A 91018-nucleotide genomic window follows, 5' to 3' on the forward strand; every position below is an offset into this window, starting at 1 on the left:
CACCAGGGCACGAAGACGATTGGTGAATACCGGGCAGCTCGTTGTGCCTTGATTCTGTGTAACGCACAGGATCGCTAAGCCAATCAGAGACGCTCGTACGAGCTGCGCTTCGTCTTGGGCTTCCTCGACGCGATCCAGGACGCCGGGGCGGATCTCGAACGGTTCGCCGCCCGGCTCCCGCGGGACGGGGCGGCGGCCCTCGAATGGCGCGGCTACGCCACGGTGAACGCCGTCAAGACCCTCCTCGCGCACGGGAGAGCCCCGAGCTGAGCCGCGGCCACCCGCCATGGTGCGCGTGGTGGCGTACGGCGGCCCAAGAGGTTCGCAAGCAGGGCAGGCTTGGGCCGCCGTACGCACGCCCCGCATCCGCCGAGCGGGGCCGTGACCCATCGCCGCCCGCGTCGCCAGGTTCGCGATGAGCTCCCGTGTCTCACGAACCCGGACATACGCTGGCAATGGGCGAATTAATCGGCATTTCCCTCTACGAGGACCGCCGTACCCGAGGCGGGCGACGCCGTGAGCCGGTTCCCATTCAGCGGTCTCCTTCCTCGTGGACGTGGAACGCTTTGTCGTACCCGGCGAGTACGCTCGAATTACGATGAGTGAACGGCCGTCTCGCTTGTGGAGCGGTCTGGTCGATCTGGTGACCAGTTCACCAGAGTCGGGTCCACGGCGGGTTCACGAAGAATGAACCTCCCGTGCGGCACAATGTGGTCCCGGCGACCGGTGATCTTGACAGGAGGAGGACGCCTGGTCAGGATCGGACCCCCCTAACCGAAGCGGAGGCTGCGGTGGAATACCGGCTTCTCGGTCCCATGCGGGTCCGCGGCTCCACCGGCCAGGAGGTTTCCGTCCCCCGCCCGAAGCACCGTCAGGTTCTCGCGGCGCTGCTCTCGGCCGCGGGCAGGGTCGTCACGACGGACCACCTCATCGGCCACCTGTGGGACGACGCGCCGCCCCCTTCCGCGCGGGGCAACGTCAAGACCTACGTCTCGGCGCTGCGCAGGCTGCTGTCCCCGGACGATCCCGCGTCCGCGCCGATCGAGACCATCGGGGACGGCTACCGCATCGTCGTCGGGCCCGGGGAGCTCGACCTGCTGACCTTCGCCGATCTCGTCGCGCGGGGCCGCGAGGCGGTGAAGTCGGGTGATGTCCGCGAGGCCGGGGCGCTGTTCCAGCAGGCCCTGGAGCTGTGGCACGGCAGGGCGTTCGAGGGCATTCCCGTCACCGTGCGGCTCGCCGAGACCGTCACCCATGTCGAGGACGAACGGGTCGGCGCCTTCGAGGACTGGATCGAAACCCGTCTGGCCCTCGGGATGCACGCCGAGGTGATCGGCCGATTACGGCCATGGCTGAAGGACCACCCCCTGAGGGAACGGCCGTGGGGCCAGATGATGCTCGCGCTGGCCCGCGACGGCAGGCGGGCCGAAGCGCTGAGCACGTTCCAGCAGCTCAGGACGTGCCTCGTGGACGAGCTCGGAGTCGAGCCCGGCTTCCCGCTCCAGGAGTTGCACCGGCGCGTCCTCGCCGGGGACCCGGGCCTGTTCCCCGAGCCTCCCGCGCAGACCTCCGAGGCGGCGGGCGCCGCGGCGGACGACCGTCCCGGCGCCCCGGCCGGTGGGCAGGAAGAGGTCGTGACCGTCCCCAGGGAGCTGCCGTCCGACATCCCTTTCTTCGTCGGCCGGCAGAAGGAGATCCGCCGGCTGGAGTCCTGGCTGAACCCTCCGGGCGACGCGATCCCCAGCCCCGTGGTCGCCATCTGCGGTCCTCCCGGGTCCGGCAAGTCGGCGCTGGCGCTGCGTGTCGCCCACATGGTCGCCGGGCGGTTCCCCGACGGGCAGGTGTACGTGAACCTGCGCGGCGCCATGCCGGGCGTGCGGCGGCTCGACACCTCCGAGGTGCTCGGCCGCATTCTGCGCGCGTTCGGCACGCCCGGCCGCAGGGTGCCCTCGGACGTCGACGAGGCCTCGGCGGCGCTGCGCACCCTGCTGCACGGCAGGCGGGCGCTGATCCTCCTGGACGACGCCGCGTCGGTCGCCCAGGTGGGCCCGGTGGTCCCGATGACGTCCGGGTCGGTCGTGCTGCTCACCTCGCGCGAGAGCCTCGCCTACCTGGCGCCCGCGTCGCAGGTCAACCTGGGCCGCATGTCCCATCTGGAGGCCGCGACGATGCTCACCCGGCGGTTCCGGTCGGGGGGCGTCGAGTTCACCGAGGAGTCGGTACAGCGGCTGGTCCTCCTGTGCGACCGGCTTCCGCTGGCCCTGCACGTCGCCGGCGCGCGGCTGGCGAGCCGGTCGAACTGGTCGGCCGACACTCTCATCGAGCGGTTGCACAACGAGGGCCGGCGCCTGGACGAGCTGCACACCGGTGAGGGCGGCGTCCGTGGCAGCATCGCGGTCAGCTACGCCGCGCTCGCCGAGAGCGCGCAGGCGATCGACCGCGCGGCGGCCACGGCGTTCCGCCTGATGGGCACCGTCCGCGTCCCCGAGCTCGGGGTGGAGACCGTGGCCACGCTGCTGGACGTGCCTGCCCGCGAGGCCGAGCAGGCGATCGAGCGGCTCGCCGACGCCAACCTCATCGACAGCCCGGCCCCCGGCCGTTACACCATGCACGACCTGGTGAGGCTGTACGCGCAGGAACGCGCCGTCGGCACCGAGCCCCCGGAACGCCGGACGGAGGCCGTCCGCCGCGTGCTGGGCCTGTTCATCGCCACCGCCACCGCGGCCGCGCGGCTCGTCCATCCGCACCGCGTGCACGCGGCGACGCCCGACCTCCCGCAGGCTCCGCTGCCGCTCGCGGACGTGACCGAGGCCGAGCGCTGGCTGCACTACGAACAGCCCAACATGCTGGCGCTCATCGGCCAGACCTGGGACGCCGACGAGGTGACCGCAGCCCTCGCGGCCGCCCTCACCCTCGCGTTGCAATGGCACTTCTACACCAACGGCTACCGGGACGAATCGATGTCGACCGGGAGCATGGCCCTGGCGGTGACGCGACGGCTCGGCGATCGGCGCAACGAGGCGCACGCGCTGTCCATGCTCTACATGGCGTGCCAGCAGCTCCAGCGCGACGAGGAAGGGATCGCGTACATGCGCGCCGAGTTGAAGCTGAGCCGTGAGCTGGGCGACCTGTTCATCGAGCTTCGATCGCTCGGCAACCTGGCCGCGCGCCACATCGAAATGGATCTCTACGCCGAGGCGCTCGAGTACGGCCTGCAGCAGCTCGCCGTCGCCCGGCGCGCCGGCTCGGCGATCGGGGAACGGTACGCCCTCATGGTCGTCGGGCACGCGTACATCGATCTCGGCCGGATCGAAGACGCCGTGGTGCTGTTGCAGCGGGCCCGGGAGATGGCTGCCGAGGTGGGCGACGGCCTGCACGAGGCGATGGCTGTTCGTGGTCTCGGTGTGGCCCACCTCGCGCAGGGCGACGCCCTGACCGCCCGCATTTTGCTCCAGGCCGCGCTCGGCATGTACGGGCTGAAGGCGTGGAATCCGGAACGGGCGAGTACGCTCATCTTCCTGGCCCGGTGCAGCCGCCTGCTCGGAGACATGGACGAGGCGTTCGAGCACATCGCGAGAAGCCTTGAGGAGGCCCGCAGAAACGGGAACCCGCGCGAGGAGCGAAAGGCCCTGGACGAACAGGCCGAGATCTTCGCGGCCGCCGGGCTGAAGTCGGCGAAGGGCTCATGACCCCATCACGCTCGCCGTGGGGCGTTCACGGCACCTCGACCTGCCAGAACGCCCCGCACCCCTGCCCCCAGGCCCCGGCGGGCCGCTCCGCGTGCGGGTGCCCGCACTCGCAGAAGGCCGTCGCCAGTTCCCGGGCCCCGGCGGGGGACGCCGGCCGGGGGAGCATGCTCAGCTCGCGGGAGGCGGCGTAACGCCACGCGTAGGAGACGCGGACCTCGCAGCCTGGGCAGGTCCCGCTGAGCTCGATCCACCTCCCGTCCTCGGACGGTGTGACGGTGAACCTCGTCGTCACCAGCCCGTGGTCGACGAGCCGGTACGTCGCCGTGCGGTGCCGCCCGGCGGGCGCCGGTCCCGGTGGGCGGGAGGTCTCATTCACGCGTCCATCTCCTCGGTCATCCGAAATTCCGGCCGTCTTCGGTCCGATATAAACCGAAAATCGGTGCATATCACCGCAGTCTTTATCCGGTATCTAGTGGTTTGCCGCCCATTGTCCGCTACGCTGAATGTCGCGGCGCCGTCCGTCGGCAACCGTGCCGGACGCCAATGGGTGATTCAGCATGTTGCCACATACGGATAAATCCGGAAAGGTCATTCTTCCGATTCCCCATTGTTTCCCGGCGGTTCACATCGCCGTGACTTTCCCGCCCCCAGAGGCGGCCTGATCACGCCCTGGAAGACGGCCGCCGCGCCCGCCAGCGGAGCCAGGAAGTGCTCGGGGGACAGCGGGGACGGCGGGTCGAGCAGCAGGCGGATCGAGCCCGCCAGCAGGACCAGCCAGCCGACGATCATCACGAGCTGGCGCAGCAGGCTGGACGTGTGCCGTAGCAGGCCGGTCGTCGCCCGGACGACCGTGGAGGCGTCCTCCAGCCCGCGCACCAGTTTGTACCGCTTCGACCTCGCCACGCGGCCCACCTCCCACCAAAAAGATCAATTGATCGATCGGCGGGCTCGCTAGCGCAAGCAGTATCAACTTCTCGGCCGCCTCGCAACGCGGACAAGCGGCAGATGGCCATTTCTTCGAAGATGCGTTCGAATCATGGTGTGGGCGATGCTGTCGATGGGCTTATGCGGTCACGGCTACGCTGCGGGCATGCACGCCTCTCCGCCGCCCCCGGCCGCCGTCGTCGCGCCGGCGTTCTCCCCCCGGCTGATCCGCATGGAGATCATCGTGGTCTTCGCGGTGTCGCTGGGCGCCAGCGGCCTGCGCGCGCTGGTGTCCCTGATCGGCTCGCTGAGCGCCCCGCGGGCGCTGAGCGGGCAGCAGGCCGTCCTCGTCGGCACGCGGGCCCCCGGCCGGCCGTGGTTCGACCTCGCGCTCCAACTCGTCGACCTCGCCCTCGACCTGGCGCCCGTCGCCCTCGTCGCCTATCTGCTCGCCCGCTCCGCCGGGTCGCTGCGGACCATCGGCGTGGACGCCCGCGAACCGGGCAGGGACGTGCTGCGCGGCGCCGTCCTCGCGGCCGTGGTCGGCGGCACCGGGCTGGTCTTCTACCTCATCGCCTTCGGCGCGGGCGTCAACCTCGACGTCGTGCCGGACGCGCTCCCGGACACGTGGTGGCGCGTCCCCGTCCTGCTGCTCGCCGCCGCGCAGAACGGCGTGCTGGAGGAGGTGATCGTCGCCGGATACCTGCTGCACCGGCTGGCCGAGCTGCGCTGGCGGCCGTGGCACGCGGTCGCGGTGTCGTCGCTGATCCGCGGGTCCTACCACCTGTACCAGGGCTTCGGAGGTTTCATCGGCAACGTCGCGATGGGGCTGTTGTTCGGGCGTCTGTACCAGAAGTGGGGGCGGGCGATGCCGCTGGTCGTCGCGCACACGCTGATCGACGCCGTCGCCTTCGTCGGCTATGGCATCCTGCGGGGCCGTGTCTCCTGGCTGCCGTAAAGGCGGTCGTCTCTTCCGCTTGCCGTAAAGGCCCCGCGGGCGAGGGGGCGGCGGACGGCGCAGAGGAGCGAGGGGTGTGGCGCAAAGCACGTCCAAGCCGGTCCTCGCGTGCCGAGGGCCAGGACGGCGTGGGATCGGCCGTGGGTCGGGTGGTGGCGCGGCGAGCCGTCCTCACCTCCTGAGGGGCGCGGCGGGGTGGGTTCGCCCGTTCCGTCGGTCGGTCGTGGGTTGTACGGAAGCACAATGGATCGGATCGGATTCGTCGCGGAGACCGAAGTTGCCGCGCCGGACGGTGCCTAGTGTTCGGTCATGCCTCGCCTCTCCCTCAGCGACCTCTACAGGATCGCGGTGCCAGGAGACCCCCGGCTGTGCCCCGACGGGAGCACCGTGGCCTACACGGTCGCCACCTCCGAGCTCGGACACTTCCTGAAGACGTATGAGTGCCGTGACGACATCGCGGAGCAGTCCCCGCTGACGCACGTGGCCCGGGTGACCACGCCGACGCTGCTCCTCCACGGCGAGGACGACGACCTGTGCCCCGTCGGCCAGGCCGAGCAGTGGTTCACCGCGTTGCGCGCGCAGGGGGTGCCGGTCCGGATGGTCCGCTACCCGGGCGCGTCCCACCTGTTCATTCTCAACGGCCGCCCGTCCCATCGGGTGGACTACAACGAAAGGATCGTCGAGTGGCTGGAGCAGTGGATCCCGGTCGGTGGCACGCCCGCCTCGCGGAGCTGATCGCCGAATACGAGGTTCCGGGCGCGAACCTCGCCTTCCTGCACGGGGGAGAGGTGCACGAGTTCGCCGCCGGCGTGCTCAACGTGGACACAGGGGTGGAGGTGACCACCGACTCCCTCTTCCAGATCGGCTCGGTCAGCAAGGTCTGGACGGCCACACAGATCATGCTCATGGTCGAGGCGGGACGGCTGACGCTCGACACCCCGGTCATCGAGGTGCTGCCGGAGTTCAAGGTCGCCGACCCGGAGGTGACCAAGACCGTCACGATCAGGCACCTTCTCTCGCACACCTCCGGCATCGACGGGGACCTGTTCCTCGACACCGGCCGGGGTGACGACTGCGTGGAGAAGTACGTGCAGGCGTGCGCCGACCTCGCGCAGAACCACCCCCTCGGCGCCACCCAGTCGTACTGCAACTCGGGATTCATCATCGCCGGGCGCGTCGTGGAGCGCCTCACCGGCAAGGTCTGGGACGCGGCGCTGCGTGAGCAGATCATCGAGCCGCTCGGCCTGACCCACACCTGGACCCTGCCGGAGGACGTCCTGCGCTTCCGCGGCGCGATGGGGCACGTCGACGGCAGGCCCGCCCCCGCCTGGGGCCTGATGCGCTCCTGCGGCCCGGCCGGGCTGATCTGCGCCCGGCCCGCCGATGTGGTGGCCTTCGCCCGCGCCCACCTCGGCACCGGGCTGCTCGCCGACCCCCGGGCGATGTGGGAGCCGCAGGCGGACATCCCGAACCCGCACACCCTGGGCAAGCAGTGGGGCATCGGCTGGATCCTGGACGAGTGGCAGGGCCGCCGCGTCGTCTCTCACGCCGGCAACACCATCGGCCAGGCCGCCATGCTCTGGATGGTCCCCGAGACCGAGACGGTGGTCTGCCTGCTGGCCAACGGCGGCCACACCGCCGCCTTCCAGCACGCGGTCGCCACCGAGCTCTTCGACCAGCTCATCGGCCTGGCCGTGCCTCCTGTGCTCGGACCGCCCGCCGAGCCGTTCGAGACCGACGTCGAGCGGTACGCGGGGGTGTACGAGCGGGCGGGCAGCCGGATGACGCTGACGGTCCGCGACGGCAGGCTCTCGCTTCTCAGCGAGGCCACCGGCGCCCTCGCCGGGTTGCAGCCGCCCGTGGAGTTCGACCTCGTCCCCGTGGACGACACCACCTTCGTCGGCCGCCCGGAGGGGGAGCCGCAGTGGATGTCTGCCGTCTTCTACGAGCTCGCCGACGGCTCGCCGTACGTCCACCTCGGCGTGCGTGCCACACCCAAGATCGCCTGAGGAGCCGGAGGAGGGCGGGCACCAGACTGCCGGGCGCTGCCGAGTGCCTGACACTGCGGCGATTGGTCGCTTGAGCGAATAATGTCAATTTATGTCCACTATCGTACGCAGATGAGCGATCGGCCGCGTGCCAGCCTCCGGCGCATCCTTGAGGACCTGGGGAGCACCGTGCTCGACGTGGCCGCCTCGCCCGGGGAACTCGACACCGAGGTCACCGGCGTACACATCTACGACCCCCTCGACGAGCTGCTCCTGCCCGCGGGGGGCGTCCTGCTCGCCGTCGGGGTCGACCGCCCCGATCAGGTCTGCGCTCTGCTCGACGCGGCCGGCCCGGCGGCGGGCGTCATCGTCAAGCAGCCGTTCGACGCCGACGACCGCGTCCGCGCGAAGGTCCGCCAGACCGGGGTGGCGGTGCTGGGCCTCACCAGGGCCGCGTCGTGGGCGCAGGTGGCCGCACTGCTGCGCTCCCTGCTGGCCGAGGGCGACGTCACAGGCTCGGAGGAGGCCCCGATCGACGACCTGTTCGCGCTGGCCAACGCCGTGTGCGCGCTGCTCGACGCCCCGATCACCATCGAGGACCGGTCCTCACGGGTGCTGGCGTACTCCGGGCGGCAGGACGAGGCCGATGCGGGCAGGGTCGAGACCGTGCTCCGCCGCCAGGTGCCGGTACGGTACCGGCGGATGCTGGAGGAGCGCGGCTTCTTCCGGGAGCTCTACCAGAGCCGAGAGCCGGTCTACATAGAGCTGAACGACGACAGCCTCAACCGGGCGGCGGTCGCCGTGCGCTCGGGCGACGAGATCCTCGGCTCCATCTGGGCCGCGGTGCGGGAGCCGCTGAGCCCGCAGCGCCGGCAGGCGCTCGCCGACGCCGCCGCGATCGTCGCGCTGCACCTGCTGCGGCAGCGGGCCGGGGCCGACACCCGGCGGCGGCTGCGGGCCGACCTGCTGTCGACCGTTCTCGCGGGCGGCGGGGACGCTGCCGAGGCCGCGGGCAGGCTCGGCGTCGCGAGCGAGCGGCTCTGCGTGCTCGCCGCCCAGCTCAGCGGCGGCGGCGACCTCGACGCCGCACGCAGGGAAAGCGACGGGCAGCGGTTCTGCGACGCGCTCGCCCTGCACGTCGGCGCCATCCATCCCAAGGCGGCCGCCGCGGTGGTCGGCTCGGTGGCCTACGCCATCCTGCCCATGCACGGGAGCGGCGAGGAGGAGGCGCGGGCCGTGCGGGTCGCCGAAAGCTTCCTCACCCGCGTCGGCCCCCGCCACGCGGCCAACATCGGCGTGGGGCGGATGGCGCGCAACCTGGCGGAGGTGGCGAGGTCCCGGGCCGACGCCGACCGCGCGTTGCGGGTGCTGCGCGCCCGCGAGGCGTCCGGCGCGGTCGCCGGATACACCGGCGTCCACTTCGAGTCGCTGCTGCTTCAGCTCGCAGACCTGGTGCAGGCCGAGGAACAGACGCCCACGGGGCCGTACGAGCGGCTGCTCGCCTACGACGCCGAGCACGGCAGCGAGCTGGCCGCCACCCTCCGGGCGTACCTGGACGCCTTCGGCGACGTCAACGCCGCCTCGGCGACGGTGCACGTCCACGCCAACACCTTCCGCTACCGGTTGAAGCGGCTCATCGAGATCAGCGGCCTGGACATGGCCGACCCCGACGCACGGCTGGCCGCGATGCTCCAGATGCGGATCTTCGGGCGATAGTACGACGAGCCCTCCACTTTTCGTCGGCGGGGACGAAGAAGGATCGCCGGGAACCGGCGAATGTGGGGCATCACCCCAGCTCCCTGGAGTCTTGATGAGAAACACAGGAGCGGCGGCCATGCTCGGCGCCCTCAGTCTGTTCGCGGCCGCATGCGGAGGTGCGGAGGGCACCCGGTCAGGCGGCCCCGCCGAAGGCGGCACCTTCACCTTCGCGATCGGCGCAGACCCCGGTGCGCTCGACCCGGCCATGGGCGTGCTGTCGGTCACCAACACCGTGCTGTCGATGGCCTACGACACCCTCGTCCACTACGGGCCCGATGGGAAGATCGTCCCCGGACTGGCCGAGAAGTGGGACGTCAAGCCCGACTCGGTCACCTTCACGCTTCGCAAGGACGTCACCTGCTCCGACGGCTCGAAGCTCACCCCCGCCGACGTGGCCGAGAACGTCAACCACATCGCCGACCCGGCCACCAAGTCGCCCATCTACGGCGTGTTCGTCCCAATCGGGATGAAGGCCGAGGCGGACGAGGCGGCGGGAACGGTGACGCTGTCCACCCCGAAGCCGTTCAGCTTCATCCTGGAGAGCGCGCCTGTGATCTTCGTCGTCTGCGGTAAAGGGGTCAAGGACCGCTCGGTGCTGGCCCACGGCACCTCCGGCTCCGGGGCCTACAAGCTCACCGAGGCGGTGCCGAGCGACCACTACACGTTCCAGGTGCGCGAGGACTACGCCTGGGGGCCCGGCGGCGCCACCACCAAGAACCCCGGCCAGCCGGCCAAGGTCGTGCTGAAGGTCGTGCCGAACGAGCAGACCACGGCCAACCTGCTGATCTCCGGCGGCCTCAACGGCGGGGTCGTCTACGGCCCCGACCGCGCGCGGCTGGAGGCCCTTCCGGGCATCGGCAAGACCGTCATATCGGCCGGTAACGGGCAGTTCTTCTACCATCAGGGTGACGACCGTCCCACCAAGGACCCGGCGGTGCGCAAGGCGCTCACTCAGGCGGTCAACCTCAAGGAGCTCGCCGGGATCTCCTCGAGCGGAACCGGGCGCCCCGCTACCGGGCTGGTGCAGGAACCACGGCCCTGCCAAGGCGACACCGTCGCCGGTCACGTCCCCGCCTTCGACGAGGCCGCCGCGTCCGCGGCGCTGGACGCCGCCGGCTGGAAGGCCGGTCCCGACGGCGTCCGCGTCAAGGACGGTCACAAGCTCACCCTGCGCCTGCTGTACGCCACCACCAGAGGCGCGGGCGTGCAGGCCGCGGCCGAGTACCTGGCGGCGGCGTGGAAGAAGGCGGGCGTAGACGTCACGCTGAACGGCGTCATCGACACCAAGATGGCGGAGTCGCTCAACGTCACCCAGGACTGGGACGTCGCCTGGCTGCCGATCGGTGTCACGCTGCCCTCCCAGCTCGTCGGGTTCCTGTCGGGACCGGCCGCGCCGAAGGGCGCCAACTTCGCCCACCTGGCCAACGCCCGCTACGAGAAGCTCGTGGCCGAGGCCGCGCTCACGCCGGCCGCGGAGGGCTGCAAGCTCTGGCTGGAGTCGGAGTCGGCGTTGTTCGACAACGCCGACCTGATCCCGGTCGTGGAGAACACCGCGCTGATCGCGGCCAAGAACGCCACGTTCGACATGACGGCGGGCCTGTTCGCGCCCACCTCGATCCGGCTGGCCGAGGGAGGCTGAATGGCCGAGCCGACCCGCCCGCCCGCCGCGGGCCCGCGGCGGGCGCTCGCCGGACGGGTGCGCGGCGGGCTCGTGCTGCGGCGCGTCGTCCGGTTCGCCATCTCGCTCGCGGTGCTCCTCGTCGCGTCCTTCGGGATGATCCACCTGATCCCCGGCGACCCCGTGCGCGCCTCGCTCGGCCCGGCCGCGCCGGTCGAGCTGGTCGAGGCCAGGCGCGAGGCGCTCGGGCTCGACCAGCCGATCCTGTCCCAGCTCGTGTCCTACGTCCGCCACGTGCTCGGCGGGGACTTCGGCACGTCGTTCCTCAGCGGGGAGCCGGTCGGCGACATCATCGCCGCCCGGCTGCCCAACACCGTCGCGCTCGCCCTGAGCGCGACCGTCGTGGCACTTCTCGCGGCGGTGCCGCTCGGCATGTGGGCCGCGATCCGCACCGAGAACGGCCGCAACAGGGGCACCGAGGTGACGTTCACCTCGGCGACCGGCGCGGCCGTCGCGGTGCCGGAGTTCCTCTACTCGATCGCCCTGGTGACGGTGTTCGCGATCGGGCTCGGCTGGCTCCCGCCCGCGGGCAAGGCAGGGCCCGAGTCCTACCTCCTGCCGATCGCCGCCCTGGCCATCGCGCCCATGGCGATGATCGCCAGGATCTCCCGCGTGGAGACCCTGCGCGAGCTCGGCACCGACTACATCAGGCTCGCGCGTGCCAAGCGACTGCCGACCGCCCGTCTATACCTCAGGCACGTGCTGCCCAACACGCTCACCGCGACCCTGACCGTGGGCGGGCTGCTGCTGACCGGCCTGATCGCCGGGAGCGTGCTGGTGGAGTACGTCTTCGCCTGGCCGGGCCTCGGGCTCCGGGTCGTGGAGTCCATCACCCAGAAGGACTATCCGGTCGCCCAGGGCGTGATCCTCGTCTACGGCGCGATCGTGCTGGTGGTGAACCTCCTCGTCGATCTGCTGCTCGGCCTGCTCGACCCCACCTCCGCGCTGAAGGAGACCTGATGCGGCACCCGCTGCGGACCTCGGCCGGGCTCGCCGGGGCGGTCCTGGTCGCGCTCATGGTGATCCTCGCGATCATCGGGCCGCCGATCTGGGGCGCCACCGCCGAGCGCATCGACTCCGCGGCCATCCTCCAGGGGGCATCGGCCGCGCACCCGCTCGGCACCGACAACCTGGGCCGCGACATCCTCGCCCGGGTGCTCGTCGCGGGACGGCTCTCGCTCACCCTCGCCCTGCTGGCCACGCTCATCGGCGCGGGGGCGGGCACCGTGCTCGGCGCGCTCCCCTCGGTGCTGCCCCGCCGCTTGGGACGCCTGGTCACCGGCACGGTCAACGCGCTGGTCGCCTTCCCCGGCCTGCTGCTCTCGATGTTCATCGCGGTGGTCACCGGGCTCGGCGCGCGAGGGGCGGTGCTCGGCATCGGCGCCGCCATCGCCCCGGGCTTCGCCCGGCTCACCCAGACGCTCGCGGCCTCGGTCGCCAAGGCCGACTACGTGGCCGCCGCCCGCATGCTCCGCGTCCCACGCCGGCGCGTCATGACACGGCACATCCTGCCCAACATCGCCGAACCCCTGATACTCAACCTCACCCAGGCGCTGGGCGGCGCGCTCCTCGCGCTCGCCGGGATGTCCTTCCTCGGCCTCGGCGTGCAGCCGCCGTCGTTCGACTGGGGACGGCTGCTCTTCGACGGCTTCAGCCGGATCTACGCCACCCCGGCCGTCGCCCTCGGCCCCGCCGTCGCGGTCGCCCTCGCGGGCATCGGGTTCAACCTGCTCGGGGACGCCCTGGCGAACGCGGCGTCGCGCAAACCGACCCCGGCGCGCAAGGCCCGGCTCCGGGCCGCTCCCGATACCACCGGCCTCGGCGAACCCGCCCCCGAGGCGGTGCTGGAGGTGCGGGACCTGACCGTCGCCTTCCCCGGCGGCGTGACGCCGGTGCGCGGCCTGTCGCTGACCATCGCGCCCGGCGAGATCATCGGCCTGGTGGGCGAGTCGGGCAGCGGGAAGAGCCTGACCGCCTCGGCGATCGGCGGGCTGGTCCCGTACCCGGGCGAGGTGAGCGCGGGACGGCTGCGGCTGTGCGGAGCCGATGTGCGCGAGCTGCCGGAGGCCGAGCGCCGCAAGCTGCTCGGAACGTCGCTGGCGATGGTCTTCCAGGACCCGATGGCCTCGCTCAACCCGGCGCTGAAAGTCGGCGGGCAGCTCGCCGAGGTGGCGACGGTCCACCAGGGCGCGAGCCGCGCCGAGGCCAGGGGCAGGGCGCTGGACCGGCTCGGGCACGTTCACATCCCGGAGCCCGCCAGGAGGGCCCGCCAGCACCCGCACGAGCTGTCCGGCGGCATGCGGCAGCGCGTGGTGATCGCGATGGGCCTGATGGGCTCGCCCCGGCTGATCATCGCCGACGAGCCGACCACCGCCCTCGACGTGACCGTGCAGCGGCAGATACTCCGGCTGCTGCGCGAGGTGACCGACGAGACCGGCGCGGCGACCCTGTTCATCTCCCATGACATCGCCGTGGTCGGAGAACTGTGCGACCGGGTCGTGGTGATGTACGCGGGGCGCGTGGTCGAGGAACTGCCCGTGGAGGAGCTGGCCTCCGGAGCCGCGCACCCCTACACCCGCGCGCTGGTCGCCTCGCTGCCCGACATGGAGACCGACAGGTCACGGCCGCTGGCGAGCATCCCGGGCCGCCAGCCGTCGCCCGCCGAGCTCGCCGAGGCAGACGGGACCGCCGGGGGCTGCGCCTTCGCGGCCCGCTGCGAGCTGGCCACCGCCCGGTGCGCGCAGCGCCCACCCCTGGTCGATCACGGCAAGGCGCACCGCGTCGCCTGCTGGGAGGCTTGATGATCATCAAGAACCTGACCGTACGGTTCGGCGCGTTCACCGCCGTCGACGACGTCACACTGGAGATCCCCTCCGGGGCGATCGTCGGCCTGGTGGGGGAGTCGGGGTCGGGCAAGTCCACACTCGCGAGGGCGGTGGCCGGCCTTGTGCCGTACACCGGCGCCGTCGAGGGATGCGATCAGCGGCGGGTGCAGATGGTCTTCCAGGACCCCCAGGCCTCCCTCGACCCGCGCATGACCGTGGGCGCGTCGGTGGCCGAGGGGCTGCGCCTGCCGAGGGCCGCCCGCCAGGCGGAGGTGGAGCGGCTGCTGTCGCTGGTATCGCTGCCCGCCGCGCTGGCGGGGCGCTACCCTCGCGAGCTGTCCGGAGGCCAGCGCCAGCGGGTGGCGATCGCACGGGCGCTCTGCGCCAGGCCCGAGGTGCTGGTCGCCGACGAGATCACCTCGGCCCTGGACGTGTCCGTCCAGGGCGCGGTGCTCAACCTGGTCCGCTCGCTGCGCGAGGAACTGGGGTTCTCGATGCTGTTCATCTCCCACAACCTCGCCGTGGTCCGGTACGTCTCCGACGTCGTCGCGGTGATGCACCGGGGCAGGCTGGTCGAGATGGGGCCGACCGAGGACGTGGTGGGCACGCCCAAGGACGGCTACACCCGCTCCCTCATCGACGCGGTTCCCCGCCTCGGCCGAAGCTGAGGCGGCGCCGGGCGGCCACCCGGCCCGCATGTGCGCCGGCGGCCGGTCCTGGAATTCCGGGGCCGGTCGCCGGCGTGTTCGGCCCCTGCCCGTCCGGCGGGCTCGCTTGCTCTCCGGCGTAGTGACCTCTACCTCACGGTTACCCTGACCGGTCCTGTCAGTCAGGGCAATTCCCGCGATAGGTGAGTACGGTGTGACCGTGGAGGATAGCGAGCTCGGCCGTCGCCGTGCCCTGCAGGCTCTCGGTGCGTTGACTCTCGCTTCCCTGATCGTGGGTGACGCTGTGACGACGCCCGCCGTCCCGCCCGTCGCCGGGCGCACCTTGGCGCGTAAGCCCGCGGCGAAACGCCCGCGTCACGCCAAGCCGCCCTCGGAGTGGACGCCGTCGCACCTGAAGGCCCACCACCAGCCCGTGCACAGCCTGATCGACCTCACGCCCGCCGCGCCGGGCAACGCCATCGCGCTCACCATCGACGATGGCCCCCACCCGGAGTGGACGCCGAAGATGCTCGACCTGCTGGACGAGCACGACGTGCGGGCGACGTTCTCGCTCATCGGCATCCAGGTGAAGCGGTATCCGCGGCTGGCCGAGCGCATCGTCCAGGCCGGGCACCAGCTCTGCAACCACACCATGCACCACCCGATCCCGTTCAACCGGCTGCCGGGCAAGCGCATCACGTCCGAGATCGTGGAGGCGCAGGAGCGCATCTCGGACGCCACGGGCGTCGCCGCGCGGTTCTTCCGCTCGCCGGGCGGCTCGTGGTCGCGCCGGGTGGTCCACACGGCGGACGACCACGGCATGATCCCGATCGACTGGAACGTCGACCCCCGCGACTGGTCGCGTCCGGGTACGCGGCACATCACCCAGAGCATGCTGGCCTGCCGGCCGGGCGCGATCCTGCTGTGCCACGACGGCGGCGGCGACCGTTCGGAGACGCTGAAGGCCCTGCGCACGGTGATCCCGCGGCTGAAGCGGCGCGGGCTCACGTTCGTCGCGCTCTGACGCGTTCCCCCTGGCCCGGACGGCGCCCGGCTGACGCGCAAACCGGTCACACCGCTCACAACCGGCGGAGCAGCGCCTGCTTCGCGGTCGTGAACTCCTCCTCGGTGAGCACGCCCTCGCGGCGCAGCTCGCCCAGCTCGCGCAGGCGGCGCAGCAGCGCGTCCGCGTCGCTCCCGCCGGCGGTCGTGTCGCCGGACCCGGCCGGTCCGGGCGCGGGAGCGTCGGACGGGGCGGCCTCCACCGCGGCCGCGTCGTGCACGTGCGCGTCCGAGGGGGCCAGCGGGTGCGGCAGCCGCGCGGCGATCGCCGCGAGCAGCATCGCGAACGTCCGCGTCTCCTTGTCCATGCCCCACAGGACCAGGCACGACGGGTCGTGCTTGGGCGGCATCCGGGTGTTCACGCCGGCGACGCGGAAGCGGATGTGCCCGTTCTCCAGTCCGGCGGCGGGCGTCCAGTCCACGCCGGCCAGGTCCTTCAGCGAGACGATCTGCGGGCCGGCCGACCGCTTGCCCGTCTCGGTCGCCCAGTTCCAGTCCAGGCGGATCGACGCGCCGTCGAACGTCGCGGTGCCGTCGCCCGCCGAGGCCGTCAGCGGCACCGCCGGTCCGGGCAGCAGGTAGTGGTCGCAGGGGCCCTCCGGCACCCGCTCGATCACCAGCGCGTTGCGCACCTCGTCGGCGAAGTACTCGGCGACGCCCGTGCGGTCCTGGTCGACGGCGAGCTGGTAGGGGTCGGCGGAGTCGGGGATGCGCCCGCGCGCGGCCTGCTCGAAGGGGTCGGCGCCCTCCCGCAGCCGCAACCTCAGCCGTCCCCCCTTGCGGCCGGGCTCGTAGGCGATGCCGGCCACGGCCATGAGCGGCACCGACCGCTCGCCCACGAGTTGCCGCAGCTTGTGCACGTGCCGGTCGCGGGACGGGACGATCCTGATGGTGTCGCCGTCGAACGCCCACGTCCCGTCGCGCACCAAGACCTCCGCCATACCGGGATCTTACGAGCCACCCCGCCCCTCCGGGCGCGTGGAGACCCCGCGTTTTTCCGGCGTCGGGTGGCCCTACCCTCAGCCGGATGCCGGACAGCGACGCAGCGCGCCCGAGGCGAGGAAGTCTCGTGCCTTTTGCGGTGCTTTGGCGACCGATCCGGCGTCGAACGGCGGCTGCGGGTCGTACTCGATCGCGAGCGGGATCGCCTCGGCCGTCGTCCGGTACGTAATCGGCCGCGACGCCCGTCGTCAGGCGTCGCGGGGTGGGGTCGCCTCGCGTCAGCCGTTGGCGCCGACCGGCTGGCGGTGCTGCTGCGGGTCCAGGTGGCCCGGAGCGGCCCTGAGGGGGTCCTGGGCCGGAGGCTCCGGCCACGGCGCGGGCGCGCCTTCCGTACGCGGCGCCGTCCCCAGCATGTGGTGGACCGCGGCCTCCAGCTCCTCGATGGTGCCGCCTTCGGGCATCCGCGTCCCGGCGGGCACGGCCGAGCGCGGCATCGCCCAGAAGCGCCGGGTGTGCTCGCCGTACCAGACGGTCCATCCGGGCAGCCGCGCCGCCAGCGCGCGCGCCGCCGCCTTGTTGGCGGCGCTGTTGGCGGCGCTGTCCGCGCTACCGGCGCTGCCGGTGTTGTCGGCGATCTCGTTCGTCATCACGACTCTCTTCCGTGGTGCCATCCGTCATTCGGCCAGGTCTGCCGCCGTCACTCGGAAGGCGTGTCCCGGTTCCCCCGGCGGGCACGGCCTTCCATTCGGACGGTCAACGGTCGGCGTGAACTCGACCGGACTGCCCGGATTAGCGCAGTGGAAACCCCCCGGGTCCAACGGTACGGGGTAAAAGCCACATTTGGCGGGGAGAACGATCGTGAAAATTCACGCCGATTTCGTCGATCTTGAATGACCCCCACGAGCTGCCCCTATGCCGGTATTCACCGCCCCGCAGGTGGATTGTGAGTTTCGTCACCGCACCTGCCCCGATCGGTCACCGCGCGGCGCGCCGAACGTGTCGACATCGGCCGGGCGCGGCGGGAGAAGATGGCGGCATGGACCAGCGAGAGCGCGCGCGACGGGGTGAGCTCGCGCGGAAGGCCGCCGGAGGGCTCGCCGCGAGCGGCGTCACCGCGGTCGCCGTGACGTGGGTGGACACCAGCGGCCTGACCCGGGTCAAGGCCGTGCCCCTCGCGCGGCTGGAGCACGCCGCCGCCTGGGGCATCGGCGCCTCGCCGGTGTTCGACGCCTTCCTCGTGGACGACTCGATCGTCACCGGCCGCTTCGCCGGCGGCCCCGTCGGCGACCTGCGCCTGTACCCGGACCTGCACCGCCTGGCCGTGCTCACCCCGCTTCCCGGCTGGGCGTGGGCCCCCGCCGACCGGTACGACCAGCAGGGCGACCCCCATCCGCTGGACGGCCGCCACCTCGCCCGCCGCGAGACCGAACGCCTGGCGGCCGAGGGGTTCACCGTCAAGGCGGCCTTCGAGGTCGAGTGGGCCGCCTCCGTCGGGCAGGGCGACGAGTTCGTTCCCGCCTGCACCGGCCCCGCGTACGGCATGACGCGGCTCACCGAACGCGCCGGCTACCTGCGCGACATCGTCGAGGCGCTGGCGGTGGCCGGGGCGGTGGTCGAGCAGATCCACCCCGAGTACGCCGCCGGGCAGTACGAGGTCTCGGTCGCGGCCGAGGACCCGGTCGGGGCCGCCGACACCGCCGTGCTGGCCCGCGAGACGATCCGCGCCGTCAGCCTGGACCACGGCCTGCGCGCCAGCTTCTCGCCGAAGGTGCTGGCCGGGGGCGTGGGCAACGGCGGGCACGTCCACCTCAGCCTGTGGCGCGACGGCGCCGACCTGATGGCGGGCGGCGACCGCCGCTACGGCATGACCGCCGAGGGCGAGGGCTTCGCGGCGGGCATCCTGTCCCGCCTTCCCGCGCTGCTCGCCGTGGGCGCGCCGTCCGTGGCGAGCTACCTGCGGCTCGTCCCCTCGCACTGGGCCGGCGCGTACGCCTGCTGGGGGCTGGAGAACCGCGAGGCCGCGCTGCGGTTCGTCACCGGGTCGATCGGCGAGCGCGCGCGGGCGGCCAACGTCGAGGTCAAGTGCTTCGACGCGGCGGCCAACCCGTACCTCGCCCTGGCCGCGCTGCTGGCCGCCGGTCGCGCGGGCATCGCCGGCGAGACGCTGCCCGACCCGGTCGAGGCCGACCCCGTCACCGTCGAGGGGGTCACACCGCTGCCGTCGTCCCTCGGCGCGGCCGTGGAGGCGTTCGAGGCCGACCCCGTCCTGAAGGACGCGCTCGGCGAGCCGCTGATCGACACCGTCGCCGCCGTCCGCCGCGGCGAGATCGCCCTGTTCGCGGACGCGAGCCCCGAGGAGGTCGCCGCCCGCCTGCGCTGGAAGCACTGACCCCGCCGGCGGGGCTGATCACTTCGCTCGCCGTCCCTCCGCCGTACCACCGGCATTCACCCGATCCAACCGATCGGAGTTTAGGTTTTGGCCGACACAGGACGCCGAAAACCTGAGTAGGGGCATGAGTCAGATGCTGACGAAGCTGCGGGCGCTCGGTCTGGTCGTCGTGATGCTCGCCGAGGCGCTCGGCTACAGGTGCGGCGCCCCCGGCCTGTCCTTCCTCAGCGACTTCGGCGGCCACGGCAAGGTGTCCGGGATCATCACCCTGCGGGCGGACGGCTGCCCCGCGCGGCTGCTGCTCGTCCCCGCCCGCGCGACCGCCCCCGCGCCCCGCCTCACCCCCGCCTGCGAGGACGGCCGGCTGCGGCAGGTGGTCGACACCCGGGAACTCGGCGACGGCGTTCCGTACACCGCGGTGATGGTGGACGAGGCGGGCCTCAGGTCCGCGCCGGTCGGGTTCACCCCGCACAACCCGCCCGTGACCTCGGTCAAGACGCTCACCCGCGGCGTGTACGTCACCGGCGGCTGGGCGGACACGCCGATGGACGGCGCCTACGCCTACATCGAGTCCGGCGGCGAGATCCCGTCCTGGGTACGGGGCATCGCGGTGGTGCTGGCCTGGCGGCAGCTCCAGCCGTCCGGGCCGGGCAGCCTGGACACCTCGCGCATCAGGGCGGCCCTGTCCTACGCCGCGACCCACGCCCCCGGGCGGACGCTGCCGGTCGTCGTCATCATCGAGGTCGGCGGGAACGCCACACCCCTGTGGTACGTCCAGGACCCCGCGGACGGGTTCGCCGAGCCGCTCGTGCGGTACCTGGACGGCCCGGGCGGCGCGTCCATCGGATTCACCCCGTGGGACACGCTTGCCGGGGACATGTTCAACAACGCGACCGCCCGGGTGGCGGCGGAGTTCGACGAGCACCTGAACCTCGGCGCGATCTACGTCGGCGGCGCGGGCACGCCCCGGTACCCCGAGATGTGGTACCCGCCGATCACCGACTGCGACGGCCGCTACCAGCGGGACGCCAACGGCGACGGCTTCCTGGACGCGGGGGACTTCGACTGGTCCTCCGACTGCACGCCCCCCGACGCCGACCCGCTCCGGCAGGCGGCGGCCTGGCGTGGCACGTTCCGCGCGATGGCCTCGCAGTTTCCCCGCACCCAGCTCGTCGGCATGATGGACGTCTCGCGGCTCTCCGACGACGACCCGCTGCGGTCCTCGGCGGCGATGGACGCGATCCTCAGCGCGGACGGCATCGCCGGGAACACCCGCCTGGCCGTCGGGGTGACCAACATGTCGCCGTCCACCTTCGACCCCGGGTACCTCGGCTACACGCTGAACGACTGGCGCAAGTACACCTCGATCGACCTGTACGCCAGGCAGTACCCGGAGGTGTTCCGGTTCAACGAGGTCGACCCGGTGAAGTTCTCCAACCTCGAAGGCAGCCCCAACGCGGGCGCGTACATGCCCCCGGGACGGTTCGCGCCGGCGACCGCGGGCCTGGAGTCGGGCACGGACTACCGGCGGTGGCTGCAGGACGTCGTCGGGTACTGCGGGGACGGACCCGAGCCGGGAAACGGCCCGTTCACGGTGACCTGCGACGCGGTCCTCGTCCACCGCACCAACCTGGACCCGGGGTTCTACGCCCACGGCTGGGTGTTCGACCCGTGCACGCTGCGGCAGGCGCAGTACGAGACCTGGGGCGTGGGCGACCCCGAACCGTGCGCGGACCCCGCCGACGCCCTCGCCCCGCGCGCCGGAATCTTGTGATGTTGATCTCGCCCGCATGCCAGGAGTGGCGCCCGCTCTGAGGTGGGCGGATCCCCGAATCCGCCGCCTCGCCGGCGCGAGCCGTGGGGACGTGACGGCCCGCACCCGCGGGTGGTGCTGAACGCTCTAGCGCTTGGCCGGGGCTCCGGAGCCCTTCTCGCGGCCGTTGCGCGTGCCGACGACGTCGGCGATCAACCGCTTGGTCATATCGCGCGGCATCCTGCCGATCGACTCTCGCAGGGACTCCATGGTCTCGTCGAGCTCACCGTCGTGGGCACGGGTCGACTTCTCTCGGTCCATCTGGAATCACCTTCTGCCATTGCGGGAACCTCCTGCCGCTCGAACCGCTCCGGAGGAGTTCCCGACGCCAACCCGTAGCCACAGGCCCGTGCTGCTCACGGGGATGATTCAGGCTATGGCGGCGTGCCATTGGTGCTCAAGTACTGGTCGAGGAACTGGGTGGTGACGCTTCCGGCCCGGAAGTCCGGGTGTTCGAGGACCCGACGGTGCAGCTCGATCGTGGTGTGCACGCCGCGCCCTTCGATCTGGAACTCGTCGAGGGCCCGTGCCATCCGGTCGAGCGCGGCGTCGCGGTCGGGCCCCCACACTATCAGCTTGGCGATCAAGGAGTCGTAGTACGGCGGCACCCGGCTGCCCGCCAGGCAGTGGGTGTCCAGGCGCACCCACGGCCCGCCCGGCGCGTCGAAGCGGTCCAGCCGCCCCGGCGTCGGGGCGAACCCGGCGCCGGCGTTCTCGGCGTTGACCCGGCACTCGATCGCGTGGCCGCGCAGCTCGATCGCGTCCTGCGTCAGGGACATCGGCTCGCCGGCCGCGACGCGGAGCTGCTCGCGGACCAGGTCCACACCGGTCACCATCTCGGTGACCGGGTGCTCCACCTGGATGCGGGCGTTCATCTCCATGAACCAGAAGCGGCCCTCACCGTCCAGCAGGAACTCCATCGTCCCCGCGCCCCGGTACCCCACGAAGCGGGCGCCGTCGACGGCGGCCTGGCCGATGCGCTGACGCAGGTCCGCGTCGACGACGGGGGAGGGCGACTCCTCGATCAGCTTCTGCTTGCGCCGCTGCACCGAGCAGTCGCGCTCGCCGAGGTGCACGACGGTGCCGTAGTCGTCCGCCATCACCTGCACCTCGATGTGGCGGGCGCCGGTGAGGTACTTCTCCAGGTACACCGCCGCGTCCTTGAAGAGCGCCTGGGCGTTGGCGCGGGTCGCGCGCACGGCCTCCGGCAGGTCCTCACAGCGCTGTACGACGGTGATGCCCCGGCCGCCGCCCCCGGCGGAGGCCTTGAGCACCACGGGGTAGCCGATCTCGTCGGCCAGGGAGAGGGCCTCCTCGACCGAGACGATCGGGCTGACCGTGCCGGGCAGCAGGGGCAGCCCGGCGTCCTGCATCAGCTTGCGCGCCGTCGACTTGTCGCCGAGGTGCTCCATGACCTCCGGCGGCGGGCCGACGAAGGTGATCCCGTTGTCGGCGCAGATCTCCGCGAAGTACGGGTCCTCCGACAGGAACCCGTACCCCGGGTGGATCGCGTCGGCGCCGGTCTTGAGGGCGGCGCCGATGATGTTCGGCACGTTGAGGTAGCTGAGACGGGACGCGGGCGGGCCGATGCAGACGGACTCGTCGGCCAGACGCACGGGCAGGGAGTCGGCGTCCGCGGTCGAGTAGACGGCGACCGTGCGGATGCCGAGCTCCTTGCAGGCGCGGATCACCCGTAACGCGATCTCGCCGCGGTTGGCGACGAGCACCTTGCGGAACATCTGCTCACCCCTACTCGGAACCGTCGGCGGGCTCGATCACGATGAGCGTCTGGCCGAACTCGACGAACTCGCCGTCGCTCACCTCGACCGACACGACCGTGCCCGCGCGGTCCGCGGTCACCGCGTTCATCAGCTTCATCGCCTCGACGATGGCCACCTGCTTGCCCGGCTGCACGACGTCGCCGACGCTGACGAACGGCTCCGCGCCCGGGGAGGGGGCGCCGTAGAAGGTGCCGACGAGCGGCGCGACGATGCGGTGCCGGTCGGCGGCCGGCTCGGCCTCCGCGGCTGGTGCGGCGGGGGCGTGCTGCTCCCGCGCCGGCGCGGCGGGCGCGGCGGCGGGTGCCTCCGCGACCTGACCACTGGACTCCCATTCGACCTCGATGACCGCCGTGCCCGCCCGCAGGCTCACCCGGCGGATGGGCCGGCCGACGTCCGAGATGAGCTGGCGCACCTCATGCCGCAGGTCGGCCAGCGTCACGTCCCCGTTTAATCCGTCCCCGTTCGATTGCTCGTGCACGTCGACTGTCTCCTCGCTCATCCTCACCACCGGCCGATGGGGAGCTGACGATCCGGATCACCGAAGCGAGTATGGCGGCTGTACCGATCCTTGACGAGAGAGTCGGCCGTCAACGGGGATAGTTCGGCTAGTCCGGCCAAAATCGCCTCACGGACGGCCGTTCCCGTGGCCGCCCAGTCACTGTGCGCGCCCTGCGAGGGCTCGGGGATCACGCCGTCGACCACGCCGAGCTCCAGCAGGTCGCGGGGCGTGATGCGCAGTTCGGTGGCGGCGCGGTCGGCCTGCCCGGCGTTGCCGAACAGGATCGTCGCGCAGCCCTCGGGGCTGATCACCGAGAAGTAGGCGTTCTGGAGGATCATCAGCCGGTTGGCGGTGGCCAGCGCGAGCGCGCCGCCGCTGCCGCCCTCCCCGGTGACGACCGAGAGCACCGGGACGCGGAGGCGGGACATGCGCAGGATGCACTCGGCGATGGCCGTGCCCTGGCCGCGCTCCTCGGCCTCGACGCCCGGGTACGCGCCCGGGGTGTCCACGAAGGTGACGAGCGGCATGCCGAACCGCTCGGCGTGGTCCATCAGGCGCCGGGCCTTGTGGTAGCCCGACGGCTGCGGCATGCCGAAGTTGCGGCGGATCAGCTCGGGGGTCTCGTGCCCCTTCTGGTGCCCGATCACCACCACCGGACGCCCGGCGAGCAGGCCGATCCCGCCGACGATCGCCTTGTCGTCCGCGGAGGAGCGGTCGCCGTGCAGCTCGAAGAACTCGTCGAAGATCTGCCCGCAGTAGTCCAGCGTGGTGGGACGGTCGATGTTGCGGGCGGTGCGTACGACCTCGGTGGCGGGCACGCGGTCCAGGGTGATGGGGTCGGTGAGGTACGGCGCCTCGTGCGAGCGGGCGGGCGGCGTCTCCGGCGTCTCCTTCGTCTCCGGCGTCCGCGTCGTGCCGGAGTGCAGGCGCAGCAGCCGGCCGAGCGTGGGACGCAGCCGGTCGCGCGGCACCACCTCGTCCACCATGCCGCAGGCCTGGAGCGACTCCGCGCGCTGGAAGTTCTTCGGCAGGTCCTGGCGGATGGTCTGCTTGATGACGCCCGGCCCGGCGAAACCGATGCGGGCCGACGGCTCGGCGAGCACGATGTCGCCGAGGACGGCGAACGAGGCCGTCGCGCCGCCGTAGGTCGGGTCGGTGAGCAGGTTGACGCACAGCAGCCCGGCCTCGCGCAGCCGCCCGATCTCCTGGCTGGTCTTGGCGAGCTGCATCAGCGAGATCGCGCCCTCCTGCATGCGGGCGCCGCCGGAGGCGGTGACCAGCAGGAGCGGCAGCCGCTCGGCGAGGGCGTGCCGGGCGGCGCGGGCGATCAGCTCACCGGTGACGCCCCCGACGCTGCCGCCCATGAACTCGAACGCCATGACCGCGACGACGAGCGGCATGTCCTCGATCGTGCCGGTCCCCCAGACGACCGACTCCTGCGCGCCGGTCCGCTTCTGGGCCTCCGCGATGCGCTGCGGGTAGGGCTTGGAGTCGGTGAAACCGAGGACGTCCATCGGCCCGAGGTCCGCGTCGAAGCGGCGGAACGAGCCCGGGTCGAGCAGCAACGCCAGCCGGTCGTCCACGGTCAGGCGCAGGGGGTGGGTGCACTCCGGGCACACCCAGTCCTGGCGCTTCAACCGGCGCAGGTAGAGCAGAGATGTGCAGGCAGGGCATTTGGTCCACTGGTTCTCGTCGCCGGACCGATCGGTCTCTGGCCGGCTCAGCACCGAAGTCATGTTCGCTCCCGGGTTCGTAGGTGTCCGAAGATTCCTCGGGTCAGGTGTGCGCCTCGACCCGCCGCCCGCGCGGTTTGGGGGTGAGACCCGCCACCGCGGCCAAGCCGACCGGCGGAGTGTCCCGGTAGAAGCTGGACGCCCCGCCTGGGGGCACCCGGTAGATCTCGTGCCACAGTCCGACGCCGTCGCCGGAGCGGGCCATCTGCTCGAACATCCGCCAGGCCTCGCGATGCCGGTGTCCCGGATCGGTGGCGAAGGCCCGCAGCCGGTCCTCGCCGGCCCAGTACTGCAGGACCATCACCTCGCGCGGGGACGGGCCGAACAGGATGCGGTGCCCCCGGTAGCCGGACTCGTGGTCGCCCTGGAGACCGGCGAGCAGGCGCAGCATCGCGCGCACGACGCGCAGGCCCGCGCCGATCGAGCGCCACCGGTTGAGCCGGAGGCCGATCAGGAAGAGGGTGACGTCACCGTCGGTGCCGGCGGCGTGCCGCCCGTTCACCGGGGTGGTCTCGCGCGGCGTCCCCGGAGGGCCCGCGACGGTGAGCCGGTACATATTGACCCGGTACATGTTGACCGCTGGGGAGTCGGCCATGGCGGTTGTTCCTCTCTGTGTCCGGTCTGTGTCAGGCCGGGCGGGCCCGGTGGCGCCGGATCCGAGCCGGTCGGCGCCACCGGGGCCGCGCCGCGGTCAGACCGTGACCTGGGTGTGCTCGCCCGCGCCGTTGTAGGCCGGGGCCTCGTCCCGCTGGACGGCGGTGCCCTCGGCCTCGGGCTTGGCGGCGCGCTTGAGGCGCGGGATCAGGGCCCCGGCCAGGGCACCCGCCGCGACCACGGCCGCGCCGACGTACAGGGCCGGCACCAGGCCGTCGAAGAAGGCCGTCGGCCCCGCGGGGGATGGGCCCACCACGCCGCCGTTGTCCTGGAACACCGTCGCCAGGACCGCGACGCCGAGCGCGCCGCCGATCTCCCGGATCGTGCTGTTGGCGCCGGACGCCTTGCCGTGTTCCTCGGGCTTCACCGAGGCCAGCACCACCGCCGAGTTCGGCGCGAAGGTCAGGCCCATGCCGATGCCCGCGACCACCATGGCCGGGATCAGCGAGGTGTAGGCGAGGTTCACGTCGGCCAGCGTGCCGATCCAGAACAGGGCGATGGCCTGGAGGCCGAGCCCGGCGGCCATCAGCGGGCCGCCGCCGATCCGGCTGGTGAGCATGCCGGCCACCGGGGCCAGGAACATCGGCATCAGCGTCCAGGGCAGGGTGCGCACGCCCGCCTCCATGGGCGAGTAGCCGAGCGGCCCCTGGAGGTACTGCACGAGCAGGAAGATCGAGCCGAACACCCCGAAGTACATCGCCAGCGACACGAGGTTGCTGAAGACGAACGGGCGGGTGCGGTAGAAGGTCAGCGGCAGCAGCGGGTCGGCGGTGCGCCGCTCCCACAGGACGAACAGGACCAGCAGCGCGGCGGCGGCGCCGAACGCGCCCAGGATGACCGAGTCGGTCCAGCCGCGGCCGTGCGCCTCGACGATCGCCCAGACCGCCGTGGTGATGGCGGCGCCGCCGAGCACCATGCCGGGCAGGTCCAGGCCGCGGCCCGTCCCCTTGCTCTCGCCGAGCACCCGGAAGACGAGGCCGATGGCCGCGAGGCCGATCGGGACGTTGACCCAGAAGATCCACTGCCAGCTCAGGCCCTCGGTGACGGCGCCGCCGACCAGCGGGCCCACGGCGACGGCGGTGCCGGAGACGGCGCCCCAGAGGCCGACGGCCAGGTTCCTGCGCTTCTCGGAGACTCCGGCGGCGAGCAGGGTGAGGGAGAGCGGGAAGACCGCGGCCGCGCCGATGCCCTGGGCCACGCGGGCGGCGATCAGCGCCGGGGTGGTCGTGGCGAGGGCGCAGGCCGCAGACGCCGCGACGAAGACCAGGATGCCGATCACGAAGAGCCTGCGGCGGCCGAGCCGGTCACCGAGGGCCGCGGCGGTGAGCTGCAGGCCCGCGAACGCGAGCACGTAGGCGTTGACGACCCACTGCAGATCGTCGAGGCCGCCCCCGAGATCGCGGCCGATCTCGGGTAGCGCGTTGGTGACGACCAGGTTGTTGAGCGCCACCAGGAACATAGGTACCGAACTGGCCACGACTGTGGCGGCGAGCCCACGACGTGGGTTCACAGGGCTACCCCTTCCAAAGAGATGTCAGGCGAATCCATGAAGTGCCGGACGACGATCGGATAAGGCGCCGGCCCCGGCCGGCGGACGGCGACGGCCAGGGAGTGGCCGGTGGGCAGGTGCTGGAGGTGGAACCGCCAGGGGCGGTCCCCGGTGTGCCGGGCACGCGCGTCGTGCAGCGTGACCGGCCCGTTCGTGACCGGCCCGTCGGGCAGGCCGTCGACGGTGAGGTGCTCGAAGCCGTACCGCAGGCCGACGCCGAGCGCCTTCGTGTAGGCCTCCTTCACCGTCCAGGTGTCCACGAGCGCCCGCGCCCGCGGCCCGGAGTGCAGGACGGACAGCCGCGCCGCCTCCGGCTCGGACACCGCCATCGCCAGGTGGTGCAGTACGTCCTCGTCGACGGGCCGCTGGACGTCCACGCCGCACGGCGCCTCGGAGGTGACCACGCAGGCGATCCACCCCTCGGTGTGCGACAGGTTGAACCGCAGGCTCCACGGGTTCGGCGACAGCTCGGGCCGGCCGTGCCAGCGGGTGGCGAACTTCAGCGACGACGGGCGCACCCCGGCGTACCGGCCGAGCAACAGCCGGGACAGCAGCCGGGCGCCGAGTCCGCGCCTGCGGGCGCCGGGGCCGCGCAGCCGCGCGACCCGCTCCCGCTCGCCGCCGGAGAGGACCTCCTCCGGCGGCGCGGCGGCGGCCAGCGGCTCCACCTGGGACTCCGCCAGCAGCCACACGCCCGCCTCGGCGGTGGCGGCCGGCAGGAGGTCCCGCGCGGGGGCGGTGAGAGCGCTCATCACCGCTCGCCCGAGGCGCTGAGCTGGAACTGCCAGAAGGAGAACAACTGGCGTCCGGAGTGCAGATCGCGCAGGATCTCCACCACCCGGTCGACCACCTCCTGGTCGGTGACGGGCTGGGTGGGACGGAACTGCCGGGCGACCCGCTCCAGGCACATCAGCAGCAGCGCGCCGTCCGGGAACGGTTCGGCGAGCGCCTCCGCCGAGCGGGCGAACAGGTGCGCCGTCGCGGCGGCGGCGTGGACCGCGCAGTACTGCTCGGCCAGGCGGAACAGCTCGGCCGTGCCGGCGTACCCCTTGCCGTGCGTCTCGCGCAGCCGCCGGACCTCCGCGCGCACGCGCTCCAGCTCCTGGACGAGAGACCCGGCGACGTCCGCGGCCCGGGACAGCCAGTCGCGCTGCCGCGCGTCCGGGTGGGTCTCGGCCCGCGCCCGCAGCCGCCGGACCGTGTCGGGCAGCAGGAGCACGGTGTCGTCGGCGCCCCGGCTGAAGAGCTGCTGGTCGGCGGGGTTCCACTCGGGCAGCGTCGCGTCCAGGTCGTACTGCGCCTCGATGCGGGCCTGCGCCTCCGGTGTCACCGGGCCGCCGACCGTGCCGAGCAGGCCGTCGAGCTGGAGCGCGACGTTCTTGAGGTTCACGATGGTGTTGCCGTCGGCGAAGATCGCCACGAGCGCGTCGCGCAGCATCTTCTGGTAGATGCCGTAGTGCGGGTGCGACCGCAGGTACAGACGGGCGCCGAGCACCACCGACAGCTGGGACAGCGTGCGCTCCAGCGAGGTCGGCACGTAGTACTTGACCACCGACGAGTAGACGCTGGCCTGGCCCGGGTTGGCCTGGAGCCCGCGCACGGCCCCGGTGGTGACCGCGTCCGCGACGATCATGTCGGCGAAGGACTCGGCGAGCTGGCGCCGGGTGTAGGGCACGTCGATCACCTTCTGGCCGAAGATGACCCGCTCGGTGACGAAGTCCAGCGTGACCCGCATCGCGGTGTCGACGGCGCCGAGCCCCATGCCGTTGATCGTGGTCCGGGCGACCTGGCCGCTCTTCAGGGCGAGCTCAAGGCCCTGCCCCTCCGCGCCCAGCCGGGCCGAGTCCGGGACGAACACCCCGTCCAGGCGGATGCCGCTCATGTCCAGCGCCCTTAGCCCGTGGATCCGCTCGTTGGGCAGGGGGGCCACCGAGCCGGCCGGGCACTGGTGCTTGTCCACCGCGAAGATCGACCAGCCGCCGGGGCCGCCGCGCTCGCTGGTGCGCGCCTGCACGCTCACCACGTCCGCGACGGTCGCGTTGCCGATCAGCCACTTCTCGCCGGTCAGCAGGTAGCCGCCGTCGACCTTCTCGGCGCGCATCTCGTTGCTCAGCACGTCGCTGCCGTGGTCGCGCTCGGACAGCCCCCACGCCATCCGGGTGCCGCGGTTGATCGCCCCGACGAAGTGCCGCTTCTGCTCGTCGGTGCCGGCGATCCACGTCGGCATGAACGCCAGGTTGGTGAGCATCAGCGCGGTCGCCGTGGTCGGGTCGCGGCGGGCCACCAGCCGCAGCAGGTTGAAGCCCACCTCGACGTCGCCCGCCCGCCCGCCGAAGGCCGACGGCAGGCAGTACTGGTGCACCTGCCAGCGCTGCAGCAGGCCCACCAGCTCGTACGGGAACTCCTCGCGCTCGTCCAGATCGAGGATCTTGGCGAACGACATCGGGCTCGCCGGATCGTGCGGGTCGCCGAGATAGCGCTCCAGCTCCTCGGCCACCGCGACCTGCTCCTTGACGGTCACGGCGCCTCCCCTTCCTTCTCGTTCGCGGTCTGGGGCTCGTTCGCCTTCTCGTGCTCGTTCGCCTTGTCGGGACGGTCGTGCTCGGCGAGCGGCAGCGCGGTGACGGACATCAGCCGGCCCTCGCGGTGCAGCCGCTCCGCCACCTCGGCCATCGGCTCGGCCAGGGAGGCGGGCAGGCGCCACCTGCCGTCCGCGCGGGCCAGCAGGACGCCGACCGTGGCGGCCAGCCACGCCGGGTCGCCCGGGTCCCCGCCGAGCAGGGGCAGCTCCCGGTTGGCCCACCACAGGTGGACGCAGCTCGCGGCGGCGTGCAGGAAGCAGAACCGCTCGGCCTCCTCCAGCAGGTCGGGCGCCCCCTCGGCCCGGTCGGCGAGCAGCTTTCCACCGACAAGGCCGCGCACCCGGTCCGACTGCGCCGCCAGGGCCGCGAGCAGCCGCGCCACCGCCTGGTCCGCCGCGTCGGCGAGCGGGCCTCCGGTGGCGGTCAGCTCCGCGCGGACCAGGTCGGCGACCTCGGGCAGGCCGCCGGTCACGGGCTCGCCGCGCCCGGCCACCGTCAGCCCGTCCAGCCGGGCGGGCGGTGGGGCCGCGGCGAGGTCGAACAGCCCGGCGGCGACCGCGTGGTCCGCGGCGCCCTCCCGGCCGCCCTGCGCCGGACGGGCCTGCGCTGGACGGGCCTGCGCTGGACGGGCCTGCGCCGGACGGGACAGTGCCGCCTGGGTGAGCGACGTCGTGACCAGGCGCAGGTTGGCCAGCGGGCCGGTGTCGATGTGCCGCACCACCGCGTTGTCCCGGCGGAAGGTGTCGAACGCGGCGGTCGCACCCCTGCGCAACAACCCCTGGGTGCCCAGCAGGTCGCCGCTACGCGCGAAGACCTCCTCCGCCGCGTCGATCGACACGTGCTTGACCACGCTGGACCACAGGGCCTGCGCCTCGGGGGCCAGGTGCAACGCCCGGGCCGCGCCTAGCGCGCCGGCTTCGGCGGCCAGCAGCGCGGTGACCGCGGTGGCGATCTCGCGCCGCGCCGGAGGCAGGCCGACGAGCGGCCGGTCGCCGACGCGGCGGCGGGCGGCGAAGTCCATCGCCATGCGCAGCGCCGTGTCGGACGCGGCCAGGTTCGCCCCGGTGCTCATCACCCGCACGTACTGCATGGCCCGCATCGCGATGTCCAGGCCGCGTCCCTCGCGGCCGACCAGGGCGCTCGCCGGCACCGGGACGCCGTCGAACTCGAACCCGGCCAGGCCGATGCCGCGCATCCCGCTGCTCGGGCGGATCGCGGTGCGGCACTCCTCGACCACCGAGCCTTCCAGCAGGACCAGCGTGAACGCCCCCGGCCCGCGCCGCCCGGTACGGGCGCACACCACCAGGGCGCCGGCCCGGTCGCCGAGGCCCACAAGCCACTTGCGGCCGGACAGCCGGTACCCGCCCTCGCCGTCGGGCTCCAGCCGGCACTCGTTGGCCAGCAGGTCGCCGCCGTGGCCGTCCTCGGTGAGCGCGAAGCCCACCGCGCCGCGCCGGCGCAGCAGCTCCACCACCCGCGCCCGCTGGCCGGCGTCACCGGCCAGCAGGACGCACGTGGCGGCGGTGATGCTGAACATGGTCGCCGGCATCACGGCCAGGTCCCTGCGGGCCGCCGTCCGGACGGTGACCAGCGTCTCGTCCGCGGCTTCCATGGTGCCGCCGTCGGCCGCCGGCACGTAGGACAGGCGCAGCAGCGGTCCCGCCGCGGCGGCCAGGTCGGACGGGAACGCCGCCGCCTGGTCGCGGGCGAGCGCGCCCGCGAAGCCGTACGGGTTCTCCTCGGAGGCCGGGTCGCCGAGCGACCGGTCCAGTTCGGACGCCGCCCGGAAGCGGGGCAGCGGCTCCGCGCGAAGTACGCCGTTCACGCCGCCACGTCCTCCCTGACCAGCGGCACCGGCCGATAGGAGCGGACCGCGGCGGGCAGGCGGACGCCGCCGAGCGCGAGCTGCTGGACGCGACCGGTGAAGGCCGCGCCGCGCATCAGCTCGGACGCCACCCGTGCCACCGTCCGGTTCTCGACCGCCGACAGGGGCGTCCCGGCGGTCCAGGCGTTGAACGCGCCCATCGCCGGACCGCACCAGATCTGGTAGTCGGCGCCCCGGTCGGCCTCGCCGACGCTCGCCCACCGCGACGCCATCCCGAGGTACCAGCGGAAGATGAGGGCCATCTTGCGGCGCGGCTCCCGGCCGGCGCGCTCGAGTTGCTCGGGGTCGCGCCGGGTGAAGTACTCCTGCACGTCGGCCCAGATGTCGTCCAGCGGGCGGCGGAAGATCTGGGTCTCCAGCTTGCGCCGCTCGTCGGCCGGCAGCGCCTCGACCCCGTCGTACTGCTTGTACAGCTCGTACAGGCGGCGGGCCCGCATCGGGAACATGCTGCCCTTGCGCAGAACCTGCAGGTCCACGCCGAGCTCGAACATGTCGGCCGCCGGGGCCATGTCGCAGTCGGCCACCCCGGCCGCCGCGAGCATCCTGCGCACCGGGTCCGAGGTGCCCGACTCCAGGCACGCCTGGTGGACCGAGCCGATCACGACGTAGTCGGCGCCGAGGCCGTACGCGGCGGCGATGGACGCGGGCGTGCCGAGCCCGCCCGCGGCGCCGAGCCGCACCGGGTACCCCCACCGGCGCTGCGCCTCGTCGCGCAGCGCCGCGATGACCGGGAAGAGCGCGACCAGCGGGCGCCGGTCGGTGTGCCCGCCCGAGTCGCCCTCGACGGTGATGTCGTCGGCCATCGGCACCACCCGGGCCAGCTCCGCCTGCTCGGCGGTGACCAGGCCGCGGGCCAGCAGGTCCGCGACCATCGTCTCGGGGGCCGGGCGCAGGAACCGCTCGGCGACCTCGGGCCGGGAGACCTTGGCGATCACCCGGTTCACCGCGACCGGACGGCCCTGGCGGTCGCGGGTGAGCCCCGCGACCCGGTACCGGACGATGTGCGGGGTGAGGTCCATGAAGGCGGACGCCTCCACGCAGCGCACCCCGTACCTCAGGAACAGCTCCACACCATTGCGCTCCAGGCCCTCCTCGCTGGGGGCGTGGATCAGGTTGACGGCGTACGGAAGGGCCGGGATCTCCATGGCGAAGCGGTCCAGCGCCCGCTCGATGCGCTCGGGCAGCAGCCCGGCGGCGCCGAAGGAGCCCAGGTAGCCGGCCTTGGCCAGCTCGATCACCAGGTCCTCCGAGGCGATGCCGCCGGCCATCGCGCCGCCCATGTAGGCGTAGCGCAGGCCGTGCCGGGCCCGGAAGCCCGCGTCGCCGAGGCGCTCGGGCGTGAGGGGCCCGACCGCGGCGACGACCGCCGCGGTGCCCTGGGGACGGGTGTTGCTGACGCCGATCCCGGAGCCGCTGCGGACCACGAAGACGGGTTCCTCGAGCCGGGACAGTGCCTCGTAGATTCCGGCGGGGTCGGTGCGGACCGGGCGCGGGCCGGGGAGAAGGCCGGCGCCGGTCGGCTGGACGGTGACGGTCATTGCGTTCACTCCTCCCGGCCGGCGGTGCCGCCGGCCCGGACCTCGATGGCCACATCGGTGAGCTCGTAGATGCGCAGCCCGGGCTTCCACACGCTGGCGTCGGCGATGACGACCAGGCGGTCGTCCTCCCGGCGGATCTCCTTCACGTGCAGGTCGAAGGTCATCTCCTTGTCCTCGCGCAGGATCTGGCCGCGGTACTTCCAGCCCATGGCGACGTCCACGGGGGCGGCGAACCGGGCGTCCGGGATGCCGTCGGCGAGGCCGGTCTCCATCACGAAGGTCTGGAGCCCCTGGATGACCGCCTCCACGCCGAGCGATCCGGGCATCACCGGGTCGCGGTGGAAGTGGCAGCTGAAGTACCACTCGGCCGGGTCGATGACGCGGCGGCCGAGCAGGTAGCCCTTGCCGTGCGCGCCGCCGTCGGCGACCAGCGTGATCTCGTCCACCAGGCTGCCCAGGTGCCCGTCGCCGAGGCGCAGGCCGTCGGCGTCCCTTGGCGCGCGGCGCGGGTCGCTCGACGGGAGCGCCAGGCGGCGAACCCGGGCCGGGTCCAGGGCGGTCTGCTCCTCCAGCCACGGCGCGACGTACTTGCCGGCGTCCAGGCCGACCTGGTTGCTCAGCGCCGCCTCGGTGAAGTACCCGAACAGCGACTCGCCGGCGTAGAACAGCTCGTCGTCGGCGAACAGCTCGTAGCGGAAGTTCTGCAGCGTCGCCCCGATGACCGCCTGGCTGGACAGCATGGTCGTCTTCTGCCGGATGGTCTTGCCCCGCAGGTCGACGTCCTTGACCAGGGCGGCCTTGCCGTCGAGGTTGCGGATCGCGAACTCGTCCTGCGGGCTCGCCAGCGTGGCGCCCAGGTAGTACCCGCAGAGGATCGCGGCCTGCAGCGAGGTCTCCATGAGCACGCAGTTCGGCATGTCGCCGGTCGGGCTGTCGGAGTAGTACCAGGCCTCCGGCGGAGAGTCGTACTCGGTCTCCATCTTCGACCCGGCGGTCAGCTTGCCGCGGGTGCCCTCCAGCGCCATGATCCGGTCGACGAACTGGAAGTCGCCGTTGGGGATGTGCGGCGCCCGGCGGTCGCGGTAGACGTCGAACTCGGGGCCCATCGCGGTGCCGAGGTCGCCCTTGGCCGCGTGCGCGAGGTGCAGCTCGTTGATGAACGCGATCTCGCCCTTGGCGTTGTGCCGGCCGAGGTACTCCGGCACGCCGCCGGGGCCGGGACGGTACCGCGTGCCCGGCTTCTCCCGGAGCTGCACGCCGAAGTTGCGCATCGACACGATCGGCTTGTCGCCGTCGTAGACGGTCAGGTCGGCGATCACGGTGGGCCGGGGGAGCAGGGTCAGCCCGATGATCTCCGCCTGGTAGCGGATGTTCCGGGTGCCCGGGGTGATCTGGCCGCGCACCTTGACCTCCGTGCGCAGCCCGGGCACCGACTGGAACTCGGCGTCCGGCAGGACCAGGTGCATGCCCAGGTACATCGCGTACGTCTGGAGGAGCTGCACCCCGCCCTCGGCGACCAGCGAGCCGGCCAGCACCGGGTCGCCGGGGAAGTGGCAGGTGAAGTACCAGCCGTCCGGCTCCAGGTTCTTGACCGCGCTCAGCTCGCCGAGCCCGCACGGGCCGCCCAGGCGGTCGATCGACGGGATCTCGTCGATCATGCGCAGCATCTCGCCGGGCAGGCGCAGGGAGCGGTTCGCGTCGCCCTGGTCGTAGGTCGGGCCGAAGACCTCGCCGCGGCGTCCCTCCGCGAGCAGCGCCAGGTCCTTGGAGGTCAGCGACGTGCGGTCGGTGCGGGCCAGCGGCTTGAACCAGGTCTTCTCCAGCGCCGCGCGCCGGGCCTTGTCCCCCTCCGAGAGCACCACGCCGAGCGGGTTGTCCAGCTCGGCCTGGGTGAAGTAGCCGGCGCAGGCGTCCAGCAGCTCCAGGATCAGCTCCCCGTCGGCGTAGCACTTGTAGCCGAAGAAGAACAGCAGCGCGTCACCGTTCCAGACGAAGCGCTTGATGGTGATGTCGTAGCGCAGCGTCTGGCCCTCGCGGGGCAGCGGGCCGTGGAAGACCAGCGTGCTGTCCAGCAGGCGGTAGACGCGGTCGCCCTTGTGCTTCAGGTCGATGCCGAGGTAGCTGATCAGCAGCAGGTCGCATTGGCCGGCCTCGATGGTCACCGCGCAGGGGACCAGCCCGTCGACGCTGTACCAGGCGCCGGTGGGCACGTCGTATTCGGTGGTGATGGACGACGGCTCGAACACGCCCGTCTCGCCCTTCAGGGCGGTCACCCGGGTGACGAAGTGGTACGGCGGCTCGGGCAGGCGGGTCCGGGCCGGGTACGTGTCGACCTCGGCGAACGCCGGTCCGAAGACGTTGGCGATCTTGCCCGAGGCGAACTCCAGCAGGTCCTTCTCGTCCATGATCGGACGGTTCTCGCCTGGCTGGTTCGCGACCGGCTGGTTCGCAACGGGCTGAGGCCGGGTCGGCTGGGGCTGGGCCGGCGGCGTCTGGCCACCGGAGGGGGGAGCGGGGAAGGCGGTCACGGTGCCGCCGGACGAGGCCTGCTCCAGCCGCGCGACGGCGCCGTCCAGGATCGCGTGGTGGGCGCGTATCGCGGCGCGGTGCGCCTCGGCGACCCAGTCGGCCATCGAGGCCACGTTGCCGGACAGGGCGTCGGCCGCCGGGCCGGCGAGGCGGCGCGGCCGCTGACTCGCCCCGCGAAGGGGACGAACCCGGCGTACCGGCAGGCCGGCGCCGTGCTGGCGCGGCGACGGCGCGCCCGGGGCGGACCCGGCCGCTCCGGCGGGACGTGCGGGCGTGGCGCCCTGGGGTCCCGCCTGGTCGTAGCCGGTGTGGTGCAGTTCGGCGTGGCCGGTGGTGTCGGGCAGGAAGACGAACGGGTCGCCGTCCAGCGTGATGACTTCCTCGGCTTCGATGTCCCAGACGGTCATGTCCTCGGGCCAGTATTCGATGGGGTCGGCCATGACGGTGGTCACCTCCTTGGGGCCGTCCGTGACGGCGATGGCCGCGTCCGGCTCGGCCGGCGCGAGGACGGGGGCTGCCTGGCGGGCGACGCGCTCGACGATCGACTCGCCGCCGCACCGCACCGTGCGGATCAGCTTCCGCTCGGCGGACGCCGTGCCCGCGTGCTCGGCGGCGCCCAGCAGGCGTCCCAGGTCGACCGGCAGGCCGTGGCTGGCCAGCCGCGCCAGCGCCTGCGCCAGCGCGCCGCTCACCGAGGTGTGCCGGCGGTCCACCGACACGGCCACGTGCGGGCTGTCGGCGAGGGTCTCGCCGATCCAGCGGGTGCAGGTCGCGCCGGGGCCCATCTCGATGAAGAAACGGAAGCCGCGGTCGTGGGCGACCCGGGTGAGCTGCGCGAAGTCGATGGTGCTGCGCAGCGTCCAGGCGATGCGCTCGGCCACCGTCTCCAGGTCGGACGGGTCGACGGTGTCGTAGTCGAAGGCGGAGAGCAGTTCCAGGCGCGGGTCGGGCGCGCCGGGCGTGTAGCGGTTGAGCTCGGCCAGCTCGGCCAGGCCCGGGTCGACCATCGGGCAGTGCATGACGTGGTTGGCCGGGGCCTTGGCGGCCTGGCGGCCGGTCCGCCGGATCAGCTCGCGGACCTGCTCCGGGTCGCCGCCGACGACCACCTCGTTCGGGGTGTTGATGTGGGTGAGGAAGACCCGGTCCAGGCCCTTCATGGCCTCGCCTACCGCCTCGGGCCCGGCGAGCAGAAGGTAGCTCGCCCAGACGGCGGAGTCCGGGGTGCCCTCGGGCAGGCCCCACGTCTCGCGGACCATGTGTTTGGGGCCGCGCAGGCGGTCGCGGAACAGGGGCGTGGCGGCCAGTTTGGCGTCGTCGCGGGCCGCGGAGGCCCAGACGTCCATCGCGAAGAGCATGCTGCTCTCCCCGAGGCTGTAACCGAACCCGCCGTCCGGGGTGATCCCGAGCACGTCGCGCAGGAGCTGGGTGCGCAGCACCGCCGTGTTGGTGCCGGCGGCGAGCAGCACCGGGATCTCGTCGATCAGGCGCTCCTCGTGCCGCATCAGGTCGCGCCGTTGCAACGGCCGGGAGCCGCGCGGGTACAGCCAGCGGTGCTTGAACCGGTCGCGCGGGCGGTCGGCCTCCTGCTCGAAGCGTTCGAGCAGGCCGGGGACGAGGCGGAACAGGTCGCGGTCCATTCCCGGGTAGCCGGTGAAGGCGCCGGGGTAGACGAAGGCCACGCGCCCATCGCCGACCGGGCGGCCGGTGCAGTAGCTGCCCGCCGGGGTCGCCCACTCGCCGCCGCCCGCGAGCACGCCCGGCAGGTCGCGCTCGGCGGCGTCCAGCTCGCGGCGCAGCCGGTCCCCGTCGGGGGCGACCAGCACCGCCGTGTAGCGCCGGGACCCGCTGCGCGGCGCCGCCTCGCGGACCAGCTCCCACGGGTCGCGCCCGTGGTCGAGCGCCGAGCGGTACTGGCGGACCAGGTCGGTCATGGTGCCCGCGTCGTCGGCGCTGATCGCGAGCATCAGGTGCCCGGGGGCCTCGCGCCAGTCGGTCTCGACGGTCTCGCCGCGCGTGGCGGCGCCGGCCAGGACGATGTGGGCGGCGGCGTTGCCGCCCGCGAGCCTCCGGCCGTCCCAGGCGGCGACGGCGGCGATCCGGGGCCGGTCCCGCTTGCGGCGCAGGAACGGCATCGGCTCGCCGGAGACCTCCAGCCGGGTCGGCGGCAGGCCGTCCAGCACCTCGCGCAGCGGCTCCGGCGTCGCGGGAAGCTCCGCCCGGTGCAGCCAGCCGGCCGCGTTGACCAGCGCGGTCAGCACGGAGGCCTGCTGGCTGTCGCCGGCGAGCGCGGCGGCGCCGCCCACCAGGCAGCCCTCGCCGTCCTCGCCCGCCGGGTACGCCCCGGCCAGCTCGGCGGCCACCTCGGCGGGGGACGCCGAGGCCAGCTCCAGGTAGTCCACGTCGCCGGCGCCGAGACCGGCGGCCGACAGGCTCGCGCCCGCCGCCGCGGCCAGCGCGGCACCCGGACCGGCGGCGTCGGAGCGCACCGCCATCGCCTCGATGGTCGCGTACACCGTGCGGTCGCCCGCGTCACCCGGGCGGGTGACCACGACCGCCGCGGCGGCGTCGCCGGGCACGGGCGGCAGCCCGCCGGTCAGCTCGGCCAGCGCCGTGCGGGCGGCGACGTTCTCGATTCCCGCCGCCAGGTCCACGCCGCCGACCAGGACCGCCTCGATGGTCGGGTCGAGCAGCAGCAGCGAGGCGACCTCCAGCGCGCGGGCGCCGCCCGTGGCGTCGGCCGCGACCGTGAACGACGGGCCGGTCAGGTTGCGGGAGGACGAGATGCGGCTGGCCATGATGTTGCCGATGTAGCTGAGGACCTCGTTGGCGCCGATCGGGTCGTGCACGGCGCCGCGCACGGCGGTCTCCAGCTTGGCCAGGGCCTCCTCGCCCAGCTTCACCCCGGCCCTCTCGACCTCGGCCCGCACGTGGGCGCCGATGTCGAACCGGGCGCGGTGGGTGTGGGTGCGCGGCTCCAGCTCCATGGAGACGACCACCGCGACGCGGCGCTCGGGAAGCTGGCTCGCGCGCCGCCCGGACGGCCGCGCGGCGTACCCCGCGTCGGCGAGCGCCTGCTCGGCCGCCTCGAACAGCAGCAGGTGCTGCGGGTTGGCGTGGCCGAGCTCGCCCGGCGGGATGCGGTAGGTGCGCGCGTCCACGTCGATCGTGTCCGCGTACCCCGCCCGCTCGGCCTGCTCGGCGGTGACCGGCGCGGGCTCCGCGTCGGCCAGGCCGTACCAGCGGTGCTCGGGACGGTCGACCAGGGCGGGCGTGCCCGTGCGGGCCGCGCGCTGCCAGTCCGGGACGCCGGCCAGTGGCCCGGCCCGCAGGCCCAGCCCGACCAGCGCCATCCGCCCGTCCGCCGGGTCCGCGCCCATGGTGGTGTCCGTGGTCTGCCCCGAGGGGAGGACGTCCGCGGCCTGATCGGTGGTGAGGATCGCGTGGGCGTTGGTGCCGCCGAAGCCGAACGCGGACACCGCGGCCACCCGGTGCTCCGGGTCACGGTCGACCCGGGGCGCCGGCCAGGCACGCTCGGTCAGCACGACCCGGTCGGCGGCGGTCAGCGCCTCGGCGGGACGCAGCGGCTCGCCGACGCCCGGCGTCGCCGGGACCGTCCCGTGCCGCAGCGCCAGGATCGCCTTCAGCATGCTGGTGAAGCCCGCCACGGTCAGCAGGTGGCCCACGTTGGCCTTCACCGAGCCCAGCGGCGGCACGCCGCCCCGCCCGTCGAAGAACTCCGCGAGGCCGCGCAGCTCGGTCGAGTCGCCGAGCGGCGTGCCGGTGGCGTGGCACTCGATGTAGTCGACCTCGGCCGGGTCGATGCCGTGGTCGGTGTAGACCCGGTGGTACGCCTCGACCTGGCCGTCCTTGCGCGGAGTGAGCAGGTGCCCGCCCGCGCCGTCGTTGCTCAGCCCGATCGGGCCGAGCACCGCGTGGATCCGGTCGCCGTCGCGCCGGGCGTCCGACAGCCGCTTCAGGACGAAGATCCCGGCGCCCTGGCCGGTCACGATGCCCTGCGAGCGGCCGTCGAACGGCTGGCTCATCCCGTCGGCCGGGAAGGCCTTGAGGTCGGAGAAGGACAGGTGGATCAGCAGCGGGTCCGGCGCGCACACCGCGCCCGCCAGCATCACGTCGGCCCGGCCCGTCGACAGGTACCTGCGGGCCAGGGCCAGCGAGTAGAGCGCGGAGGAGCAGGCGGCGTCCAGCGTCAGCCGGGCGCCGCCGAGACCGAAGGCGTCCGCCACCACCGTGGCCGGAAGGCCGAACGGCCACAGCTCGGCCGGTTCCTCCCCTCCGGCCGCCTCGGCCGCGTCGGTCAAGGGGCCGGGGAGCTCCAGGCCCGCACGGCGGAGCCCGGCGCTCACCGCCCGCCGGACCAGCGGCACGCAGGAGCGCACCGACGTCTCGGTGGGGAAGGCGTAGTTGCCCAGGATCACGCCGGTCCGCGCCAGGACCGCCGAGTCCTCGGCGATGCCGGCGTCGGCCAGCGCGCGGCGGACGGTGTGCAGCGGCCACCGGACGACCTTGTCCAGCCCGTGCAGCGTCTCCGCCGGGATGCGCAGGCCGGTCAGGTCGATGGGCGGCTCGGTGACGAACCCGCCCCGGGTGGCGGTGACCCGGTGGTCCGGGTCACCCCACCCGCCGGGGACGGTCTCGTCCGTGCCGAACATCTCGCGGCCACCGGGGCGACGCAGATCCACCCCGGACCGCAGATTGGCCCAGAACTGCTCGGGGGTGTCGGCGCCTGGCAGCAGGCAGGCGATCCCGACGATCGCTACGGGTTCCTGTCCGGTGGGATCCGCAACATGCTCTGGCGTGGACATGACTCTCCATCCGCGGGGTGTGTCGGTGCGTGGTTACTGCGCGCCGCCGCTGTCGCGGCAGATCGCCTGGACCCCGGCGAACCGGAGGTGGACCCGTCCGTCGCCGTCGCAGGCGCTGACCGTGCAGCACACCATGGGGCCGCTGACGGTCACCTCGTCGACCACGATGAGGAAGGGCTCGCCCGCGGGGATCGGCGCATGCGCCTCGGCGTGGCCGATGACGGCCGGAAGGCTGGCCTGGCCGGTGTGCCGGCGCACCCAGACCAGGACGGCCTGCAGGAGCAGGTCGGCCAGGACGGGGTCGTAGTGGCCGGTGCCGTACGCCCCGGCGGCGAACGAGGTGGCGGGCAGCTCGGCCCGCAGGACCATGCGCCGGCCCGGGTCCAGCACCCGGCTCAGGCCGCGCAGGCCGTCGCCGTGGAACAGGGTGCCGTCCTCGTACGCGGTGCAGGGCTCGCCGCCGTCGAGACCGGGCAGCCCGGTCAGCCGTGCCGGCGCGGGGCCCGCGGCCTCCACGACCGCCCGGTAGCGGGGACGGCCGTTCTCGTCGTGCACCTCGACCTTGGTGCCGGTCGCGTGCGGCGTCAGGGTGAACCGCAGCGTGCCGGGCGCGCCGGCGTCGAAGACGACGCCCTTGAGGACGGTGAAGTCCCGCGCGCCGCCCGACGGCGTTCCGGTCACCTCCTGCGCCGCGGCGAGGATCCCGCCGAGGGCCACCGTCGCGGGCAGCACCGCGTGCTCCCCGATCCGGTGGTCGGCGAGGACCGGCTCCCCGGCCACCGCGCCGAGGTCCCGGGTCACGGTGACCCCGGTGGCGGGCAGCGCGGGCGGCTCGGCCTCCGACAGCGGCTTGTCCGGCCCGATGACGCAGACCAGGTCGGCCGAACGCTCGGCGTCGAACTGCTCGGCGAACATCCGCGCCCCGGTGCGCAGCGGGATCAGGTCCACGCCGCGCTCCTTGAAGAGCCGGGCGAGCTCCGGAGTGACCATGCCGCCGTCCCAGGCGCCCCAGTTGATCGAGGTGACCCGGGCGCCGGGGTTGGCCCCCCGCAGCCGGGCCGCGATCCGGTTGAGCGCCTCGTTGGCCATGGCGTAGTCGGCCTGCCCCTGGTTGCCGAAGAACCCGGCGACCGAGGAGAAGAGCACGACGTGGCGCAGCCTGGCGGGGTCCAGCGCGGCGAGCACACCGGCCAGGCCGGCGAGCTTGGTGCCGAGCACGCGGTCCACGTCCTGCGGACGCTTGTCCACGATGAGCTGGTCGGCCAGGACACCGGCGCCGTGCACCACACCCACGACCCGGTCGCGGTAGGGGGCCAGCGCCGTCCGCAGCGCCGCCGGGTCGGTGACGTCGGCCGGCACGTACGTCGCGTGCGCCCCGGCCCCGGTCACCTCCGCCAGGGTCTGGCGGATCTCCCGCTGCGCCTTGAGCTCCCGGAAGCGGGGCTCGATGTCGCGCGGGGTCACCTTCAGCCCCTCGGCCTTGAGGGCCGCGGCGATCGCCGGCTTCAGCTTGTCCAGCGGCACGTCCCGCGCCCACGCCGGCTCGTCCGCCAGCGGGGTGCGGCCGAGCAGCAGCAGGCCCGTGCGGTGCCGCTTGGCGAGGTCGATCACGCACGCGGCGGTGACGCCGCGACCGCCGCCGGTCACCACGAGCAGGTCGTCCACGCCGGGCGGGGCGATCCGCGCCTCACCGGCGGGGACGCTCTCGCTCAGGGTGGTCGTCCAGCGGGCGCCGTCGGAGGTGTGGCCCACCTCCCGCAGCGCGACCCGGGCGTCGTACAGCTCGGACAGGACGATCTCGCCCACCCGGTCGTACGGCAGCTCGGCGGCGACGTCGATCGCCCGGCAGAACACCGTGGGCGCCTCGACGGCCAGGGTTTTCACCAGACCGGAGACACCGCCGACCGTGACGGACGCCAGGCCTGCCTCGTCCGTGGCGCCGCCGGACGGGGTGACGCCGAGGCGTCCGTCCAGGCGGGACACGGTCACGAAGGCGGCGCGGCCGTTCTCGGCCGACGCCTCCAGCGCGCGCTGGGTGTCGCGGGCCAGCATGGCCGCGTCGCGCAGCGCGGTGAGGGCGGTGGCGGTGCCGTCCACCTGCTCGGGGGTCACGTACAGCACCAGGTCCAGCCCCTCGTCGCGGGCGGCGCCGGGCTCGGCGGTGCGCCACCCGGCCCCGTGGAGGGCCCCGGTGATCGCGTCGGCGAGCGGGCCGCCCGCCCCGGCCACCAGGGCGACCGGAGCGTGACCGTAGGCGTCCTCCTGCCGGCCGGCGACCGGCAGGAGGGTCAGCCCGGCCTGCCAGCGGTCGATCCGCGGCAGGGTTTCAGCTTTTGGGCCGTTCACCACCTCCGCCCCGTTCGGCGCGGCAGCCGATCCGGCGACGAATCCGATGATGTCGTCGAGCGTCCGCAGTTCGGCGAGGCGTTCCGGGCTGACCGACGGGGAGCCGGGGAAGGATTCCCGCAGGGCGCCCATGATCTCGACGCGCTTGATGGAGTCGATGCCGAGGTCGGCTTCGACGTCCATCGACGGGTCGAGCATGTCGGTGGGGTAGCCGGTCTTCTCGGCGACGATGGTGAGCAGGGTGGTCCGGACGGTCTCGGCGTCGTTCCCGGCCGGGGCGACCTGGACGGGAGCCTGGACCGGAGCCGGAGCCGGAGCCGGAGCCGGAGCAGGGGCGGCGACGGGCGCGGGGGCCGGGGCGGCGACGGCGGCTCCGGCGACGAAACCGATGATGTCGTCGAGCGTCCGCAGTTCGGCGAGGCGTTCCGGGCTGACCGACGGGGAGCCGGGGAAGGATTCCCGCAGGGCGCCCATGATCTCGACGCGCTTGATGGAGTCGATGCCGAGGTCGGCTTCGACGTCCATCGACGGGTCGAGCATGTCGGTGGGGTAGCCGGTCTTCTCGGCGACGATGGTGAGCAGGGTGGTCCGGACGGTCTCCGCGTCGTTCCCGGCCGGGGCGACCTGGACGGGAGCCTGGACCGGAGCCGGAGCCGGGGGGGCGACGGCGACGGCGACCGTGACGGCGGGCTCGGCGACGGGCGCCGGAGCGACGGGGGCCGGCGCGGGGACGGGAGCGGGCGCCTGGGTGGGACCCGCGAAGGTCGCCGGAGCGGCGGGGGTGACCGCGAAACCGGCCTCCGTCTCCTCGGTCCAGCCCGGGCGGGTCAGGGTGCCGATGGCCCGCATCTCGTAGGACGGCGCGACGGCCTGGGGCAGGCTCGGCGCCGGGCCGTCGCCGCCGACCGTACGGCCGGGAGCGATCATGGTGTTCTCGAGCTGGGCGAAGCTGCGCAGGACCTCGCTGGCCCAGACGTGGCTCTGCCCGATGGCGAGGCTGTGCTCGGTGACGGCGGTGATGCCGGCGATCATGTTCTCGGACGGCCCGGCGTCCTGGCGGCTGCCCTCCTCGACGAGGTTGGTGAGCCGCTCGGAGAGGCGGAGCTGGCTGTGCAGGTACTCGCCGTGCATGGCGAGGTGGCTGGCCGCGATGGCGCCGACGCTCGGGACGAGCTGCCCGTTGCCGTTGTGCCCGTTGGTGCCGTGGCCGTTGCCGTTGTGGCCGTTCGCGTGGCCGTTGCCGTGCCCGTTCGTGCTGTGCCCGTTGCTGTGGCCGTTAGCGGTGTGTCCGCCCGAGTGGGCGACGCCGTTGCCCGCATGTCCGTTGCCCGCATGTCCGTTGCCCGCGTGTCCGTTGCTCACGTGTCCGTTCCCCGTGTCTGCGTTGCCGTCGTTGCCGTCGTTGCCGTCGTTGCCGTCGTGTCCGTTGCCGCTGTGGCCGGCCGGCTCGGCCGGGGCGGCTTTCGCGGCCACCCCTTCGACCTGGTAGCCGTTTTCGAGTGCCTCCTGGTACGCCTGGCGGCGCGCCTGCGGCACGTGGTTCACGCCGTTCAAGTCGATCGTCATTCCCTTGGAAGGCGGCTGCTCGGCCACCGTCGCCTGGTACCGGTTGAAGCCGGCCAGCGGCAGGCCGAGGACGGCCAGACGCGCGGCGAGCTGCTTGAGAGCGAGGTCACCGTCGCGACCGGGCCCGGCGTCGGCCGAGAGCACGACGACGTCGGAGCGCTCGGCGAGGATCCCGCGGACCAGGCCGGTCAGGACCTTCTTCGGCCCGAACTCGACGAAGACCCGGAACCCGTCGCGGTACATCTGCTCCACCCGGGGCGCGAAGGCGACCGGGCCCGCGAGCTGCTGGACGAGGATCCGCGCGTTCTCGTCGGTGTTGGCGCCGTACCGGGCGCCGTCGGTGTTGGCGTAGACCTCGATGGCGGGCTCCGCGACGACCGTCGAGGCGACGGCCGCGCCGAACCTGTCCACCGCGTGCGTGACGTACCGGGTGTGGAAGGCCGCCGCGACCGGCAGCGGGCGGGCCGTGACCCCGGCCGCCTCGCACGCCGCGACGAAGGCCGCGACCGCGTCACGACCGCCGCCGACCACCGTCTGGTCGGGTGCGTTGAGGTTGCACACCACGACGTCGGGGTGGCCTTCGAGCAGGCCCTTGACCGTGGTCACGTCGGCGGCGACGGCGGCCATCGTGCCCGGGTCGTCCCCGGTGGCCTCGTTCCGCTCGGCCATCGCCGCGCCGCGCGCCCGGGCCAGCCCGAACATCTGCTCGCGGCTCAGGCTGCCCGCCGCCCAGAGCGCGGTCACCTCGCCGAAGCTGTGACCGAGCGCGCCTTCGGCGGCGAAGCCGAGGCCGGTGAGGTAGGCGTACTGCCCGGCGGAGACGGCGCCGATGGCGGGCTGCGCGTAGTCGGTGCGCCGCAGGGCGTCCTCCTGCGCGCGGCGGGTGTCGTCGTCGAAGGCGGGCGGCGGGAAGACCACCCGGCCCAGCGGCTCGGCGCCGGCGAAGTGCGCCGCCGCCGCGTCGAACGCCTCCCGCACCGGCGGGACCGACATCGCGGCCTGCGCGGCCATGCCGACGTACTGGCTGCCCTGGCCGGCGAACAGCGCGCCCACCTTGCCGGGCACCGCCGCGGAACCGCGGTAGTACGCGCCGCCGGGAAGCTCGAAGGCGTCCTCGGACGGGTCCCCGGCGAGGCGCGCGCGGGCCTGCTCGCGCAGGCGGCCGAGTTCGGCGTCGTCGCGGGCGACCACGGCGAGGCGGGCGTGCCCGGCCGGGACCGGCGTGGACTCGTCCAGCCCGCGCGGGTTCGCCTCGACCTGCTCCAGCAGGGCCTTCGGGTCCTCGCCGTGCCACAGGTGCACGCGGGCCGTCCGGTGCAGCACCGTCAGGCCGGCGCCGCTCGGGTCGTGCTCCTCCAGCACGCAGTGGAAGTTCGTGCCGCCGAAGCCGAACGACGAGACCGCCGCCCGGCGGAGCGGACGCTCCGGCTCGGTGATCCACGGCCGCGTCTGGGTGTTCACGTAGAACGGCGAGGAGCCGAACTCCATCGCGCCGCGCGGGGTGGTGACGTTGATCGTCGGCGGCAGCAGCTTGTGGTGGAGCGCCAGGGACGACTTGATCATCCCGGCGGCTCCGGCCGCGGCCTTGGTGTGCCCGATCTGGCTCTTGACGCTGCCGAGGGCGATGTCCTGGTGCTTGGCGCCCGCCGCCGCGAACACCTCGCGCAGGGCGCTGACCTCGGTGAGGTCGCCGACCGGCGTGCCGGTGCCGTGGCACTCGACCAGCCCGATCGTCTCGGGGCCGAAGCCGGCGTCCTCGTAGGCGCGGCGCAGGGCGACCATCTGCCCCTCCTTGCGGGGGGCGTAGATGCTCTTGTACCGGCCGTCGCTGGACGTGCCGATGCCGCGCAGCACCGCGTAGATCCGGTCCCCGTCGCGCTCGGCGTCCTCCAGGCGCTTCATCGCGAGCATGCCGATGCCCTCGCCGATGAGCGTGCCGTCGGCGGCCTCGTCGAAGGGCCGGATGTCCCCCACCTTGGAGAACGCCGGGGTCTTCGAGAAGCAGAGGTACATCAGGATCGTGTTCTCGGCGTCGCAGCCGCCGGTGATCATCAGGTCGGCGCGGCCGGAGATGAGCTCCGACGCCGCCATGTGCACCGCGGCCAGCGAACTGGCGCACGCTGCGTCCAGGGTGCAGTTCGTGCCGCCCAGGTCGAAGCGGTTGGCGATGCGACCGGCCACGACGTTGCCGAGCATGCCGGGGAAGGAGTGCTCCTCCCAGGGGGCGAACGCCTTGACGAACTTGGCGGCGATCTCGTCGGCGTCCTTCTCGGTCAGGCCGCAGCTACGGACGACCTCCTTGAGGACAGGCGTCTGCAGGCGGGTGGCCAGCGGCTGGGTCAGCGAGTTGGCGCCGGTGATGCCGAGCATCACGCCGGTGCGCTCGGGCTTGTACCACTGCGAGCCGGGCGCGCCGGCGTCGGCCAGCGTCTGCTTGGCCACCACGAGGCTGAGCAACTGCAGCACGTCGGTGACCTCGAGGGTGTTCGGCGGCAGGCCGAACTCCAGCGGGTTGAACGGCACGGTGGGGACGAACCCGCCGCGCTTGGCGTACGTCTTGTCCGGCGCCTTGGGGTCGGGGTCGTAGTGGTCCTCGATGCGCCAGTGGGTCTCGGGCACGTCTTCGATGCAGTCGACGGCGTCGACCACGTTGCCCCAGAACTCGCTCAGGTCGCCGGAGCGCGGGAAGAGCGCCCCGAGCCCGACGATGGCGATCGGGGTGTCCCCCGTACGCCGGGCCTTGGTGTTCTCGCTGTCCATGACACGGTCCGTTCCGGTCGAAAGCGTCGCGTTGTCGGCGGCGGGCCGGGGGTCACCGGTGACCCGCGCCGGTCGGGCGCGGTCACCCAGCAGTTCGAGCGCGGCCCCGGCGATCCGGTCCACCGCCTCGCGGTCTTGCAGCATCGTGTAGTGGTCGCCGGGGCACCCCAGCACCGTCAGGTCCTCGGCGAGCCCGCCCCAGCCGAGCGGGTCGGGCACGTCCAGCAGGCCGCGCTCGGGCCGGACCAGGACGACCGGCACCGGCACCCGGCGCGGCTCGTAGGCCTGGGCCAGCCGGTTGTTGCGCACCAGCCCCTGTAGGTAGGTGTCGAGCACCTTCCGCAGGCCCGGAAGCGTCGTGTCCGGCCGTAGCGCCCCGGACTCCAGGGCGCTGTCGAGCACCGCCCGCAGCCCCTGCTCCCGGTCCTTCGGGATCGCCCCCACCGGGATCTCGACGCCCCTGCGGGCGCCCAGGTACATGGCGAACCACCGCAGCACCACGTCGTCGTCGAGGTCCGCGTCCAGGCGGGTGTACTCGGGCACCGGCGCGATGCTGTCCAGGGCCAGCAGCGCCGCCGGCCGCTCGGACTCCTCCAGCATCCCGGCGAGTTCGAGCGCCACCACGCCGCCGAAGGACCACCCCGCCAGGCACCACGGCCCGGCGAGCAGCCCCTGCCGGCGCAACTCGCCGGCCGCGTGCTCGGCCAGCGCCGTGATCGACGTGGCGGGCGCGTCCCCGCGCAGGGCCGCCTCGAAGTACCCCGGCACGTGCTCGAGGTTGACCACGTGCAGGGCCGCGCCGGGCGCCAGCGCGGACGCCAGGTCCGCGTAGACGGCGGCCGGAAGCGCGCCCGGGTGCACCAGGATCACCGGCGTCGCGTCCACGGGCGCGGACCCGACGCGGGTGACCGTCTGGGGTGGCTTTCTATCGCGCCGTCGCATCGCGCTGCTTCTCCACGATGTAGCCGGCAAGCTCGTTGATGGTGGGGTGGTACCACAGCGCGGTCGTTTCAAGTTCGAAACCGAGCCAGTTCTCCAATTCACCGGAAAGTACGAGCGCCTCGGTGGAGTCGAGGTCGAACTCGTCGAAGTACTGGTCGGAGTCCACCTGGTCGGCCGTCACGCCGAGCCGGTGGGCGAGCTTTCCGACCAGCCATTCACGGACCTCGTTCTCGGTCAGTTCCGCGCCGGAGCCGGCAGTCACCTGGTTAGTCATCGCATTCCTCGCTACGAACCGTTTCCGTACGTGTTGTGGAAAAGAGGGCCGGGGCGGCCTATTCACCGGTCGGGCTGATCCCCGCCGTGCGCCGGACGGCCTCGGCCGCCGCCGCGCCGGAATCGAAAGCCGATTCGTGGCTGCCGATGATGTCGATTCCCATCTTCCTGGAGTGGAAATAGGAGCCGGCGAACTTGATGCGCGAGTCGCCGTCGTTGACGGAACGGATGTCGCGCTGGAGGGCGCGCACCTCGGTCGTGAAAACGGGGTGGCGGTAGGCCATTTCCCGGATCACGGCGTCCTCGCGGACGGGCAGCGGGCAGTCCAGCGTGACGAAGTAGTCCTTCTCCGCCCGCAGGTGCTGCAGTTCGTTGAGGTAGTACACGACCCACGACTGCTGGGTCTCGCCCTCGCCGACGCGGCCGTAGTTCCAGCTGCGCCACCGCTCCCGGTCGGCGGGCATCACCGACGCGTCGGTGTGCAGGATCGCGCGGGTGCCGTGGTAGCGGATCACCTCGAGCCTCTGCTGGGACGCGGTGGGCTCGGCGAGCATGCCCAGCGCGTCGTCGGCGTGGGTCGCCAGGACGACGTGGTCGAAGCGCTCAGGGCCGTCGGGACCGTACAGCACCACGTGGTCGCCGTCCTGCCTGACCTGCTTCACCGCCGCGTTGACCCGCACGTCCACCCCGGACCGGGCGAACCGCTCGGCCACCCGGCGGACGTAGGAGATGCTGCCCCCGGTGACCGTGCGCCAGGGGGCGGTCTGGCCGCCGAGTCCTTCGTGGCCGTGCGCGAAGAAGAAGGCGATGACCGTGCTGGCCGGCATCTCCCAGATCCGCTCGGCGGGCACCGACCAGGCGGCCGTGGAGATCAGCACCACGAAGCCGTACCGGAACGCGGTGCTGTAGCCGTTGCGGTCGAGGTACTCCCCGAGGGGAATGTCGGCGCGCCGCCGGACGAAGTCGCGCGGGGCCTCGGACATGAATCGCCGCGCCTCGCGCCACAGGCCCGTGAAATCGGCGTCGTAGCGCCGGCGAATCTGCTCCTCTTCGAGCTCGAAATCCTCGGAGACGTAGCTGCGCCCCCGGTCGTGGTCGAAGAAGCTGAATCGCCCAGGATGATCCTGCGTCGGCACCCCGAGTTCACCGAAGAACGCGGTGAGCATGGGGTAGTGCGCCTCGTTGTACACGATGAAGGCCGTGTCCAGCCCGAGGGTCGTGTCGCCCTCCCGCACTTCGATCGTGTTGGCGTGGCCGCCCAGTCTGGAATCGGCCTCGAACAATGTCACGTGCGCGTCGTCGCGCAGGTGATACGCGGTCGACATCCCCGCTATCCCCGCACCGACGACCGCCACTCGAGGAGTCACCCGTGCCCTCCGTCTCCATCCGGTTGCGCTTCTCATGGATAAAGAGGGGCCGGCGGGCGGGCCGGATACAGGTTCCGGGGAAATTCTTCTGATTTGTTCGCGGAGCTTGAAGATCGGCATCCCGGGACCTCACGAAAAAGTGACCGGCCCACGGCGCGGACCGGTCACCTTCGCAGGTCATTCGGGAGACGAACTAAGTTTGGGGCGTGATCGCCCGGGACGCCGAAGCGGGGAGAGGGTACGGCTGCCCGTCCGTGGAACCGGACCGGGCGCGAGTGGGGGCGTTCGGCCGACGTTACGAGGGGGTCACGCGACGAGGGTCGGTCGCTCTTGGACGCGGTCGCGGAGGCGACGCAGGATCCTGTTGCGGGTCGGGCCGATCGAGCCGCGGGGGATGCCCAGCGCGGCGCTGATCTCGTCGTAGCTCAACGCGGGCTCGTGCAGCAGCATGGCCAGCAGCGCCTGGTGGTGCTTGCTCAGACCGCGGAACGCTTCGAGCATGCGGGGGTCCTGCCACCGGTCGACGACGGTGTCCTCCACCGACACGGTGTCGTCGGGCCAGTCGTCGAACGGCGCGTAGTCGCCCACGGGCACGTGCCGGCGACTGCGCTCGATGAACTTGATCGCTTCTCTGCGGGTGATGGTCACCAGCCAGGACACGAACTTCGCCGGTTCGCGCAACCCTTCGATGTTCTCCACCACACGCATCCAGGTGAGCTGGCAGACGTCTTCGCAGTCCGCGCTTCGTAATCGAAACGATCGGGCCACGGACCACACGACGGGGGTGTACAGCTTGATGAGCTCGCTCCAAGCCCGCTGGTCGCCCGCGCGGCACGCCATCGTGAGCATCTCGCGCGGGCTCGGGCGGGCGGAGCGGTCCGCTTCCGCGCCGTTCACCTGAGCCGCATCCCCGTGCACGTCTGTCACTCGCCTGGTTTCCTGAACGGCCGCGTCCACTCGCCTGCCTCCTTCATGGAAACTATTACGATCGAAGGTAACATCCGTTGTGGCCAGATGCTTCCGCTAATGCAGGACGCTAGAGTTAACACCCGGTAACACTTGACGAGATGAACCGGACAGGGGTGCATCATTCGCTACGGTGCCCGATGGATCCGCGCGAACAACCGAGCCGTGGAGGGGTCGCGATGACTAGTTCGCCACGCCGTCAGAGGGTCCGCGACGCTACGCTGCGGGAACTGATCTCCGTGAGCCGCGAGATCCTGACAAGTCAGGGGCCCGACGCCCTGACGATCCGCGCGGTGGCGCGTGAGATGGGCATGACGCCACCGGGCATCTACCGCTACTTCGACAGCCATCGCAAGCTCATGGACGCGGTCATCATCGACACCCTCGAAGAGCTGACCGAGTACATCAACTCCGCGATCTCCCAGCTCGACAAGGCCGACACGGCGGGCCGGCTCATCGTCGCCAGCCGCGCGCTGCGCCACTGGGCCGTCGAGCACGCCCAGGAGTTCCAGCTCGCCCTCGTCGTCTCCTCCCCCGAGGAGGAGGACGCGTCGGTGGGGGAGGCGCGGCGCCAGGTGGGCGGCCTCTTCGGGGACGTCTTCGTCGACGTCTGGCACGACTACGAGCTGTCCGCGTCCGTCCCGGGCATCTCCTCCGACACCGAGGCGCTGGCCGACCGTCTTCTCGAACGCCTGCAGGTCCCCCTGCCGTCCACCGAGGCCGCGGTCACCTTCACCCGCTGCTGGCTGAGGCTGTTCGGCATGGTGTGCGTCGAGTCGCTGGGCCTGACCCGCGCCATGGGCGACCACGGGGGCGCGCTCTTCGAGGCGGAGCTCGCCGACCTCGCCCGCATGCTCGGTCTGCCAGAGTCCGCGCTGAACACCGGCCGCTGACGTGCCTCCACCCCCGCCGGGCGCGAGACTGGTCCCGGCCCACCGGTTCCGTCCGGCGGGCACGACATTGATCCATTCCCGCCTCGGCGGGGTATGACTGCTCCGGCTCGCCGGTTGGGTCCGGCGAGCGTGACCCCCGTCCCGGCCCGCCCGTTCGCCGACTTCCCGCGATCATGTCCCCCACAGGAGAGCCATGACCCCCCTGCAGCTCAGCCAGGAGACCCAGTACATCGCCGGTGCCATCCTGCTGACGATCGTGACCATAGAATTCGGAGGCTGGTTCCTCACCAGGATCGTCCGCGGTGAGGTGCCCATGACCCCCTTCCAGCAGGCCTTCGCCCGAGCCGGCCACGCCCACGCCGGGGTGCTGGTCATCCTCAGCCTGGTAGGCCTGCTCTTCGTCGACGCCACCGACCTCGGCGGCGTCGCCGTCTGGATCGCACGCCTCGGCGTCCCCGTCGCCGCCATCCTCATGCCCGCCGGCTTCTTCCTGTCCTCCCTGGGCCGCGACGTCACCAAGCCCAACCGCCTGTTCGTCCTTTTATGGATCGGCGCCCTGTGCCTGGCCGCGGGCGTCCTGACCCTGGGCATCGGCCTCCTGACGAGCTGACGCCCACCCCCTCACACCGAAGGCCGCCCGCGATCCTCGTCGCGGGCGGCCAGCGAGGTGTAGCGCAGGTGGGGGCGGCCATCGGGCGACAGGCTCACCGTCGCGCGGACACGGTAGACGCGTTCCATCCACTGTTCGGTCAGCACCTCGGCCGGAGGGCCGGAAGCGACCAGGCGTCCGGACTCCATCAAGAGCAGATGGTCGCAATACTGCGCCGCGAGGTTGAGATCGTGCAGCGAGGCGACGACGGTGGTAGGGGCATCGGCCAGCATCCGCAGCAGGTCGAGCTGGTGGTGGATGTCGAGGTGGTTGGTGGGCTCGTCCAGGAGCAGTTCGGTGGGCCGCTGGGCCAGGGCGCGGGCGATGTTGACACGTTGACGCTCCCCGCCGGACAGCGTCGACCATCGGCGCTCCCCCCATCCGGCCAGACCGCACCGGGCCAGGGCCTTCTCGGCCTCCAGCACGTCGTGCGGACCGTCGTGGCTCACGCGGGCGAGCCCCGTCCTGTGCGGGATGCGGCCCAGCATCACGACGTCGGTGACGGTCATGTCGACGTCGGTGGAGGTCTCCTGCGCGACCACGGCCAGGCGGCGGGCGACCTCGCGCCGCGGTAGCGCACCGAGCCGGCGCCCGTCCAACAGCACCGTTCCCGCGCGCGGGTGGAGCAGCCCGGCCAGCAGGCGCAGCAGGGTCGACTTCCCGCTTCCGTTGGGTCCCAGCAGCCCGGTGAGACGGCCCTGCGGTATCGAGAGCGTGATTCCGTCGATGATGGGCGTGCCGTTGGCGCTCCAGGTGAGGTCGTGGGCGTCCAGGCTCATCTCGCGGTGCTCCTTCGGCGCATGACGGCCGCGAAGGCGGGCACGCCGATCAGCGCGGTGAGCACGCCGACCGGTATCTCCCGAGGGGCGAACAGCGCCCGCGCGGCGGTGTCGGCCCACAGCAGGAAGATCGCCCCGTACAGGGCGCAGGCCGGAAGCAGCACGCGGTGGCGGGAGCCGACCACGAAGCGCACGGCGTGCGGCACGATCAAACCCACGAACCCGATGGCTCCGCTCGCGGCCACCAGAGCCGATGTGCACAGCGCGGCGGTGACCAGCAGCGTGAGCTGCGTCCTGACCGGGGAGACGCCCAGGGAGGCGGCGGCTTCGCGCCCGAAGGCGAAGGCGTCCAGGGCGGGGGCGGCGGCCCAGCAGAGGGCCAGGGCGATCCCGGCGGCCGCCGCGCACAGGGCGGCGCCGCTCCAGCTCGCCGAGGCGAGCGAGCCCAGCAGCCAGAACGTCACGCTCCGCGTGCTGTGCGCGTCGCCGGCCCAGATGACGATCAGGCTGGTCACCGCGCTGAACAGTTGCGACACCGCGACCCCGGCCAGGACGACGCGGATGGAACTCGTCATCCCCGCGCCGGCCAACGCGAGAACGCAGCAGAAGGCCACGACGCTGCCGGCGAAGGCCCCCGTCGTCAGGGGGACGGCGGATCCGAGGCCGAGGATCAGGACCGCCACGGCCCCGGTAGAGGCGCCGGAGGAGATACCGAGCAGGTAGGGGTCGGCCAGCGGGTTGCGCGTCAACGCCTGGAGAACCGCCCCGCACACGGCGAGGCCGCCGCCGACCAGCGCCGCGAGCAACACGCGCGGCAGGCGCAACTCCCAGACGATCGCGTCCTGCAGCGGGGGGAGCGACGTCACCGGCAGGCTCAGGTGTGCCGCGACACTCCGGAACACCTCACCGGTCGACAGGCCCGCCGCGCCGACGGTCACGGCGAACGCCACCGACAGCGGGAGGGCCACCAGACCGGCGCCGCCCAGCCACACCGCGCCCGACCGCCTGCCGCGCCCGGCGGTGCCTGGCGCAGCCGGGCCGGGTCCTGCGGTTCGCGGGGGTGCGTGAGAGGTCATCGCCGGCCGAAGACGACGTAGTCATCCAGGTACTGCCAGACGGTGCCCACCTCTGTGAACCCGGCGGTCCGCAGGGCCGCGAGGTGGAACTCCAGCGGTGCGAGTGGCTGCGGCGGGCGGTCGGCGAAGCGCCGCTCGCGCTCGGGCAGCAGGGGGGAGAGCTCGGGGTGGCGGGCGGCCAGCTCCCACCACTGTTCCCAGGTGGCGGTGCCGCCGCCGAACGCCTCCCGCTGGACGGCGGTGTCGTGCTCGGCCGACAGCCGCCGCAGGACCGGCCGGTCCGCGTCGAAGCGCAGGTGGTCGGCGTTGAGCAGCACGGCACCTGGCGGTAGCAGCCGCGCCAGCTCGGTGTAGACGGCCAGCAGTTGCCCGGGCGACAGCCAGTGCAGCGCCGTGGAGCTGAGCACGGCGTCGAAGGTCCACGCCGACAGGGCTGATGACCAGTCGGCGCTCGCCAGGTCGGCTTCGACCACGGTGGCGCGGTCGTCGTGCGGTGCGAGCACGGACCGGGCGATCCGCGCCAGGACCGGATCGTAGTCGGTGGCCACCGCTCGCGCGCCCGGGAAGCGGTGCAGCACCCGGTCGGCGATCGACCCGGGCCCGCAGGCCAGGTCGAGCACGGTGGGATCGGCCTGGCAGAGAAGGTCGAGCACGTCCAGCATGACCTGGAAGCGGCTCTCCCGGTGGGCCACGTAGGCGGCCTGCTGCAGCTCCCATTGGGAGAGCAGGTCCTCGAAGGTCGGCGGGGTGAGGGAAACGGTCATCGGGGTCTCCTGGGGACGGCGAGGGTGAGAGATGCCGGACGGGAGGTTTCCGCGGGGCGTCGGCCCGGATGTGTACGGCCCGGATGTGTAGGGCTCGGGTGTGTACGGCTCGGGTGTGTAGGGCCCGGGTGTTACGGCTCGGGTGTGTACGGCTCGGGCGGGCGGCTCCGCCGAGGATCAGCGATAGAGGTCCTGTAGACCCTTGCTGACCTGCTCCACGGCGCTGACGCTTCTGATCGAGGGATCCATGGCCGAGCCGGGCACGACGATGAAGCGGTCGTTCTTGACGGCGGTGAGCTTGGAGGCGACGGGATCAGAACGCAGGAAGGCCTTTTTGGCCTCGGCACTGTCGCCCTCGCCGCCACGGGTGAGGTCGGCGAGCACGATCACGTCGGGGTCGCGCCGGGCGATCGTCTCCCAGTCGCCTTCCGCCCATTGCCGGGTGATGTCGGAGAACGCGTTGCCGGCGCCGAGGAACGTGCTGATGGTGTCGGGGAGCCCTCCGCGACCGGCGATGGCGGGGGTCTTGGTGCCGGAGTAGTACCACATCAGTTTCACGTTCGTCCCGATGCGAGCCGCGGTCTTGGCCGTGTCCAGTCGTCGGCGCAGGTCGGCCACCACGGTGCGGCCCCGGTCCTCGACACCGAAGATCTTCGCGATGTCACCGACCTCGGCGAAGATGGCGTCGAACGACACCGAGGCCGGGATCAGCGCGTGGTCCTCACAGTCGTTAGAGGACAGGTAGGCCGGCACGCCGAGCTTGGCCAGGTCCTGACGCGTGCCGCCGGCGTCGGGGGCGTAGGCGGAGGCGCGCATCGAGTAGACGAAGTCGGGAGCGGCGGCCAACAGGGCCTCGCGGCCGGGATACTGGCCGGCCAGGACGGGGACCTTGTCGTAGTCGCTCTTGAGCTCGTCGAGCACCGGGTCCGTCCGATAGGCCGTGCCGGCCATCCGGTCCGCGAGGCCCAGCGTCAGCATGATCTCCGTCGCGTTCTGCTCCATGGAGACCGCCCGCCGCGGCGGTGAGGTGACGCGAAGAGGCAGGCCGCAGCTGGTCAGCTCTATAGCGGCGCGCGGGGAAGCGCCGGTGGTACCGCTGGAGGACGCGCCACCGGGGCCCGCGCAGGCGGCAAGAGCCACGAGCAGGCATCCGGCCACCCCGATGGAAATGGTTTTCATATTCGCGAACTGTACAGGAAGGGAGTGGCGGTGCAAAAGCGACGAAAGCGTCACGTGGTGCACTTCATGCCGCACTCACCCACGCGACGCGGTCGCCCTCGGGCGGCATCACCTGGCACGCGCCGCAGCGCACGGCCGACCGGCGGTCAGCGGGCGATCCACCCGGTGGCGACGACGGCCCCCACCGCCGTCCACAGGAACACGGAGGCACCGGTGACGGCCCAGCGCAGCCGCGGACGTGGACCACGGGCCGTGGGTAGGTGCGGCCGGCGCAGCGCGCCGAGGACGACCGCGCCGGCGAACAGGGCGGCGGCGAGCGCCCACAACGGGGGCCAGAGGAGTTTCCAGGAACCAAAGGTCCAGGCGATGCTCAGTAGGACGACCGCGCGCCAGCTCATCGAGGCGACCTTGAGGCGGTCGGGCTCGGGGAGCAGCCGGCGCCCCCGCCGACGCGTGGCGACTTCGAGGGTCCGGGCCGCCCCGATCAGGCACAGAACGGTCAGCACCGCTGCCGGAAGCTCGGCGGTGAGCATCTGTGCCGGAGTCGGCCCGTCCTCGCCCAGCAGCCGCATGCCGGTGTACACCACGGACGCGGAGGTGTTCCCCAGCACGACGGCACCGCGTTGGTGTTCCGGGTCGAACCCGACGAAGCTGGAGAACCCTCCCGTGCTTCCGTCATGCCAGGTGACGCCGTCCGTGGTCCGCCACGCATAACCGATTCTGCCGCCGTCGGGCATGGCCCAGCGGGGCCGTGCGGCGTCCGCCCCCGGCGCGGTCCCCTTGATCGTGGCGGCGAGGAAACGGGCGAGGTCCGCGCCGGTGGTCCAGCCACCCGCGCCGGTCGGCGCGTAGCCTTCACTGGACCAGGGCTCCGCCTCGTGCCCCGAGGTGATGTAGCCGCGGGCGGAGCCGTCCGGCACGTCGGCCGGCCGGGTGACCAGGACGGTGTCCCGCATACCCAGGGGGGCCAGGATCCGACGCTGCAGCAGGTCGCGGTAGCTCGTACCGGCGTGAGCCGCGAGCGCCTGCCCGAGGATCGCGAAGCCCAGGTTGGAGTAGACCACGTCACCCTTGCCTTCGGCCGTGGACCGCGTCGCGTCGTCGATGACGTCCTGCACGGTCTGGCCGCGATAGGGATTTCCGCCGAGCACTCCATAAGCTGGGCCTGGAGAACACCCAGGACACGCACCGCCGGGTCGCGGCCGTCGTGCGGTATCTCGGCGCGGAGCTGTAGCGACGACGCGCGTGGGCCGCGGCTGCCGGGGGCGGCCCGCTCCGGACCTTGAGCGGGCTGCGGCGGTCTTCGCCGGTGTGCGGCCGCGCCTGTCCGGGATCGCGTAAGGGGGCCGTTTCACGGCTCGCTGGGGCTTGAGGATCGCGGCCACGATTTCCCGTACGGACGCCGCCCGGCGACGGTCGCCATCGTGACGGCGACCAGCAGCACGCAGACCGTCGAGATCGCCGCGACCATGGCGGCGACGCCGGCCCAGGCCGTCGCGAGTGGCAGTGACAAGACGATGGCGACGCAGCCCAGAACGGCAGCGGGATGGAGGGCGGGCTCTTTGACGACGAACGCCTGTACCGCCCAGAGCAGGGTGAGAAATACGCCGACCGGGATGGCGATCGCGTACCCGAGTGCCACTGGTGATGCCTCCACCGCGTGCCCGCTCTGCTCCACCGCCACCTCGAGCCCGGCGCCGAGGGCCGCAAGGGCCGCGAAGATGCCATAGTGACCGTATCCCCAGAGGAACGACCGATGACGGCGGTCACGGAGACCTTCCCCGGCCTCGACGAGGAAGTAGAGCCACCAAAGAGCGAACAGCAGGACGAGGCTGAACAAAGCGATGACGACGAAGGGACCGCTGACCTCCCCCGATTCGAGCGCTCCTGCGACTCCTCTGCTCGCGGCCAGGACACTCTCGCCGAGCAGAATGATCGTGAACAGGCCGTAGCGCTCGGCGATGTGGTGCGGGTGCCAGTTGGTGGCCCTGACCCGTTCCGCCCACCATGGCACCGCGAGTTCCAAAGCGGCCAGGCAGCCGAAGAGCGGCAGCACGGAGAACGAGGGCAGGGTGCCCGCCTCCGCGAGGAGGTAGCGAAGTATCCACCCCACCTGCACGACGGTGATGCCGGCGGCGTAGCGCAGTGCGGTGCGGCGGCTCGCCGGGTCTTCGAGACCGGCCCGCAGCCATTGGGCGACGAGCGCCATCCGCATGATGAGGTAACCCAGGATGACGACACCGAAATCGGAGTGACCGGCCGCGGCGGGCACACCCGCGGCGAGGACCAGCACGCCGGCCATCTGCACCATCGTCAGCAGCCGGTATGCGACGTCGTCGGTGTCGTAGGAAGAGGCGAACCACGTGAAGTTCATCCACGCCCACCAGATCGCTAAGAACACCTGGAGGAACGGGACCAGTCCGGTGAGTCCGTGGCCGTCGGCGATGGCGTGCGCGAGCTGGGCGGTGACGGCCGCGACCGCGACCACGAAGGTGAGGTCGAACAGGAGCTCGAGCGGGCTCGAGACGCGGTGCGGCTCGTCGATGGGGCGAGCACTCATCCGCACTCGGATCCGAAGTCTCGTACCGGCTGGTGGCAAGGTCTCGCTCCTGTCGCTCCCGCGGCTGCTCCTGGTGAAATACAGGGCGGCATTCCGATCTGCGACAACGCGGGCGCCGCGATCTACTGCCGATGCATCCTCGCGGCAGGTCAGTGGGCAGCGTTCAGAGCAGAGATCTTGATCGTTGTCGATGGCTTCATCGGTGGTCAGAAAATTTCCGGCAGCTGTCACAAGTCTGGAGGGCTGTCCTGTCTTAGCTGGCGACCGGTCGGCAACGGATGCCCCGGCGGACAGGAAGGGGAATCGTCGTGAAGATCGTGGTCATCGGTGGGACCGGCCTCATCGGGTCGAAGCTCGTGGCAAAGCTGGGGGAGCACGGTCACGAGGCGGTCGCCGCGGCGCCGAGCAATGGAGTGAACACCCTCACCGGCGAAGGACTGGCCGAGGCGCTCGCGGGCGCGCAGGTGGTGGTCGACGTCTCGAACTCCCCGTCGTTCGAACGGGCCGCGGTACTGAACTTCTTCGAGATCTCCACCCGCAACCTGCTGGCGGCGGAGGCTGCGGCGGGCGTCGGCCACCACGTCGCGGTGTCGGTCGTGGGCACCGAGCGGATGCCGGAGAACGGTACTTCGCGGCGAAGATCGCTCAGGAGACGCTGATCGAGAAGTCGCCGATCCCGTTCTCGCTCGTCCACGCGACGCAGTTCTTCGAGTTCGTCCGCGGCATCGCCGACGAGGCCACCGACGGAGACACGGTGCGGATCGCACCCGTGCGCTTCCAGCCCATGGCGGGCGACGACGTCGCCCAAGCGGTCGGCCGGGTCGCGGTGGCCTCGCCACTGAACGGCCGGATCGAGATCGGCGGGCCCGAGCAGTTCCGGATGGACGAGTTCTTCCGCGACGCCCTGGCCGCCTGGGGAGACCCGCGCGAGGTGGTCACCGACCCGCAGGCACGCTACTTCGGCAGCGTGCCGGGCGAGCGGACGCTGGTGCCCGGTGACGGCGCCACCCTCGGCCAGATCCGATACCGCGACTGGCTCGACCGGACCTCCGCCGGAAAGTAGATCAACGAAAGGTGGTTCCACCCTGTTCGCCGGCGGCCAGATCACTGTGCGGCTGATGCACACGGCGGGCCTGCCGGACATCCACTCAAGCCACGTATGGAGGAATCATGAGCGCCCCGAGCGGTGAGAGCGAGTTCCTGTATGAGGTCGAGATCGAGGTCGAGGCGGAACTGACCCTGGCCGAGGCGAGCCACCCGGAGGACGCCGCCGCCCTGCCGGTCACCGGCTGGCTGTTCGATCCGACAGACGTCGAGCGGCAGGAAATCGGCCTGCGGGGTCTGCTCGAAGCGGTCGAGGTGCTGGAGAACGACTCCCGGTCCGGCGATCACGGCGCGTGAAACGCCCGAAGCACCCGTGGCGCTCATCTGGTGGCGGCGCAATCCGCCCCTTCCGACAACCGAGGTATGACCCAAATGAAACACGCACAACCGCAGCGGGCCGCCGCTGCCCCCGCATCGGCACGGATCGACACGCTCGACAGCCTTCGTGAGCACCTTCAGTGGGCATCGAGCTGGAACACGCGACGTTGCCGCCGTACCTGTGCGCGCTGTACTCGCTGGACCCGGAGCGGAACCCGGAGGCAGTCGAAGTGGTGGGCAGCGTCTTCGCCGAGGAGATGCTGCACCTCGCGCTGGCCGCGAACCTGCTCAACGCCGTCGGCGGCAGCCCCCGCCTGGACACGCCGCGGATGCTCCCGCCCTATCCCCGGCCTTTGCCGCACGGCGACCGCTCCCTCGAACTGTCGCTGCTTCCTTTCGGTGCGGAAGCGCTCGAGATGTTCCTGCGGATCGAACGGCCGTCGCCGCCCGGCGGTCCGGCGGAGGGCGACGACTACGAGACGATCGGGCAGTTCTACGCCGCGATCGAAGAAGGACTGCGCCTGCTGTGCGACCGGCTCGGCGAGCGGGCGGTCTTCAGCGGCGATCCGGCCCGCCAGGTGAGCGCCGGCCACTTCCGGCACACGGCCGGGCGACTGATCGCCGTCCACGACCTGGACTCCGCGCTGGCGGCGCTCGAGGAGATCGTCGAGCAGGGCGAAGGCACCTCCCGCGGCGAGGTCTGGGACGGCGACCAGGACGTTTTCCACCCCGATCGGGACGAGGTCGCGCACTATTACCGATTCCAGGAGCTCAAGGCCGGGCGGCGGTACCGGCGCGGCGACACCCCGCAGTCCGGGCCCACCGGCGAGGCGATCTCCGTGGACTGGGCCGCCGTGCGGCCGATGCGACACAACCCGCGACTGGCCGACCACGCACCGGGCAGCACGATCCGCACGGCGCAAGAAGAGTTCGACCACACCTACCGCGACCTGCTGCAACTGCTGGAGCAGGCGTTCAACGGCAGCCCCAAGCTGCTCGCGGACGCCACCCGCACCATGTTCGTGCTCAAGGCCCAAGCCCAAGCCCTGATGCGAATGCCCGACGAGGACGGCACCACGGCCGGGCCCACCTTCGAATACGCGCCACGCGAGTCACGCCGGTGAGCGGCGGATCGCGGGCGCGCTCGCCGGCCATCGAGAAACCACGAGCAAGGGAAAGCACATCATGAGCGGACACAACGTCCTCACATGCCGCTGACCGCTCGACCTACCATGTGTGGGAAGGTCGCACATCGCTGTTGCCATACAGCTCTCGCTTGAAATCGAGGTCTTCCGCCTCGCCGGCCTGCGCGCCTGGACCGACCGGTGGGCCTGCTGTCGCTCAGCAGCAGGCGAGTCAGTCGTCGAACTCGAAACCGTCCGCCTCGGCGTCCGCAATGAGCCGCCGCATGCGGTCGGCGTCTGTCGCGATGGCCGCCATCCGGGTGCCCAGTTCCTCCAGCGCGCCGCGGTCCGTTCCGTACGCGCAGAACATGCCGCCTTCGGGATCGTACGAGAACCGGCCTTCCAGGGCAGGTGCCTCGGTGCTGACGAGCACCTGCGCGACACCTTCCCAGAAATATCCGTTCGGCTCGTGACCGAGCTCCTCGATCACGTTGTCCACCTGCGTGGTTCCCGCGTCCAGCAACAGCGAGTACTTTCCCGGGGTCGACTCGATCAGCCTCAATGGATGCATCGGCGCATGCTGCCACTTCCGATCCCGAGCCGCAAGGCACGCTCGTTGACCACGCACCCTTCTGCCGCTGAGCGCTGTGGTCGGCAATCAGGGTGAATCGGTGCGGTCGATGCAGTCCGCCGGCCCTACACCGGCGACCGTCCCATCACCAGACGGGCACAAGCCGGGGGCGACAAGCCGAACAGCATCACGACGGCTTGGCCTCCGAGGGGTAGGTACGGGGAGGATTCGGCCGGCCCGCGGCATGGCGCGGCAGTGCGACCTACGGGTGCGCGGCATGCCGCCGCGCACCCCAACGGCAGGAACCCCAGGGATGTGTGGTCCATCCCCACCCGGCCGCTGCGGGCGGCGCACTTCGCGGCATTTCCGACCGACATCCCGCTCAGGGCGATTGCCGCCGACTGCCGCCCCCTCGCGATGACACGAATGGAACACTCACAAGCGCAGCGGGCCGCCGTTGCCTGCGCATCGGCAGGGATCGACAAGCCATGCCTTCACCGCGATGGCGGTGGAGCCGATGATCGGCTGGGCCACGAGCGTGGCGGTGCGGCCGTCCGTGAGGGCCATCCTCACCACCGCCGCCCGGCCCTGCGCCACCAGCCGCACCGCGGCGTCCTCCAGTGCGAGCCGATCACGGCGGCACAGGTCCAGGGGCACGGGACCCGTCGCGGCGCCTCCATCCGGCGCCCGGAGGAACTCCTCCATCAAGGCCCGCTCGTGTTCGGCCGCCATCTCGAACAATCGCCGCTCGACGGCGGCGGCGGATCGCCGGGCCAGGACCATCATCTCCGCGTTGGCCGTGTCGTTCGGGCCGACGACGCTGATCACCCCGTCCACCCGCCCGCTGAGCGGGTGGCGTATCGGCGCGGCCGCGCAGGTGAGGCCGCGCAGTTCCTCCGCGAAATGCTCATTGCCGGTGACCTGGCAGATCCGCCGTTCCACCAGCGCCGAACCGAAGGCGTTGGTGCCCATGTCCGCCTCGGCGTAACGGAACCCGGGCGCGGCGCCGACCGCGTCCAAAGTCCGGCACAGCGCCGGTTCACCCTCGTTGCGCAGGAACATGGCCCCACTCGCATCGCCCAGGAACATGCTCACCGGGGTCCCCGAGACGACGGTACGCAGCCGCTCGAACACCGGCCGGGCCGCGCGCACCACTCCGCAGTCGAAATCAAGATCACCGAGCAGGCGCGGTTGCACGCTACCGGGCGTGAGTCCCGCCTCCTGGCACCGCCGCCACGAATGCAGGATCGCGGCGCGTACGTCATTCCCCGTGGGCTTCCCGTCCAGGAACCGCTCCACGAGCTTCTCGCCGGGCCCTCCCCTTTCGTCCCAGCCACCTGCCATCCGGCTCACTCCAAAGACTTCCGCACAGTGAGCTCCATGCACCTTCCGCCCCAGAATACGGAGAAACCTCACCTTGAATCTCGCATCCCGGCAAAGAAACGCCAGGTCCTGGCCTTCCCTGACAGACGCCACCTCGCCCGCGCGCCCCCAGACGGCGGCCTTCCGCTCGCGCAGCAGTCCTCGCGCCCGCGGGAAGGCCAGGTGATCCTCCTGCCCGTGCCGATGGCCGACCTGGCCGGGCCACAGGCGTCGGCCACGCTTGCCCAGGGAGCCCGCGATCAGGTCGGCCATGTGATCGATCGTGGCCGCGTCAGACCGGGTGTACTCCTCGCCGGCAGGTAGGCCGCAGAGGCGCGCGCATGATCGGCCCGGCCGATACGTCGGCACCATGTCCGGCGGCCCGGTTCCCTGGCCGGGGTGCCACCTGGGTATGACGGCTCTTCGATCTTGAGGGCGAAGTATGACTCGATCCCATGCTCGAGCCGGATGGTCTTGTCCGGAAACGTGATCCAAGATCGGGATTCCCCGATGATTGGACCTGTTATGCGAAGACCTGTCCTGACGTTCGCCCTTTTACTCTCGCTCGTCCTCTCCCTGCTCCCCATCGTCCCGGCCAGTGCCGCGGCACACAGCACCATCTCGTGGGCCCCATGCCAGGAGGACGCCACCGTCGAGTGCGGCACGCTGACCGTCCCCGTCGACTGGAACAAGCCCGGCGGGCAGACGTTCGAGCTGGCGCTCGCACGGCGCAAAGCCGCCGATCCCGCGGCCAGGATCGGCTCGCTGGTGATCAATCCCGGCGGGCCCGGCGGGTCCGGCGTGGACGTCGTGGTGAACGGCTGGCTCAGCTTCACCCCGGAGATCACGAGCCGCTTCGACGTGGTCGGGTTCGACCCGCGCGGCGTGGCGCGCAGCCACCCGATCCTGTGCTCGGGCGAACTGGCCGGCCAGGCGCCCGATCCGCTCTCGCTGAAGAGCCAGGCCGACTTCGAGGCGCTGCTGGCCTTCAACGAGCGCTACCGGCAGGACTGCAGGAGCCGCACGGGCCCGCTGTTCGACCAGGTGCACACCGGCAACGTGGTCCGCGACCTCGACGCCCTGCGGGCCGCGCTGGGCGACGACAAGCTCAGCTACTACGGCGTCTCGTACGGCACGCTCATCGGCCAGCAGTACGCCGAGCGCTACCCGAGCCGGGTCCGCGCCCTGGCACTCGACAGCAACGTGGACCACAGCCTCGGTACGACGGCGTTCCTGGACACCGAGGCCTGGGCCGCCCAGGACTCCTTCGACGAGTTCGTCGCCTGGTGCGACAGGACGGCCTCGTGCGCGCTGCACGGCAGGGATACCCGGGCGCTCTGGAAGAAGCTGCTCGTCCGCGCGGATCGGGGCGAGCTGCACCTGTCCGGCCAGCCGGAGATCACCCTGACCAAGTCGGGGCTGATCAAGCAGGCGTTCATCGCGTTCTACGGCCCGGCGTACAAGGAGCTGGCCGAGTTCCTCGTCGCGCTGGAGAGCGGTCAGACGGCGCAGCCGATCATCCCGCCCGCGCCGGCTCAGGAAGAAGTCAACGACACCAGCCAGGTCTTCTGCCAGGACTTCCTGCTGCCCATCCGCGACTACCGCGAATATGCACGCCTGCTGCGCAGGTCGGCGGCGATCGCGCCGGACATGCTGGTCAGCTCGGCGGCCCATCAACTGGCGATCCCCTGCCTGGGTACGCCTGGTCCGATCCCCAACCCCCAGCGCCGCCTGAACGTCTCCGGCACGCCCACGCTGCTCCTCGGCAACGCGGTGCACGACCCCGCCACGGCCTACCCGTGGGCGGTCAACGCGGCGCGGCAGATCGGGCGCGAGGCCAGGCTGCTCACCTACGAGGGGTGGGGGCACGGGATCTACGGCCGTGGCGAGTGCCCGACCGCCGCGTTCGACAACTACCTGGTCTCCCTCACCGTGCCAGGTAAGGGCGCGCGGTGCCCGGCCATGCCACCTGCGGATCTGAGCACCCTGAGTGCCCGCTCCCTCCCCGGCCCTGTGCCCGGCCTTCCTGTCCTTGTGCCCGGCCTTGTGCCCGGCCTTCCCGGCTGGGTACCCACGGCCCGCTGAACCATCCGATCCGGCTTCGCGGGCTCTCCCCGCGAAGCCGGATCAGGCACAGGGGTTCAAACCACTAACGCCACGCTAACGAACGACCAAGGGCCTGATCACTGTCTCCAGCGATCAGGCCCTTGACCTGCAACTACATGGTCGGGGTGGCGGGATTTGAACCCACGGCCTCTTCGTCCCGAACGAAGCGCGCTGCCAAGCTGCGCTACACCCCGGTGCACTTGCGTCGTGCTTTGCTCGTGCTCGCATGAGTCTAGCGGACTTTGGGGGTGCTCGCGTCCCCCCGAGAGCGCGGATCGGGGTGGGTTCCGGGGTCAGCGGCGGGTGGGGCGCCGGGGGACCAGGGTGAGCAGGGTGGCCTCCGGAGGGCAGGAGAAGCGGGCGGGGGCGAAGGGCGAGGTGCCGAGGCCGGCGGAGACGTGGAGCCACGCGGACTCGTGCCGGTGCAAACCCTTCACGCGGGCGCGGTCGATGCCGCAGTTGGTCACCAGAGCCCCGTAGAAGGGGATGCAGAGCTGGCCGCCGTGGGTGTGCCCGGCGAGCAGGAGCTGGTAGCCGTCGGCGGCGAAACGCGACATGTTGCTCGGCTCGGGGGAGTGCATGACGCCCAGGCGAAGATCGGAGTCGGCGGGGGCCGGGCCGGCGATCTCGTCGTAGCGGTCGCGGTTGATGTGCGAGTCGTGGATGCCGCCCACGAAGACGTCGAGGTCGCCCGCCTTGACCCGGGCGGTGGTGTTGTTCATGTCCAGCCAGCCCGCGGCCGTCATGGCGGCGCCCAGCTCCGTCCACGGCAGGTCGGGGATGTGGCGGCGCTTGTCGCTCTTGGACGAGCGCCACAGGTAGCGGGCGGGGTTCTTGAGGCGGGGCGAGTACAGGTCGTTGGACCCGTAGACGAACAGGCCCGGGCGGGACAGGAGCGGCTCGACCGCGCGCATGTAGGCGGGGATCGCGTCGGGGTGGGCGAGGGTGTCGCCGGTGTTCACCACGAGGTCGGGTTCGAGCGCGTCCAGGGAGCGGACCCAGTTGATCAGGCGGGTGCGCCCCGGGGTGAGATGCAGATCGGAGATCTGCAGGACGCGGACCGGCCGCTGCCCCGGCTCCAGCACCGGTACGTCGAAGCGGCGCAGCCGGAACCAGTTGCGCTCGATGATCGACGCGTAGCCGAGCCCGGCGGCGCCGAGACCGAGCAGGGACAGGGGTATCGCGGCAGCTTTCCTCACCCCTTCATCATGCCCGAGGGGACGTCTCGTCGCCTCCCGCCCCCGAAGCGAAGGCCCAGCAGGAGCTCCGGCTTCCCCCGCCGGGCATACGTCCGCGCGTGGACCTCCCGGCGGACTACGGCGACCGCTCGGCCGTGGACGAGCGGACCCTCACCACCGTCTTCGGCACCCCGATGCGCCGCAGGCGCGGGACCTCGGGGACATGGCGGCGTGGTGCGGGGAAATGCGGGCGAGAGTGCCGCGTGGACACGGCAAGATGGTGACCATGAGTGCTTTGAAGGACAAGCTGAAGGCCGACCTCACGACGTCGATGAAGGCGCGGGACGAGGTGCGGACGCGGACGCTGCGCATGGCCCTGGCGGCCGTCAGCACCGAGGAGGTCGCCGGCGCGGAGGCGCGCGAGCTCTCGGACGACGAGGTCGTCAAGGTGCTGACCAAGGAGGCCAAGAAGCGGCGCGAGGCGTCCGAGGCCTTCGCCGGCGCGGGCCGCGATGAGCAGGCCCAGGCGGAGCGGGACGAGCACGCCGTCCTGGAGGGGTACCTGCCCGCGCAGCTCAGTGACGAGGAGCTCGACCGGCTCGTCCAGGAGGCCATCGCCGAGAGCGGCGCCGAGGGGCCGAAGGCGATGGGCCAGGTGATGAAGGTGCTCAACCCCAAGGTCGCCGGACGGGCCGAGGGCGGCAGGGTCGCCCAGGCCGTGCGCGCCCGCCTCGCGGGCTGAGATCGAACGGGCTGAGGCCGAACGGGTCGAGGCCGAACGGGTCGAGGCCGAGGTGAGTACGGACTGAGAGCCGCGCTGAGGCCGACGTGAGGGCCGTCCGCTTCCTGGGGCGGCCTCATGGGAGCGGACGGCCCTCGCTTCCCCGGGGCAATGGCCGACCGCGGAGAGAGATCGTCCACTGACGACCGCGCGGCCGCCGTCCGGAGAGCGGCGGCCGCGGGCGGCTCAGATCCTGGTGGTCGGGCGGTTCAGTTCCTGGTGGTCGGGGCGATGACGGCCGGCACCGGGAACACGCCGGTGGCGCCGCCGTCCTGGGGGCCGCCGTTGGGCCGGCCGTTGCCGTTGCCGTTGCCATTGCCGTCCGGCACCCGGAACGGGTCGCCGTTGTTGCCGCCGTCGCGGATCGGGTCCTTCTTCTGCGGCTTGGGCGCGCAGGCTCCGCTGCACCCGCCGAACTGGCTCATGTCCGGCGGTGTGAAGGACGTCGCTTCGATGTCCTTGAGGGCGTTGATGAACGTGTCCTTCCAGATGCGCCCGGAGATCGTCGCACCGAAGACCTCGCCGTAGAAATGGCCGCCGATGCGGATGTTGCGCAGCGGGTGGGTGTACGAGCCGCGGGGGTCGCCGAGGCTGACGGCGCCGGCGAGGTCCGGGGTGTATCCGGCGAACCAGGCGGTCATGGAGCCGTCCGTCGTTCCGGTCTTGCCCGCCGCGTCCCGGCCGATGCCGCCGACGCCGCTCATCGTGCCCTTGGTGAACACCCCGGACAGGATGCCGCTGACGGCGTCCGCGACCTTCTCGTCGAGTGTCTGCTTGCAGGTCGGCTTGAACGGGGTCGTCTTGCCGTAGCGGTCGCTGATCGAGGTGATCGCCATCGGCTTGCAGTAGTTGCCCCGGGAGGCGAACGTGGCGTACGCGGCGGCCACCGTCACCGGGTCCATCTCGTTCACGCCGAGGGTGAAGGTCTCGACCTCGCGCAGCTTGCCGCCGTCGGCGCGCTTGATGCCGAGGTCCTTGGCGGTCCTGACGACGTCGCACAGGCCGACCTTCTGCTCCAGACTGAGGAAGAAGGTGTTGACCGAGCCCCAGGTGCCGGTCTGCAGGGTCTTGAACCCGCCGCCGCCCTCGGAGGAGTTGTGCGCGACGTGGCTGGGGTCGCCGACGTTCTCGCCCTTGCAGTTCTTGAAGTCGCTGTAGCCGCTCGCCTGGAAGCTGCTGCCGGAGTTGATGCCGTCCTCGTAGTGCATCCCCTCCTTCAGCGCCGTGGCCAGCGTGAACGCCTTGAACGTCGACCCGGCCTGGAAGCCGGAGCCGCCGCCGTGCGCGACGTCGGCCACCAGGTTGTAGTTGGACTCGTTCTTCTTCTTGCTGGTGCCGAACTCGCGGCTCGCGGCCATGGCCTTGATGGCGCCGGTGCCGGGCTCGATGAGCGCCTCGGCGGCGACCGGCTTGTCGGAGGCGTTGACGAACTTCTTGATCGCCTTGTCCGCGGCCTTCTGCATCTTGGTGTCGAGCGTGGTCTTGATGACCAGGCCGCCGCGGTTGAGGAACTCCCTGCGCGCCTTCTCGGTCTTGCCGAACTGGCGGTCGTTGAGGATCTCGTGCTGGACGTACAGGCAGAAGTACGGGTAGTTGCTCTGCTCGCAGCCGCCGGGGATCGCGACGTCCTTGTAGGTGAACTTCTTGGCCTTGGCCTCGGCGGCCTGCTCCTTGGTGATCTTCCCGAGCTCGGCCATGCGGTCCAGCACGACGTTGCGCCGGGAGAGCAGGGCGGCGCGGTGCTGCCTGCCGAGGTTGGGGTCGGTCGCGTTGGGGTTCTGGACGGCGCCGGCGAGCGTGGCCGCCTCTTCGAGGTTCAGCTCGGCGGCGGGCTTGTCGAAGAACCGCTTGGACGCCGCCTGGATGCCGTACGAGCTGGCGCCGAAGTAGGCGATGTTGAGGTAGCGCTCGAGGATCTGGTCCTTGGTGTACTTCTCCTCGACGGCCATCGCGTACCGCAGCTCGTTGAGCTTGCGGGAGACGGTGGGGGCGATGGCGGCCGCCTTCTCCTCGTCCGTCTCGGCCTTGTTGAAGATCACCTGCTTGACGTACTGCTGGGTGATGGACGAACCGCCCTGCGCCACGCCGCCGGATTTGAAGTTCGTCATCAGGGCGCGCGCGGAGCCTTCGAGGTCGAGCGCGCCGTGCTCGTAGAAGCGATAGTCCTCGATGGAGATGATCGCGGTGCGCATGATCGGCGCCACCTTGTCCAGGGGCACCGATTCGCGGTTCTGATAGTAGAACTGCGCGATCAGTTTGCCCTTGGAGTCGCGGATCTCCGTCTTCTCGGGAAGCGGAGGCTCTTTGAGATCTTCGGGCTTGAGGTTGAGCGCGTCAGTCGTGCCCTTCACCCCCATGCCCGCGCCGCCCACGGCGGGCAGTGCGATGGCGGCGGCCAGCACCCCCGCGGCCACGGCGGCTCCGATGAGCCGCAGCAGGTTGACGAACACCGACCCCTGGGCTTTGCCTCTCGCTTGCACGAGTCCAAGGGTATGCCGAAGTACTGACTCAATAGGTACCCAAAGTCCATTTCGCATTGACTCGCGCACTACCCGCGGAGGGGATGACTAGTCATTCTCGGCCACATGGCCTGACATGACCATGTGGGAAATTGACCCGCCCGGGGTCTGTCGGTCCGAACGTCTGGTTGCGTACGTTCTCCTCTGCGGCAACTGAATAAGGAGGCTCGACGCCCGCGCCCGTCGGCCGCCAAGTGACGACTGACCACCTATAGGGGAGTGGGGTCGAAATGTGGATCACGGATTGGACCTCCCGTGCCGCCTGTCGAGGTGCGGATCCTGACGCGTTGTTCGTGCAGGGTGCCGCGCAGAACAGGGCGAAGCTCATCTGCCGAGGATGCCCGGTCCGTACGGAGTGCCTCGCGGACGCGCTGGACAACCGGATCGAGTTCGGTGTCTGGGGCGGAATGACCGAGCGAGAGCGCCGCGCGCTGCTCAGGCGGCGACCGGAAGTCACCTCCTGGCGCGACCTTCTCGAGGTCGCCAAGGAGGAGTACGAGCGATCCAACGAGCTGATCGCCGGCTGAGTTCAGGAGCGCCCGGCACCGTCGCCCAGCGCTCCACGACATGACGGAGGGGCCGATCGCCGGCCCCTCGATGGCGTCACCGGGTCCGAGTCCCTTCACCGACTTCCGGCCCGACGACCACGCGGTCGTCGAGGCCGTCCGGGGTTCCTGTGCTCAGGAGGACAGCAGTTCGCCGATCTCCCGCAGACCGGCGAGATCGTGGACGTCCTCCGGCATCGCGGGTACCTCGGAGATCGGCACGGTGGGGTGGGCCGATGTGAAGTGTTCTCGTTCCCGGTGTTCGCGCGCCGCGAGCTGCATCCGACCGGCGTGCAGCCGCAGCACGGCGGCGGTCAGCTCGTGTTCGCCACGCGCTTCGAGATCTTCGGCGGCGGCCGCACTGCGCGCGGCCGAGAGGGCCGGCGCCGGAGACCGATGCACGCGATTGATCACCAGGCCCGCCAGTGGCATGCGCTCGTCGGCGAGCCGTTCCACGAAGTACGACGCTTCGCGCATCGCGTCCCGTTCCGGGGCGGCGACGACCACGAACGCCGTGCCGGGCGCCTGCAGCAGCTGGTACGTCTGCTCGGCGCGTTGCCGGAAACCGCCGAACACGGCGTCCAGCCCGGCGACGAACGTCTGGATGTCCTTGAGGAACTGGGCGCCGAGGATCTTCGTCAGCACCCCCGCCACCAGGCCGAATCCCGCGTTGAGCAGCTTGAACGCGCTGCGCCCTCCGGCCTTGGCCGGGGCCATCAGGATGCGGATCAGCCGCCCGTCCAGGAACCGGCCGAGCCGTTCCGGGGCGTCCAGGAAGTCCAGCGCCGACCGCGACGGCGGCGTGTCGACGATGATCAGTTCCCATTCGTCCGAGCGGCGGAGCTGGCCGAGCTTCTCCATGGCCATGTACTCCTGCGTCCCGGTGAAGCTGGACGACAGCGACTGGTAGAACGGGTTCGTCAGGATCTGCCGGGCGCGCTCCGGGTCGGCGTGCGCCTCGATGATCTCGTCGAACGTCCGCTTCATGTCGAGCATCATCGCGTGCAGCTCGCCCGGCCCTTTGACGCCGGCGACCAGGCGCGGGGTGTTGTCCAGCTCGGTCAGCCCCATGGACTGCGCGAGACGGCGGGCCGGGTCGACGGTGAGCACGACGACGCGGCGTCCCCGTTCGGCCGCCCGCAGCCCGAGCGCGGCGGCCGTGGTGGTCTTCCCCACGCCGCCCGAGCCGCAGCACACCACGATGCGGGTGCCGGGGTCGTCGAGGATGGCGTCCATGTCGAGCACGGGCGACACCCGGCGGCCGATGTCCCTGGCGGCGGAATGAGCGGGCGCGGTCGAGGTCATGTCAGGGACGTCCTCCGGTGGGGGCTGTGCTGATCACACGACGGGCACGGCCGCCGGGCGGCCGGACGCGGGGGCGCCGGGGTCCTCAGAGGCGGCCGGGTGGCCGGGCCGCTCACGCCGCCCCCTGCGCGCGGATGGCCTGGGCCAGCTCGTGGAGGCCGGCCGGGTCGGAGCCGTCGGCCAGCAGCGGCAGCTCGTAGCGCGGGACCTTGGCCTTGGCGAGCGACCGCCGCTCGCGCCGCTCCAGCGAGGTGCGCCGGGCGTGCTCGCGGATCTCGGCGGCGAGGGACTCGGCGATCGCCGACGCGTCCGCGGCGCCGTCGGCGAGGCCGGCGGCCTTGAGCCCGAGCGCGAGCTCCCCGGGGTCGAAGGCGTTCTTCATGGCGGCGTCGAGCGCCGTCTTGGGCAGCAGCTCGGGCCGCACCATGTTGATGAAGACGCCGCCGACCGGCAGGTTGGCGGCGCGCAGGCTCTCGATGCCGTCCAGCGTCTCCTGGACGGGCATCTCCTCCAGGAGCGTGACGAAGTGGACGGCGGTCTCCGGCGAGGCCACGACACCCCGTACCAGGTCGGCGTGGTTCTTGACCGGGCCGATGCGGGCCAGCCCGGCGACCTCCGAGGTCACGTTGAGGAACCGGGTGATCCTGCCCGTGGGCGGCGCGTCCATGACGACCGCGTCGTACACCCGCTTGCCGGTCTTGTCGCGACGACGTACGGCTTCGCTGGTCTTGCCGGTGACGAGAACGTCGCGCAGGCCGGGGGCGATGGTGGTCGCGAAGTCGATCAGGCCGATCTTGTTGAGCGCCTTGCCCGCGCGGCGCATGCCGTAGAACATCTCGACGTATTCGAGCATCGCCTCTTCGGGGTCGATCACGAGCGCGTAGACATCCCCGCCGCCGGGCGCCACGGCGATCTTGCGCTCCTCGTACGGAAGGGGGGCGGTGTCGAAGACCTGGGCGATGCCCTGCCGGCCCTCGACCTCGACGAGCAGCACCTTACGGCCGCCTGCGGCCAGGGCGAGGGCGAGGGCGGCGGCCACCGTGGTCTTGCCGGTGCCGCCCTTGCCGGTCACGACGTGAAGCCGTACGCCGTCCCAGTCGATGTCGCGAGCACTCACCTTCCGAAGGCTACCCAACGGTCACTTGGCGATTCGCCCTTCCCCGCCTCATGGACACCCGTTCGATGCCTTCCGCAGGCCGGAAACGCCGACGCGGGTGGGCTCCGGCCGGAGCATTGATCGTCCGCAGAACGTCACGCGAAGCGCGGCGCCGAGACGCAGGTGGCGGCTGGGACGGATGGGCCCGCCACCCCGCCCCGCCAGGTCCGTCTACAGTGCCACCATGAAGCGTTTCGAATACGCCACGGTCCCTCTGCTGACCCATGCCACCAAGCAGATCCTCGACAACTGGGGACAGGACGGCTGGGAGCTCGTCACCGTCATTCCCGGCCCGAACCCCGAGCAGCTCGTCGCCTACATGAAGCGGGAGAAGCAGTGAGCACGCCCGAGGAGCGGCTCGCCGAGCTCGGCCTGACGCTGCCGCAGGTCGTCCCGCCGCTGGCCGCGTACGTGCCCGTCGTGCGCACCGGGAACCACGTGTACACCTCCGGCCAGCTCCCCATGGTCGACGGCAAGCTCGGCGTCACCGGCAAGGTGGGCGCCGAGGTCGACCCCGAGGTGGCCAAGGAGCAGGCCCGCATCTGCGCGCTGAACGCCCTGGCGGCGGTCGCGTCGGTGGCCGGCGGCCTGTCGAACATCGTGCGTGTGGTCAAGGTGGTCGGGTTCGTGGCGAGCGCGCCTGATTTCACCGGCCAGCCGGGCGTCATCAACGGTGCCAGCGAGCTGCTCGGTGAGGTGCTGGGGGAGGCGGGGCGCCACGCGCGCAGCGCCGTCGGTGTCGCCGTCCTGCCGCTGGACGCCCCCGTCGAGGTGGAGCTCATCGCCGAGGTCGGATGATCCGTGTCACCATGGTCCGGTCGAGCTCCGGCCGGCCGGATCACGTGGAGGTGGCATGGAAGGCGTCCCGATGACCAGAGAGACGGGCCTTCGCGCGCGGGCGGTCCTGGCCGGCGAGATCAGCCCCGCGCCGGTCCGGGACGCCGCGACCGTCGTGCTCCTGCGACCCGCGCGCGCCGGCGTCGAGGTCTACATGCTCAGGCGCGCGACGAGCATGGACTTCGCCGCCGGCGCGTACGTCTTCCCGGGCGGCTCGGTCGACCCGCGCGACGCCGACCAGAGCGTTGCCTGGGCGGGCCCGGCCCCCGAGACCTGGGGCCGCGTGTTCGGGGCGGACGCCGCCACCGCGCGCGGCCTGGTCTGCGCGGCCGTGCGCGAGACGTTCGAGGAGTCCGGGGTGCTGCTCGCCGGGCCGAGCCCGGATACCGTCGTCGCCGACACCACCGGGGACGACTGGGAGGCCGACCGCGAGGCCCTGATCGAGCGGCGGCTGTCGCTGGCCGAGTTCCTGAACAAGCGCGGTCTGGTGCTCCGGGCCGACCTGCTCCGCCCATGGGCGCACTGGATCACGCCGGACGTCGAGCACAAGCGGTTCGACACGCGGTTCTTCGTGGCCGCCATGCCGCCCGGCCAGCGCACGCGCGACGTGGGCGGCGAGGCCGACGAGGTGGCATGGCTGAGCCCCGATGGGGCGCTGCGCCAGGCGCGGGACGGGGAGATCCGGCTCTTGCTCCCGACGGTCCGCACACTCACCGAGCTTTCGGTGTTCGCGGATGTTCCGTCCGTCCTCGCCTGCGACCGCGAGATCGTCACCATCCAGCCCCGCGCCGCCGAAGTGGAGGGCGAGATGTGGCTGGTCATGCCCGACGGTCATGATGGGGTGTCATGAGCGGTCTGCGAATCCCCCTCGACGGCCCGGACGGCTCCGGTACCACGCGTGCGACCAACCTGCTCGCGCCCAACGCCTCGCCGATGACGCTGGACGGCACGAACACCTGGGTGATCGGCGAGCCGGACGCGCCGACCGTCCTGGTCGTGGACCCGGGCCCCGACGACGAAGGGCACCTTCGCCGCGTGGCCGACCACCTGGACGGCCGTCGCGTCGAGGCGATCCTGCTCAGCCACGGGCATTCCGACCACAGCGGCGGGGCCAAGCGGTTCGCCGAGATGGCGGGCGCGCCGGTGCGGGCGCTCGACCCCGCGCACGTGCTCGGCGACGAGGGGCTGGGGGACGGCGACGTGGTGTCCGGCGGCGGCGTGGAGCTGCGGGTCGTCGGCACGCCGGGCCACTCGTTCGACTCGCTGTGCTTCTATCTGCCGGGCGACGAGGCGATGCTGACCGGGGACACGATCCTCGGCCGGGGCACGACGGTGATCGCCCCCGATGGCGACCTGGCCGACTACCTGCGCAGCCTGGACCGCCTGCGGGCCGGCGCCGAGATCATGTCCGCCAAGGTCCTGCTGCCGGGGCACGGCCCGGTGCTGCCCGAGCCGATCGCGGCGCTGGACTCCTACATCGCGCACCGGCGCGGCCGTCTGGAGCAGATCAGACGGGCACGGCGGGAGGGCGCGCGGACGCCGGCCGAGATCGTCGACATCGTCTACGCCGACCTGGAGGACGGGCTGCGTCCGGCGGCCGAGATGTCGGTGCGCGCGCAGATCGCGTACCTCGACGGGCTGTAGCCCGCGAACGGCCGCCGCTAGCGGGAGCGGGCGTAGAGGCGGTCGGCGTCCATGATGACCACCGCCTTGGCCTCGATGCGCAGCCAGCCGCGCTGGGCGAAGTCGGCGAGTGCCTTGTTCACGGTCTCGCGCGAGGCGCCGACGTACTGCGCCAGTTCCTCCTGGGTGAGGTCGTGATGGACCCGCAGCCCCTCTTCGGTGCGCTGGCCGAAGCGCTCGGCCAGGTCGAGCAGCGCCTTGCCCACACGGCCGGGCACGTCGGTGAACACCAGGTCGGCCATGACGTCGTTGGTGCGCCGCAGCCGCTGGGCGAGGGCCCGCAGCAGGTGCAGGGCGACCTCGGGGCGTCCGGTGAGCCAGGGGCGCAGGTCGTCGTGTCCTAATCCGGCCAGCCGGACGTCCGTCAGGGCGATGGCGCTGGCCGTGCGGGGACGGGGATCGAACAGCGACAACTCGCCGAACATCTCGCCTGGCCCGAGCACGCTCAGCAGGTTCTCGCGCCCGTCAGGGGCGGTGCGGATGAGCTTGATCTTGCCGTCCAGGACCACGTACAGCCTGTCGCCGGTCTCCCCCTCGCTGAACAGCGTCTGGCCCTTGTGGAGCTCTACCTCCGAGATGCCCGTACGCAGCGCGGCCGCCCCCTCGCGGTCGAGCGCGGAGAACAAAGGGGCCTTATGCAGCACGTCGTCGGTATTCACGGTGCCCTCCTCGTTCCGGTGTCGCGCCCACACGACTGCGCGCCACGCTTGGGGATCGCAGCGCTGCTAGACATTGTGACGTACCGCATCAGGGAACTCTCAGGGAGCCCATCCGCGTAGGCTGTCGGGGTGCCACGCAAAGTGACCTCCGCTGGGGAGTCCCGGCTCGCCCTGGTGCGCCGAGCTCGGCGAATGCTCCGAATCCTGGCGGAAACGTACCCAGACGCGCACTGTGAGCTCGACTTCGGCAACCCGCTAGAGCTGCTGGTCGCGACGATCCTCTCCGCGCAGTGTACGGACAAAAGGGTCAATCTGGTTACTCCCATACTTTTTGCCAAATATCGGACAGTAGTTGACTATGCCGGCGCCGACCGCGCGGAGCTGGAAGAGATCATCCGCTCCACCGGCTTCTTCCGGGCCAAGGCCAACAGCATCATCGGCATGGCGCAGGCCATCTGCGAGCGCCACGGCGGCGAGGTGCCCGGCAAGCTCAAGGACCTGGTCACGCTGCCCGGCGTCGGCAGGAAGACCGCCAACGTCGTCCTCGGCAACGCCTTCGACGTGCCCGGCATCACCGTGGACACCCACTTCCAGCGGCTCACCCGCCGCTTCGGCTGGACGACCGAGACCGACCCCGTCAAGATCGAGCACGCTGTGGGGGAGCTGATCCCCAAGAGCCAGTGGACCATGATGTCCCACTACCTGATCTGGCACGGCCGCCGCGTCTGCCACGCCCGCCGGCCCGCCTGCGGGGCGTGCCCCCTCGCGAACCTCTGCCCGTCGTACGGCGAAGGCCCCACGGACGCGGCGCAGGCCGCCAAGCTCGTCCGGCCCGGGCCGTTCTCCTAGATCTTCGGAAACCGGCCTATTCCGGCCTATTCCGGACACCGGGCGACCCTCGGGGAAGCAGCCGAATGGCGCCGATGTTGCTCCCCGCAGGAGGTAAGGCATGAGTTCTCCCGTCCCTGGCTGGTTGACCGACCTCGCGGTGACCGCCGTCGACCGCCCCGTCCCCGCCCCCTTACGTCCCCCCGCCGACGGCGGGCGCGCCGCGGCCGTCCTGCTGCTGTTCGGCGAGTCGGCCGACGGGCCCGACGTCCTGTTGATCCAGCGCAGCGCCCGGGGCCGTAACCACGCCGGGCAGCCCGCCTTCCCCGGCGGCGGCGTGGACCCCGGCGACGGCGGGCCGGTGGGGGCGGCGCTGCGCGAGGCCGCCGAGGAGACCGGCCTCGACCCGAGCGGCGTCCACGTCGTCGGCGTGCTGCCCGAGCTGTACGTCCTGCGCAGCGACAACAGGGTGACGCCCGTGCTGGGCTGGTGGCACACGCCCTGCGCCGTGCACGCGGCCTCGCCCGACGAGGTCGACGCCGTGGCCCGTGTGCCGATCTCCGAGCTGGCCGACCCCGAGAACCGGCTGCGCCTGCGCCTTCCCGGCGGCTGGGCCGGCCCGGCGTTCCGGGTGCGCGGCATGCTCGTCTGGGGCTTCACCGCCGGCATCCTGGACGACATGCTGGCCCTCACCGGCTTCGAGCGGCCCTGGGACGCGCGCAGGGTGGAGGAACTCCCGCCGGAGGTGCTCCGGCTGGCCGGCCGCTAGAGCCGGCCGGGCCCTACGGGATGACCGCCCGCTAGAGCCGGCCCGGCGGGGACGGTCGGCCCGCCCTACGGGAGGATCAGGCCGAGCGCCGCCCAGTCGGCGACGTCGTCGTCCGGATCTCTGGCCAGGCGCCGCAGCGCCGCCAGCCCCGCCGGGTCCGGCGGGCGCCCGAGGACGTGCGACAGCGCGTACGCCGCGCCGTACCGCACGGTCGGATCCGGGTGCGTCGCCAGGTCGATCACCGACGGCAGCGCCCGCTGGTCGCGCAGGTGGCCGAACGCGATCAGGACCGCGTGCAGCACCCGCACATCGTCCTCGCAGGCCGCGAGATAGCGCAGCACGGACAGGGTCTTGTCGATGAACGGCCGCTGCGGCGCGCCCAGCTCGCCCAGGATGTCCACCCCGAGCACCCTCTCGGCGCGGGAGTCGCTCGCGCAGAGCCGCCTGGCCTCGGTGAAGGTCTCCAGGTCGCCCCGGGTGTGCAGGACGGCCACGGCCTTCCAGCGGACCGGGCCGTCCGGGTCCTCGTCGGCGAGCGCGATGGCGATCAGCTCGGCGACGGTGCGCGAGGTCAGCGTGTGGAGGGTGTCGGCGTTCACGACCGGGCGGTGCGCGCCGGCGCCCCCGTGGGACGGGGAGGCGCGGGTGCCCGTGCCGGGGTGTTCGTCCGTGCGGCCCTCGCTCGATCCCCCGATCGATACCATGCCGCCAACGATATCGAGCCAAGGCGTGCACGGCGTGTGGCCGCGCTGGATACCGTTGAAGCGTGAGCGGCGATCTCCTCGACTTCATCCTGATTGTTCTCGTGATTGCCTTTGCCGTGTCCGGCTACCGGCAGGGGTTCATCATCGGGGCATTCAGCTTCATGGGCTTCGTCGGGGGCGGCTTCCTCGGGGTGCTCATCGCGCCGCCGATCGCTCACGCGGTGGTCGGCGCCCCCACCGACCAGGCGCTGCTCGCGATCGTCATCGTGTTCCTCGCCGCCGTCATCGGTCAGTTCGCCTTCTCGACCATCGGCGCCGTCGTCCGCAGCCACGTCACCTGGGAGCCAGCGCGGACGGTGGACGCGCTCGGCGGCACGTTCACCAGCGCGCTGTCGGTCCTGGTGATCGCCTGGCTGATCGGCTCCCTGCTCTCGGTGGCCCCCTTTCCATGGCTGCGCCAGCAGACCAATGGCTCGCTGCTGCTGCAGACCGTCGACTCGGCCATGCCCCAGACGGCCAAGGACTGGCGGCTCTCGTTCAAGAAGTTCGTCGACACCTCGGAGTTCCCGCAGGTGTTCAACGCCATCGGCAACGGCGGCATCATCGACGTCCCGCCGCCCGACGCCAGCGTGGTCAAGGGGGCCGGGCTGCAGCGCGCCCGGCGGGGCATCGTCAAGGTCCAGGGCACCGCGCCCGCCTGCCGCAAGCGCATCGAGGGCACCGGCTTCGTCTACGCGCCGCACCACATCATGACGAACGCCCACGTCGTGGCCGGGGTCACCCAGGACCTTCGGGTCACCGACTACAACCGCGCCGGGCACGACGCCCAGGTCGTGCTGTACAACCCCGACCGGGACATCGCCGTGCTGTACGTCCCCGACCTGGACGTGGCCCCGCTGAAGTTCGACTACACGCCCGAGGACCAGGGCAGCGCGATCATCGCAGGGTTCCCCAAGGGCAAGGGCTTCACCACCGAGCCGGCCCGGCTGCGCGGCACGCAGAACGCCACGGCCGCGGACATCTACTCGCGCAAGACCGTCACCCGCCAGGTCTACGCCATCCGGGGGCTGGTGCAGCAGGGCAACTCCGGCGGGCCGCTGCTCACGCCCACCGGCCAGGTGTACGGCGTGATCTTCGCGGCGGCCACCGACCAGCCCGACACCGGGTACGCGCTCACGGCCAACGAGGTGCGCTCCGACGCCGACCAGGGCAGCGACGCCGTCGCCCGGGTCGACACCCAGGACTGCGACTAGCCCGCTCGCGTCACCCCTGAGCAGGACCGCGACCAGCCCGCCCGTGTCCAGGACCGCGAACCGGCTCGCTCGTGTCCGGGGCCGCGAACCGGCTCGCTCGTGTCCGGGGCCGCGGACTAGCTCGCGCCCGCCCTGAGCAGGTCCGCGACCCGCGCGATGGCGGTGGCGGGGTCGGCCGGCGGGTGCGCGGCCAGGTCCCCGGCCACGTGGATCACCTCGGGGAGGTTCACGGGCGGCCGTCCGGCGACGTACTCGGCGGTCCTGGCCGCTCCCCGGGCGAGCAGCGTGGACGCTCCCCGGGCGTTGCCCCGCTGCAGATGCGTCAGGCCCACGCAGATCTGGGCAAGCCCCTGCCAAAGCGGACGTTCAGCCGCCGGGCCGGTCTTCCACCGCGCCTCCAGCACCTCGTGCGCGTGGAACGGGCGCCCCTGGTCGAGGTAACCGGCGGCGTCGGCCAGAGCCTGGCCCGCGCTCGGCGCGTAGTCGTCCGGCACGCGCTCGACGCCGGGCGCCCCCCTGGGCAGAGGACGGCCCAGCGCGTCCCTGGGCCGGGCGCTGCGGGGCCGCCCGAGGGGATCCCTGTCCCGTCCCTGTCGCCCGTCCACGGCCCCTCCCAGGTCGTTCTGCGGCCTGCTCACCGGTCCGGCTCCGGGTCGCGGAGCCAGTTCAGGAGCTCCTCGTCGAACTGCTCGGGCCGCTCCTCGTGCGGGAAGTGCCCGGCCCCCTCGATCAGCCGCCAGCGGTACGGCGCGGCGACGTACCTGCTGGACCCCTGCGCCGTCCGGGGCAGCGTGCACGTGTCGAGCGCGCCGTGCACCTGCAACGTCGGCATCTCCAGCTCGGCGCGCATGAGCCTGCGGTAGCGCCTGCCGTCCGGGCGGATCTGCGAGCGCATGAACCAGCGGTGGTACTCAAGGGCGCAGTGGGCCACGGTCGGGATGCGGAAGACGTCCTGGTATGTGCGTGAGACGTCCTCCTGCGGCCACTCCGGGCCCGACCACGCCTCCAGCATCCGTCCCACGCGGGCGGCGCCGTTCTTGGTCAGCCGCCGCTCGGGAAGCAGGGGAAGTTGGAACCCCAACAGGTGGCCGCTCGCCTTGAGCTGCCCGAACGGCTCGGTGAGCATGGCCTGCCGCAGCCGCAGCGGGTGCGGGGCCGACACCGTGACCAGGCGGCGCACGACCTTCGGGTCCATCGCCGCCATCGTCCAGGCCACCAGCCCGCCCCAGTCGTGTCCGATCACGATCGCGCACGTCTCGCCCAGCGCGCGGACGAGGCCCGCGATGTTGCCCGCGATCGTCGGGAGGTCGTACCCGCGAGGCGGCTTGTCGCTGGCGCCGTACCCGCGCAGGTCCACCGCGACCGCGCGGTACCCCGCCTCGGGGAGCGACACGAGCTGGCGCCGCCAGGTCCACCAGAACTGGGGGAAACCGTGCAGCAGCAGCACCAGCGGGCCCTCGCCCGCCTCGGCGATGTGGAACATGCCGTTGCCCGCGTGCACGGAACGGTGCGTCCAGGGCCCGGGGATGCGGGCCAGCGACTCGTCGGGACGGGTGACCATGGGAGTCACACCCGCGGGCTCGGGTGCCCGGGGTCGTTCCCGCCGGCCACGGGCAGGTGGTGGTCGCCGGTGGACGGCCGCGGCGCGCGCCCGTTGACGGCGGCGGCCTCGCCGCCCTCCAGGTCGACGACGTCCTTCAGGTTCTTCAGGCTGCGCGTCGTGCGCTTCATGCCAGTGAGACCCTTCAGACGGCGGTATCCGACATATCCCAGTAGGAGCGCCACGATCAGGTAGAAGGCCGTCACGATCGTGAACGCCAGCCACTGCATCATGCCGAGCTGCACCAGCCCGTAGGCGATCGCGAAGGACGCGAGGATCAGGCACAGGTGCAGCATGAACGCCGCCACGCCGAAGAGCCCCGCGGCCGTGCCGACGCGCTTCGCGTCGAACTTGAGCTCCGACTTCGCCAGCTCGATCTCGGCGCGGACCAGCGTGGATATGTGGTTGCTCGCCTGGGCGACGAGGGCGCCGAGAGATTCCTCCTCGGGCGGTGCGGCCATGTTCGCTCTCCTATCGGATCTTCGGACACATCCATCCTGCGTGATGTCGCCTATCGTCGCGCTTCCCGGCCCGGCGGACGACTATCACGCGAGGCGCCACGTGCGTCCCGTGCGAAAAGCGTAGGGCGCGGACCCGCAGCCGGATCCGCGCCCTGCCTATGGCCGCGCCTCCGGCACGGCGGGTTCGAGGCGCACTTCAGGCGGCGTTCTTCCGTCGTCACTCGGAAGGGGCTCGTTCCTCACCCCTTCCTCCCTCCTCCTCCAGAACACCGCCGCGCCTCGAACAGGGTCAGTCCTCGCCGGCCGCCGAGGGGAGCTTGGCCGAGATCAGGTTCATCACCGAGCTGTCCGCGAGGGTGGTGACGTCACCGATGCTGCGGTTCTCGGCCACGTCGCGGAGCAGGCGCCGCATGATCTTGCCCGAGCGGGTCTTCGGCAGCTCGGGGACGACCAGGATCTGCCGCGGCTTGGCGATCGGGCCGAGCGCCTTGGCCACGTGGTCGCGCAGCTCCTTGGCGATGTCCGCGCTCTCCTCCGCGCTGCCGCGCAGGATCACGAACGCCACGATGGCCTGGCCGGTGATCGGGTCCGTCGCGCCCACGACGGCCGCCTCGGCGACCTTCGGGTGCGACACCAGCGCCGACTCCACCTCGGTGGTCGAGATGTTGTGGCCGGACACGAGCATGACGTCGTCCACGCGGCCGAGCAGCCACAGGTCGCCGTCCTCGTCCCGCTTCGCCCCGTCGCCGGGGAAGTACATGCCGTCGAAGCGCGACCAGTAGGTGTCGACGTACCGCTTCTCGTCGCCCCAGATGCCGCGCAGCATCGACGGCCACGGCTCGCGGACGACGAGGAAGCCGCCGCCGCCGTCCGGGACGGACGTGCCCTGGTCGTCCACGACGTCCGCGACGATGCCCGGCAGTGGGCGCATCGCGGCGCCGGGCTTGGCGGAGGTGACGCCCGGCAGCGGGCTGATCATGATCGCGCCGGTCTCGGTCTGCCACCAGGTGTCCACGACCGGGCAGCGGTCGCCGCCGATGTGCTCGCGGTACCAGACGTACGCCTCGGGGTTGATCGGCTCGCCCACCGAGCCGAGGACGCGCAGCGACGACATGTCGAACTTCGCGGGGATGTCGTCGCCCCACTTCATGAACGTCCGGATCGCCGTCGGCGCGGTGTAGAGGATGGTCACGCCGTACTTCTGCACGACCTCCCAGAAGCGCCCCTTGTGCGGCGTGTCGGGCGTTCCCTCGTAGATCACGCTGGTCGCGCCGTTGGCGAGCGGGCCGTACACGATGTACGAGTGGCCGGTCACCCAGCCGATGTCGGCGGTGCACCAGTAGACGTCGGACTCCGGCTTGAGGTCGAACACCGCGTGGTGCGTCCACGCCGTCTGGGTGAGGTAGCCGCCGGTGGTGTGGAGGATGCCCTTCGGCTTACCGGTCGTGCCGCTGGTGTAGAGGATGTACAGCGGGTCCTCGGCGTCGTGCTGCGGGGCCTCGTGGGTGTCGCTCTGCCGGTCCACCAGGTCGTGCCACCAGATGTCCTTGTCCGTGACCTGCACGTCCTGGCCGGTGCGGCGCACGACGAGCACGTGCTCGATGCCCGGGCACTCGGCGACGGCCTCGTCCACGGTCGGCTTGAGCGCGTTCGGCGCGCCCCGGCGGTAGCCGCCGTCGGCGGTGATGACGAGCTTGGCGTCCGCGTCCTGGATGCGGCCGCTGAGCGCGCTCGCGGAGAACCCGCCGAAGACCACCGAGTGGATCGCGCCGATGCGCGCGCAGGCCAGCATGGCGATCGGCAGCTCGGGGATCATGGGCATGTAGATCGCCACGCGGTCGCCCTTGCCCACCCCGAGTTCGGTGAGGGCGTTGGCGGCCCTGCTCACCTCGCGCAGCAGGTCCGAGTACGTCAGGGTGCGGGTGTCGCCGTCCGGCTCGCCCTCCCAGTGGTAGGCGACCTTGTCGCCGCGGCCCGCCTCCACGTGGCGGTCGACGCAGTTGTAGGCCACGTTCAGCGTGCCGCCCAGGAACCACTTGGCGAACGGTGGGTTCCATTCCACGGTGGTGTCCCAGCGGCGCCCCCACGTCAGGCGCTCGGCCGCGCGCTCCCAGAACCCGAGACGATCTCCCGCCGCCTCTTCGTAGGCGTCTGCTGAGACGTTCGCTGATGCCGCGAGGTCGGCCGGTGGCGCGAAGCGCCGGGTCTCGTGCAGCAGGTTCGACAGTGTCTCCTGGGTCTGGCGACCAGGGGTTTCCGGGGCCACTACGTACTCCTTCAGATGGCCTGGCTCGATAGGGCTGGATCCAACTTCACCAGTCTGCGGGCTGTGCGGACAAGGGGGACGGGCGGGCGACGCCGGGACGTCTACCTCCCCGCTGCAGTTCACAAACGACTTAACCCGGAGTCACAAAAGCAGCGGATTCGTTGCGGGAATGATATCGAAGGATAAATGCGGCAGTAGCAAGAGGGTTTCTCTCATCCCCTCGATGAACGGTACGAACCGCGCGCCGAACGGTCTTGCCCATTCGCGGATCGTGTGTACGCTGGGCGACTCTTGACCACTCCCTGGACATGTCCTGAACCGTCCGGTGGTTCCGGGGCGTGACGCCGGAGCGTACTTGACCTCCTGTTGACCTGCGCCGAAATCTACTCACCGGTATCGCGCGGCCCCCGCATGGTCGCCGCCTGGCCGGTGCGTGGCGGACGTCACACTATGCGCTGGTACGCGGCGTACTGCCCGGAGTGGCCGGTGTCGGGGCTTTGCATAGGTCCCGAGCGGTTTGTTGTCCATGAGACCAGCGTGGCGCTCATCGTGCCACGAGGTGCGGTGATGTGCGGTGATGTGCGTTCACCGGTGGGAACGGCGCGCTCGGCGGGGACATTGGGCCGAGCAGCCGCTTTTGGGTCCCCGTCCGACCCGGAAAAGGGGCATTTCGGGCCTGGCTGGACCGGCGTGGCGTGACCTCGGCCCGGCCACGCTGATCGTCGGAGGTCTGCCCTCATCGATGCCGGTTCTACCCGCAGGTAAGGTCGGGTGACGTGAGCGACCCATTGGCTGTCATCGCCGAGCTGCCCGGCGTCCCCGAGGCCGTGCGGGAGGCGCGCACGGCGGTCGACCGGCTGTACGGCCACCGCGTCCTGCGCCGCCGCCGTCCCGAGGTGACCGCGGAGTCGGTGCTGCGCGGCGCCCGCGCATCGGCCGCCCTGGAAGGGGCCGACATTCCGCTGGACGTGCTGCGGTCCGGGCAGGCGGAATCGGCCGCCGTCCAGGGGGCGCTGCGCGTGTCGTCCGAAGTGGGGCGTCTCGGTGACGTCTGGCGCACGGCGCCGCGGCAGGTGCTCGCGCGGCTGCACGTCCTGGCCGCCGCCGGCCTGGTGACGGACGAGAACCTTCTCGGGCGGCCGCGCACGGACCCCGTTCCCCCCTCGCCGGCGTCCTCGGGTCCGTCCGGTTTTTCCTCCGACCTTCTCGATCCGGACGTGGATCTCGGCCTCGGCCCAGCCCCCGGCGCGGAGGCCACGGCCGCGCGTATCGCCTCGCTGGCGGACCTGATCACCACACCGTCCGAGGCCCCCGCGCTGGTGGTCGCCGCCATCGTCCACGCCGAGATCGTCGTGCTCAGGCCCTTCGGGACGGCCGACGGCCTGGTGGCCAGGGCCGCCGAGCGGCTCACCCTCGTCGAGTTCGGCCTGGACCCGAAGTCCCTCGTGACGGTCGAAGCGGGCCACCTCGACCTGCGCGAGGCGTACGGCGAGAGCCTCCGGGGCTACCTGAAGGGGACCGCCGAGGGCGTGGGGGGCTGGGTGCGGCACTGCGCGGAAGCCGTCCGGCTGGGGGCGCGCGAGACCACCGCCGTCTGCGAGGCGCTCGAACGCGGCTGACCCGCCGGCGTCGCCCGTTGGTGACGGCGGAACCCGCCCGTCTGAGCGCTCTCGATGGAACGATCTTTCCAGGGGTGTCGCGCCGTCCGCGCGCCTCACATGGCCCTGTGCGGGCCGGTTCGGGGCGACGGTCGAGGGCCGGTGTCCTGATCGGCCCGGAAACGGGGTTTTCGGTTCCGCGCGAAGCCGTGGTGGCGGGGTGGCGCGTGCCGTGCGCCGCGATGCAACAACATCGGAACGGGCTGCCGTTGACGAGAAAATCTACGTCGCCAGACCGGCGATGGAGAAAAAGTTCAGGATCTTCGGCGCCTGGCGCGTCCGCCTTCGACACAAGCGAACGGCGCCCCGACTCGGGGACGCCGTCGCCAGTACGCCACACCGGGTTACCAAGCGTGCACCTCTAATCGTCGGAGCGGGTCAAGCCCGTCTCGACACGCCTCCCGCGGCTGGTCGCGCGTGGGTGCCCGGTGGCCGTACTCGGACACTGGGTCCGTGTCACCTTTCTACGTCGGATTCGACCTGATGGGAACCCCCAGTGACAAGACCTTTACTGACTCGTGGAAGGCCCGGAGCCTCTGCGGCACGGGCCCGCAGGTGGCCGCCCGTCCCGGTGTGCGCGGGTTCGCGGAGGTTCCTGACAGTCAGCTGTGAAACATCTACTGATCACCGACGGTGATGGGTGTGGAGGGGCCGATTTTCGCGTACTTCCAGTAGCCGCTCCGCTACGGCGGAAAAAAACTAGTGGAAATTAGAGATTGCTCCTCGACGGAACTCAAGTTCATCGGGCACCATACGTTGGTGTCCGCATGACCGTGGCGAAGGCGCTTGGGTAAGTTTTGGCACCCGCCTGCCGCGTCGCGGGCGCAGACGAAAGCTTTCTTCGAAAACGGGACCGGCTCTACCCCCCCGGAGCCGGACCGGTTGGCGACCCCCGCTCTCCCCCCCCGGCGGGGGTCGCCCTAATTTCCCCCCAAAGTCGCCCCTGGGCCCCCATCGCGGCGGCCCCCGCCTCCGGGCGCGATGGCTCCGGCGAAGGAGATCGCTCCGGGTGGGGGGCGGGCGGCGTCGCTGTGTACGGAGACGGGTTGGTCTTCGCCGGGGACTTCGCTGTGGTGGTGACCCGGTGCGTGTCCGGGGGTGGACAAGTTATCCACAGAACCTCGTTCGGGACATCGGGGCCGTGCGGATTTCCGCACAGTGGGGCTCCCAGCGAACGAGGGAGACGCCCCATGCACCGCCCTTTGGTGATCACGGAAGACCAGGAACTGCTCGACGATCTTCTGCGTGTGGCGGCGGCCGCAGGCGTCGAGATCGACGTCGCGCACGCGGCTCCTCACGCACGTCCGTACTGGAGGCGCGCCCCGCTGGTCGTCGTGGGGGCGGACGCCGCCGACGCCCTGGCCGCCACAGGCCCTCCGCCGCGAACCGGCGTCCTCCTCGTGACGCGCGCCCCGGAAGACCCGGAGGTCTGGCGCCGATGCGTCGCCGTCGGAGCCCAGGCCGTGCTCGAACTGCCGTCCGCGGAACGGCGGCTGGTCGACGAGTTCGCCGAAGCATCCGAGCCTCTGGTCAGAGCCGGGCAGACCATCTGTGTCGTCGGAGGCAGAGGCGGCGCCGGTGCGAGCGTCCTCGCCGCGTCCCTGGCCCTCTGGGGCTCCCGGCGCGGCCTGCGCAGCCTGTTGGTGGACGCGGACCCCCTCGGCGGCGGCATCGACGTCGTCCTCGGCCAGGAACAGGCCACCGGAGCCCGCTGGCCGGACATCGTCGAACGCGAGGGCCGGGTGAGCTTCGCCGCCCTCCAAGAGGCGTTGCCGACCTTCGGAGAGCTCACGGTGCTCTCCTGGGATCGCGGCGAGTCTCCGCCCATCCCACCCGAAGCGATGCGCGCCGTCCTCGGGGCGGCACACCGCGGCTGCGACCTGATCGTCGTCGACCTTCCCCGTCACATCGGCCCGGCGGCCGCCGAAGCCCTCTCACGCGCCGCGTCAACCCTCCTGCTCGTCCACGCCGACGTCAGAGGGGTCCTGGCGGCGTCCCAGGTGCTGATCGAGCTCCGCCGCCACACCTCGTCCCTGGCGGCGGTGGTCCGCGACGGGGCGCTGCGCGCCGAGGTCGTCTCCACGTCCCTCGGCGTCCCCTGCGCCGGCGTCCTCCCCGACCAGCGCGGCCTCGCCGAGTCCCTCAACCGGGGCGACGCCCCCTCGATCGGTCCCCGCACTCCTCTCGGCCGCTTCTGCGCCGGGTTTCTCGACGAACCGGAGCCCCGATGAGCCTCACATTCGCCGGTGCGCCGCCCTTGACGACCGCGCCGCCAGGGCTGGACGGCGTCGGCGCCGTGCACACGTGCGGCGAGTGCGCCGATGTCCTCCCCGGCCGGGGAGGACTGGCCGAGTTCCTCAATCGGGGGGACGGCTCTTCGCTCCCCACCGACGCCGACGCCCACGGGCGGCGAGTCTCCCGGCCTGCGCCCGCCGGCCCGCCGCTGGAACGGCCATGAGCCCATGAGCAGGGTGAGCGTGTCGCCGGACCTTGTCGAGGCCGTCCGGGTACGGCTGGCGAGGACGGCGACGGAGCCGTCCGCCGCGCAGGTGGCCGCCGCGCTGCGCGCCGAGCGCGCGGTTCTGGGCGACGCCGAGATCCTCGCGGTCGCGCGTGCCCTGCGGGCCGATCTGATCGGAGCCGGCCCGTTGGAGCCCCTGCTCGCCGAGCCCGACATCACCGACGTTCTGGTCAACGGCGCGCGCGAGGTATGGGTCGACGACGGTCAGGGGCTTCGCCGCACCTCGGTGGTGTTCTCCAGCGAGGCCGACGTCCGGCGCCTCGCCCAGAGGCTCGCCGCGGCGGCGGGCAGGCGCCTCGACGACGCGTGCCCGTACGTCGACGCCCGCCTCTCCGGCGGCGTACGGCTCCACGCGGTCCTCCCGCCTGTCGCGCCTGAGGGCACGTGCCTCTCCCTCCGGCTGCCGCCCCGCAGGTCGTTCACGCTGGAGGAACTCGTTCCCGGCCACGGAGCCGTGGCGCTCCGCGCGATCCTCGCCGCGCGGCTCGCCTTCCTCGTGACCGGAGGAACCGGAACGGGGAAGACCACCCTTCTGTCCGCTTTGCTGTCCCTGGCCGATCCCGGCGAGAGGTTGCTCCTGGTCGAGGACTCCTCCGAGTTGCGCCCGCTTCACCCGCACGTCGTCCGCCTGGAGACCAGGCCGTCCAACCTGGAGGGCGCCGGAGAGGTGAGCCTGCGTGACCTGGTGCGCCAGGCCCTCCGCATGAGGCCCGACCGACTGGTCGTCGGGGAGGTCCGAGGTTTCGAGGTAGTGGATCTCCTGGGTGCGTTGAACACCGGCCACGACGGCGGCTGCGGCACGTTGCACGCGAACAACCCCGCCGACGTCCCCGCGAGGCTGGAGGCGCTCGCCTGCGCCGCCGGGCTGACCCGCGAGGCCGTCCACAGCCAGATCGCGGCCGCGCTGGACGCGGTCATCCATGTGGTCCGCGACCCAGGCGGCGGGAAACGCAGGGTCGCCGAGATCTGCCTGGTCGAGCGTGCCCCATCCGGGCTTGTCCAGATGGTGCCCGCCCTGACCTTCCCCGCCCGCGGCGATCCCCTCCCGGGCCCGGCCCTGCCCTCACTACTCACCCGAGCCCCCGGCACGGTCGCCCCATGACCCGGCCGCCCGCCGTGCCGGCCTCCCCTCCACCCACTGCCGTCTGGTCGCTCCCGGAGCGGCCATGGCGCAGGGCCCTTCGCCCCCTCATGGTCCACAGCGACCATGGGCCGGACTTCCGAGTGAAGATGCGCGTGCCGGACTTCGGCAGGCGGGGGGTGAGGTTGAGCGCGGCAACGCGCCACACCGCGGCGCGGTCGCGGTGCTCGCCGACCCGCTCCAACAAGCCCAACGCCCAACAAGCCCAACAAAGACCATGAAGCCCACCATGACCAGGCAGGCCACTGGGGGAGTGTGAACATGTTGACGGTGGCGGTGCTCCTGGCCATGGGAGCGGTGCTGACGTGGATCGGCCCCTCTCGTGCGGACCTTCGGCTGCGCGCGCTGATGAGCTCACACGACGAGGTGGCGTGGTGGTCCGGCGTCCGCTTGGCGAAGTTCGTCCGGCGGACCGACCGTGCGCGGCGGGCCGCCGAGTGGCGCAGGGCATCGATCGAGCTGTGCCAGGGCATCGTGGCCGAGCTGTCGACCGGCCGCACTCCCGGAGAGGCTCTGGCGCGTGCCGCTTCGTGTCTGGATCCTCCGGATCCGGCCGTGCTCCGGCCGGTGGTCGCGATCGCCCGCGACGGCGGAGACGTGGCCACGGCTCTGGAACGCGCCGCCCCCGACCAAGGTGGCGAAGGCCTCGTCCGTCTCGCGGCCTGCTGGCGGGTCGGCCTCACCGTAGGCGGTGGATTGGCCGCGCTGATCGAACGCTTGGGAGGCTCCCTGCGGGAAGCGGAGGCACACCGCGCCGAGGTCTCGGCCCAACTGGCGGGGCCACGCTCCACGGCACGCCTGCTCGCGGGACTGCCCGCTCTCGGCCTGTTACTCGCGGCGGGCCTGGGGCTGCGCCCGCTCGAGTTCCTCTTCGGCAGCCCCGCCGGCTTCGCCTGTCTCGCCGTCGGCGTGCTACTGGACATCGCCGGCGTCTGGTGGACGAACCGGTTGGCGGCCCGCGCCCAACAGGCGGACTGACACCCGACTCACACTGGCCGAATCGCTGTGCCGTGCACAACGTGGACTGCCGGCACTTTGACGCGGGTCCGAGCTACCTGGGCTCTCCGAGCTGTGCCTGCTCAGCGTGGGGGTGCCTGCGGTCGCCAACGTCCGCGAGGCCGTCGGCGTGTCAGCCCGGCCTGCGAGATCGTCTACGTGGGCGGCGACCCGCTGGCGCTGGTCCACGCCGCCGACCCGTGGCCGCGCCTGCGGCCGGACTTGGCTTCGCCGAGCGCCGCATCGCGACCTGCCGTACGGCTGAGAGTCGGCACGGCAGTCCCGAGGACGGCCCTGACCAGCCAATTTTGCCGTCCACAACCCTTACTTGCGCTGCGGGTGGTCCCGCTCGGCGATTGGATGCCCGATGAACGTTCTCCTGGCCGCCGGGGTGATGGCGGTCGCGGTGTGGCTGTGGGTGACCCCCTGCGACCCGGCCGAACGGCTGGCCGTCCTGTGGGGCATCGACCTGAGGCACAAGAACGGCGGCCGAGAGCAGGAGACGAGGCGAAGGCAGGAGAACATACGGCAGGCGTCGACTCTGGCCGCGACGGCCTTCGGTGGCCTGCTCTTCGTCGGCGGATGGGCGGGGCTGGTGACCGGTGTCGCGGTCGGCGTCGTTGTAGTGGTCATCCGCCGTCGCCGCAGGCCGGGGGACGTCCGTCGGCGGCAGCAGCGCATCATCGCCGATCTTCCGTACGCCCTTGACCTCATGGTCGCCTGCCTGCGGGCGGGGCAGCCCGTCGGCGGCGCCGTGGAGGCCACGGCGCAGGCGATCGGGGGACCTCTCGGCGAGAGCCTCGCCTGGGTCAATGGCCAGCTACGGCTCGGTGCCAGGCCGGAATCCGCCTGGCAGGCCCTGGAATCCGACCGTCCGCTGGCCGCGCTGGCGCGGGGCATGACGCGGGCCGCGCTGAGCGGGGCGCCGGTCGCCGACGTGCTGGCGAGGCTCGCCGACGACGCGCGCCACGAGTCCCGAACGGCCTCCTCCGCCGCGGCCCGCCGCGTGGGCGTCCAGGTCGTCGCGCCTCTCGGCCTGTGTTTCCTGCCCGCCTTCGTCTTCCTGGGCATCATCCCGGTCGTCGCCGGCCTCGCCGCCCAGGTCTTCCACAGCTAATGGGAGCTACCGGGTCGGCTGATCGGGCAGACTCGGTGCCTGGTAGCCGCTGGTGAGCGAGCACTTCCTTCCGCTGGACCATCGTGAGTC

Annotated in this window: 72 protein-coding genes and 1 tRNA gene; 35 read left to right on the plus strand and 38 right to left on the minus strand. The window is 71.9% G+C overall.

Annotation, left to right across the window (positions count from 1 at the left end; genetic code table 11):
* Window positions 1–114 precede the first annotated feature (114 nt).
* Together AB0M95_RS25145 and AB0M95_RS25150 are read left to right on the plus strand one after the other, a co-directional pair.
* The gene (locus AB0M95_RS25145) at window positions 115–270 is read left to right on the plus strand and encodes a hypothetical protein (protein WP_363769114.1); all 156 of its coding nucleotides are present in this window, start codon (window positions 115–117) and stop codon (window positions 268–270) included.
* A gap of 521 nt (window positions 271–791) precedes the next feature.
* Entirely contained in the window at window positions 792–3689 is a 2898-nt protein-coding gene (locus tag AB0M95_RS25150) for a BTAD domain-containing putative transcriptional regulator (RefSeq protein WP_363769117.1), read from the plus strand.
* Window positions 3690–3714: 25 nt separating this feature from the next.
* Here the strand turns inward: AB0M95_RS25150 and AB0M95_RS25155 are convergent, their stop codons facing one another.
* Together AB0M95_RS25155 and AB0M95_RS25160 are read right to left on the minus strand one after the other, a co-directional pair.
* Entirely contained in the window at window positions 3715–4065 is a 351-nt protein-coding gene (locus tag AB0M95_RS25155) for a hypothetical protein (RefSeq protein WP_358518190.1), read from the minus strand.
* Between the two features lie 212 nt (window positions 4066–4277).
* Window positions 4278–4592 (minus strand): hypothetical protein, encoded by a 315-nt coding sequence (locus AB0M95_RS25160; RefSeq protein ID WP_363769120.1) that lies wholly within the window; start codon window positions 4590–4592, stop codon window positions 4278–4280.
* A 187-nt stretch (window positions 4593–4779) separates the two neighbouring features.
* Here AB0M95_RS25160 and AB0M95_RS25165 point away from each other — a divergent pair, with 187 nt between their 5' ends.
* The 9 genes from AB0M95_RS25165 to AB0M95_RS25205 all read left to right on the plus strand — a co-directional run bounded on the left by AB0M95_RS25165 (window position 4780) and on the right by AB0M95_RS25205 (window position 15491).
* Window positions 4780–5571 (plus strand): CPBP family intramembrane glutamic endopeptidase, encoded by a 792-nt coding sequence (locus AB0M95_RS25165; protein ID WP_363769123.1) that lies wholly within the window; start codon window positions 4780–4782, stop codon window positions 5569–5571.
* Window positions 5572–5880: 309 nt separating this feature from the next.
* Window positions 5881–6306 (plus strand): prolyl oligopeptidase family serine peptidase, encoded by a 426-nt coding sequence (locus AB0M95_RS25170; RefSeq protein ID WP_363769126.1) that lies wholly within the window; start codon window positions 5881–5883, stop codon window positions 6304–6306.
* Window positions 6255–7580 carry a serine hydrolase gene (locus AB0M95_RS25175; protein ID WP_363769129.1) on the plus strand — a complete coding sequence of 442 codons (1326 nt, stop codon included), beginning with the start codon at window positions 6255–6257 and terminating at the stop codon, window positions 7578–7580. The genes AB0M95_RS25170 and AB0M95_RS25175 overlap by 52 nt, the downstream gene beginning before the upstream one ends.
* 111 nt (window positions 7581–7691) lie before the next feature.
* The gene (locus AB0M95_RS25180) at window positions 7692–9275 is read left to right on the plus strand and encodes a helix-turn-helix domain-containing protein (protein WP_363769132.1); all 1584 of its coding nucleotides are present in this window, start codon (window positions 7692–7694) and stop codon (window positions 9273–9275) included.
* Between the two features lie 94 nt (window positions 9276–9369).
* A complete protein-coding gene (locus AB0M95_RS25185; RefSeq protein ID WP_363769135.1) occupies window positions 9370–10956 on the plus strand; it encodes an ABC transporter substrate-binding protein in 1587 nt (528 codons plus the stop codon).
* Window positions 10957–11955 carry an ABC transporter permease gene (locus AB0M95_RS25190; RefSeq protein ID WP_363769138.1) on the plus strand — a complete coding sequence of 333 codons (999 nt, stop codon included), beginning with the start codon at window positions 10957–10959 and terminating at the stop codon, window positions 11953–11955.
* Window positions 11955–13796: a dipeptide/oligopeptide/nickel ABC transporter permease/ATP-binding protein gene (locus tag AB0M95_RS25195; protein WP_363769141.1), complete on the plus strand. Its 1842-nt coding sequence runs from the start codon at window positions 11955–11957 to the stop codon at window positions 13794–13796. Before AB0M95_RS25190 ends, AB0M95_RS25195 begins: the two co-directional genes overlap by 1 nt.
* On the plus strand, window positions 13796–14488 hold the full coding sequence (locus tag AB0M95_RS25200) for an ATP-binding cassette domain-containing protein (RefSeq protein WP_363769144.1): 693 nt from the start codon (window positions 13796–13798) through the stop codon (window positions 14486–14488). Before AB0M95_RS25195 ends, AB0M95_RS25200 begins: the two co-directional genes overlap by 1 nt.
* A 199-nt stretch (window positions 14489–14687) precedes the next feature.
* Window positions 14688–15491 carry a polysaccharide deacetylase family protein gene (locus tag AB0M95_RS25205; RefSeq protein ID WP_363769147.1) on the plus strand — a complete coding sequence of 268 codons (804 nt, stop codon included), beginning with the start codon at window positions 14688–14690 and terminating at the stop codon, window positions 15489–15491.
* A gap of 55 nt (window positions 15492–15546) precedes the next feature.
* Here the strand turns inward: AB0M95_RS25205 and AB0M95_RS25210 are convergent, their stop codons facing one another.
* Complete coding sequence (locus AB0M95_RS25210; protein WP_363769150.1) at window positions 15547–16470, minus strand: DUF4429 domain-containing protein; 924 nt, start codon at window positions 16468–16470, stop codon at window positions 15547–15549.
* A gap of 279 nt (window positions 16471–16749) precedes the next feature.
* Window positions 16750–17118, minus strand: a complete 369-nt coding sequence (locus tag AB0M95_RS25215; protein ID WP_363769153.1) for a hypothetical protein — start codon at window positions 17116–17118, stop codon at window positions 16750–16752.
* Between the two features lie 389 nt (window positions 17119–17507).
* On the opposite strand from AB0M95_RS25215, the gene AB0M95_RS25220 reads away from it, so the two are divergent.
* Window positions 17508–18860 (plus strand): glutamine synthetase family protein, encoded by a 1353-nt coding sequence (locus AB0M95_RS25220; protein ID WP_363769156.1) that lies wholly within the window; start codon window positions 17508–17510, stop codon window positions 18858–18860.
* Between the two features lie 124 nt (window positions 18861–18984).
* The gene (locus AB0M95_RS25225) at window positions 18985–20634 is read left to right on the plus strand and encodes a hypothetical protein (protein WP_363769159.1); all 1650 of its coding nucleotides are present in this window, start codon (window positions 18985–18987) and stop codon (window positions 20632–20634) included.
* A 126-nt stretch (window positions 20635–20760) separates the two neighbouring features.
* Here AB0M95_RS25225 and AB0M95_RS25230 read toward each other — a convergent pair whose 3' ends face one another.
* The 15 genes from AB0M95_RS25230 to AB0M95_RS25300 form a co-directional block, all read right to left on the minus strand.
* On the minus strand, window positions 20761–20934 hold the full coding sequence (locus AB0M95_RS25230; RefSeq protein WP_358518148.1) for a hypothetical protein: 174 nt from the start codon (window positions 20932–20934) through the stop codon (window positions 20761–20763).
* Window positions 20935–21047: 113 nt separating this feature from the next.
* Window positions 21048–22412, minus strand: coding sequence for an acetyl-CoA carboxylase biotin carboxylase subunit (gene accC, locus AB0M95_RS25235; protein WP_363769162.1), 1365 nt, complete (start codon window positions 22410–22412; stop codon window positions 21048–21050).
* Between the two features lie 10 nt (window positions 22413–22422).
* Complete coding sequence (accB, locus tag AB0M95_RS25240) at window positions 22423–22953, minus strand: acetyl-CoA carboxylase biotin carboxyl carrier protein (RefSeq protein ID WP_363769165.1); 531 nt, start codon at window positions 22951–22953, stop codon at window positions 22423–22425.
* Window positions 22954–22955: 2 nt separating this feature from the next.
* Entirely contained in the window at window positions 22956–24689 is a 1734-nt protein-coding gene (locus AB0M95_RS25245) for an acetyl-CoA carboxylase carboxyltransferase subunit alpha (protein ID WP_363769168.1), read from the minus strand.
* 40 nt (window positions 24690–24729) lie between these two features.
* On the minus strand, window positions 24730–25281 hold the full coding sequence (locus tag AB0M95_RS25250) for a DUF4188 domain-containing protein (RefSeq protein ID WP_363769171.1): 552 nt from the start codon (window positions 25279–25281) through the stop codon (window positions 24730–24732).
* A 96-nt stretch (window positions 25282–25377) separates the two neighbouring features.
* Window positions 25378–26850, minus strand: a complete 1473-nt coding sequence (locus tag AB0M95_RS25255; RefSeq protein ID WP_363769174.1) for an MFS transporter — start codon at window positions 26848–26850, stop codon at window positions 25378–25380.
* Complete coding sequence (locus AB0M95_RS25260) at window positions 26847–27641, minus strand: 4'-phosphopantetheinyl transferase superfamily protein (protein ID WP_363769177.1); 795 nt, start codon at window positions 27639–27641, stop codon at window positions 26847–26849. The genes AB0M95_RS25255 and AB0M95_RS25260 overlap by 4 nt, the downstream gene beginning before the upstream one ends.
* On the minus strand, window positions 27641–29410 hold the full coding sequence (locus AB0M95_RS25265) for an acyl-CoA dehydrogenase family protein (protein WP_363769179.1): 1770 nt from the start codon (window positions 29408–29410) through the stop codon (window positions 27641–27643). The genes AB0M95_RS25260 and AB0M95_RS25265 overlap by 1 nt, the downstream gene beginning before the upstream one ends.
* On the minus strand, window positions 29407–31296 hold the full coding sequence (locus AB0M95_RS25270; RefSeq protein ID WP_363769182.1) for an acyl-CoA dehydrogenase: 1890 nt from the start codon (window positions 31294–31296) through the stop codon (window positions 29407–29409). The genes AB0M95_RS25265 and AB0M95_RS25270 overlap by 4 nt, the downstream gene beginning before the upstream one ends.
* The gene (locus AB0M95_RS25275; RefSeq protein ID WP_358518125.1) at window positions 31293–32894 is read right to left on the minus strand and encodes a PfaD family polyunsaturated fatty acid/polyketide biosynthesis protein; all 1602 of its coding nucleotides are present in this window, start codon (window positions 32892–32894) and stop codon (window positions 31293–31295) included. Before AB0M95_RS25275 ends, AB0M95_RS25270 begins: the two co-directional genes overlap by 4 nt.
* A gap of 5 nt (window positions 32895–32899) precedes the next feature.
* On the minus strand, window positions 32900–40246 hold the full coding sequence (locus tag AB0M95_RS25280) for a beta-ketoacyl synthase N-terminal-like domain-containing protein (protein WP_363769185.1): 7347 nt from the start codon (window positions 40244–40246) through the stop codon (window positions 32900–32902).
* 33 nt (window positions 40247–40279) lie between these two features.
* Window positions 40280–47860 (minus strand): SDR family NAD(P)-dependent oxidoreductase, encoded by a 7581-nt coding sequence (locus AB0M95_RS25285; protein WP_363769189.1) that lies wholly within the window; start codon window positions 47858–47860, stop codon window positions 40280–40282.
* A complete protein-coding gene (locus tag AB0M95_RS25290) occupies window positions 47844–48134 on the minus strand; it encodes an acyl carrier protein (RefSeq protein WP_358518115.1) in 291 nt (96 codons plus the stop codon). The genes AB0M95_RS25285 and AB0M95_RS25290 overlap by 17 nt, the downstream gene beginning before the upstream one ends.
* A gap of 58 nt (window positions 48135–48192) precedes the next feature.
* Window positions 48193–49620, minus strand: coding sequence for an FAD-dependent oxidoreductase (locus AB0M95_RS25295; RefSeq protein WP_363769193.1), 1428 nt, complete (start codon window positions 49618–49620; stop codon window positions 48193–48195).
* Between the two features lie 186 nt (window positions 49621–49806).
* Window positions 49807–50427 carry a sigma-70 family RNA polymerase sigma factor gene (locus tag AB0M95_RS25300; protein ID WP_363769196.1) on the minus strand — a complete coding sequence of 207 codons (621 nt, stop codon included), beginning with the start codon at window positions 50425–50427 and terminating at the stop codon, window positions 49807–49809.
* Window positions 50428–50645: 218 nt separating this feature from the next.
* Here AB0M95_RS25300 and AB0M95_RS25305 point away from each other — a divergent pair, with 218 nt between their 5' ends.
* Both AB0M95_RS25305 and AB0M95_RS25310 read left to right on the plus strand, forming a co-directional pair.
* On the plus strand, window positions 50646–51359 hold the full coding sequence (locus tag AB0M95_RS25305) for a TetR/AcrR family transcriptional regulator (protein WP_363769199.1): 714 nt from the start codon (window positions 50646–50648) through the stop codon (window positions 51357–51359).
* Window positions 51360–51552: 193 nt separating this feature from the next.
* On the plus strand, window positions 51553–51969 hold the full coding sequence (locus tag AB0M95_RS25310) for a hypothetical protein (RefSeq protein WP_358518104.1): 417 nt from the start codon (window positions 51553–51555) through the stop codon (window positions 51967–51969).
* A gap of 11 nt (window positions 51970–51980) precedes the next feature.
* Here AB0M95_RS25310 and AB0M95_RS25315 read toward each other — a convergent pair whose 3' ends face one another.
* The 6 genes from AB0M95_RS25315 to AB0M95_RS25340 all read right to left on the minus strand — a co-directional run bounded on the left by AB0M95_RS25315 (window position 51981) and on the right by AB0M95_RS25340 (window position 58366).
* Entirely contained in the window at window positions 51981–52787 is an 807-nt protein-coding gene (locus AB0M95_RS25315; RefSeq protein ID WP_363769202.1) for an ABC transporter ATP-binding protein, read from the minus strand.
* A complete protein-coding gene (locus AB0M95_RS25320) occupies window positions 52784–53863 on the minus strand; it encodes an iron chelate uptake ABC transporter family permease subunit (protein ID WP_363769205.1) in 1080 nt (359 codons plus the stop codon). The genes AB0M95_RS25315 and AB0M95_RS25320 overlap by 4 nt, the downstream gene beginning before the upstream one ends.
* A complete protein-coding gene (locus tag AB0M95_RS25325; RefSeq protein ID WP_363769208.1) occupies window positions 53860–54627 on the minus strand; it encodes a class I SAM-dependent methyltransferase in 768 nt (255 codons plus the stop codon). The genes AB0M95_RS25320 and AB0M95_RS25325 overlap by 4 nt, the downstream gene beginning before the upstream one ends.
* Before the next feature lie 177 nt (window positions 54628–54804).
* Complete coding sequence (locus AB0M95_RS25330) at window positions 54805–55806, minus strand: ABC transporter substrate-binding protein (protein ID WP_363769211.1); 1002 nt, start codon at window positions 55804–55806, stop codon at window positions 54805–54807.
* 146 nt (window positions 55807–55952) lie between these two features.
* Window positions 55953–56957 (minus strand): serine hydrolase domain-containing protein, encoded by a 1005-nt coding sequence (locus tag AB0M95_RS25335; RefSeq protein WP_363769214.1) that lies wholly within the window; start codon window positions 56955–56957, stop codon window positions 55953–55955.
* A gap of 200 nt (window positions 56958–57157) precedes the next feature.
* A complete protein-coding gene (locus AB0M95_RS25340) occupies window positions 57158–58366 on the minus strand; it encodes a low temperature requirement protein A (RefSeq protein WP_363769217.1) in 1209 nt (402 codons plus the stop codon).
* A gap of 308 nt (window positions 58367–58674) precedes the next feature.
* On the opposite strand from AB0M95_RS25340, the gene AB0M95_RS25345 reads away from it, so the two are divergent.
* The 4 genes from AB0M95_RS25345 (at window position 58675) to AB0M95_RS25360 (ending at window position 60912) form a co-directional block, all read left to right on the plus strand.
* A complete protein-coding gene (locus tag AB0M95_RS25345; RefSeq protein ID WP_363769220.1) occupies window positions 58675–59025 on the plus strand; it encodes an NAD-dependent epimerase/dehydratase family protein in 351 nt (116 codons plus the stop codon).
* 95 nt (window positions 59026–59120) lie between these two features.
* Complete coding sequence (locus AB0M95_RS25350) at window positions 59121–59429, plus strand: hypothetical protein (protein ID WP_363769223.1); 309 nt, start codon at window positions 59121–59123, stop codon at window positions 59427–59429.
* 107 nt (window positions 59430–59536) lie between these two features.
* Window positions 59537–59767: a hypothetical protein gene (locus AB0M95_RS25355; RefSeq protein ID WP_363769225.1), complete on the plus strand. Its 231-nt coding sequence runs from the start codon at window positions 59537–59539 to the stop codon at window positions 59765–59767.
* Between the two features lie 161 nt (window positions 59768–59928).
* Window positions 59929–60912, plus strand: coding sequence for a ferritin-like protein (locus tag AB0M95_RS25360; RefSeq protein ID WP_363769228.1), 984 nt, complete (start codon window positions 59929–59931; stop codon window positions 60910–60912).
* Window positions 60913–61144: 232 nt separating this feature from the next.
* Here AB0M95_RS25360 and AB0M95_RS25365 read toward each other — a convergent pair whose 3' ends face one another.
* Both AB0M95_RS25365 and AB0M95_RS25370 read right to left on the minus strand, forming a co-directional pair.
* The gene (locus AB0M95_RS25365; RefSeq protein ID WP_363769231.1) at window positions 61145–61483 is read right to left on the minus strand and encodes an immunity 51 family protein; all 339 of its coding nucleotides are present in this window, start codon (window positions 61481–61483) and stop codon (window positions 61145–61147) included.
* A 435-nt stretch (window positions 61484–61918) separates the two neighbouring features.
* Window positions 61919–62827 carry a hypothetical protein gene (locus AB0M95_RS25370; RefSeq protein WP_363769234.1) on the minus strand — a complete coding sequence of 303 codons (909 nt, stop codon included), beginning with the start codon at window positions 62825–62827 and terminating at the stop codon, window positions 61919–61921.
* 543 nt (window positions 62828–63370) lie between these two features.
* Between AB0M95_RS25370 and AB0M95_RS25375 the strand changes: the two genes are divergently transcribed.
* Window positions 63371–64930, plus strand: coding sequence for an alpha/beta hydrolase (locus tag AB0M95_RS25375; protein ID WP_363769237.1), 1560 nt, complete (start codon window positions 63371–63373; stop codon window positions 64928–64930).
* A gap of 138 nt (window positions 64931–65068) precedes the next feature.
* Here AB0M95_RS25375 and AB0M95_RS25380 read toward each other — a convergent pair.
* Window positions 65069–65145 (minus strand) — tRNA-Pro (locus AB0M95_RS25380).
* 99 nt (window positions 65146–65244) lie between these two features.
* Window positions 65245–66150, minus strand: coding sequence for a metallophosphoesterase (locus AB0M95_RS25385; protein ID WP_363769240.1), 906 nt, complete (start codon window positions 66148–66150; stop codon window positions 65245–65247).
* Between the two features lie 265 nt (window positions 66151–66415).
* Between AB0M95_RS25385 and AB0M95_RS25390 the strand changes: the two genes are divergently transcribed.
* On the plus strand, window positions 66416–66871 hold the full coding sequence (locus tag AB0M95_RS25390) for a GatB/YqeY domain-containing protein (protein ID WP_363769243.1): 456 nt from the start codon (window positions 66416–66418) through the stop codon (window positions 66869–66871).
* A 248-nt stretch (window positions 66872–67119) separates the two neighbouring features.
* On the opposite strand, the gene AB0M95_RS25395 is transcribed toward AB0M95_RS25390, so the two are convergent.
* On the minus strand, window positions 67120–69390 hold the full coding sequence (locus AB0M95_RS25395) for a transglycosylase domain-containing protein (protein ID WP_363769246.1): 2271 nt from the start codon (window positions 69388–69390) through the stop codon (window positions 67120–67122).
* A gap of 269 nt (window positions 69391–69659) precedes the next feature.
* On the opposite strand from AB0M95_RS25395, the gene AB0M95_RS25400 reads away from it, so the two are divergent.
* Entirely contained in the window at window positions 69660–69956 is a 297-nt protein-coding gene (locus AB0M95_RS25400; protein ID WP_358517286.1) for a WhiB family transcriptional regulator, read from the plus strand.
* A gap of 153 nt (window positions 69957–70109) precedes the next feature.
* Here AB0M95_RS25400 and AB0M95_RS25405 read toward each other — a convergent pair whose 3' ends face one another.
* A complete protein-coding gene (locus AB0M95_RS25405; RefSeq protein WP_363769286.1) occupies window positions 70110–71210 on the minus strand; it encodes an ArsA family ATPase in 1101 nt (366 codons plus the stop codon).
* 181 nt (window positions 71211–71391) lie between these two features.
* Complete coding sequence (locus AB0M95_RS25410; protein ID WP_363769249.1) at window positions 71392–72396, minus strand: ArsA-related P-loop ATPase; 1005 nt, start codon at window positions 72394–72396, stop codon at window positions 71392–71394.
* Between the two features lie 223 nt (window positions 72397–72619).
* On the opposite strand from AB0M95_RS25410, the gene AB0M95_RS25415 reads away from it, so the two are divergent.
* The 4 genes from AB0M95_RS25415 to AB0M95_RS25430 all read left to right on the plus strand — a co-directional run bounded on the left by AB0M95_RS25415 (window position 72620) and on the right by AB0M95_RS25430 (window position 74916).
* Window positions 72620–72775, plus strand: a complete 156-nt coding sequence (locus tag AB0M95_RS25415; protein ID WP_358517282.1) for a DUF4177 domain-containing protein — start codon at window positions 72620–72622, stop codon at window positions 72773–72775.
* A complete protein-coding gene (locus tag AB0M95_RS25420; protein ID WP_363769252.1) occupies window positions 72772–73233 on the plus strand; it encodes a RidA family protein in 462 nt (153 codons plus the stop codon). Before AB0M95_RS25415 ends, AB0M95_RS25420 begins: the two co-directional genes overlap by 4 nt.
* A gap of 70 nt (window positions 73234–73303) precedes the next feature.
* Window positions 73304–74122, plus strand: coding sequence for an NUDIX hydrolase (locus AB0M95_RS25425; RefSeq protein WP_363769255.1), 819 nt, complete (start codon window positions 73304–73306; stop codon window positions 74120–74122).
* On the plus strand, window positions 74119–74916 hold the full coding sequence (locus tag AB0M95_RS25430; protein WP_363769258.1) for an MBL fold metallo-hydrolase: 798 nt from the start codon (window positions 74119–74121) through the stop codon (window positions 74914–74916). Before AB0M95_RS25425 ends, AB0M95_RS25430 begins: the two co-directional genes overlap by 4 nt.
* 17 nt (window positions 74917–74933) lie before the next feature.
* Here AB0M95_RS25430 and AB0M95_RS25435 read toward each other — a convergent pair whose 3' ends face one another.
* The gene (locus tag AB0M95_RS25435; protein WP_342769410.1) at window positions 74934–75581 is read right to left on the minus strand and encodes a Crp/Fnr family transcriptional regulator; all 648 of its coding nucleotides are present in this window, start codon (window positions 75579–75581) and stop codon (window positions 74934–74936) included.
* A 225-nt stretch (window positions 75582–75806) separates the two neighbouring features.
* Here AB0M95_RS25435 and nth point away from each other — a divergent pair, with 225 nt between their 5' ends.
* Window positions 75807–76463: an endonuclease III gene (gene nth / locus AB0M95_RS25440; protein ID WP_363769290.1), complete on the plus strand. Its 657-nt coding sequence runs from the start codon at window positions 75807–75809 to the stop codon at window positions 76461–76463.
* A 100-nt stretch (window positions 76464–76563) separates the two neighbouring features.
* On the plus strand, window positions 76564–77211 hold the full coding sequence (locus AB0M95_RS25445) for a CoA pyrophosphatase (protein WP_363769261.1): 648 nt from the start codon (window positions 76564–76566) through the stop codon (window positions 77209–77211).
* A gap of 65 nt (window positions 77212–77276) precedes the next feature.
* Here the strand turns inward: AB0M95_RS25445 and AB0M95_RS25450 are convergent, their stop codons facing one another.
* Entirely contained in the window at window positions 77277–77915 is a 639-nt protein-coding gene (locus AB0M95_RS25450; RefSeq protein WP_358517273.1) for a HEAT repeat domain-containing protein, read from the minus strand.
* 62 nt (window positions 77916–77977) lie between these two features.
* On the opposite strand from AB0M95_RS25450, the gene AB0M95_RS25455 reads away from it, so the two are divergent.
* On the plus strand, window positions 77978–79168 hold the full coding sequence (locus AB0M95_RS25455; RefSeq protein ID WP_363769264.1) for a MarP family serine protease: 1191 nt from the start codon (window positions 77978–77980) through the stop codon (window positions 79166–79168).
* 116 nt (window positions 79169–79284) lie between these two features.
* On the opposite strand, the gene AB0M95_RS25460 is transcribed toward AB0M95_RS25455, so the two are convergent.
* The 4 genes from AB0M95_RS25460 to acs form a co-directional block, all read right to left on the minus strand.
* Window positions 79285–79806, minus strand: coding sequence for a DUF309 domain-containing protein (locus tag AB0M95_RS25460; RefSeq protein ID WP_363769267.1), 522 nt, complete (start codon window positions 79804–79806; stop codon window positions 79285–79287).
* Complete coding sequence (locus tag AB0M95_RS25465; protein WP_363769270.1) at window positions 79803–80729, minus strand: alpha/beta hydrolase; 927 nt, start codon at window positions 80727–80729, stop codon at window positions 79803–79805. Before AB0M95_RS25465 ends, AB0M95_RS25460 begins: the two co-directional genes overlap by 4 nt.
* Window positions 80730–80734: 5 nt before the next feature.
* Window positions 80735–81229, minus strand: coding sequence for a phage holin family protein (locus AB0M95_RS25470; protein WP_358517265.1), 495 nt, complete (start codon window positions 81227–81229; stop codon window positions 80735–80737).
* A 289-nt stretch (window positions 81230–81518) separates the two neighbouring features.
* Complete coding sequence (acs, locus tag AB0M95_RS25475) at window positions 81519–83495, minus strand: acetate--CoA ligase (protein ID WP_358517263.1); 1977 nt, start codon at window positions 83493–83495, stop codon at window positions 81519–81521.
* A gap of 776 nt (window positions 83496–84271) precedes the next feature.
* On the opposite strand from acs, the gene AB0M95_RS25480 reads away from it, so the two are divergent.
* The 6 genes from AB0M95_RS25480 to AB0M95_RS25505 all read left to right on the plus strand — a co-directional run bounded on the left by AB0M95_RS25480 (window position 84272) and on the right by AB0M95_RS25505 (window position 90928).
* A complete protein-coding gene (locus AB0M95_RS25480) occupies window positions 84272–85114 on the plus strand; it encodes an oxidoreductase (protein WP_358517262.1) in 843 nt (280 codons plus the stop codon).
* Window positions 85115–86343: 1229 nt separating this feature from the next.
* A complete protein-coding gene (gene ssd / locus AB0M95_RS25485; RefSeq protein ID WP_358517260.1) occupies window positions 86344–87384 on the plus strand; it encodes a septum site-determining protein Ssd in 1041 nt (346 codons plus the stop codon).
* Window positions 87381–87611, plus strand: a complete 231-nt coding sequence (locus AB0M95_RS25490; RefSeq protein WP_363769275.1) for a hypothetical protein — start codon at window positions 87381–87383, stop codon at window positions 87609–87611. Before ssd ends, AB0M95_RS25490 begins: the two co-directional genes overlap by 4 nt.
* Before the next feature lie 4 nt (window positions 87612–87615).
* Window positions 87616–88776, plus strand: a complete 1161-nt coding sequence (locus AB0M95_RS25495; RefSeq protein WP_363769278.1) for a TadA family conjugal transfer-associated ATPase — start codon at window positions 87616–87618, stop codon at window positions 88774–88776.
* Between the two features lie 300 nt (window positions 88777–89076).
* Window positions 89077–89793, plus strand: a complete 717-nt coding sequence (locus AB0M95_RS25500; RefSeq protein WP_363769280.1) for a type II secretion system F family protein — start codon at window positions 89077–89079, stop codon at window positions 89791–89793.
* A 385-nt stretch (window positions 89794–90178) separates the two neighbouring features.
* Entirely contained in the window at window positions 90179–90928 is a 750-nt protein-coding gene (locus AB0M95_RS25505) for a type II secretion system F family protein (RefSeq protein ID WP_363769283.1), read from the plus strand.
* Window positions 90929–91018: the final 90 nt, after the last annotated feature.

The organism is Sphaerisporangium sp. NPDC051017 (assembly GCF_040683095.1).
GTDB lineage: Bacteria > Actinomycetota > Actinomycetes > Streptosporangiales > Streptosporangiaceae > Sphaerisporangium.

Coding starts and splice junctions, on each gene's coding strand:
- AB0M95_RS25165 (WP_363769123.1), top strand. CDS start 4,780: ATGCACGCCTCTCCGCCGCCCCCGGCCGCCGTCGTCGCGCCGGCGTTC.
- AB0M95_RS25170 (WP_363769126.1), top strand. CDS start 5,881: ATGCCTCGCCTCTCCCTCAGCGACCTCTACAGGATCGCGGTGCCAGGA.
- AB0M95_RS25180 (WP_363769132.1), top strand. CDS start 7,692: ATGAGCGATCGGCCGCGTGCCAGCCTCCGGCGCATCCTTGAGGACCTG.
- AB0M95_RS25185 (WP_363769135.1), top strand. CDS start 9,370: ATGAGAAACACAGGAGCGGCGGCCATGCTCGGCGCCCTCAGTCTGTTC.
- AB0M95_RS25190 (WP_363769138.1), top strand. CDS start 10,957: ATGGCCGAGCCGACCCGCCCGCCCGCCGCGGGCCCGCGGCGGGCGCTC.
- AB0M95_RS25195 (WP_363769141.1), top strand. CDS start 11,955: ATGCGGCACCCGCTGCGGACCTCGGCCGGGCTCGCCGGGGCGGTCCTG.
- AB0M95_RS25200 (WP_363769144.1), top strand. CDS start 13,796: ATGATCATCAAGAACCTGACCGTACGGTTCGGCGCGTTCACCGCCGTC.
- AB0M95_RS25210 (WP_363769150.1), bottom strand. CDS start 16,470: ATGGCGGAGGTCTTGGTGCGCGACGGGACGTGGGCGTTCGACGGCGAC.
- AB0M95_RS25215 (WP_363769153.1), bottom strand. CDS start 17,118: ATGACGAACGAGATCGCCGACAACACCGGCAGCGCCGGTAGCGCGGAC.
- AB0M95_RS25220 (WP_363769156.1), top strand. CDS start 17,508: ATGGACCAGCGAGAGCGCGCGCGACGGGGTGAGCTCGCGCGGAAGGCC.
- AB0M95_RS25225 (WP_363769159.1), top strand. CDS start 18,985: ATGAGTCAGATGCTGACGAAGCTGCGGGCGCTCGGTCTGGTCGTCGTG.
- AB0M95_RS25230 (WP_358518148.1), bottom strand. CDS start 20,934: ATGGACCGAGAGAAGTCGACCCGTGCCCACGACGGTGAGCTCGACGAG.
- accC (WP_363769162.1), bottom strand. CDS start 22,412: ATGTTCCGCAAGGTGCTCGTCGCCAACCGCGGCGAGATCGCGTTACGG.
- accB (WP_363769165.1), bottom strand. CDS start 22,953: ATGAGCGAGGAGACAGTCGACGTGCACGAGCAATCGAACGGGGACGGA.
- AB0M95_RS25245 (WP_363769168.1), bottom strand. CDS start 24,689: ATGACTTCGGTGCTGAGCCGGCCAGAGACCGATCGGTCCGGCGACGAG.
- AB0M95_RS25250 (WP_363769171.1), bottom strand. CDS start 25,281: ATGGCCGACTCCCCAGCGGTCAACATGTACCGGGTCAATATGTACCGG.
- AB0M95_RS25260 (WP_363769177.1), bottom strand. CDS start 27,641: ATGAGCGCTCTCACCGCCCCCGCGCGGGACCTCCTGCCGGCCGCCACC.
- AB0M95_RS25275 (WP_358518125.1), bottom strand. CDS start 32,894: ATGACCGTCACCGTCCAGCCGACCGGCGCCGGCCTTCTCCCCGGCCCG.
- AB0M95_RS25280 (WP_363769185.1), bottom strand. CDS start 40,246: ATGTCCACGCCAGAGCATGTTGCGGATCCCACCGGACAGGAACCCGTA.
- AB0M95_RS25285 (WP_363769189.1), bottom strand. CDS start 47,860: ATGCGACGGCGCGATAGAAAGCCACCCCAGACGGTCACCCGCGTCGGG.
- AB0M95_RS25290 (WP_358518115.1), bottom strand. CDS start 48,134: ATGACTAACCAGGTGACTGCCGGCTCCGGCGCGGAACTGACCGAGAAC.
- AB0M95_RS25295 (WP_363769193.1), bottom strand. CDS start 49,620: ATGCCGATCTTCAAGCTCCGCGAACAAATCAGAAGAATTTCCCCGGAA.
- AB0M95_RS25305 (WP_363769199.1), top strand. CDS start 50,646: ATGACTAGTTCGCCACGCCGTCAGAGGGTCCGCGACGCTACGCTGCGG.
- AB0M95_RS25310 (WP_358518104.1), top strand. CDS start 51,553: ATGACCCCCCTGCAGCTCAGCCAGGAGACCCAGTACATCGCCGGTGCC.
- AB0M95_RS25315 (WP_363769202.1), bottom strand. CDS start 52,787: ATGAGCCTGGACGCCCACGACCTCACCTGGAGCGCCAACGGCACGCCC.
- AB0M95_RS25320 (WP_363769205.1), bottom strand. CDS start 53,863: ATGACCTCTCACGCACCCCCGCGAACCGCAGGACCCGGCCCGGCTGCG.
- AB0M95_RS25325 (WP_363769208.1), bottom strand. CDS start 54,627: ATGACCGTTTCCCTCACCCCGCCGACCTTCGAGGACCTGCTCTCCCAA.
- AB0M95_RS25330 (WP_363769211.1), bottom strand. CDS start 55,806: ATGAAAACCATTTCCATCGGGGTGGCCGGATGCCTGCTCGTGGCTCTT.
- AB0M95_RS25340 (WP_363769217.1), bottom strand. CDS start 58,366: ATGAGTGCTCGCCCCATCGACGAGCCGCACCGCGTCTCGAGCCCGCTC.
- AB0M95_RS25355 (WP_363769225.1), top strand. CDS start 59,537: ATGAGCGCCCCGAGCGGTGAGAGCGAGTTCCTGTATGAGGTCGAGATC.
- AB0M95_RS25365 (WP_363769231.1), bottom strand. CDS start 61,483: ATGCATCCATTGAGGCTGATCGAGTCGACCCCGGGAAAGTACTCGCTG.
- AB0M95_RS25370 (WP_363769234.1), bottom strand. CDS start 62,827: ATGGCAGGTGGCTGGGACGAAAGGGGAGGGCCCGGCGAGAAGCTCGTG.
- AB0M95_RS25375 (WP_363769237.1), top strand. CDS start 63,371: ATGCGAAGACCTGTCCTGACGTTCGCCCTTTTACTCTCGCTCGTCCTC.
- AB0M95_RS25390 (WP_363769243.1), top strand. CDS start 66,416: ATGAGTGCTTTGAAGGACAAGCTGAAGGCCGACCTCACGACGTCGATG.
- AB0M95_RS25400 (WP_358517286.1), top strand. CDS start 69,660: ATGTGGATCACGGATTGGACCTCCCGTGCCGCCTGTCGAGGTGCGGAT.
- AB0M95_RS25405 (WP_363769286.1), bottom strand. CDS start 71,210: ATGGACGCCATCCTCGACGACCCCGGCACCCGCATCGTGGTGTGCTGC.
- AB0M95_RS25415 (WP_358517282.1), top strand. CDS start 72,620: ATGAAGCGTTTCGAATACGCCACGGTCCCTCTGCTGACCCATGCCACC.
- AB0M95_RS25425 (WP_363769255.1), top strand. CDS start 73,304: ATGACCAGAGAGACGGGCCTTCGCGCGCGGGCGGTCCTGGCCGGCGAG.
- AB0M95_RS25430 (WP_363769258.1), top strand. CDS start 74,119: ATGAGCGGTCTGCGAATCCCCCTCGACGGCCCGGACGGCTCCGGTACC.
- nth (WP_363769290.1), top strand. CDS start 75,807: ATGCTCCGAATCCTGGCGGAAACGTACCCAGACGCGCACTGTGAGCTC.
- AB0M95_RS25445 (WP_363769261.1), top strand. CDS start 76,564: ATGAGTTCTCCCGTCCCTGGCTGGTTGACCGACCTCGCGGTGACCGCC.
- AB0M95_RS25450 (WP_358517273.1), bottom strand. CDS start 77,915: ATGGTATCGATCGGGGGATCGAGCGAGGGCCGCACGGACGAACACCCC.
- AB0M95_RS25465 (WP_363769270.1), bottom strand. CDS start 80,729: ATGGTCACCCGTCCCGACGAGTCGCTGGCCCGCATCCCCGGGCCCTGG.
- AB0M95_RS25470 (WP_358517265.1), bottom strand. CDS start 81,229: ATGGCCGCACCGCCCGAGGAGGAATCTCTCGGCGCCCTCGTCGCCCAG.
- ssd (WP_358517260.1), top strand. CDS start 86,344: ATGCACCGCCCTTTGGTGATCACGGAAGACCAGGAACTGCTCGACGAT.
- AB0M95_RS25490 (WP_363769275.1), top strand. CDS start 87,381: ATGAGCCTCACATTCGCCGGTGCGCCGCCCTTGACGACCGCGCCGCCA.
- AB0M95_RS25495 (WP_363769278.1), top strand. CDS start 87,616: ATGAGCAGGGTGAGCGTGTCGCCGGACCTTGTCGAGGCCGTCCGGGTA.
- AB0M95_RS25500 (WP_363769280.1), top strand. CDS start 89,077: ATGTTGACGGTGGCGGTGCTCCTGGCCATGGGAGCGGTGCTGACGTGG.
- AB0M95_RS25505 (WP_363769283.1), top strand. CDS start 90,179: ATGAACGTTCTCCTGGCCGCCGGGGTGATGGCGGTCGCGGTGTGGCTG.